Genomic DNA, 115,343 nt, shown 5'->3' with positions numbered 1-115,343 from the left:
ATTAAGGAATTTTTTCAAAACAGGCAAACATATATAAATAATTATGAGTGCACCAAAAAACCAAAACTGGAAGAAATACCCCTTTTGTATCAAAGAACCTACAATTTTTTTAATTGGATTAACTGTAAAATCTCGTTTAAAAAGCCAAATGATTACGGACCATGACGATACTGTTATTAGAATCCATTTTACTTTCTGCAGTATATAGGAATAGGTAATCTCTCTCTTTCCTAGCAATAAATAACCATTAACCATAAAAAATAAAGGGATAGAATAGGTTCCTAAGTAGTATAAATATGTCGAAAAATTCCATGAACCTGTCTCTTTAAATCCACCCATCGCTGTATGGAGTAGAACAACCCCAACACATGCAAGTACTTTTAGTAGATCTAAGTTAATATTTCGATATTTGCGCATTCTAATTTTTCCTAATTATTTGTTTTAATTCTTTCATATCTACCACTTTTAGAGATAGAATCGCAAAAAGGTAAATGATTCCACCAATCACAGCAAATGCTAAAACATTTATGGTTGGCGAAAAATGTATGACTGTTTTTGAAACTAGCAAGAGGCCATACATAATAGCTGATGCTAGAATAATCTTCATCATCGATCCGATAATCGGAACATCTTTTATATATTTGCGAGTAAAGAACAGTTGAATTGCCCAAACAAAGGCTTCAGTCAAGACCGAGACAATTGCAGCCCCCATATAACCAAGTTTGGGAAGAAACAACAAATTTAATCCCACACTGGTAATTGCGGGAACCGTTGTTGAAATCATAAATTCTTTATTTTTATTATGTGGTATTAAAATCTGGATTCCCATAATATTGGTCCAGCCGATAAAGAACATCCTAAAGATCATGATTGCTATCGCGAAACGTGCATCTTGAAAATCTTGACCAAGGAAAAATTGAACAAAATCGTCATTAACAATCAACATACCTGCCATAATCGGAAAAATAATCAAATTATAAACTAGGAATGAAATCTCATGCATCTTATTGACTTCTTCATGATTGTTTGTTGCTAATAAATTAGCAACTCGAGGCAACATGACGCTCCCCAATGACGTTACCAAGGTTAATAAAATATTCACCAATTTAAGTGCCTGATCATAGATTCCTACATCTTTTGTAGAGGCTAAAACTCCAAGCATCGTACGATCTAAAGTAACGTATAAAGAGATTGCTATCTGAGGAAGAAATAAAAAAATAATTGGTTTCAAATGGTACCTAGCGTATTCTAAATCAACATGGGGCTTACCAATAAACTCTCGGGCCGGCAACCACATACTTAATTGTCCCAATAGCTCAAATATTGTTAATAAGAACACATAAAGGTAAAGATCGTTAGTAGATTTGACAAACAGGAAAATCGAGATTACCCCAACGAGTTTTACCGTAATATTTCGAACAGTAATTTTACGAAAATCCTCTAACCCTTGAAAAAGCCAGGAAATATCTAAACCTTTAGAAACTAAACTCAATCCCAAAATATAGGCTACTGGATTTTGCATTGAAGGAAGGTTAAAGCAAAAAATACAGTATAAGGAGATTGAAAGGATTGTAGCACCTAATTGTAAAGAGTAGATACCCCAAAAGTTTTTATTAATCTCATTACGATGTCCAGAAATCACCTTAGTCCCATAGTTGGCGACACCTAAAGTAGCGAGCAATATAAAGTAAGTTACTATAGAACTATAATATCCATAATCACCTAACTCTTGAGAACTAAAGATTCTAGTAATATAGGGTGTAGTTATTATTGGGAGAACAACTACTAGTATCTGATATAACAAATTATAAACATAATTCTTTAAAATCTTCATCTTTAATTAACTTAGTCTTTCTAGGAGTGTTTATAAAGACAGTGCAATAAAACTTATTTAGAAAAGAGGAAATAGCACCTTGAAAGATTTATTAACAATCTACTTTTATAAATAAACTACTACTTATTAAATAATTTCTTCTGAATTCTTTGTAAGAATCCTGGTTCTTCTGTTGAAAAAACTGGAAACTCTTTTACAGTTAGTTGTTTCTTATGTACCCATACGTTAATTAAACGTTCGGCAACAAAACCAATCATACGAGTATTGTAACTATCATATCTTGAATAATCAATCTTCTTATCTAGTTCAAAAAGAATCGGAAATAACCAACTGCAATATTCATCCATCATTTCTCTAGACATTATAAACATATTATAACAGTATCCTGTTTTTTCTTTAGAAAACCAATTAAAAGCATCAAGGTAATCTTTATTGTTTTCTGAAATAATCTGTCTACACATTTCCCAAACTTTATGATCGTGATTCTTGTTAAAAAACTCTTCAGCAGTATACCCGTTATACTCGTTCATACCCTTTGATGGTAATATCACATCATAATCATTTAATTGTTTTAGAATATCATTCTTTGTTAAAATAGAATTCTGTTTAAAGAAACGCTTGTTTTTCCCAAAATAACGTCTATAATGGCATAAACCAACAATATCATCTTTAGAATTTTTCCAAATCCAATACAATCCTGTTAATTCACAAAATGTAAAGTTTCTATCAGAAATATTATTATCTCCCTGATTATCTCTTAAATAATTCTTTTCTCCAATATTCTTATTCGCGCCCACCAATATAGGGATATATAGGTCCTGGTCTTGAACTTGATTATAAGATTTATGTGTTGCGACGTATAGCTTCACTTCCATTACACTCCCTTAATATAAAACCTTAATTTCCTATAAAGACATTTAAATTTTAATAGAATAGGATTACTTGGCCAAACTCCAAAAAAAGTGTATATTACTGAATAATTTTTAGAGTATTTTTTCAATAACCATTGTATCGCATCAAAATAATTAAGGTTTAAAGATTTCCCATCTGACACATGCCATAACTCACTTGGAAAAACTAATACTGGCGAATTGATTAACTTCATCTGTAATGCATAGTCTGTTCCATATAAATGCCAGGTAGGACCGATTATACTAAATTGATTCGTACTAAAAACTTTTTTCGGAATAATAATCAAACACTCATCAATTGCATCAACTTCAACAGGGGTACTTATAGATTTACTAGCCGCCTTTGTTTTCGGGTCCCCATGAAAAATATTTGAAAAACTGACGACCTTTCCCTCAATATTCTTTACCCCCGCTACTCCTGCTACTCCAAATATGAAATTTCTACAATAAGATTCTAGTTTTGCTAACTCAAAGTCATCTTGAAAACTAATATCTTGATGAACAAAAAATAGATAATCACCTTTTGCTTGTTTGCCTCCAAAATTCAAAGCCTCAGCAGCAGAATTAAATCCATATTTATTAGAATCCACTATAATAAGTTCATAATTAACATCTTTTTGTCTAGATAAAGATGATTTAAGAATTGTATTTAACTTATCGTAATTATTCGATACGCATATAAGTGATATCATCTCCAATTCCCTCTCTTTCATCTAAAAACGTTCTCGCAATTAAAAACAAAAATGGATTGAACCACAGTAAAAATAATTGTGGGTCAATACAAGCTCTTACTGACCAAAAAATTAACACAATCAATAAAGTTTTATTTCGATTAATTATAACTTTTTTCATTATAATTGAATAGCTTATTAACGTAAGGAAAAAAATTATTGTTCCATAGCTTATAAGTATATTAATGTACGACGAATCTACATAAAAATAAGAATTCGCCGAAGTATCCCATTGAACATGAGTTCCAAATAATCTTAGAGGGTATCTCCTTAAACCTTCTTGACCGAATCTCAACCTTTGACTCAATAAGTCATTTATTAAAGATAATAAACTATTTCTACTATCAAATTTTACTGTCAGCCAATAAGTCATATATGCCATAATTGGATAAATAAGAGTAAGTAAATATTTCAGAAATTTAAAATTCATATTGATTGATATAAATCTTCTCGAAAACGATATCAAAAGAAGGATAAATACCATAATAAAAGTAAGACGGGTATCTGTGTATTTATAAATAACTATATTTAATAATACACAAATAAAAAGCTCTTTTATTGTCCAATATTTTTCACCTTTTAAATAAACATATTCCAGCAATATACTCAGGAAATAATTTGGAGTAAATGATGTGTAGTTAAAACCTAGTCCATACCGTGAGCGAATTACACCTCCTGAATATGTTAAGGTTAGCTCGTTTGGAATAATACCAAGTAAAGAGCTTACTACAACAGTTCCTACAACTCCAATTTGGCAGAACATTGTATTCCTTACCAAATGACGAAAATTAATATCCCTTGAAGAATATATAAGAGTCAAAGTATATGCCACAAAGGAGGCGTTACCATTATCATAACTTACAATAAAACTTATAAGAAGTATAATTGGAGTAATGATTATCGATTTTATTTTAGATTTACTTAACATAAATTTAAGTAACAGAAAAAACAATCCTACATACTCCCAAGTTTTTATTATTCCATAAGGATGTATAAAATCTTTATAAAAGGTCGAAGTAAACAGCCATGCTATTAGCCAAGGATAAAAAGCTAATCCAAAAAGAAACTCATTCAATTTCACATCAGTTTTAACTCTTGATGGATTCACTTTGACTCCCCCCTTTAATTTCACTAATACTCTTTAACATTACTAGAATTACTCCTTCATATATAATACTATAAAATCAGTAATATATGACCTGAACGACCAATACAACTTATGATATTTAAATAATTTAAAAAATATAAGTACATTCTTTTTCATAAATAATTCTCTTCGATTTTTTCCCCATAGAATGTAGTCATTCAAAACACTAATTTGTTCATTTGAAAGTGATAAATCATGTTGTTTACTAAATTTATCTAATCTCTGAAGCAAATTATCATAATAAATAACTTGCTCTTTTCTCCTTAGGAAACTTCTTTCTCTGCTACCAGTCGCATTGCTATCGTGTCTTCTAAAATCGATAGTAGAGTAGGAATAAATGTATAACCCATTAAGAAGCGAAGCTAGCCTCCATAACAAGGCATCATGTGCATCTTCATTACTTCGGATTTCTAAAAAATATGGAATAATCTTTTTGTTCACCGCATACACACACCCTGGCCTTCTAATATGAAAGAAGTTATCTAAAAAATTTGGTTGATACACTGCCTCACTATTATCCAAATCACTTTTATCCAATTTAATCTTGACACCATCACCAACATAAAAAGGTGTGTAGTTAGAGGCTAACAACAAAATCTTATCATTATTTTCCATAATCTTAGACATTTTTTGAATTTTATCCAAATGCCAAATATCATCTTGATCACATAGAAAAATAATATCTCCTTTCGCTTCCTCTAATAACATAGCAAAATTATTCTTCCATCCTTGATTCTCTTTATTTTTTTTTATAGACCAATTATCCAACTTATATTTAGCAATATAATCTTCAATTATTTGAACAGTATCATCTGTAGATGCATCATCACTAATCAAGACTTCCTCAGCAAGGCGTGTTTGATTTCTTAGAGTATCTAACTGTTCAACAATATATTCATCACCATTAAATGTTGATAATACAATTGATATATTCATTGTATTCTTACTCCCCAATCAACTTTTTATACTCATTCTCTAATTTTTTAGCCTCAATTCTGATATCATAGTTTGATTTTTGAGCTAGGTCAATATTTTCTCTAGATTTTTCCAATCTGTTTATATATGAAAAATCTTCAATAGCTTTTATCCAAGTACTTACGTTGTCAATTGGTAATTGTTGGATACTGTTTGTGAAGATGCACTCATCAGAAATTGTCTTTGAAAGAATAGATTGAATTCCATTAATTTGCCACTCAATAGCAACTAAAGGTAACCCCTCGTATAAACTCGGTAATAACATTATATCCATAGCAGAAATAAACGATTGCATATCCGAATACTGATTCAAAAAAACAATTGAATTTTCCAATTTTCGTTCTTTTACATATCTCTTAACATCATCTACCTTTTCCCCTTCACCGACCAAAAACAATTTTACATCCTTCTGCTTACATTTCATTTCATCCATTAAATCAAGAAGAAATATATGATTTTTTTGAATATTGAATCTGCCTACATGGCCTAATGCAAGTGTATTTTCTTTTAATGAATGCGTTGTTCGAAATACTCGGCGAAGATGAGGATTAAAACTATATTTTTCTACATCTCTGGCATTATGTATAACTTTAAATCGTTTGTCCTTAAAAAGCCATTCTCCTGCCATTTCACCACACGCCCAAGATTGAGTATATAACGTGTTAAAAAAAGGGCGTAGTATTCTATCTAATAGAATATGACTGCATGTTGTATTATGACTATGTGCTATTCTTACAGGAACTCCCATGATTTTTGCTATAGATAACTCAACTGACATAAGAGCACTACTTCCGTGAACATGCACAATATCATATTTTTCTGTTTTTAAGAGTTTAAGGAAATCTCTCATATATGCCAATATTGAAGATTTTTTTCTTTCAATTTCTACAACTTGAACACCTAATACTTTAAATTTCATTTTATCTTCTAACAACGGTTTGTTAGTGGCTAGAATTGTAACTTCAATTTCACTCAAATTCATGTACTCAAGGTACGAATATATAAATGTTCCAATCCCATCAGAAAACAAACCTCCTGTTGGAATATGCAAAATTTTCATTAAGCGTCTCCTTTTATACTCTTTATCATTATTACTCAACTAATTCTGCAATTAAATTTGAAAACTGTTTTACAAAGCGTTCGTTATTAGATTTAATTGTACTACTACTAGAAGGTATCAAATGTTCTCTAATCTCTTTAATATCTTCTATAACCACCAAATCATAGCCTTCTTGAACGATTCTCTTACAAAAATCTAACTGATGGTCATTCACATGTTCTCCAAATTTTTTTCTTCTCGGAACAACTACTGGTCTTTTCCCATTAGCAATAACATTCATAAATGTAGCAGGACCACCATGAGTAATAATTATATCCGCTTTTTCCATTAGGTTATTCATCTCATCATATGAAAGAAATCGTTCCCATCTGCAAAATCGAGGTTGGTAGTCTGAAAAACCAACTTGGATAAATACATCCGACGTAATAACGCCCTCTTCTTTCAATTCATCAATCTCTTTTATTAGTCTATTAAATTGTTGCTCATGCGTACCGACAGTTACAAAAATCATTAGAAAATTCCTCCCAAATTGATTGCCTTGGGATAGATTTTTTTCATTTCTTCCCATTGGACAATGAATCTATCTGTAACAGGGTACACTATTTTGCCAGTCGTTGTCGGAGCGTCTACACGATCAAATACTTCTATATAAACAGTTTTAGCACCAAAGATTTTACCTAAATAAAAGAACGGTATTGCAACTGCTGCCCCGGATGAAATGATAACATCTGGCCTTTCTTTATATAATATTCTTAAAGCAAGAAATGTATTTTTTATTAGATTTTTTATATTACGATTAGTCGGATAATAGCAATAATGACATTTTTCATTTGATAAAATACTTCGAGCATCTTCTTTATCAAAAGTAACCCACAGTCTATCTTTATTCTGCCAAAATGGTTTCAATAGATAGAGATGATTTAAATGCCCACCGCTAGATCCTACTAGACAAAGTTTTATCTCTTTTTTAGCCAAAGTTATGAATTCTCCTATTTTTCTGCATATGGGCCAAAATCAATTTCAATTCGTTTGTGATGATTTCGTTGATTCTCAGGTGGAAGCTGCATATAGTCACCATACATATGTTTTAAGTAGGCTCTATAATTCTTCATTCCCCATAATTTTATATCATCAAAGGAATAACTTTCAACTTCGTCTAACCACACTTTTGGAAAAGTTTCTTTCTTTATTCCATAACTACCATCACTAACCACTACATTATCAGCATTGGTACTCCGCCCTAATAATATACACTTCTCCTTCATCTTTTTCAAAAAGGATATTGAGAACGCATATGTAACGAGCTTAGCTAGCTTATACGCTAATCGTTTTTTTCTATCGTTGTCCCCATATCCACATTTTATCCATAATAGATTTCGGAATAACCAAAATCCTTTAAGTTGAATGAATCGTCTAAAGGGCTTGGGACAGATATCATCAATCGGGAAAATATCAATATAAATTCCATCATGAACATTTGCATCTAAAGAAAATTCCTCAGAAACATGTGTGTTATTGAGACGTAGTTTCACAAAATTAAATGGATAATTCAAATCTGTTTGATCAGTCTGCAAAAAATATTTTTCACTATCTAAATCTGAAGAACATAATTCTTTAAATCTTTCAAAATCCTTTCTTGGCATACCAAAATCCATATCATCGTCCCACGGAATGAATCCATTATGGCGTATAGCCCCTAGAAAAGTTCCTGCTAGCATCACAATTTTTAAATTATATTTTTCACATATTTTTAACACCTCTGAAGCTAACAAAAGTTCTAAGTTATGTAACTGTCCCAATTCATCTGTCATATGTTTATCTCAAACTCCGTTTTTAATATTTTCTAGTTGCCAATGAATTCTTGATTTCAGTTGTACTGATTTCAGGAGTCCGTGGTAAATAGACCACTTCAACTCCTTCTTTCTCTAAAAAATCAAATTTCCCCTTCCAATCATCTCCCATGACAAAGGTATCTATGTGATATTCATGGACATCTGTCACTTTTTGTTCCCAGGATTCCTCAGGTATTACTAAATCAACATATCTAACAGCCTCTACGAGTGTTTTTCTTTGTTCATATGTGAAATAACATTTTTTTTGTTTTTTATTCCAGTTGAATTCATCAGTTGAAATCACAACAATTAAATAATCACCTAACGATTTAGCCCTTTTAAGAAGATTAATATGACCATAGTGCAACAAATCAAATGTTCCATAAGTTATTACTTTTTTCATTTCCTACTTCGCTCCATCTCTCATAAATACTACTTTAACTGTCTTCAATAAAATTTCAATATCTTTCCAGATTGTCCAATCGTCTATATAGGCCACATCTAATTTGACAACTTCGTCGAAATTCTTGATCTCACTTCGTCCGCTGACCTGCCATAAACCTGTTATACCAGGTTTAAAACTTAGACGACGTTTTTGTTCTGGGGTATAGTGCTCATACTCGTCCACTGTTGGTGGTCGTGTGCCTACCAAACTCATATCTCCCTTTAGAACATTATAAAACTGTGGCAGCTCGTCCAAGCTAGTCTTCCGTATAAAACGACCAATTTTCGTGATACGTGGGTCATCATCCACCTTAAACATTCCGCCCTGCATGGTATTTTGTTCCATGAGTTCTCTTTTTTTCTCCTCAGCATCTACACACATAGACCGAAACTTATAAAAAGTGAACTGTCGGCCGTTTTTCCCAATACGCGTCTGAGCAAAAATAGCTGGTCCTCCATCTTTTCTGATCAAAGGAACCAGAACAATACTCACCAAACCACAGATAATCAGTCCGACAATCGAACCACAAATATCAATAATCCGTTTAGCGACCACATGACTGGGTTTATAAAATTTTGTTGAAAAAGTTACCACATTTAATCCAGCCATCTCACGAATCTGCTTGTTTCTTCCTAGGTTACGATCGAAGGCATTTAGATTTACTGTAACATCTATTCCCATCGTTTCAAACTGGGAGATAAGTTCACCAATATTGTATTTCTCACTTGGAAGATTGATAAAGACTTCATCGACCACCTCGTGGGTTGCAAAATCTGAGATTGAATCCATTGGGACCACTGTCACTCTATCATGTTCAAAGTTTGGTTTATCCAATACGCTAACCGCTGCTAGTTTCCAAAAAACATCATCCGACTCCAACAACCGCGCCATTACCTTCTCCACACGGGAAGTTGCTGTAATCAAAAGAATTTTTTTATTCCCTTTAAAATTGGAAGAGAAAAACTTCCAGTAGCGCTTAATAACTAAATTTAGCAAATAAAGCAAGACACCTTGAAGAATCAAGAAATAAATCATACCACGTCTTGATATGCTAAAACGCTCCTCTAAAAAAAAGTTGGAGATACTGATTGCTAGGGCAAAAAAAGCAATATACTTTAAAGTTTGAACAGCCTCAAGAAAGTGTCCCCTTTTAAAAAAATCTTGCTCATAGTTACTCATATAACATGCCACATAATGAAGGATATATAGTACAATCATTGTACTTGATATAATCTCTGTTTCTTTCACAAAGCTGAGTAAGTAAGCTAATACAACGACTAAAACACTCTGAATCAACGCCAGAGAAATCTTTGATACCTTTTCATTCATTTTGATCTCCCCAGCCAATCATTTATTTCTTTCCATAGTTCCCATATCCTCCATAAGAAGAATACTTCTCCGCTGAGATATTCAATTTATTTAAGACAACACCCAAAAACGGCTTTCCTGTTTGTTCCAACTGTTCTTTCGCCTTTTGAACATCACGGCGATGTGCTTCACCAACTGCCGTAATCAAAACAGAAGCATCACATTTCTGTGTCACAATAACTGCATCGATCACAATACCTACGGGAGCGGTATCCACAATGATATAGTCAAAATATTTACGCAGGGTATCTAGCATCGTTCTGAAATTTTCACTTTGTAAAAGGGCTGTGGGATTTGGTGAAATTGAGCCCGCCTGAATGACAAAGAGATTTTCAACATTGGTATCACATAGACCTTGTGACAAGTCTGTTGTACCTGATAAAAACTCTGTTAAGCCAGTAATCTTCTCATTAGATCTAAAAACACCTGACATGACCGAGTTACGAATATCCGCATCAATCAATAGGGTTTTATAGCCTGCACGCGCAAAAGCCCAAGCAGTATTAGTAGAAGTTGTAGACTTCCCTTCTCCCGGATTAACTGAAGTAATAGAGATGACTTTCAAATTATCTCCACTTAACTGTATATTTGTACGCAAGGCATTGTAGTATTCCTCTGCCTTTTTTACGAGCTCCAATTTTTTCTGTGTAATTTCTAATGTTGGCATCGTTCTCTCCTATTTCAATTTATCCAAATTTGGAATGACCCCTAAGAGTGGAATTTGCATAACGTCTTCGATATCCTCTGGTCGCTTGACACGGACATCTAGCAACTCAACCAAGAGGACGACGACAACTACCACCCCTAATCCTCCGAGAAAAGCTATCAAAGTATTACGACGGATATTTGGAGATGATGGGGAAGTGGCTGGTCGCGCTTCTTCAAGCGTTGTCACATCAGATACACGAGTTACGTTAATGATTTTTTGAGCAGCAACCTCACGCAAGGAATTAGCGATACGACTTGCTTCCTCCGGCTGTTTATCCTTGACGGAAATAGAAACAATACGTGTATCAACTGGCACCGTCACTTGTACTTTACTAGCAAGACCCTTTGTTGACATATTTAGTTTCAAGTCGGTTACAACCTTTTCTAACACATCTTGGGAAAGGATGATCTCACGATAGTCTTTAACAAGATAAGACCCTGCCTGCAAATCCTGATTTGTCAATCCCGGCTTATCTCCCTGGTTTCGATTGACTACATAAATACGCGTAGTGCTAGTATATTCTGGTTTTATAATAAATTTGCTATATGCAAAGGCAATCGCTCCCGTTACGATAGCAACCAAAGCAATAATCAATTTCCGTTTCCACAAGGTATTTAACAATTGAAATACATCAATTTCCATAGTATTTTGTTTTTTCATCATTTCTCCTAAATTAGTTGATTCATTACAATTTGTCGAGGATTTTCTTCAAAGAGTTCTCTCGCTTTCTCTTCCCCATACTTTTTGGCAATTATGCTATAAGCTTCGGCCATATGAGGAGGTCTACCATCTAGACTGTGCATGTCACTTGCAATCACATGGACCAGATCATGCTCTAAAAAATACTGAGCTCTTTTTTTCATGAACTTGTAGCGTTCTCCAAAAAGTTTGGGTTTAAGGACGTGTGAACTATTTACTTGTGTATAACACCCCATTGCAATCAGTTCACGAACACGTTTTTCATTTTGTTCAAGAGCATCATAGCGCTCGATATGGGCAATGACTGGGGTAATACCCAACATCAAGATTTTGCTTAAGGCACTATGAATGTCACGATATGGTGTGTCCATACTAAACTCAATCAGGGCATAACGACTAGCATTGAGGGTGGGGAGTAGCCCTTGTTCTAATTTATCAAGGACATCTCGTGTATAATAAATCTCCGCTCCATAGGCAATCACCAAGTCATCTGCCACTTCCTTGGCGAGTTCCTGCACCTGACGAAAATTAGCAGCGATCTTCTCTTCTGGAGTCTCAAACATACCTTTGCGACGGTGAGAGGTGGAAACAATCATCCGTACTCCCTGATGATAAGCTTCTGCCAAGAGAGCCTTGCTTTCTTCTCTTGATTTCGGCCCATCATCTACATCAAAGACTATGTGCGAATGAATATCAATCATCTCATTTGCCCTCCAATACATCTTGAATTGCCGACTTGACAGCAGCTAAGCTACTATCATCAATTTCCATCATATAGAGGTTGCTATCCGGCATCGCATAAGAAGGAAGATCCATTCGACCTGTTCCTTTTAGGTCTTGAGAGTTGACCTTATAGTTGCCACCACTCTCCAACTGTGCGTTGACCAAGTCCATCATGGTCTCAAGTGGCATATTGGTTTGGAGAGAGTCTTGTAGACCTTGAATGATATGATCATAATTTTTCAAGGCTTCAGTTGAGGTCAATTTTTGAATAATGGCCACAATCACTTTTTGCTGATTGCGTCCACGATCTCGGTCACCATCTGCTAGAGAATAGCGTTCTCGAACAAAACCAAGAGCTTGTTCTGAGTCAAGATGCACATTGCCAACAGGATAATACTTTCCATTAGTGTGAGCTGTAAATTCTTGATCATTATAAACATCAATTCCACCTAAAAGGTCAATCAATTTCAGGAATGATGTGAAATTCAAGCGAACGTAATAGTTAATATCTAGACCATAGAGATTTTCCAAAGTGTGGATAGAAGCATCCACTCCATAGATTCCTGCGTGGGTCAACTTATCCTTTTGGTTGTTGCCCCCATCTGCAATCGGAACATAGGAATCACGTGGCGTTGTTGTCAAAAGGATTTTTTTGGTGTCACGATTGACGGTCATCAGGATATTGACGTCTGATCGCGAAACCGAACTAATCGGACCGTAGGTATCAATCCCACTCACATAAATGTTAAACGATTGACTCTTGGTTGCCTTCGGAGCAGCCACTTTTTTAGTCAGCTCCTTGGTATAAATTTTTTTGATTTTTGCAGCATAGTCAGGATATTCTGATTCAATGATATTTTCAAAGACACTATTTAAAACAATCGCCTTTGTGTCACCTGCAAGCAGACTCTTATAAGCCGCTAGATAAGAAGCACTCTGCTCTACTGTCAAATCCTTACCCTGATTTGATTTAATATCTGTAAGTAATTTTTGAATATTTTCATTATCCGTTTCGGTCGGAGCCATAACACTATCTAACTGGCTAACATTATTGATATCGCTGTCTTTCAAAACTGCAACACTAATCGAATACTCTGAATAATTAGACGTCGCATTCAAACGATTGGTTAAGCCAATAAATTGTTGGACTGTAAATAAAGAAACAGATCCTATAAGAATAGACAAAATCAATAGAAAAATAGTGAACTTCTCAGCTTTTTTATAAAAAATCAGAAGAAAACTGATAACAGCCACCGTTAAAACCAAGACTGCCGCGACTATGTTGAGATATCTGAAAGCAAGTATGTTGTGTCGAAAGATTAGAAACAACAAAAAACCACCCAAAATCAGATAAATGGTTAGTAAAAATATATTAATATTGTGCTTCATATTGCCCGAACGAGCTCTCTTTGAAGGTCTACTCATGATACTCCTCTATACGTCAATAGTTAGAATCATTATATCATAGATACAAGATAAATTCCATTCATTCGGTCGAGTTAAGCGTTTTTATTTCTATGTGTGGCTTCCGATTAGACGATTCAATATAGAGAGTCTCGACAAGAAAAATAAGATCCCTTACAAGAGACCTTATTTCAACTTTTTATTTGACATGATTTTTAAATTCTTTTTGACTCTTTTCGATAGCCTTTTTACTTTCTTCTTCCCACTTAGCCTTGGCTTCATCAAATTGTTTCTTGGTAACAGGGTCTTTTTGAAGTCTCATGTACTTGTAATTATTTCCGTCACCCTTGATTCCCACTAGAGAGTAGGCACGTGTAAAGGGAGTTACTTTAGTTACAGAGGCTGTACCACCATTTGACATAGCAGACATGACTAGAGAATTGTCAATCATCCAAGCTTGAGCTTCAGCATATTTTTCATAACGCTTAGCGACATCTTTGTTCTCAGCATCTGCTTCTTTCAGGAGTTTCGTATAGGTATCAAGTCCTAGACTCTTGATAAGTTCTTGATCTTCTTTGGCATCAAGACCAAAAATCTTGAGATAGAAGCCACTTTCAGCATTGAAGGGATCTAGATACGTTGATGGATCCTGGTAATCACCGACCCAGCCATCAAAGTTCAAATCGTAATCACGAGCTGCTGGGTTTGGTGCTAGGAAAGCCACATTCCCAAAGTCATCCGTTGAAAGTTGCTGAACATCAATGACAACATTATCAGAACCTAGTACTGTTTCAAGGGTTTGTTTAACCGAGTTCATACCAGAAACTGCATTTTTATTGGTTTGATCAACTGGGACGTCCAAATGAATCGGGAAGGTCACCCCTTGGGCTTCCAATTCCTTTTTAGCTTCTGCAAACTTGGCTTGGGCCTTTTCCTTGTTGAAGTAGGCATCTTGGGCATCCGCCAAGTTGATGCCTGACCACTCTGTTCCGTAGTTGACAAGCTTAGAAGCTGTCACTTCTCCAAAGGTCTTATCTCCAATCTGGACAAAAGTTGGGGGAACTAGAGTATTACGAAGGGTCTTGCTAGCCGCTTCTTGCCCGTTAGATTGAGCCGAGTAGGCTGTTCGATCAATACCAAAGTTGATAGCCTGACGGAAATTTTTATTTAAAATCGCTGTTTGCGTTGATTTCTTTTGTTCATCCGTTGTTTTAGCAGTATGGTTATAGGCTTTACGGTTAACGTTAAAGTTGAAGTACCAAGACGTCTTGTCTTGTAAGCTATAAACGATATTATCTTGGTATTTTTCTTTTGTCTTGGCATAGTTGGAACTATTTGGATAGACTCCCGCAAGCGTATAGGCACCACTTTCAAAGTTACGAATGGTCATCTCCTGATCTGAGCCATCAAAGTAGGCTAACTTAACTTTTTCAATGGTCACTTTATCATGATCATAATAGTGCGGGTTCTTCACATACTCGATCGAAGATTTTGATGTGAAATCTTTTAACAGATATGGACCATTATAAAGGATACTGTCTGGCGTCAAAGTCCCAAAATCTTTATCCTTTGATTTTAAGAACTCTTCATTAACTGGGAAAAGGATACTGTTGGTTGTTTTTGAGTTCCAGTACGGTTCTGGTCGAGTCAAAGTATACTCGACCGTATGGTCATCCAAGGCTTTCACACCAACTGTTGTGAAGTCATTGGTCGCACCTGTCACATAGTCATTCAATCCCTTGATAGAGTTTTGGATGAGATCCATGGCTTGACCCTTGTTGTCCGCAGCATACTTAATCCCGGTGACAAAGTCTTGGGCTTTGACTGGAGCATATTCCTCACCATCGGCCGTGTACCACTTGGCATCTTTTCTGAGCTTGTAGGTATAGGTCAGACCATCCGATGAAACAGACCATTCTTCAGCTAAAGCTGGCGTTAGATTTCCATAACTATCATTTTCTAACAAGCCATCTACGAGGTTGGTAATAACAGCAGTGTTATCTGCATAATAGTCTAAAAGATAGTTAAATGTCGTCGGATTTGCACTAAATGTTGATGAGAAGGTACTTGTATCTGAGTTGGACTGTCCACAAGCTGTCAGTAAAATCCCTGTAGCTAGGACAAGACCTGTCCCAATCAGTCTTTTTTTCATTTTGATCATCATTCACTCCTTTATGTCACTTTTTATAACATAACTATATTTTATCAAATTTATTCAAAAATGTAAAGTTACTGCTTTTATGACAACTGGTGTCTCAAAAACAAAAAAGGAAGTAGAGATTGCCTACAACTTCCTTTTCTATTTATAGATTACTTGACATGTTTTTCAAGTTCTTTTTGGTATTTGGCATTTGTTTCAATTTTTTCTTTCTGCCATTTCTTGAGAGCTTCTTCGTATTCTTTTGTAGTCACAACATCATTTTGCAACTCCAAACCTTTGAAGACAAATGGATCTCCCTTGATTCCGACTTGAGAGTAGGCTTTTGAGAATGGTACAGTACGGCTAACAGTTGGAGAACCACCTGAAGAAGCAACTGGGATCAAGAGCGAACTATCAGATACCCAGGCTTGCGCTTTAGCGTATTTCTCATAACGCTTATTGAGATCACTTGTTTCAGCTGCGGCATCATCCAAGAGTTTCTTGTATTCATCCAGACCAACTTGAGCCATCACTTCTGGATCTTTGCCACGAGTGATACCCAAGTGCTTAAGGGCAGAACCCTTCTTGGCATCAAGAATATTGAGGTAGGTAGCTGGATCTTGATAGTCTGGTCCCCAACCAGTTCCATTCAAGTCATAGTCTTTTTGTGCTGGAACCTTAGCTTGAGAAGTAATGCTCAATTTTTCATTATCGGTCATTTGAAGGACATCGACAATGACATTCTCCGTACCAAGTGTTGATTCGATAGACTGCTTGAGTGAATTGGTTTGTTGGACGGCGATTACATCTGTTTGTTCAACCGGAATATCCAAATGGATTGGGAAGGTAACACCTTTGGCCTGTAATTCTTCCTTAGCTTTTGCAAAGGCTGCCTTGGCTTTTTCAGGACTGTAAAGCGTATCCTTACCATCAGTAAGAGCTACATCTTTCCATTGATCTCCGTAAGAAACCAACTCTGCCTGAGCTAACTCTCCAAAGGTCTTTTCACCTACTTGAACGTAGTCATGAGGTACTAGACTGTTACGGATAATTTTGTCCGCACCTTCTTCACCATTCAACTGAGCCGTGTAAGAGTGACGGTCAAGGGCAAAGTTCAGCGCCTGACGGAAGTTCTTGTTGAGAAGAGCTTCTTTTGTTGATGTTTTTTGAGCCTCGTCTGTTTTAGCTGTTTTATTGTAAGACTGGCGGTTTACGTTAACAGTGAGGTAGTAGCTTGTCGCTTCTTGTGGACTGTAGACAATCTTATCGCCGTACTCTTTCTTAGTTGACTCAAAGTTTGAGCTTGTTGGGAAGAGACGAGCTGTTGTATAGGCACCTTGTGTAAAGCTACGAATCAAGGATTCTTGGTCAGAACCATCATAGAAGGTTAGTTTGATGTTGTCAATCTTAACATTGTCTTTGTCCCAATAGTTTGGATTCTTTTCATACTCAATGACCGATTTTGAAGTCAATGATTTCAAGAAATAAGGTCCGTTATAAAGAATACTTGATGGTGTTGGTGCACCGTAGTCGCTCCCTTTAGAATTCAAGAATTCTTCATTAACTGGAAGCATGGTAGCAGTTGTAACTTTAGAGTTCCAGAAACTTTCTGGTTTGTTGAGCGTATATTCAACCGTGTAATCGTCAACAGCCTTAACTCCTACTGTAGAGAAATCATTGCTCTCACCACTGACATACTCCGCCAAGCCTTTAATAGAATCTTGAAGGAGAGAGAGGCCGTCTGATTTGCCGTCAGCTGCGTGTTTCAGACCAGTAACGAAGTCTTTTGCCTTGACTTCAGCGTATTCTTCTCCATCAGAAGTATACCATTTTACACCCTTACGAAGTTTGTAGGTGTAAGTCAAACCATCCTTTGAAACAGACCAGTCTTCTGCAAGTGATGGAATTAAGTTCCCATACTTATCATTTTCCAAAAGTCCATCGACAACGTTGGCTATAACGTCAGAGGTTGAGCTCTTGCTCGTCACACTATAGTCCAAAGAAGATGGGTCCATAGCGTAGACATAAGAGAACGTTTTGGGAGCATCAGCCTTCTTTTCACTTTGCCCACAAGCAGTTAACAGTAGGGCTGCACTCAAAACAGCACCTGCTCCTAAGAGCCACTTTTTCGATTTCATAAGTAATCTCCTTAAAGATAGTATTTTCACCATTATACCCTATTTTTTTATAAAAGCAAGAACTTTCGCATAATTTTTTAGAAAATTCTAACAAATATTTTTTAAAGATTTTCCTACACAATTTTTAGTAAAAAACCTCAAGCTTCAAAAGCTTGAGGTTTGCTCATTTTAGTCAGTCATTTCCACACAGAAAGCATCCCATGGAGCCAAGACCTGTTTCTCAACTGTTTCTTGAGCCACAGTGTTTTCAATCAAGACAGATTTAACTTTTCCTTCTACTGAAAAGTTTTGTTTTTCATTGGACAAATTAGCCACGACCAGGAAGCGACGGTCACCGTCCTTACGGATATAAGCAAAGACCTTATCAGCCGTATCGAGTAATTCAAAATCAGCTCGAATCAACCAGCTGTTCTCCTTACGGATCTGGATGAGTTTCTGATAGGTATAGAAAATAGAATCTGAGTTTGCCAGTGCTTCTTGAACGTTGATTTCTTCGTAGTTTGGATTAACTGCCAACCACGGTTGACCAGTTGAGAAACCAGCGTTTTTGCTCTCATCCCATTGCATCGGAGTACGGGCATTGTCACGACCGATGACACGGATGCTGTCCATGATTTCTTCAATCGGAACGCCTTTTTCAAGAGCCTCACGCGCATAGTTGAGGGATTCAATATCTTCTACTTGATCCAGTGTTTCAAATGGATAGTTGGTCATCCCAATCTCTTCACCTTGGTAGATATAAGGTGTCCCTCTCATGAGATGAAGCAAAATCGCAAAAGCTTTGGCAGATTTTTCGCGGTATTCTTGATCATTTCCCCAGATAGATACGATACGAGGAAGATCATGGTTGTTCCAGAAGAGGGAATTCCAACCATCCTCAACTCCTAACTCTGTCTGCCATTTGTTGAAGATTTCTTTCAACTTACTGATATTCAATTCTTTTTGGTAGTGCCACTTAGGTTGCCCTTCCTGATACTGAAGACAGATGTGCTCAAACTGGAAAACCATAGACAATTCTTGGCCCTTCGGATCCGAGTAGAGCTTAGCAATTTCTGGCGTTGCCCCCCAAGTTTCTCCCACTGTCAGGAGATCTTTGTCCCCAAAAGTTGCCTGATTCATCTCCTTGAGATAGGGATGGAGCATAGGACCATTATTAACTACCTTCTCATCAGGAATCTTGCCAATCATATCAATGACATCCATACGGAAACCACCAATACCTTTATCAATCCAAAAGTTCATCATATCGTAAATTTTCTGGCGAAGTTTTTCATTTTCCCAGTTGAGATCAGGCTGTTTCTTGCTGAAAAAGTGGAGATAGTATTGACCAGATTTTTCATCGTATTCCCAAGCAGACCCACTAAAGATAGAATCTAGATCGTTAGGCTCATCCCGCCAGATATAGTAGTCTCGCTCAGGGCTGTTAGGATTTTCACAGGCCTCGACAAACCAGGCATGTTCATCCGAGGTATGATTGACCACTAAGTCCATGATAATTCGAATGTCACGCTTCTTGGCTTCCGCGATCAATTCATCCATATCCTCCATGCTTCCGAAAATAGCCGCAATCGCTTGATAATCAGCAATGTCATAACCATTATCATCCATAGGACTGTCATAAACGGGAGAAAGCCAAATCGCTGTAATCCCTAGCTTGGCTAGATAGTCTAACTTACTCGTAATTCCTGGCAAATCGCCAATTCCATCTCCGTTGCTGTCCATAAAGCTCTTAGGATAGACTTGATAGACTACGGCATTGTGCCACCATTTTTCTTGCATCTTGTTACCTCATTATTTTAATAATCTACAGTCTATGATAACGCTTTTTAATTTTTTGTGCAAGCGTTTGCCTAATCTTTTTGATTTCTTTTTTACCTTTATAGTTTCCTAACTTCCGATTTTTTATTATAATGGAGGTCAGAGGTAAAAAAATGAAAAAACAAGCTTTTAGTTCTGAACAATATTTGAATCTACAGCGCGACCACATTTTGGAGCGTATTAACCAATTTGACGGCAAGCTCTACTTGGAGTTTGGTGGCAAAATGTTAGAAGATTTCCACGCTGCTCGTGTCCTTCCTGGTTATGAGCCTGACAATAAAATCAGACTCTTGCAGGAGTTAAAAGAGCAGGTCGAAGTTGTTATCGCCATTAATGCAAGCAACATCGAACATTCTAAAGCACGAGGTGACTTAGGCATTTCCTATGACCAAGAAGTCCTTCGTTTGATTGATAAATTCAATGAATTGGGGATTTTTGTTGGCTCCGTTGTTATCACGCAATACGCTGGTCAACCTGCTGCAGATGCCTTCCGCAACCAGCTTGAGAAAAATGGAATTGATTCTTATCTTCATTATCCAATCAAAGGCTACCCAACGGATATGGATCACATCATTTCTCCAGAAGGAATGGGGAAAAACGACTACATCAAAACCAGTCGCAAGTTAATCGTCGTAACGGCTCCTGGACCTGGTTCTGGAAAATTGGCAACCTGTGTGTCCAATATGTACCACGACCAAATCAACGGTATCAAGTCTGGCTACGCTAAATTTGAAACCTTCCCAGTCTGGAATCTGCCCCTTCATCACCCTGTCAACTTGGCCTACGAGGCTGCCACAGCTGACCTTGACGATGTCAACATGATTGACCCCTTCCACCTTCAAACCTACGGAGAAACCACTGTCAACTACAACCGTGATATCGAAATTTTCCCAGTCCTAAAACGTATGTTGGAACGCATTCTCGGTGAATCTCCATACGCTTCACCGACAGACATGGGTGTCAACATGGTTGGTTTTGCTATTACAGATAATGAAGCCGCTATCGAAGCTTCTAAACAAGAAATCATCCGTCGCTACTATCAAACCGTTCTTGATTTCAAAGCTGAGAAAGTCGGAGAAACTGCTGTCAAGAAGATTGAACTTCTCATGAACGACCTCGGTATCACACCTGCAGACCGTAAAGTTGCTGTCGCAGCACGTCAAAAGGCTGAAGAAACCGGCGGACCTGCCCTAGCCCTTGAATTGCCATCTGGTGACATTGTCACTGGTAAAAACTCAGAACTCTTTGGTCCAACAGCTGCTGCTTTGATCAATGCCATCAAGAAATCTGCTGCTATCGCTAAGGAAGTGAAACTAATCGAGCCTGAAGTTGTCAAACCAATCCAAGGTCTTAAAATCAATCATCTAGGCAGTCGCAATCCGCGCCTGCACTCAAATGAAATCCTGATTGCTCTTGCCATCACAGCTATGGAAAACCCTGACGCTGCGCGCGCCATGAAGGAACTTGGTAACCTCAAAGGAAGCGAAGCCCACTCAACCATCATCTTGACAGACGAAGACAAGAACGTCCTTCGTAAGCTAGGTATCAACGTGACCTTTGACCCATACTACCAATACGATCGCTTGTATCGCAAATAAATGAACAAGGCTGGGAAAAAACTCAATCTGAGGGAAAATCCAGTAAATCTTTACACGATAAAAGATAAAACGCATAATATCAAGGCTTTTTGAACACTTGGTATTGTGCGTTTTATGATTTTTTCCAACCTCACTTATTTCAATGAAATTGTCAACTCAACACAGGCTCCCCCTTGGTCTGGATTGAGCAGAGTCAGACGACCACCATGCAAGAGAGCTACCTGCTTAGAAAAGGCTAAGCCGATACCATGATGGGGATTAGCTGAATTGCGGCTTTGGTCACTCTGGTAAAAGAGCCGTTCCGCTCCCAGCAGCATCTCCTCTGAAAATGAAGGGCCGTTGTTCCAGATAGCAAAAACCAACTGGTCCTGCTGCACTGATGCCCTTAGCTTGACTTCCTTTTGATCCTGATCTGCATGTTCAAGCGCATTCAGTAAAATATTGAGCAAAGCCCGTTTGAGATAGTCCAAATGAATGGACAAAATCAGACTAAGATCACAATCTTCTTGGAGATAAAAACGATAGCTGTCCTGTTTGCTGAACAGTGCCCAGTCGTCCTGTAACTCAGCCAAAAAGTCCTCTAAGGAAAGCTGACTGAACTGATTAGCATCAATCTGAAAAGTCTTAGCGTAATCAATCAAAGAGCCACAATATTCTTCCATCTTGTGACTAGCCTGCAAAATCTCAGCAGCATAGTCTGCCTGTGGCTGGCCCAACTGCGCCAATTCCAAGAGCTCAGCATTCCCCTTAATTACAGTTAGGGGCGTCTTCAAATCGTGCGATGTCGCTGATAGCTGTAAAATCAACTCCTGATTATGCTGCTGCTCTTTTTCTAGAAGACGAGCATTTTCTTGGTGGCTGCTCCGTAAATCGCTATAGACTTCTAGCATTTCCTCAATCCGAAAAAGCCGGCTTTGATTTTCTTCTAAAAGCTTCTCGCTCTTTAGCATTTTTATTTCCCTATCGATTTTTCGGAGCAATTTCAAAATATGATAAAAAGTAATCAGCAGCAAGCTCCCTGCCCAAAAGAATAAGGCGAAAAGGGCGTAATCACTTCCTTGCGTAAATTCATAGCCTATAAGCACAAAAATCAAAACATGGAAAAAGACGATTTTTAAACTGGTTGTCCAGACTAGGCTTTTGAAATTTCGGGTTCTAATTGCCATCTATAGCCTACTCCTCTCACTGTTGCGATTGCTTGCAGCCCTTCTTGTTTGCATTTTTGACGAATCTGATATACGTATTCTGAGATGGAGCGAAGCTGTGTTTCTGAACTTTCTGGGTAAAGCAAGGTATGCAGGCGTTCAGCTGAAAAGGTCTGCTTGGAATTGCTAGCTAATAAATGCAGTAACTTAAACTCTCGCTCTGAAAATTTCAAGACTTTACCAAAACAGGCAACTTCATAGCGCTCTGGATAAAATTGACAAGAAGCAATTTCAGAATAGCGCTCCTCACGTCTTTCCTCCCGCCGAAGATGAGCTCTGACACGCGCCAGCAATTCTTTGGTTCCAAAAGGCTTGACAATATAGTCATCTGCTCCACGAAAGAGCCCTTCCACCTTGTCCGCCTCCAACTCCTTAGCCGTCAGAAAGATGATTGGACATGAAAGATGAGGACGAATGTAGGAACACAGCTCAAAACCATTAACAGGCTCCATCATCACATCCAGCAGAATCAAGTCATATCCGACAAAATGCGTCAGCTCTAGGTCTTCTATCCGATCAAGCGTCGTCACATCATAAGCATTGAGCTCTAGGACGTTTTTCACCAGCTTCAAAATGCTCCGGTCGTCATCAACCACCAAAATACGATACTGTCTCATGATTTCCATTATAGCATACCTCTAGCGAACATCTCGTTTCAAGGTTAAGAATATAGCAGAGCTCCAAACCAAAGCTAACCATAAAAGCTGTATTCCCAGCCCTGAGAGATCTATTGAATGCTGAAGTCCTTCATACTCAAAAAGATTTAGCGTAGCCAGATCGGGCAGGTATTTTGCTTCTTTGATGAAAGTTGCCAATAAACGACTGAGACCAATCAAGAGAGGAAAGAGCACCGACACCGGCACAACCCAAGATTGAAAGAGCAAAGCGAGGCCAGCAGTTAAAAAAGCCAGAAAAATATTGCTGAGAAGACCAAAAGAGCTGTAATAGAGGAATTTCCCCAGTAAGAACCAACTAAAGTCTAGGTCAAAACGAGCCAGCATAACAAGGAAACAGCTGCCCACCGTGATACTGTAGAGGACCAAGAGCAGCAAGGTCAGAAAAAGGAATTTCCCAGCCAACCAAGCCTTTCTATTTGATACGGTTAGAAAATTCGTTCGCATCCCAGACTTGACAAACTCCTGGGCAAAATAGAGGGAAGTAAAGATGACGATGACAGGCTGCGCCAGATAGAGGGCATGCAAAACCTCGCTCAGAGCCTTTGTCTGGCCAACTGCTGTCTGACTGTAGTCAAGATTCATTAGAAAAAAAGGAACGGCTACCAGAACCACCAAGGCGGCACCAAGAGCGAGATAGTAAGAACGGAACTTAATCCATTCGCTTCTAAGTAGAGCTTTTATCATCAGTAGCGCCCTCCTAAATCCGTCTTCAAAAAGCGCAGAGAGGCCATGCCGCCGATGACTAGTAACCATGCGCCTAGTATCAAGAGCCCTTGCAAGGGATTGTTAGCATATTGGGAAGTTGGCGTTGCAGTAAACAACTCTCCTGCTGGCTGTGGCAAATAAGCTCCCCAACTCGTGTGAGCTGCCAGGTAGTTTCCCAGATTATAGATCTGTGGTACGAGAAAAAGCAGAGGAACTAGCATGGTCCGAGCCAATAAACCTAACAAAAACGAAAGGATTCCCAATAAGGTCAGAGATAAGGTTTTCCACAAAATCAGACTCCAAGCTGCCTGATTGAGCAGAATCGGATCAAGCCCTTCCTTTCCTAAAGCCAGATGCATGGCCATATAACTAAAGTAAATTGATAAAAAGCTAATGGCAAAAGAAAAGCAAGCAAAGGTCATAAGTTTCCCCACAAGCAACTTCAGGCGGTTATTACAGGTCAAGAGACTGGTTCTCAAGCTATGAGACTGAAATTCCATAGCTCCTAAAATTCCAGCTAAAATGACCAAAACCATGCCTGCCATAGAGGATCCATTGAGACCTAAATATTCCAGCGGATCAATGGCTTCTGCCAGACCGGGAACCGTCTCAGGTGTGGCATCCAAGCCAATAGACAAATACTGTCGGCCCTCCAGCCAGGATACGGCAGGCACCAAGAGCAACATGAAGGCCATACTCACTCTGAAAGCCTTGGTTGAGCGGATCTTCAACCATTCTGAATGCAATAAGGACATCGTTTCTTTCATCTTAAACCTCCTCTGTCAAATCAAAGAAGAGATCTTCTAGACTGTCTGAATCTTGCAGCACCTCTTCCAATCGTCCCTGCTCAACAATTCGCCCATGATGAATCAAGACCACATCATCTGTCACTATTTGCACCTCTGACAGGATGTGGGATGATAGAAGTACCGTTTTCCCTAAATCAGCCTGCTGACGGATGAACTTTCTAAACCACTTAATCCCACTTGGATCCAGTCCATTGGTCGGCTCATCTAATATAAGAAACTGAGGATCACCCAGCAAAGCTGCTGCTAAACCCAACCGCTGACCTTCCCCCAGAGACAGGCTTGACAAGAGATCCTTCCTCTTATGAGCGATTCCAGTCATCTCCAAAACCTCATCAATCCGAGACTTGGAAATGGCATTACTCGCTGCAATAATCCTCAAGTGGTCATAAACCTTTCGATTTGGCAAACCGCCAATGCCATCAAAGGATGCACCTACTGTTCTGAGCGGATAAGTCATTGACTGATAAGTTCGCCCATCAAAAGTCGCAGTTCCTGCTGTCGCCCGATCTAACCCCAAGAGAATCCTCAAGGTCGAGCTTTTACCAGCACCATTTGGGCCCAGAAAAGCTGTAATCCGACCGCTTCTAGCTGTAAAAGAAATATCTTCTAAAATCTGCTTGTTGCCCTGCTTTTTGCAGACTCCTTCTATTTTTACCATATGTTCCATAACGAACTCCTTTATCTTTATTTTCTCCAGTATATCCAATCTAGTTCAGAATTAGTTCAGAGATCAAGCAAAAATTCTAAAAGTTGATCCCATCTTTCAAAAGTCGCTCTAGCTTCATTAGAAAGAACTCAGTTTTTCTTTTCCTTTACCCCATTCTTTCTTTATAATTCTGCGGGTTTTGTATGGAGACTTTGTTATAATGCTAGTCTCAAAAAGTCATTTGTCAAACTCCATCAAGAGCAGGCTTTATGATATAATGAAAGAAGAAAACTGAAAGGAACTACCATGTCAAAAGAAGTTATTGTTGAAAGTTTTGAACTTGACCACACTATTGTTAAAGCACCCTATGTTCGCTTAATTGGGGAAGAAACAGGCCCTAAGGGAGATGTCATCTCCAACTTTGATATTCGCTTGGTGCAGCCAAATGAGGATTCTATCCCTACTGCTGGCCTTCACACTATCGAACACCTCTTGGCCAAACTCATCCGTACCCGCATTGACGGTATGATTGACTGTTCACCGTTTGGTTGCCGTACAGGCTTCCACATGATTATGTGGGGACGTCATACCAGCGCCGAGATTGCAGCTGTTATCAAGGATTCGCTCAAGGAAATCGCTGAGACCACTACTTGGGAAGATGTGCCTGGAACAACCATCGAATCTTGTGGAAACTACAAGGACCACAGCCTCTTTTCTGCTAAAGAATGGGCTAAACTCATCCTGGAACAAGGTATTTCAGATGATGCCTTTGAACGCCATGTCATCTAAAAGCAAAAGAACCAGTTACAATAACTGGTTCTTTTTTATTATCAAAATCTCGAGTTAGGCTTTTTTTCGAATGACCAAAACGCCATCTTCCATATCTGCTTCTAGATGTTTAGCATCTAGGTGATCCAAGTGGAAGTCTGTCACCTTATCACGGATTTGTTGTTCAACCACTCGACGGAGAGGACGAACACCCATGACTTCGTCATAACCTTCTTCTGTGATAAAGTCCTTAGCTGCTTGGCTGACTTCTAAATCAATGTCTTTCTTAGCCAAGGTTTGGTTGACTTCAGCCAACATCAAGTCCACAATCTTAGAAAGATCTTCCTTATTTAAGTGTGAGAACTCGATAACTGCGTTAAAGCGGTTGAGGAACTCTGGACGGAAGAATGGTTTCAAGCGATCCATCAACTCTGGTTTATCCGCATCTTCTGTCAAGTTAGCTTCATAGCCAAATCCAGCATTTGATGTTGCGATAATGACAGTATTTTTAAAGTTCACTGTATTTCCTTGACCATCAGTCAAACGACCATCATCCAAGACTTGGAGGAGAAGAGTAATGACTTGAGGATCAGCCTTTTCAATCTCATCCAATAGAATGATAGAGTAAGGATTGCGACGAACACGTTCTGTCAAGGTATTGCTATTGTCATCATACCCCACATAACCGGCTGTTGTACCGATCAGCTTAGATACGGCTGTGCGGTCACTGTATTCAGACATATCCAAACGAATAATCGCATCCTTGGTTCCAAACATATCGAGTGCCAATTGCTTAGCGAGCTCGGTCTTACCAACCCCAGTTGGACCTACAAAGAGGAAGCTACCAATTGGGCGATTGCCTTCATCAAAACCAGCACGGTTACGACGGATAGCACGAGCCACTGCTTCTACTGCCTTATCTTGACCAATAACCTTGTGTTCCAAACGATGGGCCATATCTTTCAAACGTTCGATATCTGACGCTCCCATTTGAGATACTGGAATACCTGTCATTCGTTCCACAGATTCGGCCACATCATTGACAGTGGCAGTCACTTTCATATCTTCTGTGTGGTTTTCGACTTTTTTCTCTAATTCTGCAATGCGTGTTTTGGCATTGAGAGCTGCTTCAAAGTCCTCTGCCTCAACTGCTTTTTCTTGCTTGTCTTTTTCTGCCTCAATTTCACGTTCAACAGCATGAACATCTGTTACTGGATGTTGAGCTGCCAAATGAGCCGCCGTTACATCGACAAGGTCGATAGCCTTATCAGGCAAGCTACGTTGAGGAATATACTGGATTGAATAATCCACTGCTGCTTTCAAGACTTCGTCTGGCAAGATAACATTGTGGTGTTGTTGATAGAGGTCACGAATCCCTTGAAGAATTTTAAAGGTATCCTCTGCTGAAGGAGCATTGACCTTGACTTCGTTGAAACGACGAGCAAGAGCTGCATTCTTCAAAATCGTGTTACGATATTCGTCTTGAGTCGTTGCCCCAATAACAGTCAATTCACCACGAGAGAGAGCTGGCTTAAGAATATCTGCAAGCCCTTTAGACCCACTGTCTCCACCAGTGCTACCAGCACCAAGAATTTGGTGAATTTCATCAAAGAAGAGAATAATATTTCCTGCTTCTTTCACTTCGTTGACTAGGTTTTGAACGTTTTCTTCAAAGCTACCACGGTATTGAGTACCAGCCTCGAGACCTGAGATATCAATGGAAATAATTTCCTTATTCTTGATAGCAGCTGGAACATCTCCGTTCACAATGGCTTGCGCTAGTCCTTCAACAACTGCTGTCTTACCAACACCTGCATCTCCGACCAGAACAGGGTTGTTCTTAGTACGACGTGAGAGGATTTCAGATGTTTCTTGAATTTCCTTGTTTCGCCCGATAACAGGATCCAACTTGCCCTCGCGAGCTTCTGCTGTCAAGTTACGACCTAGTTTAGCAAGGACACCGTCTTGTTTCATACCTGAAGCGTGTTGTTGCATTTGCGCATCAGATTCTGCATTTCCTGGTAATTTCCCAGTTGCACGATAATGAGCAAATTCCTCAGGTGTCACTTCACGACCATTAATCAAGTAACGACGGTTTTCTGAACTGTATCCACGCATACCACCCATCAATTGGTTAAATAAATCATCCATATTGTTAAAGTTATTAAAATTGTTATTCATATTTCATACCTCGTTTAATTAAAAATTTACTTAGTCAAAACAATTTGACTTTCTCTGACCTTTGTTTTAAAAAATTTAGACTAGCTGTTAGCTACTCGCTGTTGGCTACCCTACGTATAATTTCTGGTTTTTCTCTTTTAAATAAGCCTTTTATCATCTTCTTTTCAAAGTCTGTTAGATTAAACATAGGCCTCACCCCTTTCTAGGGTATCTATCGTACATTTTCAAGAAATAGAATCATTGAAAATGAAGTTTTCTAAGGAATTCATTTTCCTTATGTTTCTACTATATCACATTGGTCAGTAAAAGTCAATAACTTTTTTGACCAAATTTAACTATTTTTTAAAAGAATTTTCAAAGACGCAAAAAGCCAGTCATATCGACTGGCTTTCTTTCTATTCTAATTGAATCTTAGCTCAATGCGTCATCCATTGAAAGAACTTCGTGGAAGACACGTTGTGTCAATTCAGTTTTTTGTTCCGGAGTGAGGTATTTAGTGTTTACACAGTATCCAGAGATACGTACGATAACGTCTTCACCTGACATGATCTTTTCGTAAACATCATTCAAATCCATAACGTTCAAGTTAACGTGTTGTCCACCGTTTTCGAAGTAACCATCAAGAATTGTTACCAAGTTATCAACTTGTTCGTCACGAGTTTTACCAAGAGCACGTGGAGAAACTTGAGTTGTCAATGAGATACCGTCAGCTGCGTAACCAAAGTCAAGGCTAGCAAGTGAGTTCAAGTTTTGCAACCATCCACCTTTAGCTTTGTTAGATGGGTTAGCACCTGGTGAGAAGAATTCAAGTTTAGACAAGTTCACTGAACCATCTTCGTTGAGGTATACACCTTTGTGGACTGGTGAGTTACCAGTTTGTTTAGAGTATGCAACGTTAGATGTGATTGTCAAAAGTGAAACTGTAGCTTCTGCATCTTTGTAAAGTTTGTGGCTACGTAGACGAGTTGTGTAAGCTTCGATCAACCATTCTGCCAATTCGTTTGAACGTGGGTCATCTTCACCCCAACGTGGGTATTCACCGATTGTTTCGTAATCGTAGATGTAGCCATCTTCGTCACGGATTGGTTTAACAGTAGCGTATCTAATCGCTGACAATGTATCAACAGTGTTCGCAAATCCACAGATACCGAATCCCATGTTGGCACGTTGTTTAGTTGGCAAAAAGGCCATTTGAACAGCTTCGTAGTTGTACTTATCAGTCATGTAGTGGATGATGTTCAAAGCATCTACGTAAGTATCAGTCAACCAGTCAAGAGATTTTTCAAAGTTGGCTTTAACTGATTCGAATTCAAGAACTTCGTCACGGATAGGATCGATGTCAAATACCTTGTAGTCTTTGTGAACATCGTCGTAACCACCGTTCAAACCAGTAAGAAGGGCTTTCAATACGTTTACACGAGCACCGAAGTACTGGATGTTGTGGCGTTGATCTTCGTTTTCTGGGTCAAGTGGTGACACACAGCATGAGATACAGCTCATTTCTCCGTATCCATCTTTAGCCATTGTTGTTACACCTTCGTATTGGATAGAAGAGTGCTTGTGGCTCATGTGCATACAGTAGCGACGGAAGTTGTATGGCAATTTGTCAGTCCAAAGAACTGTCAAGTTTGGTTCTGGTGAGTTACCGATATTGTCAAGAGTGTTCAAGAAACGGTAGTCCATCTTAGTAACACGGTGACGACCATCGTTACCCATACCAGCCATAGAAGTTGTGATGAAGGTTGGGTCACCTGAGTACAATTGGTCATAAGCTTTTGTACGAGCAAATTTAACTGTACGAAGTTTCATAACGAAATCATCAACGAATTCTTGGATTTCTGATTCAGTAAATGTACCACGAGCAAGGTCACGTTCTGCAAAGATGTCGAGTACGATTGGCACACGTCCTAGAGATGTAGCAGCACCGTTGATAACACGGCAGACAGCCATGAAGGCGATGTTCACCCATTGGATAGCTTCTTTAACATTCATCGCTGGTTTACGAACATCCACTCCGTAAAGATCACCCAAGCGAACAACTTGTTGCAATGCTTGGTATTGAAGGTTTACTTCTTCACGAAGACGGATTGTTTCTTCATCAATTTCTTTAATTGCATTCCAGTCGTTCACTTTTTCTTGCATCAAGTAGTCTGCACCATAGAGAGCAAGACGTGCGTAAACACCGATGATACGTCCACGTGAGTAGGCATCTGGAAGACCAGTTACAGTATGAGCGTGACGAGCACGACGGATGTTTGAAGTATAGGCACGGAAGATACCGTCGTTAACCGTTGTTACATATTTAGTGAAAATTTCGTGAACAGCTGGATCTGGTTCGTATCCATTTTCTTTCAAAGTAGTTTCAGCCATACGGATACCACCTTTTGGCATGAAGTTCAATTTGAAGAGTTCATCATTTTGGATACCGAAGATCAATTCGTTTTCTTTGTCGATAAATCCGGCAGGAATATCAGCAATAGATGTTGGACGAGTGTCCATTGGGAAACGAGTTTCTTCGTAGTGAGCCTTCGTTTCTTCTACAATCTTTTTGATGTGAAGTGAACGTTCTGTTGGTCCTGCAAGGAAACTTTCATCACCATCATAAGGTGTGTAGTTAGCCTGAACAAAGCGAGAAATACTTGCTTTTTCTTTCCAATCTACGCCTTTGAAGCCTTCCCAAGCTTTATCAAAAATATCTTGTGCTTCAACAACTGTCTTAACAACCATGTTAATGTCCTCATTTTTCTTTCTAGTAACAGTCATCTGTTACATTCATGAGTCAAGTATACCATACAGTAACCGATTTCAACAAGTGATATACGGCCTTTTTGTTGCTTTCTTTTCTAATACAGTCTGTTATTTGGCACTATCTGTATTATATATTTGAAAGTAAAATTACTCTTTTCCATTTTTTCAGAAAAAAGGGTATAATAAATAGAAAATGAATGATGGTAGAAAGGAACAAAAATGCTCATATTTCCATTGATAAATGATTTGTCCAGAAAAATCATCCATATCGATATGGATGCCTTTTTTGCTGCAGTGGAAATAAGAGACAATCCTAAGTTAAAAGGAAAACCTGTCATCATTGGAAGTGACCCTAGACAAACAGGCGGACGGGGTGTTGTTTCTACTTGTAGCTACGAGGCACGGGCCTTTGGTATTCACTCTGCCATGAGTTCTAAAGAAGCTTATGAGCGTTGTCCCCAAGCCGTCTTTATCTCCGGAAATTATGAAAAGTATAAGGCAGTGGGTTTTCAGATTCGAGCTATTTTTAAACGTTATACTGATTTGATTGAACCCATGAGTATTGACGAAGCCTACTTGGATGTGACAGAAAATAAACTTGGTATCAAGTCAGCTGTCAAAATAGCTCGTCTCATCCAACAAGATATCTGGCAGGAACTACACCTGACTGCTTCTGCTGGCGTTTCCTATAACAAATTCTTAGCTAAAATGGCCAGTGATTATCAGAAGCCGCATGGTTTGACAGTAATTCTACCTGACCAAGCCCAAGAATTTCTCAAACAAATGGATATTGCTAAATTTTACGGTGTGGGCAAAAAAACAGTTGAACGCCTTCATGAAATGGGCATTTATACTGGTGCAGACTTATTGGACGTCTCAGAAGTCACTTTAATCGATCGGTTTGGCAGACTCGGTTTTGATCTTTATCGAAAGGCTCGTGGTATTCACAATTCTCCAGTCAAGTCCAATCGCATTCGTAAGTCTATTGGCAAGGAGAAAACTTATGGTAAGATTCTCCAGGCTGAAGAAGACATCAAAAAAGAGCTGACTCTTCTCTCTGAAAAAGTAGCTCACAATCTCAACAAGCAGGACAAAGCTGGAAAAATCATTATCCTAAAAATACGATATGCTGACTTCTCCACTCTGACTAGGCGAAAAAGCCTCCCACAAGCAACACAGGACGCTAGTCAGATTTCTCAAACTGCCCTTCAACTCTACGAAGAACTAGCTGAAAAAGAAAAAGGCGTTCGTTTACTAGGAATCACAGTAACAGGATTTTAAACCCTTGAGGGGAGTTTCATTAGTTTGAATCAAATGAGGTTGGAACAACAGTGTTTCAGCCTCATTCTGTTTTAGAAATAATACTCAGAGCGTGATAGCTAATCACTAAAATAGTTCGAGGAACTATCTTAAATCGCTGGCCAGCATTCAACAGGCTGTTATTCACATTTTAGACTCTAAAAAATCCTAATTCAAGAAAACTTCTTTCCCTTAGTTCCCACACTCTTTTGCTAGAAAACTGAATGTTTTTGGGAAATATAGTTTAGTTTGAATTTCTACCGCATTTGTACTAGGATAAATTCTATAATTTTAGAGAAGGAACATTCTCACATACATACTTGGACTATGCTGTTTTTTGACATTTTATTAATAAAAAAGCCCACTTGATTTTAATTATGTATTATTTACAGCACTTAAAATAAAAACGGTGAGATTGATTTCAAATAGTTGATAGTAAAAATATTTTTCCGCAAGTGTTAGAAGTTGACACCTTCATTTATATTTGTTAAACTAAAAAACATAAAAATACCGTCTGGTCGGTTTTTGCAGAAGGGACTTAACATGAAAAAATCTATGCTAGAAAAAACAATTGATTATATTGCAAAACAAGAGCAACGAGTACGTCAACATCAAATACGTCATCACGAAGCCATTAAAAAGCAAATAATGCAGCAAAAAGAACAGTTTTATCGATTAACACAAGGAGAGAGCGGTATCCGACATTCTCGTTTGGGAGTGAAATGTGGGTATGCTACAATTACTGGCGGGATCATCACTACTTTGTTTAGTCCTTGGAATGGTTTAGGAATAATGACCATCGGTGGAATTACAGTTCTCTCAAACTTGTATCACATCAAACGTATGGAAGCAAAATTAAAAAAGTAGAGTGGTTTTCTTAAGAATGAGACTTGTTAGACTGCTCAAATATTACCTTTTCTTCTTTTTTTGATAAAATAAATTTAATAAAACAGAGAGAAGGAACTTAATGGTCGCAAAAACAGAAAAATCTCAAGCAATGATTGAAAAGATTTTATCAACAGCTTCACAGCTTTTTATTCACAATGGCTATGAAAAAACAAGTGTACAGAACATAGCGCAAACAGCTAGCATTTCAAAAGGGGCGATTTATCACCATTTTCAATCAAAAGATGAAATTTTTTTTGCAGTTTTAAAACAGCGTTATCAATTGATGGAAAAGGAATTGCTAGACTGGCTTGAATCCACCAGTCATTTAACTGGAAGAGAACAGCTAAAAGAAACCTTTCAGTTTAGTTTAAAAAGTCAGAAAACTAACTACGAAATGTTGAATCACGCGCCTCTTGATGCGGAGTTCATGCTGACTATTATCCGTTACAATCTGCGTATAGGAACTCCCCTTATTGCAGATATTATTAAAAAAGGAATAGAAGATCAGTCCATCCACCCCATCCCCTTCCCTAATGAAGCGGCCGAGACAATCTTGCTTTTGACTAACTTTTGGGTTGAAGGGAGTATTTTTGAAAATTCTTCCGAAAAAATTGTCGACCGGATTTATTTTTTACAATTTATGCTTCAATCTATCGGACTGGATATTTTTGATGAATCTTTAATCCACGAAATTTTAAGTCAATCAAATTAAATACAATCTTTTAGTTTACGTTTAAAACCACGGTCAAACGTCGGGCAAGACGACAGAATAAGGTAATAAAAAATAAACTAAACAATTATAAAAATAGGATAGTTCCTCCCAAAATGTTTTTTGGCGAACTATCCTATTTTATTCTATTTTCAACTTATACAAATAAACGCACAAAACTATAGAGCAACAAGACACTACCAAGTACAATACGGTATTTACCAAAGAGTGTAAAGTCGTGCTTCTTCACATAGCTGGTCAAGAAACGAATAGCAACCATGCTGACCGCAAAGGCTACTCCCATAGCAACCAAGAGCAAGAATAGTTGACCAAAACTCAAAAGTTGACCGGCTTTAATAAATTTGAAAATCTTTAAAGCGCTAGCTCCAAACATAACAGGAATTCCGAGATAGAAGGTAAACTCCGTTACGACAGAGCGACTTGTTCCATTCAACAATCCACCAACGATAGTGGCACCTGAACGACTTGTTCCTGGGAAAAGGGCAAGGACTTGGAAGAGTCCGATGTAAAGAGCTGTTTTATAAGGCAACTTGTCTAGCTCTGTCACTGTTGGTTCAATAGCTTGCGCCTTATTTCTTTTTTCAAGATAGATAAAGGCAACCCCATAAATAATCAACATGATAGCAACTGAAACCATGTTGTGGAAGTTGGCATCAAACCAATCATCCAACTTAAAAACCAATAGCAAAGGCAAGGTTGCGACGAAAACTTTTGACCATAACTGCCAAGTTCGACGAACTTCGACCTTATTTTTACCAGGTTTGAAGGGATTGAGCTTGTTAAAGTAAATTACCATAACTGCTAAAATAGCACCGAGCTGAATGACAACATTAAACATAGACATGAAGGCTTCATTTTGATCCTTGTATTGTACAAATTCTTCAACCAAAATCAAGTGACCTGTACTTGAAATTGGCAACCATTCAGTAATTCCTTCAACAATCCCAAAAAAGATTGACTTCAAAATTTCAATAAAATACATGCATTACTCCTTTTTCTGTCCTCTATTATAACATAATTTCGGATGTTGCGATAGATTTTTTAGAAGGCGCCGATGCTACCACCGCCTCCACCTCCTGAGAATCCCCCGCCAGAACTTCCACTTCCAGAAGATACGGAGTAGGTGCTAGCTGTGTTTGCAATACTAGCATAGTGGCTCATTTGAGCAGTAGAATGATAAAACATACTGTGCCAGCCATAAGCTACGTAAAGATTGATATCTGGATTCTCAACTTGAATCTGATAAGATTTCATCAAATGACTCACCTTGTCCGCATAACCAAATAAAGTAGCATAGACAAGGAGGCGATTCCAAAGAACAATACTCTCTAATTCTGCCTTGTCTAGGTGAGCAATATCGCGAAGCATGTTTTCAAAACTAGTCCAGAGATAGTATGCTTCTAGTCCTTCTTCGTTTAAAATGCCATCACGAGTATCAAATCGGGTCGTCCAATAATAGACGGCAGCTAACATCAAGCTCACAAACCCAAGGATAGGAAGTGGCAGAGAAAGGTACCCGTGAGCATCCAAACTATACAAGAACCAGCCAAAACCAACGAAAGCAGGTAGAAGCGTAGAGCCACCTATCATCAATCGCAAGATTTTTTCTCCATTGCTCAGTGGACGATAATAATCTGGAAGTTGCAAAGAGGAAACCCGCTTTCTCACCCCATCCTGCATCTGCTTAAGTGCTTGCTCGAAAGACGACTTAAGCTTACGTCCCGTTTTCTGAATCCGTTTTTCATCAGCTGCTTTTGCACCTTGGTAAAGACTAGTTGACACTTGGTAATCTGCAAACAAATCTGAAACAAGCACTTCTTCTCTTCCTGAAAAGGCCAAATTAAGGCAATCTTTTTCAAAACTTGCCAGTCCTTTTTCTTTTACGACTTTTAAACGGACCTCATCTCCATTTGAGATGATTGAAACATTTCCACGGTCAATCACATCCAATAAAGTGGCCTGAACGAGTTGGTCAAAGGTGAACTTCCCTCCTCCCTTGGTCAAGGGACTGACTTCCTCTAAAGAAGTGGAGTAAACAGCTTCCGATAAAACCATCGGTTCTAAGTCCATTGGCGGTTCATAGAGACGGTGATTTTTAGCATATTTCTTCGATGGGGAGGTTTTTCTTCTGTAAATGCAGTATAAAATAACACTAAAGACTAAAGAAAGCGAGAGTAGCAAAGGGATGATCCACATAATCAGAGCTTTGCTTTGAGCTTTTTCAGCAGTAATGGATTCCTCTATTTTTTCAAATTCTGCTAAACGATTGCCCTTCAATCCCTGATCCAAAGCTGTTCCAAAATCTTTTCTAGGCCAATATGCATGCAATTCGACCCCACGCTGACGAGGTAGGTTCTGTAAATGAACACGATAATCACCATCTATCTTTTCTACCTTGCCCTCTGTAAAGAGTTTCCCTGTATGAAAGAATAATTTTTCTGCTCCATTAAAGCCCGTTACTCGAAACTCAAATTTTTCGATAGGTTCTGAACTATCCGTCAGGGGCTGCCAATTAAGTTCCGCGATATCATCATATAGAAATAAGAGATTTTTTAGTTGCCATGTGATTACCACTTCAACGGTATCCCCCCCTTGGCCTGGATTATACACTTTTACAGTATAGCCTTCCGATTCTTCTATCACTTCACTATTGACATTTTCAATGGCAACAGCATTCTTCCATACCTGAATCTTCGGACTGGAATCTATTTCAAAGCCCTTTGGCATCTTACCCGCATGGCCAAGTCCTACTAGTTGTCCATTAAAGTCTTCATCAAAATAATAGACTACTTTCTCCCTAAATTCTGCTGTATTATCTGCATGAATATTCAAATCACCTTGATAAGAGCGAATCTTGAAATCAACCGCAAAAACAGAGAGTGGTAAAATACAAAACAAGCTAAATAAAAGCAAGAAAAAAGTCTTTTTCACAACACAATCCCCCTTTTTATCTTTGCTATCATTATATCATTTTTTATAAGTAAAGGCTTACTTGTATTGAAAATCTCACTATTTTTCGATACAATAGAGAGAAGTCATTTTTAGACTAGAAATAGGAGAAAACATGAAAAAATTATGCTTATCTATCCTTGCTAGCCTAGCCCTTACACTGGGATTAGTTAGCCAGGTCCAAGCTGACGAATATTTACGCATCGGGATGGAGGCAGCTTACGCTCCCTTCAACTGGACCCAAGACGATGATAGTAACGGGGCTGTTAAAATTGACGGTACCAACCAATATGCCAATGGCTACGATGTCCAAATCGCTAAAAAGATTGCCAAAGGCCTAGGCAAGGAACCTTTGGTCGTTAAAACCAAGTGGGAAGGACTTGTTCCAGCCCTTACTTCTGGCAAAATCGATATGATCATTGCAGGTATGAGCCCAACGGCTGAACGCAAACAAGAAATTGCCTTTTCAAGCAGTTACTACACTAGTGAACCTGTTCTATTGGTTAAAAAGGACTCTGCCTATGCCAACGCCAAATCTTTAAACGACTTTGGCGGAGCAAAAATCACATCACAACAAGGCGTTTACCTTTATGACTTGATTTCCCAAATCCCTGGCGCCAAGAAAGAAACAGCCATGGGTGATTTTGCTCAGATGCGCCAAGCACTTGAAGCTGGTGTTATCGATGCCTATGTTTCAGAACGCCCTGAAGCCCTGACCGCTGAATCTGCCAACGCTAAGTTCAAAATGATCCAACCCCAACCAGGTTTCAAAACTGGCGAAGAAGATACAGCTATTGCCATTGGTCTTCGCAAGGACGATAGTCGCATCAGCCAAATCAATGCCAGCATCGAAACCATTTCTAAGGACGAACAAGTAGCCCTCATGGATCGGATGATCAAAGAACAACCAGTGGAGGCGACAACAACGGAGGAAGAAAGTAGTTTCTTTAGCCAAGTCGTTAAGATCCTTTCTGAAAACTGGCAACAACTTTTGCGTGGTGCCGGTATCACACTCTTGATCTCCATTATCGGAACCATCACAGGGCTCATTATCGGGCTTGCAATTGGAGTCTTCCGTACAGCCCCTCTATCTGAAAACAAGGCCATCTATGGCTTGCAAAAGCTACTTGGCTGGATCCTCAATGTCTATATTGAAATTTTCCGTGGTACACCAATGATCGTTCAATCTATGGTTATCTACTATGGTACAGCACAAGCCTTCGGAATCAATCTCGATCGTACACTGGCAGCCATCTTCATCGTTTCAATCAACACGGGTGCCTATATGACAGAAATCGTCCGTGGAGGTATCCTAGCAGTTGACAAGGGACAATTTGAAGCCGCAACCGCTCTTGGTATGACCCATAATCAAACCATGCGTAAGATTGTCCTACCTCAGGTCGTTCGCAATATCTTACCTGCTACTGGTAATGAGTTTGTCATCAATATCAAGGATACGTCTGTACTGAATGTTATCTCTGTGGTGGAACTCTACTTCTCTGGAAATACCGTGGCAACTCAAACTTATCAATACTTCCAGACATTTACAATCATCGCCGTGATTTACTTTGTCCTCACCTTCACAGTGACCCGTATTCTACGCTCCATCGAAAGACGCATGGACATGGATACCTACACTACAGGTGCTAATCAAATGCAAACGGAGGACCTGAAATAATGAATCAACCCATTCTTGAAATTAAACACCTCAAAAAATCCTATGGACAAAATGAAGTCTTAAAAGACATCTCTCTGTCAGTTCACAAAGGAGAGGTTATCTCCATCATCGGCAGCTCAGGAAGCGGAAAATCAACCTTCCTACGTTCTATCAACCTACTTGAAACACCTACTGAGGGGGAAATTCTCTACCGAGGAGAAAACGTCCTTGCAAAAGGCTATGACCTTACTCACTATCGTGAAAAGCTCGGAATGGTTTTTCAATCCTTCAACCTCTTTGAAAACCTCGATGTTCTCGAAAACACTATTGTCGCCCAAACGACTGTCCTCAAAAGAGAACGCTCTGAAGCTGAAAAAATTGCCAAAGAAAATCTTGAAAAAGTTGGCATGGGAGAACGCTACTGGCAAGCCAAACCAAAACAACTCTCTGGTGGCCAGAAGCAACGTGTAGCCATCGCTCGCGCCCTCTCCATGAATCCTGATGCCATCCTCTTTGACGAACCAACATCTGCCCTTGACCCTGAAATGGTCGGTGAAGTCCTCAAAATCATGCAAGACCTAGCTCAAGAAGGCTTGACTATGATCGTCGTCACCCACGAAATGGAGTTCGCCCGCGATGTCTCTCACCGTGTCATCTTTATGGATAAGGGTGTCATCGCTGAAGAAGGCAATCCCGAAGACCTCTTCACCAATCCAAAAGAAGAGCGAACAAAAGAGTTTCTTCAGCGCTATCTCAAATAACAAACAAAGACTGCATAAAATATGTAGTCTTTTTACTAACTCTTTGCAGAACAAAAGGCAGATCCATTTTAAGAATCTGCCTTTAAGCCTAGTTTAATCTTCAAATTTTTCATGATTCTTGTCATAAAAATCAATCAAACCTAGGGCTGTTTCAAATGAAATATTTTTCACTTTTGCACGACCTTGTGCCAAAGCAATAATTGACATTTCACGTGCATTTGTTTCCTTAGAGATACGGTAACCTGTGATTTTCTTATCACGAACCCAGCCAACAACTGATTCTACTTTTTCAAAGTTTGACTTAGCCATGTTCTTCTCCTATTTTATTCTTTACGATACTGACATATATCCATTCTTTTAGGATTATCCAAAAAACATCTACTTATTGAAAACAAATAATGAATTGTTATTACTTAGCTTTTAAAGCTGATAATATGCTTGTTCGTATATCTTCAACTCCATCAGGATTTGCTGGTAGGAAGATGGTGTTATTGCCCTTATTGTCAGCGAAATTATTCAAAGTATCCAAATACTGATTTGTTAATAGAATGGACATAATCTGGGCTTCCGTGAGTTCAACATTGGCTCCTTTTAATTCTTGAATAGAATCAGCAAGTCCGTCAACAATAGCCTTACGCTGTTCTGCAATCCCTACACCATGTAGGCGATCTTTTTCTGCCTCTGCCTCCGCCGCTGTCACGATTTTAATCTTATCTGCTTCTGCAAGTTCTTGCGCAGCGACCCTCTTACGTTGGGCAGCATTGATTTCATTCATTGATTGTTTCACTTCAGCGTCAGGCTCAACCTTCGTAATCAGTGTTTTTACAATGATGTAACCATATGTAGACATTTCTTCTGCTACTTGTTTTTGAACTTCTAATGCGATTTCATCTTTTTTCTCAAATAGTTCATCCAAGGTCAATTTCGGTACGGACGAACGCAAGGCATCCTCGATATAGGATTTGATTTGAGCTTCTGGTCTCATTAGTTTATAGTAAGCATCTGTGACGTTGTTCTCATTCACTCGATACTGAGTTGCCACATTCATAGTTACAAAGACGTTATCCTGCGTTTTTGTTTCCACGACAATCTCACTTTGTAATAGGCGCAACTGCACTCTGGCTGCAATTCTATCAATCCCAAAAGGAGCTCGCACATGAATCCCACTGTTACTCAACTTTTGGTATTTACCAAAGCGCTCAATAATGGCGACAGACTGCTGCCTTACAACATACACAGAGCTGATAATAATCACTGATGCAATCAGCACTAGAATTAATAGAATAAATAAAACATGTAAAACCATGGGAATCTCCCCCTTTCGTCATCCTCATTATAGCATCATCATATTCATTATGCAAATAATATGTTAGCAAATTTATTTTAGACTAGCATATTATACAAAGTCTCATTACCATTCAAATTAATATAAGATGGGTCAAATTTTTCCATCCGATGAATCAAACCAGCATAATCATGCTTATCAGCAAGAGCAATCCCAATCAAGACTGGTCCTGTTCCCTTGCTGGCCCTTTTGATATACTCAAAACGAGTAATATCATCATTTGGTCCCAAAATGTCATTTACAAACTCTCGAAGAGCTCCTGGACGCTGTGGGAAGTTTACCACAAAGTAATGCTTGATTCCATCGTAAATCAAGGCACGTTCTTCCATTTCCGGCATACGGTTAATATCGTTATTGCCCCCAGAAATGATACAACAGATTGTTTTGCCTTTGATATAGTCCGATAGAACTTCCAAGGCTGCAACACTAGCAGCTCCAGCTGGTTCGGCGACAATCCCTTGCTTAGAATAAAGATCAATCAAGGTTTCTGAAATCAAACCCTCATCCACTCCGATAAGAGTTTCAACATTCTGACGTGTCGCTTCATAGGTCAACTGTCCAACTTTCTGTACAGCTATACCATCAGCAAACTTGTCAATTTCTTTGAGTTTAACTGGTCCCCCAGCCTCAAAAGCAGCCTTCATCGAACGGGCACCATTGGCTTCAACACCAATGACTTCGATAGCGGGATTGGTTTCTTTGATATAGGTCGAAACCCCTGCAATCAGTCCACCACCACCTACCGGTACTAGTACTGTATCAAAATCAATAGACTCTTTACGGGCTTCTTCAAGAATTTCATAGGCTACAGTCCCTTGTCCTGCCTGAACATGGGCATCATCAAAAGGATCGATAAAGGTTCTATTTTCTGAAACGGTGAATTCTTGGGCCGCCTTAGCCGAAGCGTCAAAAGTATCTCCGACCAACTTGATCGTCACATAGTCACCACCAAAGAAACGAACTTGACCAATTTTTTGTTGGGGCGTTGTGATGGGCATAAAAATTGTCGCAGGAATCTTCATCTCCTTACAAGTGTAAGCGACACCTTGAGCGTGATTCCCTGCTGATGCACAGACCACACCACGTTCTCGTTCTTCTTTTGTCAACTGTGAAATAGCATAATAAGCTCCACGAATTTTAAAAGAACGAACTCGTTGCGCATTCTCCTTTTTGAGATAAATTTTTGCTTGGTATTTTTCTGATAAGTAATGATCATATTCCAGTGGTGTATTCACTACTACACCACTTAAAACTTTATGGGCTTTCACCACATCTTTTGCACTTAGCATGTCTCCTCCTCAAATACTTTACAAGATAAAAAGCGAGTTAGGTACCCCCCAACTCGCCTTCTGTTCTTATTTTCAAGAATTAGTTGTAGATTTTGAAAGCATCGTCATCGTTTTTACCAACGAATGGCATTGCTTTACGTAATTCCGCACCAACTTTTTCAATTTCAAGATTAGCTGCTTGTTCACGGTAAGCAGTAAGTTTTGGACGACCAGCCTTGTAGTCATTTACAAAGTCATTTGCAAATTTACCATTTTGGATGTCTGCCAAAACAGCTTTCATGTTTTCTTTAACTTGCTCCGTAATCACGCGTGGACCTGATACATAGTCACCGTATTCAGCAGTGTTTGAAATAGATTGACGCATTTTCTTGAATCCACCTTCATAGATTAAGTCAACGATCAATTTCATTTCATGAAGAACTTCAAAGTAAGCCAATTCTGGGGCATAGCCTGCTTCTGTCAAGACTTCAAAACCTGCTTCGATAAGGGCAGTCAAACCACCACAAAGTACAGCTTGTTCACCAAACAAATCTTCTTCAGTTTCTTCTTTGTAAGTTGTTTCAAGCAAACCTACACGAGCTGCTCCAACTCCTTTACACCAGTCCATGGCAATATTTTTCGCATTTCCTGTAGCATCTTGGTAGACTGCATAAAGAGCTGGAACACCAAATCCTTCTTCGTAAGTACGACGTACCAAGTGTCCTGGTCCCTTAGGAGCACACATGAAGACATCTACATCCGCAGGTACTTTGATAAATTCAAAGTGGATGTTGAAACCATGAGCAAATCCAACTGCATTTCCAGCTTCCAAGTTTGGGGCGATTTCTGCCTCGTACAATTCTTGTTGGATTTCGTCTGGAGCCAAGATCATGATAACGTCAGCCAACTTAGTCGCTTCTGCTACTGTGTAAGTGTCAAAACCATCTTCTTTTGCTTTGTCAAAAGACTTACCAGGACGTACACCAATGATGACATCACGACCTGAGTCACGCAAGTTTTGCGCATGTGCATGTCCTTGTGAACCATAACCGATAACGGCGATTTTTTTGCCGTCAAGCGCTGCTACCTTAACATCTTTTTCGTATTCCATTTGTACTGCCATAGTTTTTCTCTCTTTTCTATTATTTATTGCCTTTTAGGCTAGTTTAACAAATTTAAGCTGGATTTTATACTCATTGAAAATCAAAGAGTATTAGTCGCGGGTAAATCCAGTTGCACCCGTACGAGCAATATTCCTAATTCCATAAGGACGGATTACTCGCAAGAGTGCCTCACTCTTTTCAGCATTCCCAGTCATCTGGATCGTAATCGAACTTGGAGCCACATCTACTACCGTTGCACGGAAAGGTTGGATAATGGCCAAGATTTCTGCACGCTTTTCAGCAGGAGCAGATACCTTCACCAAGATAACTTCTCTTTCCAAGTGCGGTTTATCTGTGATATCTCGAATGCGAATTACATCAATCTGACGGTTGAGTTGCTTGATAATTTGCTCCACTTCATCATGTGAAGCTACATCAATAATGATAGTAATCCGTGATACATCAGGATTCTCCGTCGCACCAACTGAGATACTCTCGATATTGACCTGACGACGAGAAAGGACACCTGTAAAGCGATTGAGGACTCCTGAACGATTTTGTAGTTTTGCCGTTAACATTCTACGCATGGAACTTCACCCCCAACATCTCATGATTACTCTTACCAGCTGGTACCATTGGTAAAACCTGTTCCTTACGAGAAATATCCACCTCGATAAACATCGGCACATCCTCCAGAATAACCTCTAGATCCTTCTCTATCGTCTCTGGATTATCAAATTTATAGTTTTTGATGCCGTAGGCCTGTGCCATCAGCTGGAAATCAGGAAGGGTATCAAAGACCGACTCAGATGTTCTACCCTCATAGAAGGATTCCTGCCACTGACGAACCATTCCTAGTGAGTGGTTATTCAACATCACGACCTTAATGGGCACCTTGTAGATGTTTAGGATGGCTAGTTCTTGGTTGGTCATTTGGAAGCCACCGTCACCGACAAAAAGAACTACTTCTTTTTCTGGATTGGCAATCTTAGCTCCGATAGCTGCAGGAACTCCAAATCCCATGGTACCCAAACCACCAGATGTGACTAATTGACGTTCATTCTGATATGGGTAATACTGGGCTGTCCACATTTGGTGTTGCCCTACATCTGTGACAACAATGGCATCTCCATTCGTCAACTCACCGATGCGTTCAATGACTGTCTGCGGTTGGACCACACGTTCTTTCTTATCATAAGAACGAACGCGGTTCTTGTCCTTGGTAACTTTGTCAATCCACTTTTCAGTATTGTTATGAACAGTTGGTTCTGCCAATAGCATCTGCAAGGCTTTCTTAGCATCCCCAACCACTGGAATATCTGCACTGATAATCTTCCCAATCTCAGCTGGGTCTATATCGATATGAGCAACCTTAGCATTTTTAGCAAAGGTCTTAGGATTTCCAGTCAGGCGGTCATCGAAACGGCAACCAATACTAATCATAAAATCTGCTTCGGTCATCGCAATGTTAGCAGCGAAAGAACCGTGCATGCCTCCCATACCAAGGAAGAGTGGATGACTAGTCGCAATCGTGCCTTGCCCCAAAAGACTGGTCACGACTGGAATTTGATAGCGTTCAGCAAATTCATTTAATTCTGCAGCTGCTTCAGCATAACTAATCCCACCACCTGCCAACAAAACAGGTTTCTTAGCCTTAGACAATTGTTTCAAGATTTTCTTGATTTGCATGTCGTTCGGTTCTATCGTCGGTTGATAACTCGGTAAATGAACTTCGGGTGAATAGATGAAGTCTGTCTCTAAAGCAGATATATCCTTAGGCAAGTCAATCACGACTGGACCTGAACGACCTGTGGTCGCAATATGGACAGCTTCCGTAATGATACGAGGAATGTCAGCTGTCTCACGAACTTGGTAATTGTACTTGGTAATGGGCATGGTAATACCGACAATATCCGCCTCCTGAAAGGCATCCTTCCCAATTCCCGCTCGAGCGACTTGTCCGGTAAAGACCAAAAGGGGAACGCTATCGCTCATAGCATCTGCAATCCCTGTAATGGCATTTGTTGCTCCTGGTCCGCTTGTGACGACTGCGACACCCAACTTTCCAGTTGATTTTGCATAGCCTTCAGCTTCGTGCAGACAACCTTGCTCATGACGACCTAAAATGTGACGAATACCTTTAAAATTATAAATCGCATCATATAAAGGTAAGACAGCCCCACCAGGATAACCAAATATAGTATCAATCCCTAAATCATGGAGAGTTTCCAAAACTAGGTCCGACCCCGTCTTAGGAGCGTCTAAACTGATTTTCTCCATTGTTCCCCTTTCTCTTCTCTTAAAAAAATAGCTTGTTACTATCATACCATTTTTTCAAAAATTTTCAAGACAAAAGTATCAATTTTCTGAATTTTCTATCTAAAAGTGTATTTATGATTTTTTCCTCATTTTTATTAACATCCAAACGAAATTAGGAGCTTTTATTTACTTTAATTTATCAAATTAATGTATTTTCTTTCTGAATGGAGTTTATGATTCTATCACTTAACAACCAAATTCGTATACTATATCCAGCAAAAATGAATAGTTAAAGACAAAAAAGGAAGTCACTTAGTGACTTCCTTCTAGAGCGAGGACTGATTAGTCCTCACCTTTGTTTTTCTTAATGATTTCTTCTTGTACTGACTTAGGTACATCTTCGTAGTGGTCGAATACCATCATGAAGGTACCACGTCCTTGAGATGCTGAACGAAGAACTGTTGCGTAACCGAACATTTCAGCAAGTGGAACGTAAGCACGAACGATTTGGCTGTTACCATGTGCTTCCATACCATCTACACGTCCACGACGAGCAGTTACGTGACCCATGACGTCACCAAGGTTTTCTTCTGGAACAGTGATTGTTACAAGCATCATTGGCTCAAGGATAGCTGGTTGTGCAGTCTTAGCAGCTTCTTTAAGAGCAAGTGAAGCCGCGATCTTGAAGGCAGTTTCAGATGAGTCGACATCGTGGTATGAACCATCGTAAAGCTTAGCTTTAACGTCAACCATTGGGTAACCTGCAAGTACACCGTTAGCCATAGATTCTACCAAACCTTTTTCAACCGCTGGGATAAATTCACGAGGAACCACACCACCGACGATTGCGTTTTCGAATTCGAATCCTTTACCTTCTTCGTTTGGACTAAACTCAATCCATACATCACCGAATTGACCTTTACCACCAGACTGACGTTTGAAGAATCCACGTGCTTGAGTAGAAGCGCGGAATGTTTCACGGTAAGATACTTGAGGAGCACCTACGTTCGCTTCAACTTTGAACTCACGACGCATACGGTCAACAAGGACGTCAAGGTGAAGTTCACCCATACCAGAGATAACTGTTTCACCAGTTTCAACGTTTGTTTCAACGCGGAATGTTGGATCTTCTTCAGCCAATTTTTGAAGGGCAATACCCATCTTATCTTGGTCCGCTTTAGATTTTGGCTCAACCATCAATTGGATAACTGGTTCTGGAACGTGGATTGACTCAAGGATGATTTTAGCTTTTTCATCTGTCAATGAATCACCAGTAGTTGTATCCTTCAAACCAATAGCAGCTGCAATATCACCAGCATAAACGGTTTCGATTTCTTGACGACTATTGGCATGCAATTGCACAAGACGTCCGATACGTTCACGTTTACCTTTAGAAGTGTTCATTACGTAAGAACCTGATTGAAGAACACCTGAGTATACACGGAAGAATGTCAAACGACCTACAAATGGGTCTGTTGCAATCTTGAAGGCAAGAGCTGCGAATGGCTCTTCGTCAGATGCTGGACGAGTTTCTTCTTCATCTGTATCTGGGTTGATACCTTTGATCGCTGGGATATCAAGTGGGCTTGGAAGGTAGTCGATAACTGCATCAAGCATCAATTGAACACCCTTGTTCTTGAAGGCAGATCCACACAATACTGGGAAGAATTCAACGTTGATAGTTGCTTTACGGATAGCAGCTTTCAATTCTTCGTTAGTGATTTCTTCACCTTCAAGGTATTTCATCATCAAGTCTTCATCAGTTTCAGCAACTGCTTCCACCAATTTTTCACGGTATTCTTGAGCTTGGTCAAGGTATTCAGCTGGGATGTCTTCTTCAAGGATATCTGTACCAAGGTCGTTAGTATAGATTTCAGCTTTCATCTTGATCAAGTCGATGATACCACGGAAGTCATCTTCAGCACCGATTGGCAATTGGATTGGGTGTGCATTTGCTTGAAGACGGTCGTGAAGTGTACTTACTGAGTAAAGGAAGTCAGCACCGATTTTGTCCATTTTGTTAGCAAATACGATACGTGGAACTCCGTACTCAGTTGCTTGACGCCAAACTGTTTCAGTTTGAGGCTCAACACCTGATTGTGAGTCAAGAACTGTAACCGCACCGTCCAATACACGAAGAGAACGTTGTACTTCGATAGTGAAGTCCACGTGTCCTGGTGTGTCGATGATGTTTACGCGGTGGTTGTTCCATTGAGCTGTTGTCGCAGCAGATGTGATAGTGATACCACGTTCTTGCTCTTGCTCCATCCAGTCCATTTGTGACGCACCTTCGTGAGTTTCACCGATTTTGTGGATTTTACCAGTGTAGTAAAGAATACGCTCAGTAGTTGTTGTTTTACCAGCATCGACGTGAGCCATGATACCGATATTACGAGTTTTTTCAAGTGAAAATTCGCGTGCCATGAGGTTTGTTTCTCCTATTTATTTTAATTTCTATTCTATTATAACACGATTTTAATAAAAACGGATAGGCAGGACCTACCCGTTCTCAATCTTTTCATGTTTTTGTTGGTTTCAACTTACGAGATGGTAAGTTGAATTGAATTCAGGCTAAAAGCTCAAGTTAACTGATTTGAACCCGAGCGAGGCCCGGTGCAAAAAAGATAAACTGCTTTGTGTTCACGGAACACTGCATCAGTTTCCTATTTTTGCCTTGGGCCTTTGCCGCTCTTAGCATCATTTTATTACCAACGGAAGTGTGCGAAGGCACGGTTAGCTTCAGCCATACGGTGAGTGTCTTCACGTTTCTTAACAGCTGCACCAGTGTTGTTCGCAGCATCCAAGATTTCTTTTGCAAGACGGTCTTGCATTGTGTGTTCACCACGAAGGCGAGCGATTGTTACCAACCAACGAAGTCCAAGTGTTGTACGACGTTCTGGACGAACTTCAACTGGGACTTGGTAGTTAGATCCACCAACACGACGTGCACGTACTTCAAGTACAGGCATGATGTTTTCCATAGCTGTTTCAAATACTTCAAGTGCATCGTTACCAGTAGCTTCTTTGATTTGCTCAAAAGCACCGTAAACGATTGAAGCAGCTGTACCACGTTTACCGTCAAGCATAACGCGGTTGATAAGACGAGTAACTAGTTGTGAATTGTAAAGCGGATCTGGCAATACGTCACGTTTTGGAGCTCTATTTTTACGACTCATTTCTCTTTATCCCCTTTCCTTATGCTTTTGGACGTTTAGTACCATATTTAGAACGGCCTTGTTTACGATCGTTAACACCTGCAGTATCAAGTGCACCACGGACGATATGGTAACGTACCCCTGGAAGGTCTTTTACACGTCCACCACGAAGAAGCACCACGCTGTGCTCTTGCAAGTTGTGTCCGATACCTGGGATGTAGGCAGTAACTTCGATAAGGTTGCTCAAACGTACACGAGCGAATTTACGAAGGGCAGAGTTAGGTTTTTTAGGTGTCATTGTTCCAACACGAGTTGCAACACCACGTTTTTGTGGTGAAGAAACGTTTGTTTGAACTTTTTTATGACTGTTGTAACCAACGTTCAAAGCTGGTGATTTAGATTTTTCTACTTTTGATTTACGCGGTTTGCGAACCAATTGGTTAATTGTAGGCATCTACATTCTCCTGTGTTTTTTTATTTTTGGTGATGATACACTTGGTGACAGCTACCATCTGTGTGTACTTTTGCAACATTTGTCAGCACGTCCCTGTACACTTTTGAGAGACCAAAAGTAAAAAGTACCGTTTATTATTGTAACACATTTTTTCTTTCCTTGTCAATATTTTTTTCGTTTTTATACTGATCTTTTATCTCTTTGAAACTAGTTCTTACCGCTTTTTTAACAAAGAAAAGGAAGCCCATCGACTTCCTAAATTCAGGTATTGATTTTTATCAATTAAGCTTTCATTTTGATTATTTTCTTATCAAAGCCAACCAGATTCTTTTGCGATGTTGGCTGCCTCTGTTCGATTACCAGCAGCTAGTTTCGAAAGAATATTGGTGACATAGTTTCGGACGGTTCCGTTTGATAGATAAAGCTGATCTGCAATTTCTTGGTTAGACAAGCCCTGAGCGATTCCCTTTAAAACAGCGATTTCTTGTTCAGTTAACGGGTTAGGATGCGTCATCACCACTTCCATCAATTCAGGCGAATATTCCTTACGTCCTTCGAGAACCGTGTGCAAGGTTTGCATGAGGTCTGCAATGCTTCTTTCTTTTAAGACATAAGCATCCACTCCAGCCTTGATTGCACGTTCAAAATAGCCGGGGCGCTTGAAGGTCGTCACCACAACCACCTTTGTTTCCAGCTTTTCTGCTCGTATCCACTCCAAGACTTCGAGGCCTGTCTTAACAGGCATTTCTACGTCAAGAATGGCGATATCTACAGACTCTTTTTCTAAGAGTTCGATTGCTTCTTGCCCATTCTTGGCTTGTAGGACAGTCTCTACATCTGGTTGAAAGGTAAGCAACTGGCACATAGCATCTCGCAACATACTTTGATCTTCTGCAACAAGTAGTTTCATCTTAGTTTCTCTCCTTATAAGGTAGCCGAACCTGCACTTCAGTCGGCTGTTTCTGACTGATCACCTTTACTTCTCCTGAAAATGGAAGGACACGATCTCGAACAGTATGTAGCTCATCTCCTTTTAGAGAAGCAAAGCCACAGCCATCATCTCTCACTGTTAAAATGAGTTCTTTCTCTGTTCGTTCTAATTTTAAGCAGGCCTTAGACGCTTTGGCATGTTTGATGATATTGGTCACCAATTCAAGCAAAATCATGGAAGCCGTTGACTCCAATTCCTGAGTTAGGCTAGCTGTATCTAGTTGGTGATTGATTTCTGTTTCAATTCCTGCAATTTCCAGCATTTTTTTAACAGTCACAAACTCAGAGGCAAGTGTTCTGGTTTTGAGATTTTCAATGATGGTACGAACTTCATTCATGGATTCTTTACTGATCTGATGAATTTCTTTTAATTCTTTTTCCACTTGCGGATAGGCCTGCATTTGAAGAAGCTGGAGGGCAAGATCCGTTTTTACACTCAGCATGGCAAAAGTATGACCTAGGCTGTCATGGAGGTCCTGACCAATACGACTGCGTTCATTTTCAGCCAAGAAAAGATTAAGCTTGGCATTTTGCTTTCTCTTTTCTTCTTTTATTTCCTCCGACACTCGAATTCGATAGAGACCAAAGGTAAAGGCATCAGAAAAGACAAAGGTCACCAAGAAAAAGAGCAGTTGCCAGGGACTAACTTGATCAACCATATAAATCCCTGTCAAAATCAAGGGTTGCAAGACAATAAAACTGACAAAACGCCAAGAGTGAAGAGAAATCTCATCCAGCTCATAAATGAGGAGGTTAGATAAATAAAAGATAAACCATGTGAAACCCGAATTCAGCCAAACCGATGTATAAAAAATGTAGGCAATCATGACCCACCAAGCCAGCCACTGCACAGTACGGTTTTGACTTAATAAAATCGAATAAAAGGCTAGGACAAATAATAATGTCCAGAACAAGGTCAAAGACGGGTACTCTCCACTGATGACACCCGCTATAGGAAAGATGATAAACACTAATGAAATATGAAACATATAATGAGTGTTTTTTAATTTTTCCAACATAGATTTATTTTACCTCGATCCGTTTTTTCAGCTGGATTACCAAGACACCAAAGAAAACTGTGTAGCCTAGTACAATCAAGGCAGCAAGAACGTTAAACTCGTGGTGCTCCATATAAGTAGAGACGACCTGCATAAGCTGGTAGGTTGGAGTCAATTTCCCAATGGATTGGAGCCATTCTGGAAAGGAACTTAAGGGGAACCATAGTCCACCTAGGACAGCCAAAGCAATATAGGCAATATTTCCAATAACCGTCATCAGTTGAGCACTGGGAAGCAAGCTCACCAAGACCCCCATGCTGATAAAGACCACGCTTCCGACCAGCAAAATAGCACCTATTACCAACCAGTCAAGCCAAGGTAGAGTAACCCCGCGGACAAAATGACCAACCGAAAAGACAACTATAATTGATAACAAGAAGGTCAGCAGAGTACTGAACAGTTTTGATACATAATATTCTACCATAGAAACTGGAGAATGTTGAATCAATTTTTGCCAGTTGTTTGTCTTGTCGGATTCGAGTGTGCTAGGGATACTGAAAAAAGCGCTTGACATGATACTAAAGAGCGTCATAGCAAAAAGATAGGCTTGCAGAACGATTTCTGGAATATCTGACCCTGACATCATACCAGAAAAAATAAGGTAAAACACACTTGGTAGTCCGATGGATAGCAAGTAGTAGATGGCTTGCCGTTTCATCAGAATGAGTTCCACTTTCATGAGACTTGTCATATTTTTCATCGTCAATCTCCTTTAGTCTTGAGTCGTTTCGAAGATACTGTCTAAGAGAGTTCGATTGCGAACTTCAATTTCTTCGATCGTGCAGCCCTGTTCTTGCAAGACTTTCCATACCTGGCTGGCTTCTTTGGTGGTGAAGGAAAGAGCATTTTGCTTGATTTCAAGCTCTTGAACCATATTCAAGGTACTGACAAAATCCTGATAAGTTAGAGGTATCGTAAAGTGTTTTTCTTGTTCTTCACCACGCATGGCATAAGGCGTTGTGTCACGGATCAATTCACCCTTGTGGAGGACCAAGATGCGGTCGGCCGTATGCTCCACCTCTTCAATATAGTGAGAAGAATAAACAATGGTCACACCATTTTTCTTCAACTGATCGACAATCTCCCAAAAATGCTGACGTGTCGAGGTATCCATGGCGGCAGTTGGTTCGTCTAAAAATAGAATTTTCGGACGACCTATTAGTGCCAACACGAAAGAGAACAAACGTTTTTGCCCACCAGATAACTTGCCCGCTAGCTGATTTTTCTGCTTGTCCGAAAATCTTAGCAAATCATCAATTTCTTTGTCTGAAAGGCTGCCGGGATAAAGTGACTTGAAAAATGATAGAAGTTCTTTCACTTTCAAGCTTTGGACAACTGCATTTTCTTGGGGCAAGACAGAAATAAGCTGCTTTAATCGAGGATCTGTTGGCGCAAACCCTTGAATGACAACCTGACCTGAGCTCACGAACTTGTCGCCCAAGAGGCAATCAATCAAGCTTGTCTTTCCTGCTCCGTTGGGTCCTATCAAGGCGACACATTCACCATGATGGATTTCAAAAGAGATGTTCCGCAAGATCTCCTTGTCTTTTATTTTCTTACTCAATTTCTCAACTTTAATCACAGTCATGAGATTCTCCTTTCAACCACTCCATTCCCATAGGGAAAACGACGAAAATCATAAATCCAAAACCCCAAGTACCAAGAATAAATTGGCGAAGCAAGGTTTGGTCAAACCAACCTGTAAACATTTCTACTAACCATACCAAGAGTGACAGACCGATAAAGAGATAGATGATTTCTTTTTTCATTCCTCAAACTCCTTTTTCACATCTCTGACTAATTTCAAACCTTCTCTGACAAGCCAAGATATCATCCCAAAGCCAGCAAATAGCTCCCAAGGAAAATGATAGAAACTCTCATCCAATCCTGAAAACATGAGATAGGTCATAACTCCTGCCGCTACCAAACTCACTGCGACAATCATTTTATTTTTCATCTCTTCTTCCTCCATTTCCTACTTCAATTATAGTCTTTTGAAGTTAGCTGAGCTAGATGCTTCTGTCACTAGGAAATATGACAAATGTCATAAAAAAAGAAAGTTGAACAATCAACTTTCTTTTTAATCTATTAAATTTTTATTCCACACTGAAAATATATGGATATACAGGTTGTTGACCTTGGTGAATCTCAACTTCCACATCTTCGAATTCTTCTGCGATTTCTTGGGCGATTTGGTTGGCTAATTCTTCACTTCCATCTTCACCGACATAGAAGGTCACTATTTCACTATCTTCGTCCAACATGTGTTTCAAAGTTTCAGTCAAGGTTTGGTGCATGTCAGGGTTTGACACAAGGATTTTCCCATCAACCATACCAAGATTGTCATTTTCATGAATTTCCAAGCCATCGATAGTTGTGTCGCGAACGGCAGTCGTTACACTACCGCTGATGACATCGCCAAGGGCTGCAGTCATGCGTTCTTTGTTTTCTTCGATAGACTTGCTTGGGTCAAAGGCAAGAAGACTCGTCAAGCCTTGAGGAAGAGTACGAGCTTCTACCACAACAGCTGGTTGTTCAAGCACTTCAGCCGCAGACTGAGCTGCCATAAAGATATTTTTGTTGTTTGGCAAGAAGATAATGTTGCGAGCATTGACCTGTTCAACAGCCTTGATAAAGTCCTCTGTGGAAGGGTTCATAGTCTGCCCACCTTCGATGACATAATCCACACCTTGGGCACGGAAGATATCTGCTAATCCTTGACCTGCCACTACTGCGATAAGGGCATATTCCTTCTCCTCAGCTGGCTTGCTGACTTGTGCTGCTTCTTTTTCAACTTGTGCTTCGTGTTGGTTGCGCATGTTGTCCACTTTAACCTTGACCAAGCTACCATATTTAAGCCCTTCTTGCATAACAAGACCTGGATCTTCTGTATGAACGTGAACTTTGACAATCTCATCATCGTTGACAACAAGGAGCGAGTCCCCAAGTTCATTCAAGTAGTTACGGAATTCATCATAGTCAAAGTCCTTAGAATAAGTTGGGCCTTGTTTGAGAGCAACCATGATCTCCGTACAGTAACCGAAGGTAATATCCTCAGTTGCCACATGACCTGCTACAGACTTGTGGTGCTCTGCATTGATCATTTCACTCATGTTGGCAGGCGTTGCTACAAAGTCCTCAGAAGCGCTGTATTCACCAGTAAGAGCTGAAAGAAAACCTTCATAGATGAAGACCAATCCTTGACCACCTGAGTCCACGACACCAACCTCTTTCAAGACTGGGAGCATATCAGGAGTCTTAGCCAAAGCTCTCTTAGCACCTTCCAAGGCTGCACGCATGACCTCAACAGCATCGTCTGTCTCCTCAGCTTTTTTCTTGGCCCCAATGGCCGCACCACGAGAAACTGTCAAAATAGTTCCCTCAACTGGTTTCATAACCGCCTTGTAGGCTACTTCGACACCAGATTGGAAAGCAAGAGCCAAGTCTTGACCTGTTAATTCGTCTTTTTCCTTGATAGCCTGAGAGAAGCCACGGAAGAGCTGAGAAGTGATAACCCCTGAGTTTCCACGCGCACCCATCAAGAGCCCCTTAGCAAGAATGCTCGCCACTTCTCCAACTGTAGAAGCTGGCTTGTCTGCTACTTCTTTCGCACCATTTTCGATGGTCATTCCCATGTTTGTCCCAGTATCTCCATCTGGAACTGGAAAGACGTTTAATGAATTGACATATTCAGCTTGCTTATTCAAACGAGTTGATGCAGCCTGCACCATTTCTTGAAATAAGCTGGTAGTAATTTTTGACACGATTATTCTCCTACAACTTTGATATTTTGAATGTAGACATTCACAGTCTGAGCAGTGATTCCTAGTTGGTTTTCCAAACTAAAACGAACACGCTCTTGGATGTTTTTTGAGACTTCACTAATCTTTGTTCCGTAGCTCAAGACGGTATAAACATCAACTGCAATGCTACCATCTTCGGCTGCCTTCACGACAACACCTTTTGCATAATTTTCCTTACCAAGAAGGGCTTGGAAATTATCTTTGAGGGTATTTTTGCTAGCCATACCGACCACACCAAAAATCTCAGTTGCGGCACCACCTACAACGGTTGCAATCACTTCATCTGTCAGTTCGATTTGACCATCTTTTGTATTAATTTTTACAGTCATTTTTTTTACCTCAACTAGTTGATACTCTATTTTATCATATTTCATTCCAAGTGTAAAAGCAGAATGCTGTATCGGCGGATATTTACTCTATTTTTCAAATGGTTTTATCTATAGAGCAAAAGAAAAAGACCTAAGCGGTCTTTTCATTTTTATTAAACGCGTTCAACTTTACCTGATTTCAAAGCACGAGCTGAAGCCCAAACTTTTTTAGGTTTACCATCGATAAGAACAGTAACTTTTTGAAGGTTTGGTTTTACGGCACGTTTTGTTTGGTTCATCGCGTGTGAACGGTTGTTTCCTGATACAGTCTTACGACCTGTAAAGTAACATACTTTAGCCATTATGTTTTCCTCCTATTAGATCTAATATAGCGGATGTGCTAGCACCACATACCGTACTATGTTATCACACTTTCTCGAATTTATCAAGGGCCTAAAATATTTTTTTATTTGACGTAAACAACACCAAGTTTACCAAAAGCAACTTCCCCGCGAATAATCAAGGTTTTGTTTGTTGGCGCTACAGGAGCATCTGCTTTTGCTGCACCAAAGGAGGTTTCTACTTTCAAATCGACACGCCAGTGTTGTGGAACATAAACAGTTGCATTACCAAAAGCAACTTCAATATTTAAAGTCGCGAAATCCCCTAACATCTCTGCATTGTCATAATAGATTTTAGCATCGCCAAAAGCAATTTCCACTTGGTCGGCTACAAGATCTTGATCTTGCTTATAGAAAGTACCACTACCAAAAGCGACTTCCTTATCCGTGATAACTGTTCGCTCACCGTTGTACCACCATTTTTTCCCGTACCAAAACTTACTTGAGTGAGTGAGGTAGCCGACACCTAGCACTGCTAAGATACTAGCCCAAAATAAAGACTGATTTGGGATAGGCAAAATATTATAAAAATGATTTGCAATCATTAAGGCTACTAGAGCGGTAAAAACTGCTGATGTTAGATGACGACGAAGCAAAGCTTCAACTGACTGGTAGGCAAAAAAGACGATACCAATCAAAGGCCATATTTTACCATCCAAAGAAGGAATGCCAAAATTTCCTTGCAGCAAAATCCAGGCTGCTAAAGCCAATAAAACAATACCAAATGCTTTCTTTTTCATGTTTTTTACCTCATATTTCTTAGATTTTCTTTTAGGAGGGATTGGTAATGCCGCGAGACATGAACCTCCTTGTGCGTCTGATAAAAGGAAATGGTGCCCGTTCCTGAGAAGGACTTGTCCACTGAGTAAATCTGACGGATGTTTGTGATAGTTGACTTGGACACTCGACTAAAATAGCGAGGCAGGATGGACTCCAACTCATAGAGCTTGAGACGAACCTCATAGGCTTCCTTCTGGGTATGAGCGTAGATCTTGCTCCCTTCTGTTTCAAAGAAGAGAATTTCTGACAGGTCTAGATAATATTCACCTGTCCCCTTGTAAAAAGTCAACCTCGGAGCCTTTGACTCTTGCAAGAGCCGTTGCAAGTCTGCAATTTCATCTGTCAAAGTGGGTGTCTTGATGACAATTTCAGTCTCCTCTAAATTGCCGTCAATCTCAATTCGTAACTTCATCACATCTCCTTTCTGACTCTACTATATCAAAGCTAAGTTAGGAATACAAGGGCAAAAAAGCAAGTGGTCAATTTGAAGCAGTAAGTGGTTGTAGGACTAGCTTAACTTACATGTCAGAATAGGAAGAAAAGGAATCCCCACACCAGACCACAAGCATAGCCAACCAAGACATCCTTGGGATAATGAACACCCCCTAAAACCCTCACCAAGCCCAGCAAAGCTGAAAAGATCAAGCATGCCAATCCAACAGGTAGACTAGTATGTAAGCAAGCCATGGAGATGATAGTTGCCGAAAAGACATGGCGACTGGGCATAGACTGTCCCGAACTATCCTTGTCAAGCAAGGGACGGATGTCCCAAGTTTCGTAGGGGCGCGGATGATTGATTTTCTTACGGAAAAGAGACAAAATTATAAAACCTGTTGCAGGAATAAGCACATAAACCCCAACTTGCTTCCCAAGTCCTAGTTGCAGGTAAGTGGTGACTAGCAAGGTAAAATAGACTAGGGGCATGGCGACTGTCATCAAGCGATTGAAACTGCGTAATAGAAATAAAAGGATGGGATAGCTGGTGAATCTGGAGCTGATGTTTTGATACCATTCTTGATAATTTTTCATTAAATTTCTCATTCATTACCTTGTTTTCGTCTACAGGTGAGACGTTTGTCTTCTAGTATAGTGCAGAAAAAGAAGGCCGTCAAGCCTTCTTTTGATTTATTCTTCTGCTTCGTCTTCTGTAAATTGACTATTGTACAAGTCAGCGTAGAAGCCACCTTGCGCCATCAGCTCCTCATGGTTGCCTTGTTCGATGATATTGCCATCTTTCATGACAAGAATCAAGTCGGCATTACGAATAGTTGACAAGCGGTGGGCAATGACAAAGGAAGTTCTACCCTCCATCAAACGGTCCATGGCTTTTTGAATCAACTCCTCTGTACGTGTGTCGACTGAGGATGTCGCTTCATCCAAAATCAAGAGCGGTGCATCTTTGAGAAGGGCACGAGCAATGGTCAAAAGTTGTTTTTGTCCAACAGACAAGGTTACGGTGTCATCCAAAACAGTGTCGTAGCCGTCTGGCAAAGTCATGATAAAGTGGTGGATTCCTACTGCTTTGGACGCTTCAATCATACGTTCATCACTGATGTCTGTCTGATTATAGATCAAGTTCTCTCGAATCGTTCCTTCAAAGAGCCAAGTATCTTGCAAGACCATTGAAAAGGCATCGTGTACTTCTGAGCGTTTCATGTCCTTAGTATCCACGCCATCGATACGGATACTTCCCTTATCTATCTCATAGAACTTCATCAAAAGATTGACAATGGTTGTCTTACCAGCTCCAGTCGGTCCAACAATCGCGACTTTCTGACCTGCATGAGCTGTCGCAGAAAAGTCATGGATGATGGTGCGCTCTGGTGTATAGCCAAAGGACACATGATCAAAGACTACTTCCCCTTTCATATGGGCCAATTGTCTTTCCTTATGAGATTCATCCTGCATCTCTGCTTCAGCTAGAAATTCTAATACACGAGTCATGGCTGCACTCGCTTGTTGCAGGCTCGTAATCCCTTGGGCAATCTGTGACAGAGGTTGGGAGAAGGTCCGTACGTAAACCATAAAGGCTACAATAATCCCTATCGTGATATGTCCTTCTAACGCCAGCGCGGCACCAACGATGATGACTAAGACATAACTAAAGTTCCCAACAAAGAACATGGCTGGCATCATGATACCAGAGATAAACTGAGATTTCCAGATACTGTCATGCAAGTCTTGGTTTAACCCTGCAAATCTCGCTTTGGAGGTGTCCACTGCGTTGTAGCTGGTCACTACATTATGGCCAGAGTACATCTCTTCCACATAACCATTGACGGCTGCTAGATTATTTTGTTGGGCTTTAAAATAACCCTGTGACTTGGCCATGATTACGGAAACCGCTGCAAAACCAACAAGCGTAGAGACCACTGTTACGAGAGCTAAAATCCAGTTCATCCCAAACATGGTCACCAAGACAGCAATCAACAAGAAACTAGCTGAAAGAACTGTCCCTAGACTTTGGTTGAGAGATTGCGCTGCTGTATCCACATCATTGGTCACGCGCGAAAGGGTGTCTCCTTGTGAATGACGGTCAAAATAGCCAAGTGGCAAACGATTAATCTTTTCAGCGATAGCTGTCCGCAAGCGTTTTGAAAAATGCTGAATGCTCGTTGAAAAGATATAGGCCTGTGTATAATTAAGGATAGCTCCAAACACATACAGAACAACCAAAAATCCTGCAATGTTTGACACAGCCACCAAGTCGATTTCTGTAGCCAAACCATCTGAAATCAAGTTAGTAATTTCTTTAATCTTAGTTGGCCCATAAACGGTGATGATACTTGAAATGACTGCAGCCACAACTGCTAGTAGGAGAGGGACTTGGAGGCCTGCCATATAAGGTTTGCACTGTTTCCAGACCGACACTTTTTTATTTTCCATGTTCCAATTCCTCCTTCGATAGTTGTGAGTAGGCAATTTCTTGGTAGACTTCGTTGGTAGCTAGAAGTTCCTTGTGGGTGCCTTGTCCCACGACTTTTCCTTGGTCCAAAACTAAGATCAGGTCGGCGTCCATAATGGTAGAAATCCGTTGCGCTACGATGAGCTTGGTCATGGATTTTGTTTTCTCAGCTAGCTCTTGGCGTAGGACACGATCAGTCTTGTAGTCCAAGGCTGAGAAAGAGTCATCAAAGATGAGAATCTCTGGTTTACGAGCCAAGGCACGCGCAATGGCCAAACGCTGTCTTTGACCTCCTGAGAAGTTGGTTCCACCTTGGGCTACTTCTGATGCAAGACCTGCTTCCTTGTCCTCGATAAATGCTTTAGACTGGGCCAATTCAAGAGCTTGCCACATAGCAGCCTCGCTTAGAGGAGTTTCTTTGCTCTTACCAAAGTCCAAGTTCCCCTTGACATCTCCTGAGAAGAGGACTGCTTTTTGTGGAATATAGCCAACCTTATTGCGCAAATCTTCCAAGTCATAATCTTGCACATTGACACCATCCACTAGGATTTCTCCATCTGAAACGTCGTAAAAACGTGGCAAAAGATTGACAAGCGTGGACTTACCTGATCCAGTCGATCCGATGAAAGCCACGGTTTGACCCGCTTCTGCTTTGAAAGTGACATGTTCCACGACTGCTTCTGAGTTTTTAGAGTAGCGGAAAGTCACATCACGGAATTCCACTTGTCCTTGAACTGAAGGATCCGCTGTCTGTGCATGACTAGGATTTTCAATAGAAGAATGCAGATCCAATACTTGATTGATACGTCCTGCCGCAACCAAGGTACGAGGAAGAACGATAAAGAGTGCTCCCATGAGAAGGAATCCCATTACGACCTGCATAGCATAGGACATGAAGACCACCATATCACTAAAGAGTGGCAGTCGTTCTGTAAAACTTGCGTCGTTGATGATATAGGCACCAATCCAGTAAATAGCTAAACTTAGTCCACTGGAAATCGCCATCATAATGGGATTCATAATGGCCATCAAACGATTGACAAAGAGATTGAGACGTGTTACCTCATCGTTAGCTGCCTCAAATTTCTTATCTTGGTAATCCTCGGCATTGTATGCGCGAACAACTCGAATCCCAGTCAAACTTTCACGAGTGATACTATTGAGTTTATCTGTCAATTTTTGGATGACAGATTGTTTAGGAAAGGCCAGAGTCATGAGAACGGTGGTCATCAGAACATTGACAATAACAGCCACCACTACTGCCCAGAGCCAGTATTCTGATTTCCCAAGGATTTTTCCAATGGCCCAGATAGCCATAATTGGCCCACGAGTGACCACTTGCAAGCCCATGGTAAAGAGCATCTGTACCTGGGTAATATCATTGGTCGTCCGAGTCAAAAGACTTGGGATTGAAAAGCGCTTGATTTCTGTCTGCGAAAAATCCAAAACCTGATGAAATACATCTCTACGTAGATGGGTTGTATAGGAGGCTGCAACGCGAGCAGCAAAGAAACCAACCATAACAGATGAAAAGAAAGCTAATAAAGACAATCCAATCATCTTCGCAGCTGGTGACCAGAGTTCGCCCAACTGCGTTCCAGACGTTCCCAGTAATTCTGTAATTTGCGAAATATAGGTCGGCACCTCTAACTCGAGATAGACCGAGAAACAAGTGAACAGAATCGTAAGGACGATCATTCCCCACTCTTTTCCTGTAATACGTTTAGCGAGTTTCTTCATTCTCTCCTCCTATCTTCTCAACATTTTCTTGCAATTGCCCGAGTACCTTTTCAAAGATTGCCAAGTCTGACTTTGAAACACCCTCTAGCAGACTCTGATCGATCCGATCAAAAAAGGCCTTAACTTCTTGCATCTGCGAACGCGATTTGTCGGTCAAACGAACAAATTTTGCTCGTTTATCACTTGGACTGGCCTCTAACTCGACCAAACCATTTTGTACCATACGCTTGACCAAGTTACTTGCCACAGACTTAGTAATATTGAGTTCCTGCTCGATATCCTTAATTAAGACTAGTTCCTCTTTTTGTTCACGATAATCTAAAAAACGCAGAACTTGCCCTTGCGGTCCACCCATAAATTCAATGCCACATCGCTTGGCTTCTTTCTGTACCATCAGGTGAACCTGGTGCCCAAAACGTTTAAACGTCAACATCGGCTTGTTCATGATTGCTCCTTTCTCACGATAAATATAGTTCTCTGGAGAACTATTTAAGTTTCCATGAGAACTATTCTATCACTTCCAGAAGAAATGTCAAGAAAAAAGTTTCCAAGAGAACTATTCTCTTGATAAAAAATATCCTAAGCCAGCTTTTCTCGCTTAGGATGATTTTCATTTCTTCAAATTAGAATCCATCTACGTTTGTGTAGATCTTTTGTACATCTTCGTCGTCTTCAAGGACGCTGTAAAGTTTTTCAAAGGTTTCAAGGTCGTCACCTGACAATTCTACTTCTGACTGAGGAATCATTTCCAATTCTGTCACTTGGAATTCTTGGATACCTGACTCACGAAGGGCAACGATAGCCTTGTGAAGGTCTGTTGGAGCTGTGTAAACAGTGATTGTTCCATCTTCTGCTTCTACATCATCCACATCCACATCTGCTTCAAGCAAAAGTTCAAAGATGGCATCCGCATCTTCACCTGCAAATACGATCACACCCTTGTTGTCAAAGAGGTAAGAAACAGAACCTGAAGCACCCATGTTCCCGCCGTTTTTACCAAAAGCTGCACGAACATTGGCTGCTGTACGGTTAACGTTAGAAGTCAAGGTATCCACAATCAACATAGAACCATTTGGTCCAAATCCTTCGTAACGTCCTTCTGTAAAGGTTTCGTCTGTATTTCCTTTTGCTTTATCAATTGCTTTATCGATAACGTGTTTTGGCACTTGGGCTTGTTTCGCACGGTCAATAACGAATTTCAAAGCAGTGTTTGATTCTGGGTCTGGATCCCCTTTTTTAGCTGCTACATAGATTTCTACACCAAATTTTGCATATACTTTAGAGTTAGCTCCATCTTTAGCCGTTTTCTTGGCTACGATATTGGCCCATTTACGTCCCATTAGGAATCTCCTTTTTTCACATTTTAATCTTTCTTATTATAACACAAGTTTAGCTGATTTTCACTAGAGGAAATGGATTTTGTTCAGCAAATCGAGCTATGATGACACTTTTGCTGCCAAGATTGCCTTGCCTTCTTTTATCAGGGGATGGCGGAAAAGTGAAAAGTACAGTTGGATAGTCATTGCAACCCAGATAAGGGGTTCGCAAAGGATAACTCCCCTATAGCCTGCCCAAGGGATAATTAAAACCACAAAAACGATTTTCCCGATTAGTTCTATAAAGCTGGAAACTAGAGGAAGGACTTTCTGCCCCAATCCCTGCAAGCAATTGCGATAAATCAGCAAAAGGCTCAAAATCGGATAAAATACTGAACTGATTTGCAGATAGAGGCTACCATTTTCTACCAAGTAATTATCCGTTGAACTGGCCAAGAAGGAAACCAAGCTAGGACTGGCAAAAAAGAGGATGACACAAACAAAACCTGCCCAGGACATGCTCAAACGACTACCGATTCGAAGTCCTTGAACAATGCGGTCTGGTCGCTTGGCGCCTAGATTCTGAGAGGCAAAGGTCGTCATGGCAGAAGAAATAGCTGTCATAGGAAGGAGAGCAAAGGCCATAATGCGTCTAGCTGCCGTCTGGGCGCTAATAATCACGGCTCCAAAGGTATTGACAGAAGACTGTAAAATCACACTACCAATGGACACAATCGAACTCATCAACCCCATAGCCAAACCTTGCTCCAAAAGATCCGCATACAAGGCCTTGTTCCATTTAAAATGCTTGAGTTGAGGGAGGAGTTCTGGAACACTCTTGCGGATATAATAAAAGCAGAGAACCGCTGATAAGCCTTGCGAGATAATGGTAGCAAGACCCGCAGATTGAACTCCCAGATGCAGTTGCGTAATGAAATACAAATCCAAAACCACATTGACCAAGGCAGAAAAAATCAGAAATCCAAGAGCCGCTAGACTATCACCAATAGACCGCAACAATCCCGCAAAGAGGTTATAAGCAAAGCTAACACCTACACAAGTCACAATCATAGAAATATATTGATAGGATTGAGGAAGGATTTCAGCAGGGGTATCTAAATATTGCAAGAGTGGATACAGACCGACAAAGCCCATCAGCATAACCAAAATACTGAGAAGTCCTCCTAAAATCCAGGTTGCAGCAACTGCTTCTTTGATTTTAGTGAAATTACGAGCCCCATAATAGCGGGCAATGACAATCCCCATGCCATTTCCAACACCAAGCGTAAAGCCTATAATCAAGTCAAAAATGGCAGTTGTCGCCCCTACTGCAGCCAAGGAATCTTGACCAAGAAAACGCCCAACAATCAAGACATCAGCTGTATTATAAAGCTGTTGGAAAATATTTGACAGCAAGATTGGAAAGGCAAAGCTTAACAGCGCAGGAAGAATAGGACCATGTATCAAGTCCACGGATCGTTTCTTATTCATAAAGCTATTATATCAGCTTTCTAGAGGAGCGACAAGGCTCTATAACTAAGTTTGCAATCAATTGCTTACAGAGAAACAATTTGCTATAATCAAGAAAAGGAGGTCATTTATGAGTTTGACCAGTCAATTAATAACCGATGCATTTCCCGATCTTGAAAAAGTTGAAAAATTAAATATTGAAGCCTTCCCCGAAGAGGAACGCGTTCCTTTATCCGAATTTTTACGCTATCAGGACCGAGAAGATGCTCACTTTTTTGCCTTTTATAATCAAGAAGAGTTTGTCGGCTTTGCTTTTGCCATCTCCAATCCAAAGGCCTTCTATATCAGTTTTTTTGCCATCATGCCCCACTTGAGAAGCCACGGATATGGAAAAGAAATCATCGAAAAGCTGACTGATTTTTACCAGCGAACCATGTTACTCGAAGTCGAGCGATTGGATGAAGAATGCGATAACTTGGAGCAAAGGAAGGCTAGAATGGACTTCTATCGACAAAATGGCTTTAAAACAGCCAACGCTTTCCTTGAGTACGATGGTTTGAGTTTTGAAATCCTCTATCGTGGCGACTATTTTGACGAAGAAGCCTATCGCGACATCTTCCAAAAGTTACAGGATGAGCATTATTTTGACTTTCATATCGAGTATCGTCGTTTTAGCGATCATTAGCTCTTTCATCTGAAGCAAATATAAAAAGTAGCAGTTCCTATCTGCTACTTTTTATGTTATTCTTCAATTTCGATTTCAAGTCCATCGCCTAGGTCAAGTGTTACTTCTTGGTTAGGTGCTAAATCTTCAACTACAGAAGTAGGGGTTGTCCCTTCTTCATCTTCAATCAAACCATATTGAACACGAACTTGATGGTCAATGGCATCAAAGATTTCTGGATGATCCGCCAAGTATTTCTTAGCATTTTCAGATCCTTGCCCGATTTTTTCACCCTTATAAGAGTACCAAGCTCCTGCTTTTTGGATGATATCGAGATCACTTGCAATCTTCAAGAGCTCACCAGTCTTAGAAATTCCTTCTCCGTACATGATTTCAACAAAGGCCTCCTTAAACGGTGGAGCCACCTTGTTTTTCACGACCTTGATCTTGGTTTCCTTACCGACATTGGTATCTTTTTGGTCACCAGTTCCCTTGATTTGTGTGCTTCCACGAACATCCAAACGGACTGAAGCGTAGAATTTCAGAGCACGTCCACCAGGAGTTGTTTCTGGGTTTCCAAACATAACTCCAACTTTTTCACGCAATTGGTTGATAAAGATGGCAATTGTTTTGGTTTTATTGATAGAAGCTCCGAGTTTACGCATGGCCTGGCTCATCATACGAGCCTGCAAACCAACGTGGCTATCTCCAATATCCCCATCAATTTCTGCACGAGGTACAAGGGCCGCAACTGAGTCAATAACGACGAGGTCAACTGCACCTGAGTCAATCAATTTTCCTGCAATTTCAAGACCTTGCTCACCTGAGTCTGGTTGTGACAAGAGCAGCTCATCAATATTCACACCAAGGGCCGCAGCATAGGCTGGGTCAAGAGCATGTTCCGCATCGATAAAGGCAGCAATACCGCCTTCTTTTTGCGCCTGCGCCACCGCATGAAGGGCAACCGTTGTCTTACCAGATGACTCCGGTCCATAGATTTCGATGATACGTCCTTTAGGATAACCACCTGAACCAAGAGCAATGTCCAGAGCCAATGAGCCTGAACTCATCACTTGAACTTTTTGCTCCGCGCGCTCACCCAAGCGCATGATTGATCCTTTACCAAAGTCTTTCTCAATCAATTTCAGGGCATCGTTCAATGCTTTTTCACGGTCAGCCCCAAATTTTTTCCCAATTTCATCTAATTTTTTTGTTGGTTTTTTCGCCATTCTATTCTCCTGTATTCTAATAGTCCTAAGACCTATCTACTATTATATCAAAAGTTAGTCACTTAATAAAGCCTTGCGAACTAGGTTAAAGGCATGCATGACCGCGATATGTCGAACATCTGCTCGACTACGTCCTGCGATATTAACCTTGATAACCTCTGTCCCTTTTACATGTGCCAGTCCAATAAAAACTGTGCCAGCTGGATGCCCCTCTAGGCTATCTGGCCCAGCCACACCCGTCAAACTGACTCCATAGTCAGACTGAGTCTTAAGCCGTACCTGCTCTGCCATTTTTCGAGCCGTAAACTCAGAAACGACCCCATGTTCTTTCAGCTCTTGCTCAGCAATTTCCAGCATCTTAGACTTTTCTTCTAAACTGTAAGTGACAAAACCGCCATTAAAGATGGCAGAAACGCCTGAAAAGTCTGCTAATGTCGCTTGAAAGAGACCTGCCGTCAAACTTTCTGCCGCAGTAATGCTTTTCTGTCTCTTCTTTAGCCCTTCTACTACGACACTTGCGAGGCTGGTTTCTTCCCCATATCCATAACAGATCTCTCGTAGAGAAATCCCCTCGAAAGTTTGGCGATCCAATATTTGATTTTCTAGGATATCCAGTGCTTGATCAGCCTTTTCTTGACTGACTGCTTTTGTAGACAAACGCAAGGTCACCTCTCCCGTTTTGGCATACGGAGCCAAGGTCGGGTCGGTTTGATTATCAATCAAATCCGCTAAAATGGTCACCAACTGACTTTCACCAATCCCAAAGAAACGGAGCACTCGTGAATACAACTTGCTGCTAGTCATCAACTTGGGTAAGAGGTGATTTAATACCATGGGTTTCAACTCGCTTGGCGGTCCTGGGAGAACCACGTAGGTCACACCATCCACTTCCAACACCCCTCCTACTGCTAAACCTGTCTCATTTGGCAGTGGAGTTGCCCCTTCTACAATTTGGGCTTGGCGCTCATTATTCGGTGTCCGAGCATAGTCAGGTCTATGAGCAAAGAAGATATCCAATTTCTCTTGTGCTTGAGGGTCAAACACTAGATCTTTTCCTAAAAATTTTGCCAGAGTTTGTTTGGTCAAATCATCCTCAGTTGGTCCCAAGCCCCCTGTCAAAATCACAAGATTACTACGTTGACTCGCAATCTCAAGCAAGGACAAAAGACGAGCTTCATTATCTCCCACTGCTGTTTGGAAGTAGACGTCTACCCCGATTTCGGCTAGTTTCTCTGATAAAAACTGAGCATTGGTATTGACGATCTGCCCTGTTAAAATTTCTGTTCCAACAGCAATAATTTCTGCTTTCATGTTTCCTCCTACTTATCTATTCGAATTTTTTTGAAAAAATCGCAGGAAATTTCCCACGATTTGATTCTTAGTTTTATTCTATCTCTTCGTTTGAAGCATTTGTGGAAGGTGCTGTTCGACCATAAAGATTTTCATACAGAACAGCGTTGGTCTCCAGCTCCGTCACATCTTCTCTCCCTAGGGAACGGCGCAAGAGATTTTGCATTTCTAGCATATGCTCTCTCGTTACGATTTGGTAAGAGATTCCCTGTAATTCTTCGCCTTCACCACGAAGTTGAAGTGTCTCAATATTTTTAAAAGAATCTTGATAACCAAGTAATTGAGGTACGCTTTTCGCTGAAAGGTCTATGTTGGTCTGCATATTTTCACTGAGCGCTTTTAGGACTGCCTGATAATGACTAATGCTATTCAAACTCAAGACTTTTTCCACAATTTTTTGAATGACTTCACGTTGACGTTTTTGACGACCATAATCCCCTTCAGGATCCTGATAACGCATCCGTGAGTATACCAAAGCTTCCTCACCATTCAAAGTCTGCTCACCGACTCCGATTGAGATTTTATTAAACTCCTCTTGGTCAGTAATGGAAATTGGGAAACCAAGTGTGTTATTTACTGTGATTCCCCCAACTGCATCAACTAGCTGTTGCAATCCCTTCATGTTAACCATGACATAACGATCGATATGGATATTCATCATTTTTTGAATAGTTGAAATAGCCAACTCTGCACCACCATTGGCATAGGCAGCATTGAGTTTTGCTTCCTGAACTTGTCCTTTCCCAAGATCAATCTTAGTCAAAATATCCCGTTCCAAACTCATCATAGTGGTTTTCTTGGTTTTTGGATTGACTGTCAAGAGAATCATGGAATCGCTGTTCCCTACCCAAGGATCAAGACGTTCCTCATTTCCCGTGTCCACCCCCATCAAGAGAATAGTTAGAGGTTCTGTCGCTTCAATAACGTTGGTTTCTTCACCAATTTTCTTATAAGTTTTTTTACTTAAGGTTTCAGTTCCTTGATAATAAATAGTATAGGCATAAGCACCCACACCTAAAGCTGTTACTGCTAGAAAAGCTAATAGCATTCCGATTATTTTTTTTACCATCTTATCACTTATCTATCAGTCTACCCATCAGGTAAACGTCTAAAAATATCCCTTCTTCTAAATAGGCTCCTCTTTCTTGTAAGCCTTCTGTAACAAATCCAAATTTTGAATAGAGGTGGATAGCTGCCTCGTTGCGCTTTTGTACACTGAGCTGCAAACGATGCAAAACTCCACTAGTTTTAGCCCACTCAATACCTTCTTCAAGGAGCATGCTTCCTAAGCCATGATTCCAAAACTTCCTTTGGATGACCAAAAAGATATCCCCGATGTGGCGAATCCGTATACGCTGCTCTGCCGTGATGTTCAAAACACCTGCAATTTCATCATTCAGGAAGGCTAGGAGAGTGATTTGGTTATCTGAAGTCGCTTGCTTTTCAATAAAAAGAGCCATTTCAGATTCTGTCATCAGGATACCATTTTCATCCAAACTGGTGAAATCTGTCTCCTGACCAACTAGATCCAAGAATGCAACCAAAGCAGCGGCATCATGAGATTCAGCCTCACGAATACAAAGTTCATACTCCATCTTGAAGCTCCTTAATCAGTTGTTCAGCACGAGAACCCTGAGCGGTAAAATAGAGGCGACGACCCTCAGCTTCTTTCAAGAGTTCCAACTCCAAATAGGAATCTGGTAAATCCTTACCTAAAAGATGGCCCCACTCAATAACGGTCACACCACCACCGAAGAGAAACTCATCCAAGTCAATAGAATCAGCATCCCCTTCAATCCGATAGACATCCAAGTGGTAAAGTGGCAAACGACCTTCATACTCTCTCACGATGGTGTAAGTTGGACTTTTGATCATCTGATGAATACCCAAGCCCTTGGCAAGACCCTTTGTAAAGGTTGTTTTACCAGCACCCAGTTCTCCAGACAAGATCAAAACATCGTTTTTTTGGAGTAAGGTCCCTAGGCGTTCTCCCAGATTGATCAGCTCTTCTTCATTTTTTGTGTACATGCTACTATTATACCAAAAAGTTTTCTTTTATGTAAATTTTCTTTACAAACTTACTATAACAACTTTGGTAAAATAAGAGATTTTTATTGATCGAAAAGTGTTTTTAAAAGAATATACACACGGCGCTAACAAGTAAAATATCTCGGATCACATGACCGTAAAAGGAAAATTCTCTTCTCATAGATTTTGGAAATAAAAACCGAGCAAAAATGAATCCCAAACCGACATAAAAAACAATGGATAAAACTGTCATTGGATTTCTCAAGAACAGCAAGGTTGCCAGAACTGTCAGGACAACCGTTTTTTTCTTATTGAGAGTTGCTCCCAAATCTCGGCTGTATTTTTCAAACGGCAAAAAGACAAGTAAATCAATGCCAAACAAGAAAAAGAAGGAGGGCAAGAAAAGATCTACCAGCTCTTGCTGAAAAGCTGTCTGTGTTAAAATAGTCTCCGACAACACCAGACAGACACCTACTAGGTTTAAGACCAACAAGGTACTATAAAATAGTTTCACTTTTTTCTGACTGTTTATAATGCTATGAACATCCTGATCTCGAGTATAAAAGAAATTCATGCCCGCACACAGACCTGATGCCAATACGATAAACACTAGAAAATAAGTGCTTGACTGCTTTAAGGTTAAGATGGCTCCCTTCCACAGCAAGCAGCTACTCAGACTAATCTGAAGCAAAGCCAGTAACAATAAGATGCGAATTGATTTCATCATTTTCAGTACCCCCTTCGTATACATAATTATACTCTGCAAGAAAGATAAAATCCCTCCCCTCTTCTCAAATGTCCTATTTTAACGCTCAACTGACAAAAATCTGAAAAAGCAAGTCATTAAGCTAGTTGTTCTAGCTTTCTAGTTAAATAGTTACGATAAAGATTCAACCGTTCAATCAACTCTGTTCAGATACTACATTCTCTCAACTTTCTGAAATTCCCTCGTATTTTCGTAACTTTAACAAGCATATCATTTGTAAGCCTACCTCCTAGACTATCAAAAAGAGGAAGACCAGTCTGGTCTTCCCCAAGGTTTCGATAGAAAATAAGAGCATCTCCTTTCAAATAAAACGAAAGGATGAATGATACGGATTCATGTACAATCTCCTCATTCAGATATAGACCGAAGTCTATCTCTTCAGCGTCTACTTGTTTCTTTTGTTTATCAATGTTAATTTTGATAAGTCTTGTGTAGTGCTACTAAAGTCAACAGTCATTTTGTCAGTTGCTGACTCTGAAGCCACTAAATCACTTGAAACTGCTTGGCTAGCGCTGAGAGATTCTGTTATCACTAAACTTTGAGAAGACGATTCAGAAGCAGATAGACTAAGGGAGTGTTCAAATGACAGACTGTGAGACACCGACTCCAATACATAGAAACTATGTGATAAGGATACCTCTTGACTTAGAGACTCTTCTACATATACACTGTGCGAAGCTGAGACTGAAAGGCTTGCTGAAACTGACTCTGAAACCGACAGACTATGAGACAGGGAAGCTGCTTGGCTCAAAGACTCTTCTACATATACACTGTGAGAAGTAGAGGCTGAAACAGAAAGGCTTGCTGAAACTGACTCTGAAGCCGACAGACTATGAGATTGTGAAGCCACTTGGCTCAAAGACTCTTCTACATAAACACTGTATGAAGTAGAAGCTGAAACAGAAAGGCTTGCTGAAACTGACTCTGAAGCCGACAGACTGTGGGACTCTGAAGCCACTTGGCTCAAAGACTCTTCTACATATACACTGTGATAAGTTGAAGCTGAAACAGACAAGCTAATGGATGCCGACTCTGAAACCGACAGACTATGAGACAGGGAAGCTACTTGACTCAGAGACTCTTCTACGTAGAGACTGTGCGAGGCAGAAGCTGAGGCTGAAACAGAAAGGCTTGCTGAAACTGACTCTGAAACCGACAGACTATGAGATTGTGAAGCTGCTTGACTCAAAGACTCTTCTACGTAGAGACTGTGCGAGGCAGAAGCTGAGGCTGAAACAGAAAGGCTTGCTGAAACTGACTCTGAAACCGACAGACTATGAGATTGTGAAGCTGCTTGGCTCAAAGACTCTTCTACATGTACACTGTACGAAGCTGAGACTGAAATGGAAGCACTAGAAGATTCCGACTCCGAAACCGACAGACTATGAGATTGTGAAGCTGCTTGGCTCAAAGACTCTTCTACATATACACTGTGAGAAGTTGAGACTGAAATGGAAGCACTAGAAGATTCCGACTCCGAAACCGACAGACTATGAGACAGGGAAGCTGCTTGACTCAGAGACTCTTCTGCATAAACACTGTGCGAAGCTGAGACTGAAAGGCTAAGCAAGTGAGAACCATACTGACTTAGAGATTGTTCAAGATAGGCACTCTGTGATTCGAACTCTGAAATAGCAAGGCTAAGAGAATCTTCAACAGAGGAAATCTGTGACTCTACTTGAGAAAGATGGGTTGAGCCAGATACTGAGACAGAATCACTTAGAGAGCTTGCAGCCTCGGCGCTCAGTGATTGCTCCGCTGAATGACTGACTGAGACGGACTCTGAAACCGAAAGGCTGAGAGAGGACTCACGAGATAAAGTCTGTGACTCTACTCGAGAAAGACTAGCCGAGTCGGATTCTGAGATAGAAACACTTAGCGATGTTGCAGTCTTAGCGCTCAGTGATTGCTCCGTTGAACGGCTGGCTGAGGCTGACTCAAGAACAGATAAACTACTTGATGTTTTTTTGTTTTCGAGGCTTAATGATAGTGAAATGGAGTCTGCTGTACTCTTCAAGCCTTTTGTTTTTCGAGAATCTATAGTTTTAGAGAGGCTAGTTTCCAAAGAATGTGATGCACTAACTGTTTGACTCTTAGCTGGTTCTTTTTCTTGAGAAAGATTAGAGTCACTTTCTGGCAATAGAGATTCTTCGGAACTGCTTTCCTCACCTATATTCATCACATCCAAACGATCGTAGTACTGAATAGACTCTAAAGCCTTATCAATAAGAAAAGTTTCACTTTCTTCAGGAGATATACTTTCTCCTACTACTTCTGTATCCTCACCCTCATTTTCTCTTGCAGCAGACAACTCTTCCTCTTGATTTCCTCTTTTTATGAGACGTTTAAAACTATCTAAAAATTTACGAAACGTACCTTTAGCGTTTTCATTGTTTGACATAAATATTTTCTCCCTAATTTTAATGATAATACTATTATAAAGGCTTGTAGACTATCTGTCAAAACAATTTCATCAAAATAGTATTTTTAAAACAAATTCTTTAGATTGACTAGTTTCTCGCTTTAAAATCAAGTGCTTACTCTAAATTCTAAGTACTCCCAAAACTCGAAAATGTCTATCCAAAAGTGTAGAATAAGAGAGATTTGTTCCAACTCTTTTTGTACCTCAATTTTTTCTCCTAGTAAGATAATGAAAGCACCCAATCACCACTGCTAGGATGGCAACATAGAGCATTTGAGTGGCTTCTAAAGGCACAAAAGCTCCTTGCAGGATAAAAGTATTGGCAAGTACGCCAACAAGGGCTGCAAGGCTCAAAAACGTGAGTAAGAGCATCTTGTATCGATTAAAAGGTAGGCTGACCTTTGCAACTAGACACAGACCATTGATCAAAGCAAGGAGGAAGCAAATAAATTTGACCTGACCTGGAACAGTGATAAAGAAGTTGGTCAGGAGAACACTAGCGACTAGAACGCCACCGCCAATCGCTGCGTTGGTCAGGATATCTCTCATAAAGTGATTGCTGACCTTTTCTTTATTGGACTCAAAGGTTAGGAAGAAGGATGGAATCCCAATCGTAATGGCTGAAATGATTGTAAACTGAATGGGGATAAAGGCAAATTCCAAACCAAATATCACACTTAGAATCGCAAATACAATGGAGAAGAAAGTCTTTGTTAGAAAGAGAGAGGCGACCTTTCGGATGTTATTGATGACACGGCGGCCTTCCATCAAGATATCATAAAATACTGCAAAATCATCTGTGAGAAAGACGATGTTGGAGACGCTTTTGGCCGCGCTAGTAGCACCATTCATGGCAAAACTAATATCTGCTTTCTTGAGAGCCAGAACATCGTTGACCCCGTCACCACTCATAGCAACTGTTTTACCAGCATTTTGCAAAACGGTCACCATCTTTTCTTTCTGCTCAGGTGTCACGCGACCAAAGATGTCATGTTCCAAGACCACTCTTTCAAAGTCCTCATCGCTCACCTTGGTCATATCAATTGCACGGGCTGATTCTTTAAATCCTGCTTTACGAGCCACCCCATATACAGCCACATGATTATCCCCACTGATAATCTTCACTTCAACACCTTGAGATTCGAAATAGTCAAAGGTTTCCTTGGTATTATCCTTGATTTCATCTGACAGAACGACATGCCCTAATAGTTCCATATCGGCTGGGCTTGTAATCTGGTCCTTGCTATGAGCAAGCGATAAGATTCGAAAACCTTGCTGTTTTAGATGTTCATAGTAAGGATCCATCGCTTGGGTAAAGCCTAGAAACTCATAGGCTCCGAAAAAGTATGTCCCACTGTCTTTTACTTGGACAAAGGAATACTTGTTTTTACTTGAAAAGGCACCTACCTCTTGAACGTCCCACTTTTTCTCACAGGTTAAGTAAGTCTTCAGAGCCCGCGACGTCGCATTTTCATCCTCAAAATAAGACAGATAAGAAGACAGTTTCTCTGCTAGCTTATCATCTATTTCTTGGACCTTCATATTACCAGTCGTGATGGTACCTGTCTTATCAAAACAAAGAACATCTACACGCGCCAAGGTCTCCACACAGTATAGTTCCTGCACCAGAACCTTCTTTTTAGCAAGCTTCATGGCCGCTACCGCCAGAGACACACTGACCAGGAGAATCAATCCCTCTGGTATCATGCCGACCAAGGCACCTGAACTTCCCAAGACAATCTCAACATAAGTCCGTCCCAGACTAAAACCTCTGACATAGAGCAGGATGGCAACTGGCACCAGCAAGATGGAGACGATTTTTAAAATCTTATCCATATAGTCCCGTAGTTGAGAAGGGTATTTTTTGAATTCCTTGCTGGATTTTGCAAGTTTGTTGATGTAGCTATCGGGACCCACAGCCGTTGCTCTGACGAGACAAGTGCCGCTGACGACATTGCTTCCGCTCATCAGCTTGTCACCAAATATTTTAAAGACCGAATCACTCTCGCCAGTCAGCAAGGATTCATCAACTTCAATATTCCCTTCAAGCACTTCTGCATCTACAGGAACCTGATCACCCAGATTGAGATGCAGATACTCGCCTAGAACAATATCCTCTGGGTCAATCTCAATCGTTTGACCGTCTCGATTGACCCTGTACTTACTTTTACCAAGCAAACTTAGTTTTTCCAAAGCATTTTTTGAACGCACCTCTTGGAAAATCCCGATAGCTGTATTGATAGCAATCACACCTAAAAAGAGCATATTTTCAAATCGCAAGGTTGTCGCTACCAAAACTGCCAGAGCCAAGTTCATGGCATTAAAAAAGGTAAAAATATTTGAAACGACGATTTCCTTGGTTGTTTTATAAGGTTTAATGTCACTAATATTTCGTTGACGATCCTTGATGTCTTGACTGCTTAAATACTTCATTTCTACTCCGATATCCTTTTGTACTACTATAGTAACACATATCTTTTCCTCTGTCACTTAAAGACTCAAAATAAGAAGGGCATACTTGGTAGGCATCATTTATCGCCACTTTAAGAAGTACTTAAAAAAGAAGCTAGGATTTCCCTAACCTCTTCTCTCTATGCTTTATTCTGCCAAGGCACCCATTGGGTCCCAAGGTGCGAGCACAATTGGTTCTGCTTCATAGGCGGCTTGTTCTTCTGCTGTCAGCAATTCTTTGCGAACAACGATTTGGTAGGTGTATTCGTCCATCCAAGCATCTGAGGCAACAAAGTAACCATCTGCGCCGACCTTGTCTCCCCAAGAGTTTTCAACCTTCCACTTGATTGACTTACCATTTTCATCCAAATCAACACCTGTCAAGACCATGGCATGAGTCATCAAACTTTCGCTGTAGTCCAAGCGTCCAGCCTTGTCTTGAGTGAGTTGAATGTCCATGCTTGATTCGAAGTCATAAACATCTGTCGCAAGGATTCCAGCTTTACGGTTGCTGAGCTGACCGACATCTGAACCAAACCAAACAGTCTCTCCTGTTTGCATTTGGGCAATCGCCAATTCTTTCAAGCGCTCCATTGGAACATTGATATAGCGAACTGCACGGCTACCAACCACATTTCCCAACATCTCAACTGTATAAGATTTGCCATAAGGCTTGTCGGCAGTTGGAGCATTGATCACAGAAACATAATCTTCTAAAGGCAGATTGACATATTTCTTGTAAAATTCCTGTGGCGTGATGCCCTTTTCGCTTTGGTAGTTGTTATCCTTATCACGATAAGTAAAGTCAAACTGGCGTGGTGGAAGTCCTAGTGACATAGCAAGGAAGTTAAAGACTTCTTGCAAGAGGTCTTCTTTCTTAGCTTGAACAGCCGCTTGGTCTGCACCAGATGCGAGCAAGTCACGCAAGATTTGGGCATCCTGACGAAGCAATTTGTTAAGGATAGCATTGAGTTCACGGCTATTGCTAGATGAAACAGACTCAGGGTAAACGGACTTAGGAACGACACCGTATTTCTCAAAGAGGGCAACGACCATATCCCATTGACCACCGTCTTGTTGAGGGGTTTGGAGTAGGAAGCTAACCTTGCGGCTCGTCAAGTCTTGGTCTGCAGTCGCAATGACTTGCTCCAAGAACCAGTTAGATTTTTCATACTTGTCCCAGAAGAAAGTGTGAGCCTGAGACAATTCAAAGTTCTCCAATTTGTATTGCGAAATGAGTTTGTGACGGAAAGTATTGAGGGCCGCAAACATCCAGCAACGACCAGATGCTTTCTGGTTAGTCACCTTGTCCTTGGTCAAATCCAATGAGAAAACAGGTGTGTTATCCACATGGCTTTGACGACGTTCTAGGGCTGCAAAAATTCCGTTGTGGCTGGCAGCATTTTCAATCGCTTGGTATTTGACATTTGCTTCATAGTTAGCAAATAGTTTATCAGTAAATGATTCTTGAATCGCGTTCATAGATTCCTCCTTTTATTCTACTGTCTATTATAACTCTTTTCACAAAGGAAGCAACTGAAAACATAAAAAGGCAAGGACATTCTCCTCGCCTTTTCTAAAATAAATCAAATTAAACAATACTCGCAAGGAGAACCTCTAACTCCTCCTTGGTCAGACGACGCCATTCTCCTCGTTCTAAATTCTCGTCCAAGGCTAAAGTTCCCATAGTCAAACGTTGCAGGTCCACTACTTCCTTACCACAGTATGCCACCATGCGTTTGACCTGGTGGAATTTGCCTTCAGCAATGGTCACGCGAACCAGACTTTGATTCTTTTCTGGATCTACTGACACAATCTCCAGCTTAGCTGGCTGGCAGGTAAAGTCCTTGAGCGGAATGCCCTTGGCAAATGTCTCCACATCTTCTTGGGTCATAATTCCCTCGACTTGTGCCAGATAGGTCTTATCTACATGACGTTTGGGTGAAAGCAACGCATGGGCCAGCTGACCATCATTAGTCAAGAGCAGGAGTCCATGCGTATCGATATCCAAGCGCCCTACTGGAAAGACTTCCTTTGCGCTAGCATAGTCATCTAACAAATCTAAAACTGTTCTATGCTTGGTATCTTCAGTCGCCGAAATGACTCCTTGGGGCTTGTTCATCATGTAGTAAACAAACTCCTCGTACTCTAGCACTTGACCGTCAAAGCGAATTTCGTCTTTTTCTTCATTAATTTGCAATTTTGCTGATTTTTCTTTCTTGCCATTGACCGTCACGCGTCCAGCCTTGAGCAAGTTTTTGACCTCTGTCCGACTTCCCACAGCGCAGGCAACTAAAAATTTATCTAATCTCATAGAACTATTATATCATACTCAAGAGGAGGCTGGTACAATGACCAACCTCCTTTTCTTTTTATACTCTTCAAAAATCAAATTCAAACCGCGTCAACGTCGCCTTGCCGTATAGATGTTACTGACTTCGTCAGTTCTATCTACAACCGCAAAGCAGTGCTTTGAGCAGCCTGCGGCTAGTTTCCTAGTTTGCTCTTTGATTTTCATTGAGTATCAGATTTAAGAAATTAACTTCCTCGTCTCCAGAAAATAGCTAAGACAACCATAGCACCTAAAACAGCTGGAACAACAGCTATCCCCGCTAGGTTTGGACCCCAAGTTCCAAAGAGCAAGTGCCCCAAAGAAGCTCCAATCCAGCCGAGAAACATTTTTCCAAAGCATCCCATGCTCTCTCCACGATTGGTCAAAGCACCTGCCAAGAGTCCCACTAGGAGACCAACAAACATACTTCCAAGCATAGCTTCTCCTTAAATTGCCCAATCTCCATTACGGAAGAGTGGTACGCGTGTTCCATCCTCACGGATACCATCGATATCCATTTGATTCGAACCAATCATAAAGTCAACGTGAACATCTGAACGGTTCAGTCCTGCAGCTTCAAGCTCTTCTTCGCTCATCTCTGCGCCACCAACGACGCTGGTCGCATAGGCTGCACCGATAGCCAAGTGGTTTGAAGCATTCTCATCGAAAAGGGTGTTGAAGAAGGTAATGCCTGACTGAGAAATTGGGCTTGGATCGGGTACCAAGGCACATTCCCCCAAGGCACGCGCGCCCGCATTTTCAAAGACAAGGTCTTTCATGACTTGATCGCCCTTTTCAGCAGTGATATCCACGATTTGTCCGTCTTTGAAGGTTACTTTAATCCCTTCAATGATATTTCCGTTATAGCTAAGTGGTTTTGTAGAAGTGACATAACCATCCGCGCGACGGAAGTCAGGAGCTGTGAAGACTTCCTCTGTCGGCATATTTGGCAAAAAGCCTTCGCCTTGAGCATTGACAGCACCAGCCGATTCCCAAACATGGTTCTTTGGCAAACCAAGTGTCAAATCTGTTCCTGGCGCTGTATAGTGAAGGGCTGAAAATTGCTCTTTATTAAGCATTTGAGCCTTGCTCTTCAAGATAGCTGCATGTTCTTCCCAAGCCTTAACAGGATCTTCTTCGTAGACACGGCAAGTCTTGAAGATTTGATCCCAAAGAAGGTCCACTGCTTCTTCATCACTTGCAGCATTTGGAAAGACTTTCTTAGCCCACTCAAGTCCAGCAGCGGCTGCCACAGTCCAGCTAACCTTGTTGGACTGAGTTGCGATACGCATTGGCTTCATAGCAAGTCCCATAGCTTTGGCAGAAGCCGAAAGCTTGTCAGCATCCACTCCGTTCAAGGCACCTGGATCAGATGAACGGACCCCGAGACGGCTAGCCTTGTTCTCCAAGAGATAGTTCATCTCAGCAATCTTGTATTCTGGTACATTGTCTAAACGCTCCATTGGCGCGTGGAGGAATTTCTCACGGTTAATGACATCATCTGTCCACTGAACGATAACCTCATGTGCTCCAAGTGCATATGCTTCTTTGACGATTAAATGCGCCAACTCACGTTGCTCCACATCGATAGAGAGGGCTAAAGTGTGCCCAGGTTGCACGTTAATTCCGTTCGCAACCAACAATTTCGCATATTTTTCTAGATTTTCTTTAAAATTTGGTAAAACCATTTTTGTTTCTCTTTTCTATTTTTATTTTTCTTTCAAAGCAGAGAATAATCCTGCTAAAGCAATAGCACCTGACAAGAGTGCTGTTGATAGAAGAATTGTCTGATCAGCAAGGTCTAATTGATACTCAAACACCTTTTCAGCAGGTTTGTCTTCCGCAAAAATTCTTAGTTTCATAATAACAACCTCCTCTTCTAGTATATCATATATAAACGGTAAATTTAAAAACAAGCCAACTAAAGCTTGTTTTTAACTACCTATCCAAGAATTGAAAATGCAATATACAACTATATTGACGTTCTTCTTATGATTATATTGACATAAAAAAGATGAGGTGATATTCTATAGATATACACTAAAAAATCCACAGGAGCAAAAAGATAATGGACGAAAATTTTAATAATGAAATTGCAAAACAAGTTACTAGTGCTATTCTGGATAAATACCTTTCACCTATTATTTCCAAAACAACTGACAAATTTAAAACGCTCTACAATGAGGTAAAAATTGATCTAGAAATTCCATTCCAATCTTATTTGACAAATTCTTATGAAAAATACAGTAAAATCAAAACGATTATCTACGGAATTGAGCCCAAAAGACTGTATGACTTTTTTGAAATCCCATTTTTAAAAAAAGGCTCAGACATCATCAAGCCCACTACAACAAAAGTACTAACTGATCTCTCAAAATTTTTAATCATTGAAGGTTCTGGTGGAATTGGTAAATCCACTCTCATGAAATACCTTTTTCTAAGTGAATTAGAATTAAAAGACTATATTCCTATTTTTATAGAATTAAAAGATTTCAACGACGAGGAACATTTAGATCTTGAAAAATTACTGTTAAAAAAACTAAATCAATTTCATAATACGTTCCAAGAAGAATATTTAAATTATGCACTTCAATCTGGATGCTTTTTATTCCTATTGGATGGCTATGATGAATTGTATAGCGAAAACCAAAAAGATTTTTTCAAGAAGTTAAATGATTTTTGTGACAAGTATCCTGAAAACCATTATATCCTTTCTTCAAGACCTTATAGCAAATCCGAATTCATTGAATTTCAACGTTTCGCAGTTTTAAAAGCTGTTCCTTTTACTAAGGAACAAGCTATAAGTCTTATTACTAAAATTGAATATCCAGATGAAGAACTCAAAAATAAATTTATTCGTGATCTAGAGAATGGTTTATATGATAGACATGAATCCTTTGCTTCAAACCCTCTGTTACTAAATATCATGCTCTCCACTTACAATGACTATGCAGAAATCCCGCAAAAATTACACCTATTCTACTATCAAGCCTTCGATACCATGCTCTCGAAGCACGATGCTACGAAAAGCTATCGACGAAAAATGTTATCAGATTTAAGTTCAGATACTTTTAAAGAATATTTTGCAATCTTCTGTTTTCTAACATATCAAAAAGCAAAAACAGAGTTTACCTTCCCAGAGATTGAAGACATTTTTAAAAAATTTCCTCCTCGAATTAAAAACGTTCTCAATATAGGCAATTTTATCCACGATTTAGAAAACTGCCTATGTGTACTATACAAGGAAGGAAACAGATACAAGTTTTCCCATCGTTCTTTTCAAGAATATTTTGTTGCTTATTTTCTAAATATACAAACGGATAGTAAAATGCGGGACTACAGCTTTCTTCTAATAGAATCAGGAAAATTTAGCTCTAGTGCAGATTCAGTATTTTTTATGTTAGAGGATATGAATACTCAACGTTTTAATAATAACATCTTAATCCCTTTATTAACTAGGTTTGAAGAAGCCAAATCTAAAGACGAGGACTTATTTGAATATTACATTCTCAATCTTCCCGTAAAAATTGATATTTCTCCTGATCCTAGCAACTCATCCTTTGTTTTAGGATTCTTCGGAGCAACAGATAAACTTCAGCGTTTTATTTATTATTTTTTCACAAATACTTTTTATTATCCAGCCTATCATACAATAGATAGTAATCCCCTAATATCATTTTGCGAAGATAATCATTTAATAGGACAAATTATCGGACCAGAAGACCTCATTGAAGATAAAGAATTATTGGACTTACTTAAAAAATCTTGGGTCGGCCAAAAAATACTTTCTCTCACTCACTACAAGCAGAAGTTGATAGAAGACTTAAAAGAAGAGGATATAGTCTTAGAGGACTAGTAATATAGCCGTTATATATTTATGTTCACAATTAAAAAATAACAGGATTGTCTAATCTCCTGTTATTTTTTTAATTATCAGACATCTCTATTCTATCGGTGGTAGCCTAATCTATTAAAACAACTCATCAAACAAACTCAACTGATTATCCTCTGGCATATTGCCGAGAATCCCCATTTCATCCATCTTTTCAACCAAGGTTGAGGAAAGTCCGCCACGTTTGCGGAGTTCCGTTTTAGAGAGGAATTCTCCCTCTTCACGCACTCGTACCAGTTGCTTAGCAACGTTCTCTCCCAGACCATCCATTGCGACAAATGGTGGGATGAGAGTGTCCCCATCGATGATGAATTCAGTCGCATCACTACGATAGAGATCTAACTTGCCAAACTTAAAACCACGTTCCCACATCTCATTGACAATCTCAAGAGTGGTATAGAGGTCAATCTCCACATTAGAGGCTTCATTATTCTTCCGTTTTTCAGCGATTTCTTCCATTCTACGCTTGATGGCATCCAAGCCCGCGCCCATGGTCTTGATATCAAAGGCCTTGGCACGGATTGAGAAGTAAGCACAGTAGTAATAAATGGGATGGTGAACCTTGAAGTAGGCTACGCGCAAGGCCATCATAACGTAGGCTGCCGCATGGGCTTTAGGGAACATGTACTTGATTTTTCCACAAGATTCGATATACCACTCTGGCACCTTATTGGCCTTCATGGCTTCGATGTAGCCATTTCTCTCCTCTTCTGAAATCTTCAACCACAAGCCCTTACGTACCCGTTCCATGATGGTAAAGGCCATCTTAGGTTCAAGACCCGCATGCATGAGGTAAACCATGATGTCGTCCCGACAACCGATAACGGTTGATAGGTCCGCAATCCCTTGCTTGATCAGATCCTGGGCATTTCCCAACCACACATCAGTACCGTGGGACAGACCTGAGAGCTGAAGCAACTCCGCAAAAGTCGTCGGATGCGTTTCGTCTACCATCCCACGTACAAAGTTTGTTCCAAACTCTGGAATCCCCAGCATGCCCGTCGGCGTTCCGATTTGCTCCGGCGTCACCCCAAGTACATCCGTCCCAGAAAAGAGGGCCATCACGCCTTCATCATCCATAGGAATTTCATTAGGGTCAATCCCAGACAAGTCCTGCAATTTTCGAATCATGGTCGGATCATCATGCCCCAGTACATCGAGTTTGAGGACATTCTCATCGATATCATGGAAGTTAAAGTGAGTCGTCTGCCATTCAGCCGTCACGTCATCTGCTGGATATTGGACAGGCGTAAAGTCGTAAACATCCATGTAGTTAGGAATAACAACGATTCCCCCTGGATGTTGTCCTGTAGTCCGCTTGACACCAGCCGCACCCTGAGCAAGGCGTTCCACCTCTGCATCACGATAAAACTTCCCATAGTCTCTCTCATAGCCCTTTACAAATCCATAGGCAGTCTTGGCAGCCACCGTACCAACCGTTCCTGCACGGAAGGCATATTCCTCACCAAAGATATCACGGACATCCAAATGGGCGCTAGGCTGATCTTCTCCCGAGAAGTTCAAGTCAATATCGGGAACCTTGTCCCCATCAAAACCAAGGAAGGTCTCGAAAGGAATATCCTGTCCATTTTTGCTAAGTTTATGACCACAGTTTGGACAATCCTTATTAGGCATATCAAAACCAGAACCGTAAGAACCATCTGTGATAAATTCACTATACTGACACTGACCACAGACATAGTGAGGAGAGAGAGGATTAACCTCCGTAATCCCAATCATGGTCGCAACGAAACTGGAACCGACAGATCCACGAGAACCAACCAAGTAACCCCGTTCATTGGAACGTTGCACCAGCATCTGGGAAGCCAGATAAATCACGGCAAATCCATTCCCCAGTATGGATGTTAATTCTTTTTCAATCCGTAAATCAACTATATCTGGCAGCGGATTTCCATAAATCTCAAAGGCCTTCTTATAGGTCAACTCAGCAACCGTTTCTTCCGCCTTGTCGATGAAAGGCGTATACAAGTCACCCTTAACAATCTCAACAGGTTCAAAAATTTCTGCCAAGGCATTGGTATTTTCAATGACTAATTTGCGTGCTAAATCCTCTCCCAGAAAGGAAAATTCATCCAACATCTCATTGGTCGTTCGAAAATGAGCTTTTGGAAGAGGAGCTGGTTGGGCATGTTCACCATGACCGATGGTTCGGTTAATCATAGCCCCTTGTCCCAAACTACGGACGATAATTTCACGATAAATCTCTTCTTCCGGTTCGATATAGTGGACATTTCCCGTAGCTAGAACAGGCTTGCCAAGACGGTCTCCGACCTCTATCAAACTCTTGATAATGGTCTGGAGTTCCTCCATATCCTTGACCTGCTCCTTGGCGATCAATGGCGCATAGATAGCTGGTGGCATGATCTCGATAAAGTCATAATACTTGGCCACCTCAACCGCCGCATCCACACCTTGGGAAACGACCGCATCAAAAACTTCACCTTCTGAACAGGCTGAACCTAAAATCAAACCTTCCCGATGGGCATCTAGGACCGTTCTCGGAATCCGGGGCACCCCTTCGAAGTACTTGGTGTTGGACAAAGAAACCAACTTAAAGATATTCTTCAGCCCCACTTGATTCTTGACATAGATGGTGGCATGCTTGATTCGAGCTTTTTTATAAGAATCTGAACTGATCAAATCAATGTTGAGTCTAGCTAGATCGGTCACACCATGTTTTTCTGCTACCTCTTTGATAAAGATAAAAAGCAAACGACCAGTGGCTTCCGCATCGTAGTTGGCCATGTGGTGATGTTCCAAAGCCACACCAAAACGCTTGGTTAAAGGCCCCAGTCCATGACGTTTATACTCAGGGTAGAGGTTTCTAGCAAACTCTAGCGTATCGATAACTGGCTGGCTAATTTTAGGCAAACCGTGACGCTCATAGTTGGCATTCATAAATCCAACGTCGAAGGTGGCATTGTGGGCGACTAAGACTGTATCCTTGCAGAATTCTTGAAATTCTTGCAAAACTTGTTCCAGTGGTTTAGCATTTTTGACATGATCATCTGTAATTCCAGTCAACTCAGTTGTAAAAGCTGACAAGGGATGCCCAGGATTGATAAATTCATCAAATTCGGCGATAACATTCCCCTTGTACATCTTAGAGGCCGCAACCTGAATCAGGTCATTATAGATAGCTGAAAGCCCCGTCGTTTCCACGTCAAAGACCACGTAGGTCGCTTCTGATAAGTCCATTTCCACTTCGTTATAGACGATAGGAACACGGTCTTCAACGATATTGGCTTCCATTCCATAGATCAGCTGGATTCCCGCTTTCTTGGCTGCCTTATAGCCATGTGGGAAGGACTGAACATTTCCATGGTCCGTGATGGCTACCGCCTTGTGTCCCCACTTAGCAGCTGTCTCAACGATTTTTTCTACCTCTGGCAGAGCATCCATGGTCGACATATTAGTATGAGCATGAAACTCAACCCGACGCTCACCTTCTGGCATCAAATCCTTCCGCTCATAGTGAACAACTTCCTGCACATCCTGCACGTTCATGGTCAAATCGCGTGTAAAGTTATTCATCTCTACATTCCCACGAACACGGAGCCAAGAATTTTTCTTGATGATATCAAACTTCTGAGCTTCTTCTTCATTCTTAACCCATTTTTGCATAGAGAAGCTTGAACTATAGTCCGTCATCTTAAAGTTAATCAAGACACGACCTGTTCTGGTCACTTTATGCTCGACGTCAAAGACTACCCCTTCAAAGACCAAACGATTTTCCTCAGTCGTCACATCAATCATCTGGGTAACTTCTGCCTTATCTAGTTTTGGCTTAGCCGCAGCTTTTTTAGCCTGAAAGTCAAAGGTCGGTTTCTCTTCTACTGGAGGAGGGGACATTTGTTCCAGTTGCTCCATAGCACGCAAAGCTTCTTCGTTAGCAGCTTGAACGATCTGCTCATTCTCCGTATAGAAGGCTTCCTCCTGCTCTTGTGTAAGGGCATCATTCTTCTCGATTTGGCAGACAAAAACAGGAAAACCAAATTTTTCAAGTTGTTTTGCTAGATTAGGAAGATGATTCTTCTTAAAGTGTTCCTTATCAATCGCCTCTGACCCTTCAATAAAGAGCTGATTTCCCTCCGCACGAACGTTTAAATTCTGGTAAAGAGATTTAAACCCCTGACTTGCACATGGACCTTCAGAAAAAGCCTCTCTATAATAGGCCTGCAAGAGTTCATTAGAGAATTCTTGAGAAAGAGCCTTGATTTCGAAAACAGCTCGGTTTCCTGTCTTAGAAAATTCTTCACTAAGCCCTTTCTTTAACTCTAAAAAGATTTCAATCGGTAAAATTTTAGAAAATACAAAATGAAATTCCCAAATCTTACTAATCTTATGAACCACAACACGCTCAATGCTTGCATCAATAAGAGCCGAATCCTGTCTCAATTGTTCAGAGATTCCTAGTTGATTCATTAAAATTTCAAACTTACTTGACATTCATTTCCCTCACATTGTTCTCTTACTATTTTACCACAATTAAGACAATTTTATCGATAGTACCATGACTCCTCAACAAGAAGATTGGTTAGTGAAGCCGTCAGTTCCGTAATGTTTATGACCATTCTAAACTGAGAATCCTTATAAAGTAAAAGAGCTCCTATTCAAAATTTTTGATTGATACAGAAAAAAAGAGATTACTCTCCAACCTTTTGACAGCAAAAAGGAGAAGACCTAGCCGGTCCTCTCCAAAGTGTGACTCTTCTTCAACCTACTACAGTTGATAAAAAGTCTTTATTCTACTGTTTCTTCAACTTGGATTTCCACAACTTCCTCTACTGGAGCATTTTCTGTCTCTTCTTGTTCTGGAGCCAGATAGGCTGCTTCATTGATAGCTTGTGGTTCAAGGTTACGGTAACGAGCCATACCAGTACCTGCTGGGATGATCTTACCGATGATAACATTTTCCTTGAGTCCAAGGAGATGGTCTTTCTTACCACGGATGGCCGCATCTGTAAGGACACGAGTTGTTTCCTGGAAGGAAGCCGCTGACAAGAAACTGTTTGTTTCAAGTGAGGCTTTGGTGATTCCCATAAGAACTGGGCGACCTGTCGCTGGAACTCCACCTGCGATAAGAACATCTTTGTTGGCATCTGTAAAGTCATTGATGTCCATGAGGGTACCCATGAGGAGATCTGTGTCTCCTGGATCCATGACACGAACTTTACGGATCATTTGACGCACCATTACCTCGATGTGTTTGTCACCGATTTCTACCCCTTGGCTACGGTAAACTTTTTGTACTTCACCGAGAAGGTAGGTTTCAACTGACAAGACATCACGAACAGCAAGGAGACGTTTCGGTTGAATAGAACCTTCTGTAAGAGCTGCACCGCGAGAGACTTGGTCTCCAACTTCGACACGCATACGGGCTGTAAATGGCACCACGTATTCGCCTTCGCCAGTTTCACCCTTAACAAAGACTTTCTTGGTACGAGTTGAAGCATCTTCTTCGATGGCTGTAACCTCACCCTTGACTTCAGTGATGACCGCTTCCCCTTTCGGATTGCGGGCTTCAAAGATTTCTTGGACACGAGGAAGACCCTGAGTGATATCGGTATTTGAGGCAACTCCACCCGTGTGGAAGGTACGCATTGTAAGCTGTGTACCAGGTTCCCCGATAGATTGGGCAGCAATTGTTCCGACTGCTTCACCAACTTCAACCGCATCACCAGTCGCCAAGTTGATACCATAACAGTGACGGCAGACACCATGACGAGTGTTACATGTAAATACGGAACGGATAGTCACTTCTTCCACACCAGCATTGACAATTTCACGCGCCTTATCTTCTGTAATCAACTCATTTGGACCGATAATCACTGCACCAGTTTCTGGATGTTTAACAGTTTTCTTAGTGTAACGACCATTGAGACGTTCTTCGAGAGACTCGATCATCTCTTTTCCTTCTGCGATAGAACGGATCAAGAGACCACGGTCTGTCCCACAGTCGTCCTCACGGATGATAACGTCTTGGGCAACGTCAACCAAACGACGAGTAAGATAACCTGAGTCGGCTGTCTTAAGGGCCGTATCGGTCATACCTTTGCGCGCACCGTGAGTTGAGAAGAACATTTCGAGTACTGACAAACCTTCGCGGAAGTTTGAAAGGATTGGTAATTCCATGATACGTCCGTTTGGCGCTGCCATCAGACCACGCATACCGGCAAGCTGTGAGAAGTTAGAGATGTTACCACGAGCCCCAGAGTCCATCATCATAACGATTGGGTTCTTCGGATCTTGGTTGGCAACCAAGCGTTTCTCCAATTTTTCACGAGCTGCACGCCATTCAGCGGTAACTGCATTGTAGCGCTCGTCGTCTGTGATCATACCACGACGGAATTGTTTGGTGATTTGTTCTACACGTTTGTGTGATTCTTCGATGATTTCAGCCTTGTCTTCAACCACTGGAATGTCGGCGATACCCACCGTCAAACCTGCAAGAGTTGAGTGGTGGTAACCGAGGTCCTTCATACGGTCAAGTAGGGCAGAAGTTTCTGTCGTACGGAAACGTTTGAAGATTTCAGCGATGATATTTCCAAGGTTTTTCTTCTTGAATGGAGGGTTGAGTTCAAGATTGCTGATGGCTTCCTTGATATCTCCACCAAGTGGCAAGAAGTATTTAGCTGGAACACCCTCTGTCAAGTTAGCATTGTTTGGTTCTTGCAAGTATGGTAGACCCTCTGGCATGATGTCGTTGAAGAGGATTTTACCAACTGTTGTAAGCAAGACTTTATGTTTTTGCTCTTCTGTCCATGGTTTGTTAAGGCTGTCTGTTGCGATACCTACACGTGAGTGGAGGTGAACATAACCATTGCGGTAAGCCATAACAGCTTCGTCACGGTCTTTGAAGACCATTCCTTCACCTTCACGACCAGCTTCTTCCATGGTCAAATAGTAGTTACCCAAAACCATGTCCTGAGATGGAGTAACAACTGGTTTCCCATCTTTTGGATTCAAGATATGCTCAGCAGCCAACATCAAGATACGAGCTTCTGCTTGGGCTTCTTCTGAAAGTGGTACGTGGATGGCCATTTGGTCCCCGTCAAAGTCGGCATTGTAGGCTTCACAGACAAGTGGGTGCAAGCGAAGGGCCTTACCATCAATCAAGACTGGCTCGAAGGCTTGGATCCCCAAACGGTGAAGGGTAGGTGCGCGGTTCAAAAGCACTGGGTGTTCTTTAATAACTTCTTCGAGGATATCCCAGATACGTTCATCTCCACGTTCCACCAAGCGTTTCGCTGCTTTCACGTTTTGTACGATATCACGAGCAACGATTTCACGCATAACGAATGGTTTAAATAGCTCGATCGCCATTTCACGTGGTACACCACATTGGTACATCTTAAGAGTTGGACCAACGGCGATAACAGAACGTCCTGAGAAGTCAACACGTTTACCGAGCAAGTTTTGACGGAAGCGTCCTTGTTTACCTTTAAGCATATGGCTCAATGATTTCAGTGGACGGCTACCTGGTCCTGTGATTGGGCGACCACGACGACCATTGTCAATCAAAGCGTCAACCGCTTCTTGAAGCATACGCTTCTCATTTTGAACGATGATACCTGGTGCGTTCAACTCAAGCAAACGAGCCAAACGGTTGTTACGGTTGATAACACGACGGTAAAGGTCGTTCAAGTCAGATGAGGCAAAACGACCACCATCCAACTGCAACATTGGACGAAGATCGGGTGGAATAACTGGAAGGATGTTGAGAATCATCCATTCAGGTTTATTTCCAGACTTGTAAAAGGCATCTAGGACATCCAAACGACGGATGGCTTTGACACGTTTTTGTCCAGTAGCTGTTTTCAACTCTTCTTTGAGTTCCGCAATTTCTTTTTCAAGATCTACTTGTTTCAAAAGGTCTTGGATGGCTTCGGCACCCATTTTGGCAACGAATGATCCATAACCATACTCACGCAAGCGCTCACGGTATTCGCGCTCTGTCATGATAGATTTGTGCTCAAGTGGTGTATCCTTGGGATCAATCACCACGTAAGCCGCAAAGTAGATAACTTCCTCGAGGGCACGAGGACTCATATCAAGGGTCAAGCCCATACGACTTGGAATCCCCTTGAAGTACCAGATGTGAGATACAGGAGCTTTCAATTCGATGTGCCCCATACGCTCACGACGAACTTTTGTACGCGTCACTTCAACCCCACAGCGGTCACAAACAATTCCTCTGTAACGAATGCGTTTGTACTTCCCACAAGCACATTCCCAGTCTTTTGTAGGACCAAAGATGACTTCGTCAAAGAGTCCTTCGCGTTCTGGTTTTAAGGTACGGTAATTGATTGTTTCAGGTTTTTTGACTTCTCCATAAGACCATGAACGGACTTTGCTTGGAGAAGCTAGGGTGATTTGCATACTTTTAAAACGATTTACATCAACCACTATTTCTTCCCTTTCTATTTTAAGTGAACTGCTTATTCTTGTTCAGCAGCTTCTTCTGTTGCTTCCGCTTTTGTTACTTTCTCAGCTTCTTCTGCTTCAAAGGCTGCTTTAGCCTCTTGAGCTGCTCTTTCGCGGGCTTTTTCAAGGTCATCTACGTGGATGACATCTTCGTCCATTCCTTCATCCAAGTCACGAAGTTCCACTTCTTGGTCATCTTCGTCAAGGACACGCATGTCAAGACCAAGTGATTGCAATTCTTTCACAAGAACTCGGAAGGATTCTGGAACACCTGGTTTTGGAATTGGTTTTCCTTTTGTAATAGCTTCATAAGCTTTCAAACGTCCGTTGATATCGTCAGACTTGTAGGTCAAGATTTCTTGAAGAACATTTGATGCACCATAGGCTTCAAGAGCCCAAACTTCCATCTCACCGAAACGTTGTCCACCAAACTGAGCTTTACCTCCGAGTGGTTGTTGAGTAACGGTTGAGTAAGGTCCGACTGAACGCGCGTGCAACTTATCATCAACCATGTGGTGGAGTTTGATCATGTACATGACACCAACTGATACACGGTTGTCAAACGGCTCACCTGTACGTCCATCGTAAAGGATTGTTTTGGCATCGCTATCCATACCTGCTTCTTTAACAGTATCCCAAAGGTCTTCAGAGCTTGCCCCGTCAAAGACCGGTGTTGCAATGTGGATACCAAGGGTACGAGCCGCCATACCAAGGTGGAGCTCCATAACCTGACCGATATTCATACGTGATGGCACCCCAAGTGGGTTCAACATGATATCAACTGGAGTTCCATCTGGAAGGTAAGGCATGTCTTCTACAGGTACGATACGAGAGACAACCCCTTTATTTCCGTGACGTCCGGCCATCTTATCTCCGACCTTGATCTTACGTTTTTGAGCAATGTAGACGCGAACCAGCATGTTGACACCAGATTGCAACTCATCACCGTTTGCACGCGTAAAGATCTTAACATCACGAACGACACCATCGGCACCGTGTGGTACACGAAGAGAAGTATCACGCACTTCACGAGACTTGTCTCCGAAGATAGCGTGCAAGAGACGTTCTTCAGCTGAAAGGTCTTTCTCACCCTTAGGTGTTACTTTACCTACAAGGATATCGCCTTCTTTAACCTCAGCACCGATACGGATAATTCCCATTTCGTCAAGATTTTTAAGGGCATCTTCACCAACGTTTGGAATTTCACGAGTAATTTCTTCAGGCCCAAGCTTTGTATCACGCGTTTCTGATTCGTATTCTTCGAGGTGGACAGATGTATAGACATCATCTTTCACCAAACGTTCACTCATGATAACGGCATCCTCGAAGTTGTAACCTTCCCAAGTCATGTAGGCAACGATTGGGTTTTGTCCAAGCGCCATTTCCCCTTTTTCCATAGAAGGTCCATCAGCAATGAAATCGCCTTTTTCAACGACATCGCCAACTTTAACAAGTGTACGTTGGTTATAAGCAGTACCTGAGTTTGAACGACGGAATTTTTGGATGTGATAAACATCTAGCGAACCATCTTCACGGCGAACTTCTACCTTGTCAGCATCTGCGTAAGTAACTTTACCACCATGCTGAGCAATCACAGCAGCTCCAGAGTCATGGGCTGCTTGGTATTCCATACCAGTACCAACGTAAGGTGCTTTGGGATCAATCAATGGCACAGCCTGACGTTGCATGTTAGCACCCATGAGGGCACGGTTGGAGTCATCGTTTTCCAAGAAAGGAATACATGCGGTTGCAACGGCAACTACCTGTTTTGGTGACACGTCCATGTAGTCAACCACTTCTACTGGATACTCTTGGTTGACCCCTTGGTGACGTCCCATGACAACCTTCTCAGCAAAAGTACCATCTTCGTTGAGACGAGAGTTAGCCTGTGCTACAGTAAATTCATCTTCTTCATCGGCTGTCAACCAAACAATCTCGTTGGTAACAACACCTGTTTTACGGTCAACCTTACGGTATGGTGTTTGAACAAAACCATATTTGTTCAAGTGTCCGTAAGATGATAAGTTATTGATCAAACCGATGTTAGGTCCTTCAGGTGTCTCGATTGGGCACATACGACCATAGTGAGTGTAGTGCACGTCACGTACTTCATATCCAGCACGGTCACGAGTCAAACCACCAGGTCCCAAGGCTGACAAACGGCGTTTGTGAGACAACTCAGAAAGTGGGTTGTGTTGGTCCATGAACTGTGACAACTGTGATGAACCAAAGAATTCTTTGACTGCAGCCGTTACAGGACGGATGTTAATGATTTGTTGCGGTGTCAAAACTTCATTGTCCTGAACAGACATACGCTCACGGACATTACGTTCCATACGAGAAAGTCCAAGACGAACTTGGTTGGCAAGCAATTCACCAACTGCACGGATACGACGGTTCCCAAGGTGGTCGATATCATCTACACGTCCGATACCTTCCGCCAAGTTAAGGAAGTAGCTCATCTCTGCAAGAATATCCGCAGGAGTGACAACACGAACCTTGTCATCTGGATTGGCATTTCCGATGATGGTTACAACACGGTCTGGATCCGTTGGCGCAACAACCTTGAATTTTTGAAGGACAACCGGTTCTGTCAGAACAGCTGCATCGTTTGGAATATAAACGATCTTGTTCAAGTCGCCATCCAAGTGGTGCTCGATGCTTTCAATCACGCTACGAGTCATAACGGTTCCAGCTTCGACCAAGATTTCTCCTGTTTCAGGATCTACCAATGGCTCAGCGATGGTTTGGTTGAGCAAGCGTGTTTTTATATTGAGTTTTTTATTGATTTTGTAGCGACCAACGGCTGCCAAATCGTAACGACGTGGATCAAAGAAACGAGCCACAAGCAAGCTACGTGAGCTTTCGGCAGTCTTAGGCTCACCTGGACGAAGGCGTTCGTAGATTTCCTTCAATGCTTCGTCTGTACGAGAGTCCATTGGGTTCTTGTGGATATCTTTTTCAACAGTATTGCGAACCAATTCGCTGTCACCAAAGATATCAAATATTTCATCATCACCTGAGAAACCAAGAGCACGAACCAAGGTCGTAAATGGAATCTTACGAGTACGGTCGATACGAGTGTAGGCAATGTCTTTTGAGTCGCTTTCCAGTTCCAACCAAGCTCCACGGTTAGGGATAACAGTTGAACCGTAGCCCACTTTACCGTTCTTATCTACTTTATCATTAAAGTAAACACCAGGAGAACGAACCAACTGAGATACGATGATACGTTCACCACCATTGATGATGAAGGTGCCCATTTCTGTCATGATTGGGAAATCCCCAAAGAAGACTTCTTGGGTCTTGATTTCGCCAGTTTCCTTGTTGATCAAGCGGAAGGTTACAAAAATGGGTGCTGAGTAGCTAGCATCGTGAATACGAGCTTCTTCTAACGTGTATTTTGGTTCCTTGATTTCATATCCAACAAATTCCAACTCCATTGTGTCTGTGAAGTTTGAAATTGGCAATACATCTTCAAACACTTCCTTAAGACCGTGGTCTAGGAAAGCTTTGAATGAATCCGTTTGAATTTCAATCAAATTTGGTAAGTCAAGAACTTCTTTGATTCTTGAAAAACTACGACGGGTACGATGTTTCCCGTATTGAACGTCATGTCCTGCCAAGATGATTCTCCTTTGTAAATAAAGTTCCAAGCCTTATCAATCAGGCTATTGATTATCGTCAAATGGTTGTTAAACCTCTATCACCTCGTCCTTTTGATAAATTTTCAGAATCTTTAAATCTTCGTTACAAAGACTCAAAAAGCCGAAAAAAAACACAAAAAGAGCAGCTAAATCCGACTTTTTCAGGAGATTTAACTGCTGTGAGTCCTGTCTGGACAATATTTCAGACAAAACCTACGACAAATGATTACTCTTATTATACCTCATTGGACAAGATTTTTCAAGATTTTTTTACCATTTTTCAAACAATCTTTTCCTATAAAATGGTTTAACATTTCAAAAGAATTAATCATAAAATTTTCTCTCAAAAATCAGGAAAACGCTTGCACAAATGTTTACCTCATGCTATACTGATAAGGAATAACTACACAAGGAGAATTGTGATGAAAAAGAACCCATCTCAAGCTGAGAAAAAAATGATTTACGGTATCCGTTCCTTGAAGAACGGAACTGGTTCTGTCCTTATTGGTGCCAGCATTGTCTTGCTTTCTGCTACAATGCCAACTATTTCGGCTAACGAAAACCTGCCTCAAACTCAGGAGAATACCAGCACTGTGACCAAGGCACCTACCGAGACTGAAGCAAGTCAAACACAAGAGCAAAGTCCAGTTTCTGAACAAAACAATGCAAACGCTTCCCTTGATGCTAAAAAAGAAACCCCAGCAACTGAAACGGCTCTAACAGCCGAGACACCTAAAAAAGATGACGCTACTCCAAGCCAACCTAACAGCAAGGAAGAGAAAGTAGATACCAGCACTTCGACACCAAGTTCAGATCAAAAACCACAAGCTGACACATCCTCTGAAGAACCCATCGCAGACAACCACTTCCGCATCCACGTAAAAAAACTCCCTGAAGAAAACAAGGATTCTCAAGGCCTTTGGACTTGGGACGATGTTGAAAAACCTTCTGAAAACTGGCCCAATGGAGCCAAGTCCTTCAAGGATGCTAAGAAAGATGACTACGGCTATTATCTCGATGTCAAACTCAAGAATGAGCAAGCCAAGAAGGTTAGCTTCCTCATCAACAATACCAAAGGGAATAACCTTACTGGTGACCGTTCAGTAGAGCGCCTTTCTCCAAAAATGAATGAGGCTTGGCTAGATGAAAACTATAAGGTATATAACTACCGTCCTCAGCCAGCGGGAACAGTCCGTGTCAACTACTACCGTACCGATGGCAACTATAACAAGAAATCTCTCTGGTATTGGGGCGATGTCAAGAATCCAAGCAGTGGAGAATGGCCTGACGGAACAGACTTCACTGCAACTGGAAAACATGGCCGTTACATTGACATTCCACTCAATGAAGCTGCAAGAGAATTTGGATTTTTATTACTAGACGAAAGCAAGAAAGGCGATGATGTGAAAATCAGAAAAGAAGATTATAAGTTCACAGATCTAAAAAATCACAGTCAAATCTTCCTCAAAGATGATGACGAAACCATCTACACTAACCCCTACTATGTGCACGACATCCGCATGACTGGTGCCCAACACGTGGCCAAGTCTCGTATCGAAAGCAGTTTTTCTACCCTCGTTGGAGCTAAGAAAGAAGACATTCTTAAACACTCCAATATCACTGACCATCAAGGGAACAAAGTAGCTATCACAGACGTGGAAGTGGATGAGGCTGGTAAGAAAGTGACCTACATCGGCGACTTCTCTGACACCCAACACCCATACACTGTCAGCTACAATTCAGACCGTTTTACCACACGTTCAAGCTGGCGCCTCAAGGATGAGACCTACAGTTACGATGGCCCACTCGGCGCAACCCTAAAAGAAGATGGCAAGCGTGTTGACCTCACCCTCTGGTCTCCAAGTGCTGATAAGGTTTCCGTTGTTGTCTATGACAAGAAAGACCCTGAAAAAGTAGTCGGAACTGTCGCCCTTGAAAAAGGAGAAAAAGGAACCTGGAAACAAACTCTGGATGCAAACTCAGGTCTCGGTATCAGCAACTACACTGGCTACTACTACCACTACCAAATCGAGCGCCAAGGTAAAACTGTTTTCGTTCTTGATCCTTATGCCAAATCACTAGCAGCTTGGAACAGTGACCTAGCAAAAACAGATGCCGCTCATAAGGTCGCTAAGGCTGCCTTTGTCGATCCAGCGAAGTTAGGTCCGCAAGACTTGACCTATGGGAAGATTCGTAACTTCAAATCGCGTGAAGATGCCGTTATCTATGAAGCTCATGTGCGTGACTTCACTTCGGATCCTGCCATCGCAAAAGACTTGACCAAACCATTTGGTACCTTTGAAGCCTTTATCGAAAAACTAGACTATCTCAAAGACTTGGGTGTGACTCATATCCAGCTCCTTCCAGTCCTGTCTTACTACTTTGTCAATGAATTGAAAAACCATGAGCGTTTGTCTGCCTACGCTTCAAGCAACAGCAACTACAACTGGGGATATGACCCTCAAAACTACTTCTCCTTGACTGGTATGTACTCTAGCAATCCCAAGGATCCAGAAAAACGTATCGCGGAATTCAAAAATCTCATCAACGAAATCCATAAACGTGGGATGGGAGCTATCTTGGACGTGGTCTACAACCATACTGCCAATCTCGATATCTTTGAAGACCTAGAGCCAAACTACTACCACTTTATGGACGCAGACGGAACTCCACGTACTAGCTTTGGAGGCGGTCGTTTGGGAACAACCCACTACATGTCTAAACGTGTCTTGGTAGACTCTATCAAGTATCTGGTTGAAACTTACAAAGTTGATGGTTTCCGTTTCGATATGATGGGAGATCACGATGCGGCTTCGATCGAAGAAGCTTACAAGGCTGCACGCGCCCTCAATCCAAATCTGATCATGCTAGGTGAAGGTTGGAGAACCTATGCTGGAGACGAAAACACGCCTACTAAAGCTGCTGACCAAGATTGGATGAAACATACCGATACGGTTGCGGTCTTTTCAGACGATATTCGTAACAACCTCAAGTCTGGCTATCCAAACGAAGGTCAACCTGCTTTTATCACAGGTGGAAAACGCGATATCAATACCATCTTCAAAAATCTCATTGCTCAACCAACTAACTTTGAAGCAGACAGTCCTGGAGATGTTATCCAGTATATCGCAGCCCATGATAACTTGACCCTCTTTGATATCATCGCTCAGTCTATCAAAAAAGACCCAAGCAAGGCTGAGAACTACGCTGAAATCCATCGCCGTTTGCGACTTGGAAACCTCATGGTCTTGACTGCTCAAGGAACTCCGTTTATCCACTCTGGTCAGGAATACGGACGCACCAAACAATTTCTTGATCCAGCCTACAAGACCCCTGTTCCAGAGGATAAAGTTCCAAACAAGTCTCACTTGTTGCGTGACAAGGACGGCAAGCCATTTGTCTATCCTTACTTTATCCACGACTCTTACGACTCTAGTGATGCTGTCAACAAGTTTGATTGGACCAAGGCAACAGATGGCAAAGCTTTTCCTGAAAATGTCAAGAGCCGTGACTACATGAAAGGCTTGATTGCCCTTCGTCAATCTACAGACGCCTTCCGACTCAAGAGTTTACAAGATATCAAAGAGCGCGTCCAGCTCATTACAGTCCCAGGCCAAAATGGTGTGGAAAAAGAGGACGTAGTAATTGGCTATCAAATCACTGCTCCAAACGGTGATATCTACGCAGTCTTTGTCAATGCAGATGATAAGGCTCGTGAATTCAACTTAGGAACTGCCTTTGCTCACTTGAGAAAGGCTGAAGTCCTGGCAGATGAAAACCAAGCCGGACCAGTAGGAATCGCTAAACCTCAAGGTCTTAAATGGACTGAAAAAGGGTTGCAATTGAATGCCCTAACTGCTGTTGTTCTCCGCTTGTCTCAAGGTAGTGCCATCGTTGCTCCAGCTGTGGAAGAAAAGCCAGAATTTGATCTTTCTAGCTTGGAAGTTGAACAAGAACAGGACCAAGCCCAAAACCTAGCAGCAAATCCTGACACTCAAGAAACTGCTGCAGAATCTCTTTCTCAGAAAGTCCTTCCAAACACAGGAACTGAGAGCAAATCCCTTCTTGCCCTTGCTGGATTCAGCATCCTTGCCCTTCTCGGATTTGGATGGTTGATGAAAAACAAGAAAAAGCAATAATACTCAATGAAAATCAAAGAGTAAACTAGGAAGCTAGCCGCTGGCTATATTCGAGTACAGCAAGGCGAAGCTGACGTAGTTTAAAGAGATTTTCGAAGAGTATAAACTAGCCTTCCTATAGAAACAACACCCCATGGTCAGAAGGATCTTCTAGCCAATGGGGTGTTGTTTTTTATTTAATGATAGGCTTATCTATCAAATCATGTATTCTACACTATAGCTAGCATCTGATAAGATACGAGCCAGGAACTGCTTGGTTCGTTCTTCCTGTGGACGACTAAAGAAATCATGTGGATTGTTCTCCTCTACGATACGGCCTCCATCCATGAAAATAACGTGGTTGGCGACATCTCTAGCAAATCCCATCTCATGCGTGACGACCACCATGGTTACACCTTCTCCCGCCAACTGTTTCAGAACATCCAAAACATCTCCAACCAACTCAGGGTCTAATGCAGATGTTGGTTCATCTAGCAAAATGACCTCGGGCTTGACGGCAATGGCACGCGCAATTCCTATTCGTTGTTGTTGCCCTCCAGATAGCTGGGAAGGGTAGTAGTCTTTATAGGCCAGCAAACCAACTTTTTCCAAGGCAGATTCTGCACGTTTGAGCGCTTCTTCCTTGGGAACTTTACGAGCCACGATTAGGCCTTCTAGAATATTTTCCAGAGCAGTTTTGTTTGCAAATAGATTGTAGTGTTGGAAAACAAAGGCTGTTTTTTGGCGAATTTCTAGAATGTCTTTCTTGCTTAATTTGGCTAAGTCATAGGTCTTTCCTGCCAAGGTCAAACGGCCACTGTCAGCTTTTTCTAAGTGGTTAAGACAACGGAGAAAGGTCGTTTTCCCCGAACCTGATGGTCCTAAAATAACGACGACATCCCCTTGGTTGACCTGGAGATTGACATCCTCTAGTACCTGCCTCTCACCAAATGTTTTTGCGATATGTTCTACTTGTAACATCCTGTCCTCCTATACAAAACGCGCGCTAGATGCTTTTGTTCTCTTTTCTTTTTTTACATAACCTTTCTCCAGTAGGGAGAAGCCCAACTGAATCAAACCACAAATCAAAATATACTGCAAAAAGATCACAAAATAAGACTCAAAATACTGGTAACCGTAGGACGCTTCTACACGGGCAATCGCAGTAATATCCTTGATAGTCATGACAAAGACCAGGGAGGTCCCTTTGACGATATTGATCACCAGATTGGCCAAGTTAGGTAAGGCTGAGCGCAAGGCTTGAGGAAAAACAATCCTTAGATAGGCCTGTTTCGTGGTCAAGCCAATCGCATGCGCTGCCTCTAATTGTCCCTTGTCCACCGTCAAGATAGCTGAACGCAAAATCTCCGACAAACTCCCGACCGTCATCAGACTATAAATGATAAAGGCATAGTAGAGAGGATCAAGCTTGAAAATATCAAAGTCACTTCCTATGCTTTTGAAAAATTGATTCAGCAGACTTGGAAACAAACTATAAAAGAAGAGAATCAATAAAATCGGAGGAGTCGCTCGGATAAACGCCAGATAGACCAGAGAAAAACTCCTCACCCCTCGAACCTTGTAAATCTGCCCCAAGGCCAAAAATAGAGCCGGTAAAAAGCTTAAGACCATAGCCACAATCATGATAATCAAGGTGATTGGCACACCCTTCAAGGTCTCCAGAAAGGTCGTTACAATATAGTCTATATCCATTTCTTACCTCCCTTTTGTTTCCAAAGACTTCTCAAGCAAACGACTCAAGCTAGAAATAACTAAGGCAATCCCCCAATAAAGAAGCGCAACTGCCGTATAGGTTTCCAGCGAGTAGTTCCCTAAATTGCGACTGATCAAGAGATTGCCTGCACCCATAACATCAACAAAACCAATCGTATAGGCCAAGGCAGCATCCCGCATGAGATTGAGAATAGCGGTCGTTAGATTGGGAAGAGCAACCTGAACAGCTTGAGGAAAAATGATTCTCCAAAAGGTCTGACTTGGAGTCAAACCAATACTAAGCCCAGCCTCTGTCTGCCCCTTTGGAATAGCCTGATAGGCTGCCTTGAAAACCTCGGCAACAATAGCTGCAAACAAGAGAATCATCGTCAGGAGAACAAAAATAGTTTTAGACCAGTTGTTAATATCCAAACCCAGCCACCATTTCAGAAATTCTGGCAAGCCATAAAAGACTAGAAAAAGCAAGACAATCGGCGGTGTACAACGAAGGGTAAAGATATAACCTTTAGAAATTGCTGCAAAACTCTTGTCTTCTCCTACTTGCGCCCAGGCCAAGAGTCCTCCAAAAAGGGAACCAAGAAGAGTGGTAAAAAAGAGAATGGACAAGGTCATAGGAAGTGCCTGCAATAAGGTCGGAAAAAACTGAAAGACCTTGGAAAAATCATAAGAAACCATGCAAAACCCTTTCTAGTCTTGGAATTTCTGGTCTAGTCTTTGTCTACGTAACTAAAGACATCTTCTTTGAAATATTGCTGAGATAGCTCAGCAAGCGTGCCATCTTCTTTCAACTCTTTGATTGCTTTTTCATATTCTTTAGCAAATTTCTCACCCTTTTCATCACGGTGAATCAAGGGATAAGTTGGAATGCCCTTATATGGGAACCAGCTGAGTTTGTCCGCATATTGGTGGTAAGGGCCATCTTCTGCGGTAACTGCTTTTTCAAAGGACAGTTTGATATCAAAGAAGGCATCATAACGTCCTTCTAAGACCCAGGCATAGGCATCTGATACCTTAAAGGATTCCGCTGCAGTTAGCTCAATTGGTGCATCTTGATGTTTTTCATTGTAGCTTGTGATGACATTCCATTGAGCATTCTGTGGAGAGATAGGAACCAATTTCCCTTTATTCTTAGCAAAGTCATCAATGGTTTTGTATTTCTGTTCGTCTTCTTTTCTGACAGTAAATCCGATAATACTTGCTCCGACTGGTTCAGATGGAATGACAAACTTTTTAGCTCGTTCATCTGTGTACCAAGCTCCCTTGGTTCCGATGTCATACTTGCCTGATTCCAGACCGATCAAGAGGTCATCATCACTGGTACCCGTATATTCAAATTGATAGTTTGCCAACTTCTCATCAACAGCCTTCAAAACAGCTACTTCATAACCATCTGACTCCCCTTTTTCATTGACAAAGTCATAAGGTACGTAGTTTTGTGTATGGGCAACCTTCAAGGTTATGACCTCACCAGATGAAGTTGTTTCCCCCTCCTTGGCTGGAGCGCCAGCTAAACTTCTCCCGATAATCGTTGCCCCAATTACTGCAACAACTACTACACCTCCAATAATCCATGCTTTTTTACTCATCTTTTTCTCCTTTAGTTTTCAAGTGCTTCTCTCACCCACTGGATACGTTCAACTGCAATATCACTTGGAATGGTACAATCTGCACCAAGTACCAAGCCCTGTTTCCCAGCTTCTGCAACTAGTTTCTTTGCCTCAGCCTGAATGGCATCCTTGCCACCAGTATACAGCAAGCCCGTCTTGCCATTTTCGAATCCTCCAAGAACCGTACGTCCCTTGAAAATCTCACGACCTTCCTTGAGAGTGATTCCCTCTGGTCCTACAGCCCAATTAAAGACTTGGGCTGGATAGTCTGCAAAAAGGTGAATATCATTTCGCGCTCCCTCGTAGCCACAGATATGAAGAACTGTGACACCACCAACAGCACTAGCCGCTTCTAGAATAGTTATCTCGCTAGGTGCAATGGCAGCTTGATAATCTGCTGCCGACACTCGTCGATCTTGGATGCTTTGCACGCTGAGATAGATCCCATCTGCACCAGCCTCTTCGATGACAGCTCGGCTGAGACTCGCAATATCTTCTGCAATCACATCCAACACCTTCTTCAAGGCTTTAGGGTCTTCAACCAGAAAGTCAGCAATGAGGTCATCCCCACCAGACACTTCCCCTAGCAACCACTTGAGATAGGTCACAGGAGCAAAAATATTGTAAATCGCAACGATATCTTCTGTAAACTCTTGCTTGATTTTCTGAACCAAGTCCACCTGCTCTTTTATCCAAGGGTGATCTGGTCCGAGTGGTTGAATGGTCGCCAACTCTTGAAGAGATTTTCCTTTGGCAATCACTGGATTTGGATAAGCAAAGTACCCATCACTCATGAGCTTGATAAAGTCCGGCTGAACTTCTCGAATAAAGCGCTTATGGCCTTGAATATTCTTTTCGATAATGGCTGGATTTGAGAAACCGTGTAGCCATTCGTCTTCTGATGTGAAATGGTGCCAAAATCCTACTGGCACACGATCAACTTTCTCACCTCTAAATGCTTTTAAAACCCATTCTCTTTTTTCTGACATTCTTATTCTCCATTTCTTACTTTTTCAACTAATAAACTGCTTGCGATATCATTCGAGCGTAGAAAGGGGAGACTGGACTTGGAAAAATCCTGAACTCCACGACATCTCTCTCCATTTTTGCAGTGCTCATTTTTTACGACGTTTATGGCGACCAAGGCCAGCAAACCGACAACGACAATGAAGATACCCCATCTTTTACTTTTCATAGCTCCTCCCTTTTAGAGAACCGCTGCCTGTCGAATCCAGTCCAACCTCTCTAAGTCAAAATCATCTGGAACAGTACAGTCAGCTCCCAGAAGAACTCCTTTACTACCAGCTTCAGCCAGCAACCGCCTTGTTTCATGTTGCAATTCCGCTTTAGAACCTCGATAAAGCAAGCTTTTCTTACCATTTTCAAATCCACCTAAAACAGCCTTGCCTTGAAACAACTCCTGACCCCGTGTCAAACTAACATCCTCATGGTGAGTCGCCCAATTGACAACCTGAGCTGGATAATCCTTAAATATCGTCACATCATTACTCGCACCTTCAAAACCACAGATATGGAGGATATTAGTCCCACCAACCTGATTAGCCGCCTTTAAAACAGCTATATTGCTCGGTTCGATATAGGTTTGATAGAGTGCTGGTGTGATACGCTCATCTTGAATTTCCTGGGTGCTTAGGTAAATCCCGTCAGCACCACCTTCCTGGATGATTTTCTGAGTTAAGAAAGCAATGTCTTTTGCAATCACATCTAGAATAGCTCTGAATCGCTCAGGATTTTCAAGCAATAGATCAGCCACTTCCTTATCTCCCCGTGAAGTTTCTGTACGGAACCAGCGCTTGAGGTAGGAGATAGGCGAAAAGATATTGTAGAAAGAAGCAATCTCTTCGGTAAAGGTCTCTCGAATCGCTTGTACCACTTCCACCTGTTGCTGAATCCATGGGTGTTCCTCACCAATCGACTCAATAGAAGCCAACTCCTGAATGCTTGCGATCTTAGGACTATGGACATTACTTGGATAAAGGAAAAAACCGTCGCTCATAATTTTGACAAAATCAGGATGAATCCTTTCCACATAGTTGCGATGCCCATCAACACTTTTTTGAAAGATACGTGGATTGTTTAATCCCTGCCCCTTTTCTTCGAGTGTTACAAAATGAAACCAAAATCCCACAGGAACTCTTTCCACTTCATCGCCTCGAATCGCTCTAAAGACTAGATCTCTTTTACTTGCCATACCTTTCTCCTTCCATTTGGATTGAAACTATCTTACCATTCCTTTTTTCCTTTTCCCAATATATATTGACTATCGACTCGATTGGAAATTTTTATATCTATAAAGAAAAAAATCCCTGAAAAGCTTGATGTTACTAGCCTCTCAAAGATTCACTTTATTTTCATCTATTTTTCAAAAAGGAGTTGATATAGATTTTCTATCAAGCCGATTGAATTTTTTTATATCCATCTTCATTCCCAAATTAAGTACATAATTTTATCCTAATACCAAATTACTACTGAAAAATTTCTTTTCTCTCGATATTTCCTTGCACAAATCCCATGAAAACGCTACAATATTAATAGACTATTATTAGGAGGATGGGATTATGAAAATATCCAAAGTTACCATTACAATTGCTTCTACACTTACTTCCGTCATTTTACTGACTGGCTGTGGCACAAATTCGGCAAATTCACAGACAACACAAAGTAGTACATCTGATAATCAGGTTACCATGACCTATGATCAGTTGCGTTCAAGAGAGAACACTATGTCAACTCTTTGGTATCAAAAAGCAGCTGAAACCAAGGCACTCTATCTACAAGGTTACAATGTCGCTACTGATCGTTTGAAAGAACTACTAAAAACACAGACAGATAAACCCTACTCTATCGTTTTGGACTTGGACGAAACCGTATTAGACAATAGTCCTTATCAAGCGCAAAATGTCAAAGACGGAACAGCATTTACCCCAGAAAACTGGGATGTCTGGGTAAAAAAAGCAGCAGCCAAGGCTGTACCAGGTGCTAAAGACTTTCTCCAATTTGCAGACCAAAACGGTGTCCAAATTTACTATGTATCTGACCGCACGATAGATCAGGTAGATGATACGATCAAAAACCTAGAAAACGAAGGAATTCCTGTACAAAGTCGCGATCATCTCATGTTCTTAGAAAAAGGCGTCAAATCTAAAGAAGGTCGTAGACAAGCAGTCCAAGAAAAAACCAACTTAGTCATGCTACTAGGAGACAATCTTGTGGACTTTGCAGAGTTTTCAAAGACCTCTGAAACTGAGCGCGACCAAAAATTAGAGGAATTACAAAAAGAGTTTGGTGAGAAATTCATCATTTTCCCTAACCCAATGTACGGATCATGGGAAAGCACTGTTTACAATGGTAATAAATTGGATGCCAAGGGTCAAACTGAAGAGCGCCAAAAAAACTTACAAGGTTTTGATAAATAAAATAAGGGAGCTATCTACTAGTTTACACCAACTACAAGATATCATATTTGCGAGAATATCAAAAAAAGACGATTTCCAAGCGGAAATCGTCTTTTAATAAGGACAGACTTCTCCAATTCAAAATGTACTTCATTTAGTATAGGTGTAGCCATAAATCATATTTTCTAAGTGGTTTATACATGATTACCCGTCAGGGAAAGCAAATATGCAAAATTTAGAAATTTTGATATAATAGAACTATCAAAAAGTAAAGGAACGATTGGTATGAAAGCAATCACAGCTCACAGCTCACAGCTCACAGCTCACAGCTCACAGCTCACAGCTCACAGCTCACAGCTCACAGCTCACAGCTCACAGCTCACAGCTCACAGCTCACAGCTCACAGCTCACAGCTCACAGCTCACAGCTCACAGCTCACAGCTCACAGCTCACGCTGATTATGTAATCAAGCGTATTTTTTGTCAAGCCCTAAAACAGACTTTTTCACATTTTTGTGAGAAGGTCTTTTCTGTTGTGTATGAAAGGGAAATTGCAAGATGAAACGTATTGATATTATAGAAAAAATAGGAAAAGATTACCTTGTTTCAAATATTGAAAATGAGGAATTTAGCTACCAAAAAGCACTGAAAGAAATAGGAAAAGATATTGCTGAGTATCAAAAAGAAAATTATAAGCGGAAATATAAGGATTTAGATATCCGATTTGAAAACAAAGATTTATCTATTCTTATAGAGACTAAAATAAAGTTCAATCAAAAGGACTATGAGCAGTTACAGGCATATGTTGACTATGAAAAGCAACTTACCAATAACTTTATAGTAGCCATCTTAGCTAATACTTCTAACGATGAAATTAAAGTATGGTTTGGTGATAGGTCTTTAGAAATTACAGATGAAACTCTATGTTTTGACGAGCGAAAGCTAAAGTCTTTTGAAGAGTATAAAGATACTTTTTTAGGGCATAATAATGATAAGTTAAAGGTTATGAAAAGTACATATAACCTTAATGAAATTTTGCATAATCTAGGAATTCAAGAAAAATTAAGAAGTCAGTTTGTTGGCACTTGCCTTTTGACATTAAAAAATGGTCTACAATTTGAAAACTTATCTACTAAAACTATTATTGCAGGCATTGAAGAGATTCTGGAAAATTTACTTGAAAAAGATATCAATAAAGCAGTGAAAATTGGTCTCATAAAAACTAATGTTTTATCTTCTCAAGATATTAGAACTCTTGAAAATAAATCTTTTCAGAAGTTGTTACATCGCATAGAAAAAGATATTTTGCCTTACATCAACGACAAAACTACGATGGGACAAGATATTTTAAATTTATTTTTTACAACATTCAACAAATATGTTGGGAAATCTGACAAAAATCAAGCTTTTACCCCAGATCATATTGTAAAATTTATGTGTGATATAGCAGGAATAAATCGACATACAAAAGTTCTAGACCCTTGTTGTGGAAGTGGTGCTTTTTTAGTGCGAGCAATGACTGATGCAATGGACGATTGTGATACAGAACAAGATAGAGATCATGTTAAAAAGAATAATATTTATGGCTTAGAATTTGATGATATAGCTTTTGGTTTAGCAACAACTAATATGTTATTGCATAGTGATGGGAACTCTAATATTTTGCAAGGTAGCTGTTTTGATTATTTAAATCAATTCGATATAACACAATCTAAAGAAAATACAAGTATAGATGTTGTTTTAATGAACCCTCCTTATAATGCTCAGAGGAAGCAAAGTAAAAAGGAATATGTAGAATCTTGGCCTTCTAAAACAAATGCAGACCCATCAAAAGGTTTTCACTTTGTATATGAGGTGGCAAAAATAGTTGGAACAGGGAAACTACTTGTGTTATTACCTACTTCGTGCGCTATCGGTGGGGAAAAACAAAAGGAAATAAACATTTTTAAAGAAAAAATGTTGTCTGAACATACATTAGATGCAGTCTTTTCTTTACCTGTTGATATGTTTCACCCTGGAGCTAATGCAACTGCTTGTTGTATGATATTTAATTTAGGTGTGAGACATTCTAAAGCGCTAAACAAGAAAACTTTTTTTGGATATTTCAAAAATGATGGTTTTGTAAAACGAAAAAACTTAGGTCGTGTTGAACGATTTGTTGACGGAAAGAGCCTATGGGAAGACATTTATAAGGAGTGGAAATACTTATATGTGAACAGAGTGGAGAAAACGGGGCTTTCTGTACTAAAAGAAGTTAGTTTCGAGGACGAATGGTTAGCTGAAGCTTATATGGAAACCGATTATTCAGAGCTATCTCATAGCGATTTTGAACGAAATATAAAAGAATTGTTTGCTTTTGAGGTGAAATATGGTTCGCCAAACCTTAGCGTTGAAAGCTCTAATAAAAAAACATTAGAATTAAACTCGTCAAATTGGTTACCATTTACTATTAAAGAAATTTTTGGTGATGTTCAACCAGCTAAGGGGGAAACTACTGATCAGTTAGAAGAAGGTTCAGATTTAGTATATATTGCAGCTAAAAAAGAGAACAATGGTGTAAAAGCAACTGTGGAATATGATAGTAGGTATTTATCGAAAGGTAATTCCGTTGTCTTTATAAATTTAGGTCAAGGTAGTGCAGGTTATGCAACATATCAGCCATATGATTTTATAGGTATGAAAGGAAAAATAAGTACTGGAACTTTTGACAAACTCAATCAATATATTGGTGTATTTTTAGTTACAATTTTAGATAAAGAAAGATTTAGATATTCTTTTGGACGAAGTTGGACTGGAGATAGATTATTACAAACTAAAATAAAGTTGCCTGTTGATGCCAATAACAATCCTGATTGGATTTTTATGGAGGAATATATAAAATCTCTTCCGTATGGAAATATGATTTAAATTTTAAAAAAAGAATCTCTAGATAGAGAGTTCTTTTTTTGATTATAAATTTTTCATCAGAATCACATCTTGTGGTTTACACAAACTGGTATATAGCTCCTCAAATTTCAAGTATTTGTTGGGGGGTATGCAATACTTTTCTTTATTCTTTTATAGATTGTTGGTGGTTAGTTAATAAAAGTTCTAAAAAATACTGTTAGGAATAAATCCTTAGCAGATTTTTTCAATATTATTTAATTATAAGGAACAGGAGTAATATCATTAGATAAATAAAGTGGATGATGAGGAGTTCCATTTTTATTTCGTTGTAAGCAAAAAAGATTTGGAACCATACCCATCAGATTCTTGTCTCTATTCAGCAACTTCGTTTGATTTCCCCAACATGCAATTACCAAATCAGATTCAGAAACATACTTTTGAATATAACTGTCATTTTCGGGGCCGACTGGATCTTCCACTCTTTTAAGCAAAGATGGGCCAGTACTTCTAAAAGCAAAGAGATTCACCATGATCAATTTACCATTTCCCCATCTTTTGGAGTAACCTATACATTTTCGAATAGTTTGATCATCCTTCTCCTCATCAGCTATCGAAGGATTTAACCCAATAAATACCACTGTTGGTTTTGTTTCATCCCAAATTCGTGTGAGAACATATCTATACTTTCTATCAGTTGATAAAATAGCACCCTTCTCCATATTTCTCCCATTTATTTCTTAATCTATTTTTTCCATTTTCAACTTCTAATTATTTCACTTTAAAAATAAGATTAAAGACAATCGCCAGCACATAAAGCGTAACCGGCACTGTTAATGCTTTAACTTTAAACTTTTTTTGATAAATACCAATTAAAGTAAAAAATAGAATGACACTTGCTACAACATATAACATATATTTCTCCTAATCTATACAAACCGAATCGACTCAATTGATTTTTTGTTGTTTCTTATCCAAAAGTCTTTCCTACATGCCCTCCATAGTAGTGTGAGATACTAACTTGGTGAGCCAGTGTGTTATAGTTACCAACCCAAAAGATGCTATCTTCGCCTTTTTTAGTGGACTTAACAATAAATTGAACCACATCCGATGATTTAGATTCATAAACTTCAATATCATCTACGTTTACATCATATCCATTTTGTTGGAATGACACTGCAAAGGACCTTATTTGAGCCTTATCGGCCATTTTTAAATGCTTCTCCATAGAAAAATCAATCTCTAAGATATTCGCTGTTTTACATTCTTTAATAACAATCTTAAAGGCCTCTTTCACTTCTTTTTCTATTTCTGGTTTTACTTTGTGACCAGGCATTTCAAGGGACGAAAGGGCGGTGTTATAGTTTTATCATCTGCGGGAGTCTCACCTACTTTTTCTGTACTTTGCACTTCGTTACTCTGAACAGATTGAGTTTGTTGTTTGGTTTCATTTTTGGTATTCATATATTTAGCATAAAATACTCCTGATACAGAGCCAGTAAGAATTACGCTAATAAAGAGCGCTGCTATTAAAAATAAACTTTTAAATTTTGCCATGATTATTCCTCCTTTTAATTTTTTGGCATATCAATTATGAAAAAAGTCAGCAAAGCAGGGGCAAGGAAACTTAACATTACAGAAAGAATAAATTCAACAATTGCCTTACCAAGTTCTTTAGTCGGTCCTGAAATAGAAATTCCTCCTTGCAATGTTAAAAAGAAATAGTCTTTATTAAACCAATATCCAGCAGATATAACTGCAAACAAAGCAAATCCAATCATCCACTTAAATAATAGTTCTACCTTAGAACTGTATTCCTTGTATTTCTTATCTTTTTTTGCTTTGATAAGAGCTTGCTTACGTTCCTCTTCCTCTCTATTCTTCTTGGCTTCTTTCCTAAAATACTCTTGTTTTATAAGTTCAACACGTTCTTCAGGAGGCAGTCCCTCATATTTATCTTTTTTAGGAGGGTTCTTTCTATAATCTTCAAAAATATCATAATCCATAGTTTTTTACTTTCTTTTTATAATCCTTAACTTCTCATAATCTTCCGACTACGATGCTCACTATTGAGAATAACCCACCAATGAATACAATAGGCATGATGATTGCAAGTCCAGCTAGAATAGGTAGGAGACTAATAATGCCATTAACAATCCACATTATAATCGAATAAATAGGAATGATAATCCCCGCCCCCAAGATGAGAGTTACAGGGATAAGGAATAGAAAGACACTTCCAAAAATACCAATCAATCTAAAAGCACGGCTATACACATTGTTTTCGCCTTCTAATCCAGATAAGAAATACACTGAAGAAAATAAACCTGTTAAACAACCAAAAATCAAGACAAAGTAGTTGACTTTCATGTCTAATTTCACTTTTAATGGTTCTGTTAAATCATTGACAAAAGAAATGATAGGAGTGCCTATTATTTGCCATAAAAAAATGTAAAATCCTAACTGTAAACCATTTATGATTGGATGTAACAATAGTGACTTTGTATAATCGATTAAAAATAAATAAATATTATTTGCCATTTAAATTTAGCTCCTTGTTATTCATATATTTTTATTTTACATAATTTCTGGTTTTCTAGCAAATTATTTTTCCCTCTAGCAAACTATGTAATTGTTTTGGAATAGATTTTCCCTTTTTTCTCATTTATGACTAAATCCACTTTGTAACAACCAGGACAAAACAATTGATTTTCATACTTAAATTTTGTCCCAGCTTTATCCTTTTGATATTCCTTTTGTAACTCATGAAGTTCTAGTCTCTCATGATTGTAAATACAGTATTGAAATTTATTTTTTGTAGACATAATAATTCTTTCTAGTTATCATCGATTAAATCTTGTTTTTAAAAATCTAAGATGTGTAGTTATCTAAAACCATTATCTATTTTTCTTAAACAACACAAAAATGCTCTAGACAATATGACTAGAGCGTTTTCTATATATCCGAATATCTAATTTATTTCACAAAAAATGTAGTCATTCGGTTGATTTTTATTGCAATACATTGAAATTTGAAAATTCAAGAATCGCCTTAAATCAAGGTTTTTTCGTTTCTACTGAAACGTAATGACCCTCTATTTAACTTCTTTTCAGGATAAATAACTTAGTCATTAATACAATAGCTCCTTACTCAAGGATACCAAGAGAGCAAAAAAGTCTAGATGAACTAGACTTTCTTAGCTTATTCTACTGTTACTGACTTAGCAAGGTTACGTGGTTTGTCCACATCAAGGCCACGGTGGAGTGTTGCAAAGTAAGCGACCAATTGCGTTGGTACGACCATTGAGATTGGTGAGAGGTAAGGGTGGACAGTCGTAAGAACGATATCGTCTGTCTCTTTAGCAACATTCTCTTCAGCGATAGTGAGAACCTTGGCACCACGGGCTGCGACCTCTTGGATATTTCCACGAGTATGGTTAGCAAGGACTGGATCTGACAAGAGGGCCAATACAGGTGTTCCTTCTTCAATCAATGCGATGGTTCCGTGCTTGAGTTCTCCTGCCGCAAAACCTTCACATTGAATGTAAGAAATCTCTTTGAGTTTGAGACTGGCTTCCATGGCTACATAGTAGTCTTGACCACGTCCGATGTAAAAGGCGTTGCGAGTTGTTTCAAGAAGCTCACGAACTTTAGCATCGATTGTTTCTTTTTCTGAAAGAGTTGATTCGATAGACTGAGCCACGATTGACAACTCATGAACCAGGTCAAAGTCTTGCGCTTTAGCATTGCCATTTGCTTCTCCGACTGCTTTTGCAAGAAATGCAAGGGCTGCGATTTGCGCTGTATAAGCTTTAGTTGAAGCCACTGCGATTTCAGGACCCGCGTGAAGGAGCATGGTATGGTTGGCTTCACGTGAAAGAGTTGATCCTGGCACGTTTGTTACAGTTAAGCTAGGGATTCCCATTTCGTTAGCCTTAACCAAAACCTGGCGGCTATCCGCTGTTTCACCAGACTGGCTGATAAAGATGAAGAGTGGTTTCTGGCTGAGAAGTGGCATACCGTAGCCCCACTCAGATGAAATTCCAAGTTCAACAGGTGTATCCGTCAATTCTTCCAGCATTTTCTTAGAAGCAAATCCTGCGTGGTAAGATGTCCCAGCTGCAAGGATGTAAATGCGATCTGCCTCTTGAATAGCCTTGATGATAGCTGGATCTACCACTACTTGACCAGTCTCATCTGTATAGGCTTGGATGAGTTTACGCATGACCGTTGGTTGCTCGTCAATTTCCTTGAGCATATAGTAAGGGTAAGTTCCCTTACCGATATCTGACAAATCAAGCTCAGCAGTGTAGCTAGCACGCTCACGACGATTGCCATCATAGTCTTGAACTTCTACGCTATCTGCCGTCACAATCACCAACTCTTGGTCATGGATTTCCATGTATTGGTTGGTCTCACGGATCATAGCCATAGCATCCGAGCAGACCATGTTGTAACCATCTCCGAGACCAATCAAAAGTGGTGACTTGTTCTTAGCGACATAGATAACATCTGGATTTTCAGAGTCAATCAAGGCAAAGGCATAAGAACCACGGATGATGTGAAGAGCTTTTTTGAAGGCTTCAAGAACTGAAAGACCATCTTCTTCTGCAAATTTTCCAATCAAGTGCACTGCGATTTCCGTATCTGTTTGCCCCTTGAAGTGGTGGCCTGCAAGGTATTCTTCCTTGATTTCAAGATAGTTTTCAATGACCCCATTGTGCACCAAGACAAAACGTCCAGTCTCAGAGCGATGTGGGTGAGCATTGTCCTCGGTTGGTTTCCCATGAGTTGCCCAACGCGTATGTCCGATACCAGTTGTTCCCTCAACACCAGTAGTTTTAGCAGACAATTCTGCGATACGACCTACAGCCTTGACTAGGTGATTTTCAGCACCACCTAGGACAAAAATCCCCGCAGAATCATAGCCACGATATTCAAGTTTTTCAAGCCCTTGAATCAAAATATCAGTTGCATTTGTGTTTCCAACAACACCGACAATTCCACACATAGTATATACGACACAGACTAGCTGTGCTTTCCCCTTAAATTGGTATAGTCTGATTTCCCTTTTACAGAATCAGCAAAAACAGTATATACTTGTTTCTCTCACTTGTCAAGGATAAAAATTGGTATAACTTTTATAGAGTACCTAAAATTGCAATTTCATCTAATGGCTGACAAGTTGACATTGACAGTTTAATCTAGAAAAATGAGAGATTTATGTCTAAAAGCCAAAAGCTAGATAGAAAAATCTAACTTTTGTAGGTAACAAAAAGACGCTACTTTCTTATTTCAAAAACAAAATACTCAGCAGAGTCAAAATAGCAGGCCCACCTTGCTTCAGAATAATCTTCTTGTCCACTGTCAGAGAACCGTAGGTCGCTGCACCAAGTACAAATAAAACAAATATGGTTACAATTTCTAAACTTTGTGAGAAATAGATTCCATACAAGAGAAAGACCCCTATCAAAGCATTATAAATCCCTTGATTTTTAAATAGTGAACTCACTGAAGGACGAGCCAGTTCTTCCTTATCCACATTAAAGACTCGACTAGTGGTGTCTGATTGCGTAGCTACACTTTCCAGATAAAAAATGCAAAAATGCTCCAAAGCAACGATAGTTGCTAAAACAACTGTAAAAATAGACATATTCTTCTCCTTAAATTTCTATCTCTTCTAAGCCAGATAGCAACTTTTCTAACAAGCGACTGAACTCTTCTCGCTCTCCTTTTGTAAGTACGCTCTCCATCTGACTCTTTATGTTTATATGTTGTTGGGGAGAGTTGGTTACTAGTTGTTCTCTTGCAAAGTCTGTCACTTCCACCAAAACCTCCCTCTGGTTTTCAGGATTCCGACGGCGCTTGACCAAACCTTCCTTTTCCAAAATTTTAAAGTGCCGTGTCAAGGCAGCCTGATCAATCTTCAAACGCTCCTGAACCGCTACTTGATTACACGGCGACTGATCGATTAAGAAACATAAGATTTGATAACGAGTCAGACTAATTCCCAATTGTCGTTCGAATAGTTGTGTCATAGACTGATCTGCCAACCGTAGCTGATACAGTAAATCTTGGATTGCTACCATCATTTCCTCCCAATATATATGATTTGTCAATAATTGATTTATCAAGTATAATATAAGCTCAACAATAAATCAAGTAATATGCTTCAATTCTCTTGAAATATTAGTCGTTTCCTCATATTTGTTCTTTTTATTCTGAAACGATCACACACAAAAAAGAAGCGAGAACTGAATCAGTTCCCAACTTCCATTTTAATGATTAGTTCATTGAAACGTGAACGTGGTCATAGTGGTTTTCGGTCACACTACCACGGTCTGGCATTGGATTCCATGTGTAGGCAGGGCCATATTTGCTATCGTATGGAGCGTAGAAACGTTGTTTCCAAATGATGTAGTTGATGCCACGGCTAGCCATGTTTTGGACTGCATATTCTGCAATTTGGTCTCCGAGTGCTGAACTCACTGGAACCATAAAGTCGATGGCCAAACCTTTACCATGGTCCCCACTGTCACCAGGACGGTAGCCACTAAAGGATGTGATGCCAAACAAGTTAGCGATTTCTTCTTTAAAGGCTGCCGTCTGTGGTTGAAGACCAGCATTCTCAGACTTAGCTACAGCAAGTCCTGCATAGTCAGGAGCAGCTGGAGCTGAATAAGTTCTTGAAGGAGTTTGGCTTTGCTCTGCTTGATAAGTCGAAGTTGCAGTGTCAGAATTTGCTGTTGATTCTGTTGCACTTGTTCCTGTTGTATCAGCAGGCCTTTCTGTTACTGGTGCAGCTGCTACTGATGTTTCCGCCGAAGTCGTCGCTTCTGTTGCTTCGGTAGCTGAAGTTTCTGCTTGAGGAGCTTCTTCAACTGGACTAGTTGTTTCTGCCACCGGTGCCCCCGCTGGAGTTGTTTCTGCTGTTTCTTCAGCTACAGGTGTTTCTGTAGATGGCGTCTCTTCAGCAACTGTCGCTGTCTCAGAAACTTCTGAACTTGGTGCTACTTCCGTTGTTTTTTCGGTCTCTGTTACAGTTGGAGCATCCTCAATCGGTTGAGAAAGGTCTTCTACTTGAACAGTCTCTTCATCAACTGTTACTTGGTTGGTCGTCAAATCAGCTGTCGCAGTCGTCACATCTTCACTAGAATCTGCTTGAGGAGTTTGGATTTCAACTTCCGTCACCTCTTCTGCCTCATTGACGGTTGTAGTAAGGACAGTATCTGGGAAAATCAAGTCCATATTGGTGATTTTGTTCAAATTAGCAAGAACTGTCACATCTACTCCCAAAGCTTCTGCAATGGTGCTCAGAGTATCGCCATACTGAACTGTATAGCTGTTTTTGTTCTCGTTTTTTGTCACGTCATTTTGGATTTGCTCAACAGTACGTGCTGTCCAAGCAATTTCTTCCGCTTGAGTTGCCAATGCTGGCGCAAAAGACAAGGCTACTGTTGAGGCTAAAATAATTCTTTTCTTCATTCTTTCACATTCCTTTCAAATGAGTACCTGTCTATCATAACACAAAAAAAGCAGAAAAAAAGCCCTCTCGGGCCTATTTAACAGAACTGTCCATTCCTTGTAACAAACTAGATCAGTTGAAATAGTTTGTTAGCCTTCTGTCATAAAACTGACACAATCTTTTTATTGCTCATCCTCAAAAATGTAGGGAATATCTGCCAATGCTTGAATCCTCTGATTCCCTTCATAAGATGACTCTAAAAAGTTAATGCTTTGAATTCCGCTATTCTGGGCAAATTCCACATCCAAAGTCCGGTCCCCCATATAATAGGTAGTCCTAGGATTCAACTCATATTTGTCTAGCAGATAGGTAGCCGCTTCTGGACTTGGTTTCCGTGAAAAGCCACTCTGACTGGTTAAAATCTCTGTAAAATAGGATTCCAATCCCAGATCCTTTAGAATAGTAAAAGCATTGTCCCCTTTATGAGTGTAAACAAAGTTCCGAATCCCTACTTGGTCTGCCCAATTCAACACCTCACGCGCACCTGGCTTCAAGACGACCTGGGCATTCTTCTCAGCCAGACTCTGGGCACGCACCTGATTGAGTACTTCCACATCCAGATTTCTATCTTCTGCCACCTTCTCCAGCAAATCCTGAACCGAATACTTGAGGATAAAATCTCTCACTTTCTCCTTATCATATAGAATAGAAAACTGACAAAAGGTTTCCTCAATCCCTGACAAAATCGCTTCGTAAGAGTCCAATAAGGTCCCATCTAAATCCCAAATAAAAGCTGTTTTTTGCATTTCCTATCCTTTCAAGCTCATATAACGCTGGTATCGGTAGCGTAGAAATAACCAACGAAAACCATTATCCAAAAGGGTTCCCGCCCAAATACCTGGCAAGCCCCAACCAAGCACAATTCCCATCAGATAGGCTGTCCCAATGCGGATACACCACATCCCGATACTTGTCGCATAAAA

General features: G+C 40.5%; 102 protein-coding genes (2 of these 102 running past the window's edge). 12 read left to right on the top strand and 90 right to left on the bottom strand.

Annotated elements, in window-relative coordinates; all coding sequences use genetic code 11:
* From DF216_RS03310 to DF216_RS03220, 19 genes are all read right to left on the bottom strand, one after another.
* A protein-coding gene (locus DF216_RS03310) for an acyltransferase (RefSeq protein ID WP_129325964.1) crosses the window boundary here: on the bottom strand, positions 1-417 show its 5' portion. Its footprint begins 582 nt before the window's first position; only the first 417 of its 999 coding nucleotides appear in the window; its start codon is at positions 415-417; the stop codon falls past the left edge of the window.
* Between the two features lies 1 nt (position 418).
* A complete protein-coding gene (locus DF216_RS03305; protein WP_129325963.1) occupies positions 419-1,834 on the bottom strand; it encodes a flippase in 1,416 nt (471 codons plus the stop codon).
* 119 nt (positions 1,835-1,953) lie between these two features.
* The gene (locus DF216_RS03300; RefSeq protein ID WP_000453238.1) at positions 1,954-2,709 is read right to left on the bottom strand and encodes a DUF4422 domain-containing protein; all 756 of its coding nucleotides are present in this window, start codon (positions 2,707-2,709) and stop codon (positions 1,954-1,956) included.
* Positions 2,709-3,458, bottom strand: a complete 750-nt coding sequence (locus DF216_RS03295; RefSeq protein WP_129325962.1) for a glycosyltransferase family 2 protein — start codon at positions 3,456-3,458, stop codon at positions 2,709-2,711. The genes DF216_RS03300 and DF216_RS03295 overlap by 1 nt, the downstream gene beginning before the upstream one ends.
* Entirely contained in the window at positions 3,409-4,608 is a 1,200-nt protein-coding gene (locus DF216_RS03290) for a hypothetical protein (protein WP_129325961.1), read from the bottom strand. The genes DF216_RS03295 and DF216_RS03290 overlap by 50 nt, the downstream gene beginning before the upstream one ends.
* Positions 4,609-4,632: 24 nt before the next feature.
* Positions 4,633-5,559 (bottom strand): glycosyltransferase, encoded by a 927-nt coding sequence (locus tag DF216_RS03285; protein WP_129325960.1) that lies wholly within the window; start codon positions 5,557-5,559, stop codon positions 4,633-4,635.
* A 7-nt stretch (positions 5,560-5,566) separates the two neighbouring features.
* A complete protein-coding gene (locus DF216_RS03280; protein ID WP_129325959.1) occupies positions 5,567-6,658 on the bottom strand; it encodes a glycosyltransferase family 1 protein in 1,092 nt (363 codons plus the stop codon).
* A gap of 31 nt (positions 6,659-6,689) precedes the next feature.
* Positions 6,690-7,169 carry a glycosyltransferase gene (locus tag DF216_RS03275; RefSeq protein ID WP_129325958.1) on the bottom strand — a complete coding sequence of 160 codons (480 nt, stop codon included), beginning with the start codon at positions 7,167-7,169 and terminating at the stop codon, positions 6,690-6,692.
* On the bottom strand, positions 7,169-7,618 hold the full coding sequence (pssD, locus tag DF216_RS03270; protein ID WP_129325972.1) for a PssD/Cps14F family polysaccharide biosynthesis glycosyltransferase: 450 nt from the start codon (positions 7,616-7,618) through the stop codon (positions 7,169-7,171). Before pssD ends, DF216_RS03275 begins: the two co-directional genes overlap by 1 nt.
* A 29-nt stretch (positions 7,619-7,647) precedes the next feature.
* Positions 7,648-8,469 carry a LicD family protein gene (locus DF216_RS03265; RefSeq protein ID WP_129325957.1) on the bottom strand — a complete coding sequence of 274 codons (822 nt, stop codon included), beginning with the start codon at positions 8,467-8,469 and terminating at the stop codon, positions 7,648-7,650.
* 22 nt (positions 8,470-8,491) lie between these two features.
* Positions 8,492-8,893 (bottom strand): glycerol-3-phosphate cytidylyltransferase, encoded by a 402-nt coding sequence (gene tagD / locus DF216_RS03260; RefSeq protein ID WP_129325956.1) that lies wholly within the window; start codon positions 8,891-8,893, stop codon positions 8,492-8,494.
* A 3-nt stretch (positions 8,894-8,896) separates the two neighbouring features.
* Entirely contained in the window at positions 8,897-10,264 is a 1,368-nt protein-coding gene (locus tag DF216_RS03255; protein ID WP_129325955.1) for a sugar transferase, read from the bottom strand.
* 22 nt (positions 10,265-10,286) lie between these two features.
* Positions 10,287-10,970: a tyrosine-protein kinase gene (locus tag DF216_RS03250; RefSeq protein ID WP_129325954.1), complete on the bottom strand. Its 684-nt coding sequence runs from the start codon at positions 10,968-10,970 to the stop codon at positions 10,287-10,289.
* A 9-nt stretch (positions 10,971-10,979) separates the two neighbouring features.
* Entirely contained in the window at positions 10,980-11,672 is a 693-nt protein-coding gene (locus DF216_RS03245; protein ID WP_129325953.1) for a capsular polysaccharide biosynthesis protein, read from the bottom strand.
* A gap of 8 nt (positions 11,673-11,680) precedes the next feature.
* A complete protein-coding gene (gene cps4B, locus DF216_RS03240; RefSeq protein WP_125827427.1) occupies positions 11,681-12,412 on the bottom strand; it encodes a capsular polysaccharide biosynthesis protein Cps4B in 732 nt (243 codons plus the stop codon).
* Position 12,413: 1 nt separating this feature from the next.
* On the bottom strand, positions 12,414-13,859 hold the full coding sequence (cpsA, locus tag DF216_RS03235) for an LCP family glycopolymer transferase CpsA (RefSeq protein ID WP_129325952.1): 1,446 nt from the start codon (positions 13,857-13,859) through the stop codon (positions 12,414-12,416).
* A gap of 178 nt (positions 13,860-14,037) precedes the next feature.
* Positions 14,038-15,999 (bottom strand): peptide ABC transporter substrate-binding protein, encoded by a 1,962-nt coding sequence (locus DF216_RS03230; protein WP_129325951.1) that lies wholly within the window; start codon positions 15,997-15,999, stop codon positions 14,038-14,040.
* Positions 16,000-16,148: 149 nt separating this feature from the next.
* Positions 16,149-18,116 (bottom strand): peptide ABC transporter substrate-binding protein, encoded by a 1,968-nt coding sequence (locus DF216_RS03225; RefSeq protein WP_129325950.1) that lies wholly within the window; start codon positions 18,114-18,116, stop codon positions 16,149-16,151.
* 168 nt (positions 18,117-18,284) lie between these two features.
* Positions 18,285-19,895 carry a glycoside hydrolase family 13 protein gene (locus tag DF216_RS03220; protein ID WP_129325949.1) on the bottom strand — a complete coding sequence of 537 codons (1,611 nt, stop codon included), beginning with the start codon at positions 19,893-19,895 and terminating at the stop codon, positions 18,285-18,287.
* Positions 19,896-20,047: 152 nt separating this feature from the next.
* Here DF216_RS03220 and DF216_RS03215 point away from each other — a divergent pair, with 152 nt between their 5' ends.
* A complete protein-coding gene (locus DF216_RS03215) occupies positions 20,048-21,532 on the top strand; it encodes a DUF1846 domain-containing protein (protein WP_129325948.1) in 1,485 nt (494 codons plus the stop codon).
* A 134-nt stretch (positions 21,533-21,666) separates the two neighbouring features.
* Here DF216_RS03215 and DF216_RS03210 read toward each other — a convergent pair whose 3' ends face one another.
* From DF216_RS03210 to DF216_RS03190, 5 genes are read right to left on the bottom strand one after another with little or no spacing between them, the layout of a single operon-like run.
* On the bottom strand, positions 21,667-22,698 hold the full coding sequence (locus tag DF216_RS03210; protein ID WP_129325947.1) for a sensor histidine kinase: 1,032 nt from the start codon (positions 22,696-22,698) through the stop codon (positions 21,667-21,669).
* A complete protein-coding gene (locus DF216_RS03205) occupies positions 22,665-23,363 on the bottom strand; it encodes a response regulator transcription factor (protein ID WP_129325946.1) in 699 nt (232 codons plus the stop codon). The genes DF216_RS03210 and DF216_RS03205 overlap by 34 nt, the downstream gene beginning before the upstream one ends.
* A gap of 12 nt (positions 23,364-23,375) precedes the next feature.
* A complete protein-coding gene (locus DF216_RS03200; protein WP_129325945.1) occupies positions 23,376-24,098 on the bottom strand; it encodes a lantibiotic ABC transporter permease in 723 nt (240 codons plus the stop codon).
* The gene (locus DF216_RS03195; RefSeq protein WP_129325944.1) at positions 24,098-24,886 is read right to left on the bottom strand and encodes a lantibiotic ABC transporter permease; all 789 of its coding nucleotides are present in this window, start codon (positions 24,884-24,886) and stop codon (positions 24,098-24,100) included. The genes DF216_RS03200 and DF216_RS03195 overlap by 1 nt, the downstream gene beginning before the upstream one ends.
* A gap of 1 nt (position 24,887) precedes the next feature.
* Positions 24,888-25,595, bottom strand: coding sequence for an ABC transporter ATP-binding protein (locus tag DF216_RS03190; RefSeq protein WP_129325943.1), 708 nt, complete (start codon positions 25,593-25,595; stop codon positions 24,888-24,890).
* A 285-nt stretch (positions 25,596-25,880) separates the two neighbouring features.
* On the opposite strand from DF216_RS03190, the gene DF216_RS03185 reads away from it, so the two are divergent.
* Positions 25,881-26,363 (top strand): S-ribosylhomocysteine lyase, encoded by a 483-nt coding sequence (locus tag DF216_RS03185; RefSeq protein ID WP_000032557.1) that lies wholly within the window; start codon positions 25,881-25,883, stop codon positions 26,361-26,363.
* 54 nt (positions 26,364-26,417) lie between these two features.
* On the opposite strand, the gene DF216_RS03180 is transcribed toward DF216_RS03185, so the two are convergent.
* Positions 26,418-28,523, bottom strand: coding sequence for an ATP-dependent Clp protease ATP-binding subunit (locus DF216_RS03180; protein ID WP_129325942.1), 2,106 nt, complete (start codon positions 28,521-28,523; stop codon positions 26,418-26,420).
* A gap of 411 nt (positions 28,524-28,934) precedes the next feature.
* Positions 28,935-31,250 carry a formate C-acetyltransferase gene (gene pflB / locus DF216_RS03175; RefSeq protein ID WP_129325971.1) on the bottom strand — a complete coding sequence of 772 codons (2,316 nt, stop codon included), beginning with the start codon at positions 31,248-31,250 and terminating at the stop codon, positions 28,935-28,937.
* Positions 31,251-31,490: 240 nt separating this feature from the next.
* Between pflB and dinB the strand changes: the two genes are divergently transcribed.
* The 3 genes from dinB (at position 31,491) to DF216_RS03160 (ending at position 34,170) form a co-directional block, all read left to right on the top strand.
* Entirely contained in the window at positions 31,491-32,552 is a 1,062-nt protein-coding gene (gene dinB, locus DF216_RS03170) for a DNA polymerase IV (protein ID WP_129325941.1), read from the top strand.
* Positions 32,553-33,113: 561 nt separating this feature from the next.
* Entirely contained in the window at positions 33,114-33,437 is a 324-nt protein-coding gene (locus DF216_RS03165) for a hypothetical protein (RefSeq protein ID WP_084971845.1), read from the top strand.
* A gap of 100 nt (positions 33,438-33,537) precedes the next feature.
* Positions 33,538-34,170 carry a TetR/AcrR family transcriptional regulator gene (locus DF216_RS03160; RefSeq protein ID WP_084971846.1) on the top strand — a complete coding sequence of 211 codons (633 nt, stop codon included), beginning with the start codon at positions 33,538-33,540 and terminating at the stop codon, positions 34,168-34,170.
* Positions 34,171-34,324: 154 nt separating this feature from the next.
* On the opposite strand, the gene DF216_RS03155 is transcribed toward DF216_RS03160, so the two are convergent.
* Positions 34,325-35,170 (bottom strand): undecaprenyl-diphosphate phosphatase, encoded by an 846-nt coding sequence (locus DF216_RS03155; protein ID WP_061417661.1) that lies wholly within the window; start codon positions 35,168-35,170, stop codon positions 34,325-34,327.
* A 59-nt stretch (positions 35,171-35,229) separates the two neighbouring features.
* Positions 35,230-37,119, bottom strand: a complete 1,890-nt coding sequence (locus DF216_RS03150) for a DUF2207 domain-containing protein (protein WP_129325940.1) — start codon at positions 37,117-37,119, stop codon at positions 35,230-35,232.
* Between the two features lie 133 nt (positions 37,120-37,252).
* On the opposite strand from DF216_RS03150, the gene DF216_RS03145 reads away from it, so the two are divergent.
* The gene (locus DF216_RS03145) at positions 37,253-38,815 is read left to right on the top strand and encodes an ABC transporter substrate-binding protein/permease (protein ID WP_129325939.1); all 1,563 of its coding nucleotides are present in this window, start codon (positions 37,253-37,255) and stop codon (positions 38,813-38,815) included.
* Positions 38,815-39,555, top strand: coding sequence for an amino acid ABC transporter ATP-binding protein (locus DF216_RS03140; protein WP_084971849.1), 741 nt, complete (start codon positions 38,815-38,817; stop codon positions 39,553-39,555). The genes DF216_RS03145 and DF216_RS03140 overlap by 1 nt, the downstream gene beginning before the upstream one ends.
* 93 nt (positions 39,556-39,648) lie before the next feature.
* On the opposite strand, the gene DF216_RS03135 is transcribed toward DF216_RS03140, so the two are convergent.
* The 26 genes from DF216_RS03135 to DF216_RS03005 form a co-directional block, all read right to left on the bottom strand.
* Entirely contained in the window at positions 39,649-39,864 is a 216-nt protein-coding gene (locus tag DF216_RS03135; protein WP_001130035.1) for a capsule biosynthesis transcriptional regulator, read from the bottom strand.
* Positions 39,865-39,964: 100 nt separating this feature from the next.
* A complete protein-coding gene (locus tag DF216_RS03130) occupies positions 39,965-40,861 on the bottom strand; it encodes an SPFH domain-containing protein (RefSeq protein ID WP_129325938.1) in 897 nt (298 codons plus the stop codon).
* A gap of 77 nt (positions 40,862-40,938) precedes the next feature.
* Complete coding sequence (gene ilvA / locus DF216_RS03125; RefSeq protein ID WP_129325937.1) at positions 40,939-42,189, bottom strand: threonine ammonia-lyase IlvA; 1,251 nt, start codon at positions 42,187-42,189, stop codon at positions 40,939-40,941.
* Between the two features lie 79 nt (positions 42,190-42,268).
* Positions 42,269-43,291: a ketol-acid reductoisomerase gene (gene ilvC, locus DF216_RS03120; protein ID WP_000290683.1), complete on the bottom strand. Its 1,023-nt coding sequence runs from the start codon at positions 43,289-43,291 to the stop codon at positions 42,269-42,271.
* A gap of 90 nt (positions 43,292-43,381) precedes the next feature.
* Complete coding sequence (ilvN, locus tag DF216_RS03115) at positions 43,382-43,858, bottom strand: acetolactate synthase small subunit (protein ID WP_125398613.1); 477 nt, start codon at positions 43,856-43,858, stop codon at positions 43,382-43,384.
* On the bottom strand, positions 43,851-45,551 hold the full coding sequence (locus tag DF216_RS03110; protein WP_129325936.1) for an acetolactate synthase large subunit: 1,701 nt from the start codon (positions 45,549-45,551) through the stop codon (positions 43,851-43,853). Before DF216_RS03110 ends, ilvN begins: the two co-directional genes overlap by 8 nt.
* A gap of 321 nt (positions 45,552-45,872) precedes the next feature.
* Positions 45,873-47,954, bottom strand: a complete 2,082-nt coding sequence (gene fusA / locus DF216_RS03105; RefSeq protein WP_000090337.1) for an elongation factor G — start codon at positions 47,952-47,954, stop codon at positions 45,873-45,875.
* A gap of 281 nt (positions 47,955-48,235) precedes the next feature.
* The gene (rpsG, locus tag DF216_RS03100) at positions 48,236-48,706 is read right to left on the bottom strand and encodes a 30S ribosomal protein S7 (RefSeq protein ID WP_000087873.1); all 471 of its coding nucleotides are present in this window, start codon (positions 48,704-48,706) and stop codon (positions 48,236-48,238) included.
* Between the two features lie 19 nt (positions 48,707-48,725).
* On the bottom strand, positions 48,726-49,139 hold the full coding sequence (rpsL, locus tag DF216_RS03095) for a 30S ribosomal protein S12 (RefSeq protein ID WP_001142332.1): 414 nt from the start codon (positions 49,137-49,139) through the stop codon (positions 48,726-48,728).
* Between the two features lie 310 nt (positions 49,140-49,449).
* Complete coding sequence (locus tag DF216_RS03085; RefSeq protein ID WP_129325935.1) at positions 49,450-50,049, bottom strand: response regulator transcription factor; 600 nt, start codon at positions 50,047-50,049, stop codon at positions 49,450-49,452.
* Between the two features lies 1 nt (position 50,050).
* Positions 50,051-51,148: a sensor histidine kinase gene (locus DF216_RS03080; RefSeq protein ID WP_129325934.1), complete on the bottom strand. Its 1,098-nt coding sequence runs from the start codon at positions 51,146-51,148 to the stop codon at positions 50,051-50,053.
* Between the two features lie 4 nt (positions 51,149-51,152).
* Positions 51,153-51,887, bottom strand: coding sequence for an ABC transporter permease (locus DF216_RS03075; protein ID WP_129325933.1), 735 nt, complete (start codon positions 51,885-51,887; stop codon positions 51,153-51,155).
* A 12-nt stretch (positions 51,888-51,899) separates the two neighbouring features.
* On the bottom strand, positions 51,900-52,775 hold the full coding sequence (locus DF216_RS03070) for an ABC transporter ATP-binding protein (RefSeq protein WP_129325932.1): 876 nt from the start codon (positions 52,773-52,775) through the stop codon (positions 51,900-51,902).
* Positions 52,762-52,956: a hypothetical protein gene (locus DF216_RS03065; RefSeq protein WP_129325931.1), complete on the bottom strand. Its 195-nt coding sequence runs from the start codon at positions 52,954-52,956 to the stop codon at positions 52,762-52,764. Before DF216_RS03065 ends, DF216_RS03070 begins: the two co-directional genes overlap by 14 nt.
* Positions 52,953-53,159, bottom strand: a complete 207-nt coding sequence (locus DF216_RS03060; protein WP_129325930.1) for a hypothetical protein — start codon at positions 53,157-53,159, stop codon at positions 52,953-52,955. The genes DF216_RS03065 and DF216_RS03060 overlap by 4 nt, the downstream gene beginning before the upstream one ends.
* A gap of 124 nt (positions 53,160-53,283) precedes the next feature.
* A complete protein-coding gene (locus DF216_RS03055; RefSeq protein WP_129325929.1) occupies positions 53,284-54,951 on the bottom strand; it encodes a DAK2 domain-containing protein in 1,668 nt (555 codons plus the stop codon).
* Between the two features lie 2 nt (positions 54,952-54,953).
* Positions 54,954-55,319: an Asp23/Gls24 family envelope stress response protein gene (locus DF216_RS03050; protein ID WP_000216441.1), complete on the bottom strand. Its 366-nt coding sequence runs from the start codon at positions 55,317-55,319 to the stop codon at positions 54,954-54,956.
* A 152-nt stretch (positions 55,320-55,471) separates the two neighbouring features.
* Positions 55,472-55,660 (bottom strand): 50S ribosomal protein L28, encoded by a 189-nt coding sequence (rpmB, locus tag DF216_RS03045; protein WP_001140948.1) that lies wholly within the window; start codon positions 55,658-55,660, stop codon positions 55,472-55,474.
* Positions 55,661-55,764: 104 nt separating this feature from the next.
* Complete coding sequence (locus DF216_RS03040; protein WP_129325928.1) at positions 55,765-56,439, bottom strand: LiaF transmembrane domain-containing protein; 675 nt, start codon at positions 56,437-56,439, stop codon at positions 55,765-55,767.
* Between the two features lie 5 nt (positions 56,440-56,444).
* On the bottom strand, positions 56,445-56,891 hold the full coding sequence (locus DF216_RS03035; RefSeq protein WP_084868249.1) for a LytTR family DNA-binding domain-containing protein: 447 nt from the start codon (positions 56,889-56,891) through the stop codon (positions 56,445-56,447).
* A gap of 113 nt (positions 56,892-57,004) precedes the next feature.
* Positions 57,005-57,508 carry a phosphatase PAP2 family protein gene (locus DF216_RS03030; protein WP_129325927.1) on the bottom strand — a complete coding sequence of 168 codons (504 nt, stop codon included), beginning with the start codon at positions 57,506-57,508 and terminating at the stop codon, positions 57,005-57,007.
* 96 nt (positions 57,509-57,604) lie between these two features.
* Positions 57,605-59,365, bottom strand: a complete 1,761-nt coding sequence (locus DF216_RS03025) for an ABC transporter ATP-binding protein (protein WP_129325926.1) — start codon at positions 59,363-59,365, stop codon at positions 57,605-57,607.
* Entirely contained in the window at positions 59,355-61,124 is a 1,770-nt protein-coding gene (locus DF216_RS03020) for an ABC transporter ATP-binding protein (RefSeq protein ID WP_129325925.1), read from the bottom strand. Before DF216_RS03020 ends, DF216_RS03025 begins: the two co-directional genes overlap by 11 nt.
* Positions 61,108-61,569, bottom strand: a complete 462-nt coding sequence (locus DF216_RS03015) for a MarR family winged helix-turn-helix transcriptional regulator (RefSeq protein WP_129325924.1) — start codon at positions 61,567-61,569, stop codon at positions 61,108-61,110. Before DF216_RS03015 ends, DF216_RS03020 begins: the two co-directional genes overlap by 17 nt.
* Before the next feature lie 178 nt (positions 61,570-61,747).
* Positions 61,748-62,464: a YebC/PmpR family DNA-binding transcriptional regulator gene (locus tag DF216_RS03010; protein WP_125827836.1), complete on the bottom strand. Its 717-nt coding sequence runs from the start codon at positions 62,462-62,464 to the stop codon at positions 61,748-61,750.
* A 96-nt stretch (positions 62,465-62,560) separates the two neighbouring features.
* Positions 62,561-63,931 carry an MATE family efflux transporter gene (locus DF216_RS03005; protein WP_129325923.1) on the bottom strand — a complete coding sequence of 457 codons (1,371 nt, stop codon included), beginning with the start codon at positions 63,929-63,931 and terminating at the stop codon, positions 62,561-62,563.
* Between the two features lie 109 nt (positions 63,932-64,040).
* Here DF216_RS03005 and DF216_RS03000 point away from each other — a divergent pair, with 109 nt between their 5' ends.
* Positions 64,041-64,595 carry a GNAT family N-acetyltransferase gene (locus DF216_RS03000; RefSeq protein ID WP_129325922.1) on the top strand — a complete coding sequence of 185 codons (555 nt, stop codon included), beginning with the start codon at positions 64,041-64,043 and terminating at the stop codon, positions 64,593-64,595.
* A 56-nt stretch (positions 64,596-64,651) separates the two neighbouring features.
* Here the strand turns inward: DF216_RS03000 and recA are convergent, their stop codons facing one another.
* The 13 genes from recA to DF216_RS02935 form a co-directional block, all read right to left on the bottom strand.
* On the bottom strand, positions 64,652-65,803 hold the full coding sequence (gene recA, locus DF216_RS02995) for a recombinase RecA (protein ID WP_129325921.1): 1,152 nt from the start codon (positions 65,801-65,803) through the stop codon (positions 64,652-64,654).
* 54 nt (positions 65,804-65,857) lie between these two features.
* Entirely contained in the window at positions 65,858-67,114 is a 1,257-nt protein-coding gene (locus DF216_RS02990) for a competence/damage-inducible protein A (RefSeq protein ID WP_129325920.1), read from the bottom strand.
* 73 nt (positions 67,115-67,187) lie between these two features.
* Complete coding sequence (lytR, locus tag DF216_RS02985; RefSeq protein WP_129325919.1) at positions 67,188-68,222, bottom strand: glycopolymer--peptidoglycan transferase LytR; 1,035 nt, start codon at positions 68,220-68,222, stop codon at positions 67,188-67,190.
* Positions 68,223-68,226: 4 nt separating this feature from the next.
* Entirely contained in the window at positions 68,227-68,748 is a 522-nt protein-coding gene (locus DF216_RS02980) for a GNAT family N-acetyltransferase (RefSeq protein ID WP_129325918.1), read from the bottom strand.
* Positions 68,738-69,181 (bottom strand): tRNA (adenosine(37)-N6)-threonylcarbamoyltransferase complex ATPase subunit type 1 TsaE, encoded by a 444-nt coding sequence (tsaE, locus tag DF216_RS02975; RefSeq protein WP_129325917.1) that lies wholly within the window; start codon positions 69,179-69,181, stop codon positions 68,738-68,740. The genes DF216_RS02980 and tsaE overlap by 11 nt, the downstream gene beginning before the upstream one ends.
* A 103-nt stretch (positions 69,182-69,284) precedes the next feature.
* Positions 69,285-69,905, bottom strand: a complete 621-nt coding sequence (locus tag DF216_RS02970) for a hypothetical protein (RefSeq protein ID WP_164978994.1) — start codon at positions 69,903-69,905, stop codon at positions 69,285-69,287.
* Between the two features lie 427 nt (positions 69,906-70,332).
* Positions 70,333-72,348 (bottom strand): hypothetical protein, encoded by a 2,016-nt coding sequence (locus DF216_RS02965; protein ID WP_129325915.1) that lies wholly within the window; start codon positions 72,346-72,348, stop codon positions 70,333-70,335.
* A gap of 225 nt (positions 72,349-72,573) precedes the next feature.
* The gene (locus tag DF216_RS02960; RefSeq protein ID WP_129325914.1) at positions 72,574-74,802 is read right to left on the bottom strand and encodes an HAD-IC family P-type ATPase; all 2,229 of its coding nucleotides are present in this window, start codon (positions 74,800-74,802) and stop codon (positions 72,574-72,576) included.
* Positions 74,803-74,967: 165 nt separating this feature from the next.
* Positions 74,968-76,302 carry an aminopeptidase C gene (pepC, locus tag DF216_RS02955; RefSeq protein ID WP_129325913.1) on the bottom strand — a complete coding sequence of 445 codons (1,335 nt, stop codon included), beginning with the start codon at positions 76,300-76,302 and terminating at the stop codon, positions 74,968-74,970.
* Positions 76,303-76,411: 109 nt separating this feature from the next.
* Positions 76,412-77,134: a pseudouridine synthase gene (locus DF216_RS02950; protein WP_129325912.1), complete on the bottom strand. Its 723-nt coding sequence runs from the start codon at positions 77,132-77,134 to the stop codon at positions 76,412-76,414.
* Positions 77,135-77,358: 224 nt separating this feature from the next.
* The gene (locus DF216_RS02945; RefSeq protein WP_084971872.1) at positions 77,359-77,589 is read right to left on the bottom strand and encodes a GlsB/YeaQ/YmgE family stress response membrane protein; all 231 of its coding nucleotides are present in this window, start codon (positions 77,587-77,589) and stop codon (positions 77,359-77,361) included.
* Positions 77,590-77,598: 9 nt separating this feature from the next.
* Entirely contained in the window at positions 77,599-78,840 is a 1,242-nt protein-coding gene (locus DF216_RS02940; RefSeq protein WP_129325911.1) for an aminopeptidase, read from the bottom strand.
* A gap of 21 nt (positions 78,841-78,861) precedes the next feature.
* A complete protein-coding gene (locus tag DF216_RS02935) occupies positions 78,862-79,014 on the bottom strand; it encodes a hypothetical protein (protein WP_000776623.1) in 153 nt (50 codons plus the stop codon).
* A gap of 206 nt (positions 79,015-79,220) precedes the next feature.
* Here DF216_RS02935 and DF216_RS02930 point away from each other — a divergent pair, with 206 nt between their 5' ends.
* Complete coding sequence (locus DF216_RS02930) at positions 79,221-81,008, top strand: NACHT domain-containing protein (RefSeq protein ID WP_240659314.1); 1,788 nt, start codon at positions 79,221-79,223, stop codon at positions 81,006-81,008.
* 114 nt (positions 81,009-81,122) lie between these two features.
* On the opposite strand, the gene DF216_RS02925 is transcribed toward DF216_RS02930, so the two are convergent.
* The 3 genes from DF216_RS02925 to rpoB all read right to left on the bottom strand — a co-directional run bounded on the left by DF216_RS02925 (position 81,123) and on the right by rpoB (position 93,118).
* A complete protein-coding gene (locus DF216_RS02925; RefSeq protein ID WP_129325909.1) occupies positions 81,123-85,514 on the bottom strand; it encodes a PolC-type DNA polymerase III in 4,392 nt (1,463 codons plus the stop codon).
* 294 nt (positions 85,515-85,808) lie between these two features.
* Positions 85,809-89,474: a DNA-directed RNA polymerase subunit beta' gene (gene rpoC, locus DF216_RS02920; RefSeq protein WP_164978992.1), complete on the bottom strand. Its 3,666-nt coding sequence runs from the start codon at positions 89,472-89,474 to the stop codon at positions 85,809-85,811.
* A gap of 32 nt (positions 89,475-89,506) precedes the next feature.
* Positions 89,507-93,118, bottom strand: a complete 3,612-nt coding sequence (gene rpoB / locus DF216_RS02915) for a DNA-directed RNA polymerase subunit beta (RefSeq protein WP_129325908.1) — start codon at positions 93,116-93,118, stop codon at positions 89,507-89,509.
* Between the two features lie 443 nt (positions 93,119-93,561).
* On the opposite strand from rpoB, the gene DF216_RS02910 reads away from it, so the two are divergent.
* Positions 93,562-97,278: a pullulanase gene (locus tag DF216_RS02910; RefSeq protein WP_129325907.1), complete on the top strand. Its 3,717-nt coding sequence runs from the start codon at positions 93,562-93,564 to the stop codon at positions 97,276-97,278.
* A 195-nt stretch (positions 97,279-97,473) separates the two neighbouring features.
* Here the strand turns inward: DF216_RS02910 and DF216_RS02900 are convergent, their stop codons facing one another.
* From DF216_RS02900 to DF216_RS02870, 7 genes are read right to left on the bottom strand one after another with little or no spacing between them, the layout of a single operon-like run.
* Complete coding sequence (locus DF216_RS02900; protein WP_000942251.1) at positions 97,474-98,238, bottom strand: amino acid ABC transporter ATP-binding protein; 765 nt, start codon at positions 98,236-98,238, stop codon at positions 97,474-97,476.
* Between the two features lie 9 nt (positions 98,239-98,247).
* Complete coding sequence (locus DF216_RS02895) at positions 98,248-98,970, bottom strand: amino acid ABC transporter permease (RefSeq protein WP_129325906.1); 723 nt, start codon at positions 98,968-98,970, stop codon at positions 98,248-98,250.
* A 3-nt stretch (positions 98,971-98,973) separates the two neighbouring features.
* Positions 98,974-99,666, bottom strand: a complete 693-nt coding sequence (locus DF216_RS02890; RefSeq protein ID WP_129325905.1) for an amino acid ABC transporter permease — start codon at positions 99,664-99,666, stop codon at positions 98,974-98,976.
* Positions 99,667-99,698: 32 nt separating this feature from the next.
* Entirely contained in the window at positions 99,699-100,577 is an 879-nt protein-coding gene (locus DF216_RS02885; protein ID WP_129325904.1) for a transporter substrate-binding domain-containing protein, read from the bottom strand.
* A gap of 11 nt (positions 100,578-100,588) precedes the next feature.
* A complete protein-coding gene (locus DF216_RS02880; protein ID WP_125827816.1) occupies positions 100,589-101,587 on the bottom strand; it encodes a uroporphyrinogen decarboxylase family protein in 999 nt (332 codons plus the stop codon).
* 2 nt (positions 101,588-101,589) lie between these two features.
* Positions 101,590-101,793, bottom strand: a complete 204-nt coding sequence (locus tag DF216_RS02875) for a hypothetical protein (RefSeq protein WP_061453981.1) — start codon at positions 101,791-101,793, stop codon at positions 101,590-101,592.
* A 12-nt stretch (positions 101,794-101,805) separates the two neighbouring features.
* The gene (locus DF216_RS02870) at positions 101,806-102,810 is read right to left on the bottom strand and encodes a uroporphyrinogen decarboxylase family protein (RefSeq protein ID WP_129325903.1); all 1,005 of its coding nucleotides are present in this window, start codon (positions 102,808-102,810) and stop codon (positions 101,806-101,808) included.
* Positions 102,811-103,177: 367 nt separating this feature from the next.
* On the opposite strand from DF216_RS02870, the gene DF216_RS02865 reads away from it, so the two are divergent.
* Positions 103,178-104,035, top strand: a complete 858-nt coding sequence (locus DF216_RS02865; RefSeq protein WP_000703387.1) for a 5'-nucleotidase, lipoprotein e(P4) family — start codon at positions 103,178-103,180, stop codon at positions 104,033-104,035.
* 536 nt (positions 104,036-104,571) lie between these two features.
* A complete protein-coding gene (locus tag DF216_RS02855) occupies positions 104,572-106,920 on the top strand; it encodes an N-6 DNA methylase (RefSeq protein ID WP_084867929.1) in 2,349 nt (782 codons plus the stop codon).
* Positions 106,921-107,153: 233 nt separating this feature from the next.
* On the opposite strand, the gene DF216_RS02850 is transcribed toward DF216_RS02855, so the two are convergent.
* From DF216_RS02850 to DF216_RS02795, 13 genes are all read right to left on the bottom strand, one after another.
* Complete coding sequence (locus DF216_RS02850) at positions 107,154-107,618, bottom strand: DUF1643 domain-containing protein (protein WP_129325901.1); 465 nt, start codon at positions 107,616-107,618, stop codon at positions 107,154-107,156.
* Between the two features lie 49 nt (positions 107,619-107,667).
* Positions 107,668-107,811: a hypothetical protein gene (locus tag DF216_RS10815; RefSeq protein WP_155718853.1), complete on the bottom strand. Its 144-nt coding sequence runs from the start codon at positions 107,809-107,811 to the stop codon at positions 107,668-107,670.
* Between the two features lie 55 nt (positions 107,812-107,866).
* A complete protein-coding gene (locus DF216_RS02845; RefSeq protein WP_061418311.1) occupies positions 107,867-108,232 on the bottom strand; it encodes a hypothetical protein in 366 nt (121 codons plus the stop codon).
* Positions 108,214-108,453 carry a hypothetical protein gene (locus tag DF216_RS02840; RefSeq protein WP_061418314.1) on the bottom strand — a complete coding sequence of 80 codons (240 nt, stop codon included), beginning with the start codon at positions 108,451-108,453 and terminating at the stop codon, positions 108,214-108,216. Before DF216_RS02840 ends, DF216_RS02845 begins: the two co-directional genes overlap by 19 nt.
* A 14-nt stretch (positions 108,454-108,467) precedes the next feature.
* Entirely contained in the window at positions 108,468-108,902 is a 435-nt protein-coding gene (locus tag DF216_RS02835; RefSeq protein ID WP_061418317.1) for a hypothetical protein, read from the bottom strand.
* Between the two features lie 34 nt (positions 108,903-108,936).
* Positions 108,937-109,437 carry a hypothetical protein gene (locus DF216_RS02830; RefSeq protein WP_061418320.1) on the bottom strand — a complete coding sequence of 167 codons (501 nt, stop codon included), beginning with the start codon at positions 109,435-109,437 and terminating at the stop codon, positions 108,937-108,939.
* 83 nt (positions 109,438-109,520) lie between these two features.
* Complete coding sequence (locus DF216_RS02825; RefSeq protein WP_240659313.1) at positions 109,521-109,721, bottom strand: hypothetical protein; 201 nt, start codon at positions 109,719-109,721, stop codon at positions 109,521-109,523.
* Positions 109,722-110,097: 376 nt separating this feature from the next.
* Positions 110,098-111,906, bottom strand: a complete 1,809-nt coding sequence (gene glmS / locus DF216_RS02820; RefSeq protein WP_125827812.1) for a glutamine--fructose-6-phosphate transaminase (isomerizing) — start codon at positions 111,904-111,906, stop codon at positions 110,098-110,100.
* A gap of 279 nt (positions 111,907-112,185) precedes the next feature.
* Positions 112,186-112,548: a DUF1304 domain-containing protein gene (locus DF216_RS02815; protein ID WP_129325900.1), complete on the bottom strand. Its 363-nt coding sequence runs from the start codon at positions 112,546-112,548 to the stop codon at positions 112,186-112,188.
* Between the two features lie 10 nt (positions 112,549-112,558).
* On the bottom strand, positions 112,559-112,984 hold the full coding sequence (locus DF216_RS02810) for a MarR family winged helix-turn-helix transcriptional regulator (protein ID WP_125827810.1): 426 nt from the start codon (positions 112,982-112,984) through the stop codon (positions 112,559-112,561).
* A gap of 196 nt (positions 112,985-113,180) precedes the next feature.
* Entirely contained in the window at positions 113,181-114,380 is a 1,200-nt protein-coding gene (locus tag DF216_RS02805) for a LysM peptidoglycan-binding domain-containing protein (protein ID WP_129325899.1), read from the bottom strand.
* Between the two features lie 162 nt (positions 114,381-114,542).
* Positions 114,543-115,166, bottom strand: a complete 624-nt coding sequence (locus DF216_RS02800) for an HAD family hydrolase (protein WP_129325898.1) — start codon at positions 115,164-115,166, stop codon at positions 114,543-114,545.
* A 3-nt stretch (positions 115,167-115,169) separates the two neighbouring features.
* Positions 115,170-115,343: the 3' portion of an MATE family efflux transporter gene (locus DF216_RS02795; protein ID WP_129325897.1), read on the bottom strand. The gene runs 1,107 nt beyond the window's last position; the window shows 174 of its 1,281 coding nt (coding positions 1,108-1,281); the start codon falls outside the window, past its right edge; the stop codon is at positions 115,170-115,172.

The organism is Streptococcus oralis, from assembly GCF_004127215.1.
GTDB lineage: Bacteria > Bacillota > Bacilli > Lactobacillales > Streptococcaceae > Streptococcus > Streptococcus oralis_BD.
Note: the sequence above shows the minus strand (reverse complement) of the source record. Positions and strands in the feature narration are given on the sequence as shown.

Bases quoted from the DNA above. Each gene is read 5' to 3' on its own strand.
- DF216_RS03305 (WP_129325963.1), bottom strand. From the start codon at position 1,834: ATGAAGATTTTAAAGAATTATGTTTATAATTTGTTATATCAGATACTA.
- DF216_RS03300 (WP_000453238.1), bottom strand. From the start codon at position 2,709: ATGGAAGTGAAGCTATACGTCGCAACACATAAATCTTATAATCAAGTT.
- DF216_RS03295 (WP_129325962.1), bottom strand. From the start codon at position 3,458: ATGAAAGAGAGGGAATTGGAGATGATATCACTTATATGCGTATCGAAT.
- DF216_RS03285 (WP_129325960.1), bottom strand. From the start codon at position 5,559: ATGAATATATCAATTGTATTATCAACATTTAATGGTGATGAATATATT.
- DF216_RS03280 (WP_129325959.1), bottom strand. From the start codon at position 6,658: ATGAAAATTTTGCATATTCCAACAGGAGGTTTGTTTTCTGATGGGATT.
- DF216_RS03275 (WP_129325958.1), bottom strand. From the start codon at position 7,169: ATGATTTTTGTAACTGTCGGTACGCATGAGCAACAATTTAATAGACTA.
- DF216_RS03265 (WP_129325957.1), bottom strand. From the start codon at position 8,469: ATGACAGATGAATTGGGACAGTTACATAACTTAGAACTTTTGTTAGCT.
- tagD (WP_129325956.1), bottom strand. From the start codon at position 8,893: ATGAAAAAAGTAATAACTTATGGAACATTTGATTTGTTGCACTATGGT.
- DF216_RS03255 (WP_129325955.1), bottom strand. From the start codon at position 10,264: ATGAATGAAAAGGTATCAAAGATTTCTCTGGCGTTGATTCAGAGTGTT.
- DF216_RS03250 (WP_129325954.1), bottom strand. From the start codon at position 10,970: ATGCCAACATTAGAAATTACACAGAAAAAATTGGAGCTCGTAAAAAAG.
- DF216_RS03245 (WP_129325953.1), bottom strand. From the start codon at position 11,672: ATGAAAAAACAAAATACTATGGAAATTGATGTATTTCAATTGTTAAAT.
- cps4B (WP_125827427.1), bottom strand. From the start codon at position 12,412: ATGATTGATATTCATTCGCACATAGTCTTTGATGTAGATGATGGGCCG.
- cpsA (WP_129325952.1), bottom strand. From the start codon at position 13,859: ATGAGTAGACCTTCAAAGAGAGCTCGTTCGGGCAATATGAAGCACAAT.
- DF216_RS03230 (WP_129325951.1), bottom strand. From the start codon at position 15,999: ATGATCAAAATGAAAAAAAGACTGATTGGGACAGGTCTTGTCCTAGCT.
- DF216_RS03225 (WP_129325950.1), bottom strand. From the start codon at position 18,116: ATGAAATCGAAAAAGTGGCTCTTAGGAGCAGGTGCTGTTTTGAGTGCA.
- DF216_RS03220 (WP_129325949.1), bottom strand. From the start codon at position 19,895: ATGCAAGAAAAATGGTGGCACAATGCCGTAGTCTATCAAGTCTATCCT.
- DF216_RS03215 (WP_129325948.1), top strand. From the start codon at position 20,048: ATGAAAAAACAAGCTTTTAGTTCTGAACAATATTTGAATCTACAGCGC.
- DF216_RS03210 (WP_129325947.1), bottom strand. From the start codon at position 22,698: ATGGCAATTAGAACCCGAAATTTCAAAAGCCTAGTCTGGACAACCAGT.
- DF216_RS03205 (WP_129325946.1), bottom strand. From the start codon at position 23,363: ATGGAAATCATGAGACAGTATCGTATTTTGGTGGTTGATGACGACCGG.
- DF216_RS03200 (WP_129325945.1), bottom strand. From the start codon at position 24,098: ATGATAAAAGCTCTACTTAGAAGCGAATGGATTAAGTTCCGTTCTTAC.
- DF216_RS03195 (WP_129325944.1), bottom strand. From the start codon at position 24,886: ATGAAAGAAACGATGTCCTTATTGCATTCAGAATGGTTGAAGATCCGC.
- DF216_RS03190 (WP_129325943.1), bottom strand. From the start codon at position 25,595: ATGGAACATATGGTAAAAATAGAAGGAGTCTGCAAAAAGCAGGGCAAC.
- DF216_RS03185 (WP_000032557.1), top strand. From the start codon at position 25,881: ATGTCAAAAGAAGTTATTGTTGAAAGTTTTGAACTTGACCACACTATT.
- DF216_RS03180 (WP_129325942.1), bottom strand. From the start codon at position 28,523: ATGAATAACAATTTTAATAACTTTAACAATATGGATGATTTATTTAAC.
- pflB (WP_129325971.1), bottom strand. From the start codon at position 31,250: ATGGTTGTTAAGACAGTTGTTGAAGCACAAGATATTTTTGATAAAGCT.
- dinB (WP_129325941.1), top strand. From the start codon at position 31,491: ATGCTCATATTTCCATTGATAAATGATTTGTCCAGAAAAATCATCCAT.
- DF216_RS03165 (WP_084971845.1), top strand. From the start codon at position 33,114: ATGAAAAAATCTATGCTAGAAAAAACAATTGATTATATTGCAAAACAA.
- DF216_RS03160 (WP_084971846.1), top strand. From the start codon at position 33,538: ATGGTCGCAAAAACAGAAAAATCTCAAGCAATGATTGAAAAGATTTTA.
- DF216_RS03155 (WP_061417661.1), bottom strand. From the start codon at position 35,170: ATGTATTTTATTGAAATTTTGAAGTCAATCTTTTTTGGGATTGTTGAA.
- DF216_RS03145 (WP_129325939.1), top strand. From the start codon at position 37,253: ATGAAAAAATTATGCTTATCTATCCTTGCTAGCCTAGCCCTTACACTG.
- DF216_RS03140 (WP_084971849.1), top strand. From the start codon at position 38,815: ATGAATCAACCCATTCTTGAAATTAAACACCTCAAAAAATCCTATGGA.
- DF216_RS03135 (WP_001130035.1), bottom strand. From the start codon at position 39,864: ATGGCTAAGTCAAACTTTGAAAAAGTAGAATCAGTTGTTGGCTGGGTT.
- DF216_RS03130 (WP_129325938.1), bottom strand. From the start codon at position 40,861: ATGGTTTTACATGTTTTATTTATTCTATTAATTCTAGTGCTGATTGCA.
- ilvA (WP_129325937.1), bottom strand. From the start codon at position 42,189: ATGCTAAGTGCAAAAGATGTGGTGAAAGCCCATAAAGTTTTAAGTGGT.
- ilvC (WP_000290683.1), bottom strand. From the start codon at position 43,291: ATGGCAGTACAAATGGAATACGAAAAAGATGTTAAGGTAGCAGCGCTT.
- ilvN (WP_125398613.1), bottom strand. From the start codon at position 43,858: ATGCGTAGAATGTTAACGGCAAAACTACAAAATCGTTCAGGAGTCCTC.
- DF216_RS03110 (WP_129325936.1), bottom strand. From the start codon at position 45,551: ATGGAGAAAATCAGTTTAGACGCTCCTAAGACGGGGTCGGACCTAGTT.
- fusA (WP_000090337.1), bottom strand. From the start codon at position 47,954: ATGGCACGCGAATTTTCACTTGAAAAAACTCGTAATATCGGTATCATG.
- rpsG (WP_000087873.1), bottom strand. From the start codon at position 48,706: ATGAGTCGTAAAAATAGAGCTCCAAAACGTGACGTATTGCCAGATCCG.
- rpsL (WP_001142332.1), bottom strand. From the start codon at position 49,139: ATGCCTACAATTAACCAATTGGTTCGCAAACCGCGTAAATCAAAAGTA.
- DF216_RS03085 (WP_129325935.1), bottom strand. From the start codon at position 50,049: ATGAAACTACTTGTTGCAGAAGATCAAAGTATGTTGCGAGATGCTATG.
- DF216_RS03080 (WP_129325934.1), bottom strand. From the start codon at position 51,148: ATGTTGGAAAAATTAAAAAACACTCATTATATGTTTCATATTTCATTA.
- DF216_RS03075 (WP_129325933.1), bottom strand. From the start codon at position 51,887: ATGAAAAATATGACAAGTCTCATGAAAGTGGAACTCATTCTGATGAAA.
- DF216_RS03070 (WP_129325932.1), bottom strand. From the start codon at position 52,775: ATGACTGTGATTAAAGTTGAGAAATTGAGTAAGAAAATAAAAGACAAG.
- DF216_RS03065 (WP_129325931.1), bottom strand. From the start codon at position 52,956: ATGAAAAAAGAAATCATCTATCTCTTTATCGGTCTGTCACTCTTGGTA.
- DF216_RS03060 (WP_129325930.1), bottom strand. From the start codon at position 53,159: ATGGAGGAAGAAGAGATGAAAAATAAAATGATTGTCGCAGTGAGTTTG.
- DF216_RS03050 (WP_000216441.1), bottom strand. From the start codon at position 55,319: ATGACTGTAAAAATTAATACAAAAGATGGTCAAATCGAACTGACAGAT.
- rpmB (WP_001140948.1), bottom strand. From the start codon at position 55,660: ATGGCTAAAGTATGTTACTTTACAGGTCGTAAGACTGTATCAGGAAAC.
- DF216_RS03040 (WP_129325928.1), bottom strand. From the start codon at position 56,439: ATGAAAAAGAAAGCATTTGGTATTGTTTTATTGGCTTTAGCAGCCTGG.
- DF216_RS03035 (WP_084868249.1), bottom strand. From the start codon at position 56,891: ATGAAGTTACGAATTGAGATTGACGGCAATTTAGAGGAGACTGAAATT.
- DF216_RS03030 (WP_129325927.1), bottom strand. From the start codon at position 57,508: ATGAAAAATTATCAAGAATGGTATCAAAACATCAGCTCCAGATTCACC.
- DF216_RS03025 (WP_129325926.1), bottom strand. From the start codon at position 59,365: ATGGAAAATAAAAAAGTGTCGGTCTGGAAACAGTGCAAACCTTATATG.
- DF216_RS03020 (WP_129325925.1), bottom strand. From the start codon at position 61,124: ATGAAGAAACTCGCTAAACGTATTACAGGAAAAGAGTGGGGAATGATC.
- DF216_RS03015 (WP_129325924.1), bottom strand. From the start codon at position 61,569: ATGAACAAGCCGATGTTGACGTTTAAACGTTTTGGGCACCAGGTTCAC.
- DF216_RS03010 (WP_125827836.1), bottom strand. From the start codon at position 62,464: ATGGGACGTAAATGGGCCAATATCGTAGCCAAGAAAACGGCTAAAGAT.
- DF216_RS03005 (WP_129325923.1), bottom strand. From the start codon at position 63,931: ATGAATAAGAAACGATCCGTGGACTTGATACATGGTCCTATTCTTCCT.
- DF216_RS03000 (WP_129325922.1), top strand. From the start codon at position 64,041: ATGAGTTTGACCAGTCAATTAATAACCGATGCATTTCCCGATCTTGAA.
- recA (WP_129325921.1), bottom strand. From the start codon at position 65,803: ATGGCGAAAAAACCAACAAAAAAATTAGATGAAATTGGGAAAAAATTT.
- DF216_RS02990 (WP_129325920.1), bottom strand. From the start codon at position 67,114: ATGAAAGCAGAAATTATTGCTGTTGGAACAGAAATTTTAACAGGGCAG.
- lytR (WP_129325919.1), bottom strand. From the start codon at position 68,222: ATGGTAAAAAAAATAATCGGAATGCTATTAGCTTTTCTAGCAGTAACA.
- DF216_RS02980 (WP_129325918.1), bottom strand. From the start codon at position 68,748: ATGGAGTATGAACTTTGTATTCGTGAGGCTGAATCTCATGATGCCGCT.
- tsaE (WP_129325917.1), bottom strand. From the start codon at position 69,181: ATGTACACAAAAAATGAAGAAGAGCTGATCAATCTGGGAGAACGCCTA.
- DF216_RS02970 (WP_164978994.1), bottom strand. From the start codon at position 69,905: ATGAAATCAATTCGCATCTTATTGTTACTGGCTTTGCTTCAGATTAGT.
- DF216_RS02965 (WP_129325915.1), bottom strand. From the start codon at position 72,348: ATGTCAAACAATGAAAACGCTAAAGGTACGTTTCGTAAATTTTTAGAT.
- DF216_RS02960 (WP_129325914.1), bottom strand. From the start codon at position 74,802: ATGAAGTATTTAAGCAGTCAAGACATCAAGGATCGTCAACGAAATATT.
- pepC (WP_129325913.1), bottom strand. From the start codon at position 76,302: ATGAACGCGATTCAAGAATCATTTACTGATAAACTATTTGCTAACTAT.
- DF216_RS02950 (WP_129325912.1), bottom strand. From the start codon at position 77,134: ATGAGATTAGATAAATTTTTAGTTGCCTGCGCTGTGGGAAGTCGGACA.
- DF216_RS02945 (WP_084971872.1), bottom strand. From the start codon at position 77,589: ATGCTTGGAAGTATGTTTGTTGGTCTCCTAGTGGGACTCTTGGCAGGT.
- DF216_RS02940 (WP_129325911.1), bottom strand. From the start codon at position 78,840: ATGGTTTTACCAAATTTTAAAGAAAATCTAGAAAAATATGCGAAATTG.
- DF216_RS02935 (WP_000776623.1), bottom strand. From the start codon at position 79,014: ATGAAACTAAGAATTTTTGCGGAAGACAAACCTGCTGAAAAGGTGTTT.
- DF216_RS02930 (WP_240659314.1), top strand. From the start codon at position 79,221: ATGGACGAAAATTTTAATAATGAAATTGCAAAACAAGTTACTAGTGCT.
- DF216_RS02925 (WP_129325909.1), bottom strand. From the start codon at position 85,514: ATGTCAAGTAAGTTTGAAATTTTAATGAATCAACTAGGAATCTCTGAA.
- DF216_RS02910 (WP_129325907.1), top strand. From the start codon at position 93,562: ATGAAAAAGAACCCATCTCAAGCTGAGAAAAAAATGATTTACGGTATC.
- DF216_RS02900 (WP_000942251.1), bottom strand. From the start codon at position 98,238: ATGTTACAAGTAGAACATATCGCAAAAACATTTGGTGAGAGGCAGGTA.
- DF216_RS02895 (WP_129325906.1), bottom strand. From the start codon at position 98,970: ATGGATATAGACTATATTGTAACGACCTTTCTGGAGACCTTGAAGGGT.
- DF216_RS02890 (WP_129325905.1), bottom strand. From the start codon at position 99,666: ATGGTTTCTTATGATTTTTCCAAGGTCTTTCAGTTTTTTCCGACCTTA.
- DF216_RS02885 (WP_129325904.1), bottom strand. From the start codon at position 100,577: ATGAGTAAAAAAGCATGGATTATTGGAGGTGTAGTAGTTGTTGCAGTA.
- DF216_RS02880 (WP_125827816.1), bottom strand. From the start codon at position 101,587: ATGTCAGAAAAAAGAGAATGGGTTTTAAAAGCATTTAGAGGTGAGAAA.
- DF216_RS02875 (WP_061453981.1), bottom strand. From the start codon at position 101,793: ATGAAAAGTAAAAGATGGGGTATCTTCATTGTCGTTGTCGGTTTGCTG.
- DF216_RS02870 (WP_129325903.1), bottom strand. From the start codon at position 102,810: ATGGCAAGTAAAAGAGATCTAGTCTTTAGAGCGATTCGAGGCGATGAA.
- DF216_RS02865 (WP_000703387.1), top strand. From the start codon at position 103,178: ATGAAAATATCCAAAGTTACCATTACAATTGCTTCTACACTTACTTCC.
- DF216_RS02855 (WP_084867929.1), top strand. From the start codon at position 104,572: ATGAAACGTATTGATATTATAGAAAAAATAGGAAAAGATTACCTTGTT.
- DF216_RS02850 (WP_129325901.1), bottom strand. From the start codon at position 107,618: ATGGAGAAGGGTGCTATTTTATCAACTGATAGAAAGTATAGATATGTT.
- DF216_RS10815 (WP_155718853.1), bottom strand. From the start codon at position 107,811: ATGTTATATGTTGTAGCAAGTGTCATTCTATTTTTTACTTTAATTGGT.
- DF216_RS02845 (WP_061418311.1), bottom strand. From the start codon at position 108,232: ATGCCTGGTCACAAAGTAAAACCAGAAATAGAAAAAGAAGTGAAAGAG.
- DF216_RS02840 (WP_061418314.1), bottom strand. From the start codon at position 108,453: ATGGCAAAATTTAAAAGTTTATTTTTAATAGCAGCGCTCTTTATTAGC.
- DF216_RS02835 (WP_061418317.1), bottom strand. From the start codon at position 108,902: ATGGATTATGATATTTTTGAAGATTATAGAAAGAACCCTCCTAAAAAA.
- DF216_RS02830 (WP_061418320.1), bottom strand. From the start codon at position 109,437: ATGGCAAATAATATTTATTTATTTTTAATCGATTATACAAAGTCACTA.
- DF216_RS02825 (WP_240659313.1), bottom strand. From the start codon at position 109,721: ATGTCTACAAAAAATAAATTTCAATACTGTATTTACAATCATGAGAGA.
- glmS (WP_125827812.1), bottom strand. From the start codon at position 111,906: ATGTGTGGAATTGTCGGTGTTGTTGGAAACACAAATGCAACTGATATT.
- DF216_RS02815 (WP_129325900.1), bottom strand. From the start codon at position 112,548: ATGTCTATTTTTACAGTTGTTTTAGCAACTATCGTTGCTTTGGAGCAT.
- DF216_RS02810 (WP_125827810.1), bottom strand. From the start codon at position 112,984: ATGGTAGCAATCCAAGATTTACTGTATCAGCTACGGTTGGCAGATCAG.
- DF216_RS02805 (WP_129325899.1), bottom strand. From the start codon at position 114,380: ATGAAGAAAAGAATTATTTTAGCCTCAACAGTAGCCTTGTCTTTTGCG.
- DF216_RS02800 (WP_129325898.1), bottom strand. From the start codon at position 115,166: ATGCAAAAAACAGCTTTTATTTGGGATTTAGATGGGACCTTATTGGAC.